The 115,343-nt window shown below is 36.6% G+C and carries 116 protein-coding genes and 1 pseudogene (2 of these 117 cut by a window edge); 77 read left to right on the top strand and 40 right to left on the bottom strand.

Going from position 1 to position 115,343, the window contains the following annotated elements:
• Positions 1–274, bottom strand: the beginning of a protein-coding gene (locus H9635_RS06625) for a DMT family transporter (RefSeq protein WP_191699355.1). 626 nt of this gene lie to the left of the window's left edge; 274 of the gene's 900 nt are visible here — the first part of the coding sequence; its start codon is at positions 272–274; its stop codon lies off the left edge, out of view.
• 144 nt (positions 275–418) lie between these two features.
• Between H9635_RS06625 and H9635_RS06620 the strand changes: the two genes are divergently transcribed.
• The 3 genes from H9635_RS06620 to H9635_RS06610 all read left to right on the top strand — a co-directional run bounded on the left by H9635_RS06620 (position 419) and on the right by H9635_RS06610 (position 2,859).
• Positions 419–1,309, top strand: coding sequence for a LysR family transcriptional regulator (locus H9635_RS06620; protein ID WP_191699354.1), 891 nt, complete (start codon positions 419–421; stop codon positions 1,307–1,309).
• A complete protein-coding gene (locus H9635_RS06615) occupies positions 1,303–1,965 on the top strand; it encodes a phosphopantothenoylcysteine decarboxylase domain-containing protein (RefSeq protein ID WP_191699353.1) in 663 nt (220 codons plus the stop codon). Before H9635_RS06620 ends, H9635_RS06615 begins: the two co-directional genes overlap by 7 nt.
• Positions 1,966–2,046: 81 nt before the next feature.
• Positions 2,047–2,859: a VOC family protein gene (locus tag H9635_RS06610; RefSeq protein WP_191699352.1), complete on the top strand. Its 813-nt coding sequence runs from the start codon at positions 2,047–2,049 to the stop codon at positions 2,857–2,859.
• A 45-nt stretch (positions 2,860–2,904) separates the two neighbouring features.
• Here H9635_RS06610 and H9635_RS06605 read toward each other — a convergent pair whose 3' ends face one another.
• Complete coding sequence (locus H9635_RS06605) at positions 2,905–3,105, bottom strand: cold-shock protein (RefSeq protein ID WP_191699351.1); 201 nt, start codon at positions 3,103–3,105, stop codon at positions 2,905–2,907.
• Between the two features lie 191 nt (positions 3,106–3,296).
• Here H9635_RS06605 and H9635_RS06600 point away from each other — a divergent pair, with 191 nt between their 5' ends.
• Positions 3,297–4,976, top strand: coding sequence for a formate--tetrahydrofolate ligase (locus H9635_RS06600; RefSeq protein WP_191699350.1), 1,680 nt, complete (start codon positions 3,297–3,299; stop codon positions 4,974–4,976).
• 93 nt (positions 4,977–5,069) lie between these two features.
• Here H9635_RS06600 and H9635_RS06595 read toward each other — a convergent pair whose 3' ends face one another.
• Complete coding sequence (locus H9635_RS06595) at positions 5,070–5,222, bottom strand: hypothetical protein (protein ID WP_191699349.1); 153 nt, start codon at positions 5,220–5,222, stop codon at positions 5,070–5,072.
• A gap of 238 nt (positions 5,223–5,460) precedes the next feature.
• Between H9635_RS06595 and H9635_RS06590 the strand changes: the two genes are divergently transcribed.
• The 4 genes from H9635_RS06590 to H9635_RS06575 all read left to right on the top strand — a co-directional run bounded on the left by H9635_RS06590 (position 5,461) and on the right by H9635_RS06575 (position 10,505).
• The gene (locus H9635_RS06590; RefSeq protein WP_191699348.1) at positions 5,461–6,093 is read left to right on the top strand and encodes an HD domain-containing protein; all 633 of its coding nucleotides are present in this window, start codon (positions 5,461–5,463) and stop codon (positions 6,091–6,093) included.
• Complete coding sequence (locus H9635_RS06585) at positions 6,090–7,976, top strand: ABC-F family ATP-binding cassette domain-containing protein (protein WP_191699347.1); 1,887 nt, start codon at positions 6,090–6,092, stop codon at positions 7,974–7,976. Before H9635_RS06590 ends, H9635_RS06585 begins: the two co-directional genes overlap by 4 nt.
• A 10-nt stretch (positions 7,977–7,986) precedes the next feature.
• Entirely contained in the window at positions 7,987–9,108 is a 1,122-nt protein-coding gene (locus tag H9635_RS06580) for a virulence factor (protein WP_191699346.1), read from the top strand.
• 200 nt (positions 9,109–9,308) lie between these two features.
• Positions 9,309–10,505, top strand: coding sequence for an aldehyde dehydrogenase (locus H9635_RS06575; RefSeq protein WP_191699345.1), 1,197 nt, complete (start codon positions 9,309–9,311; stop codon positions 10,503–10,505).
• Positions 10,506–10,561: 56 nt separating this feature from the next.
• Here the strand turns inward: H9635_RS06575 and H9635_RS06570 are convergent, their stop codons facing one another.
• Genes H9635_RS06570 through proB form a run of 3 tightly spaced genes read right to left on the bottom strand, consistent with a single transcriptional unit; the run spans position 10,562 to position 13,843 of the window.
• On the bottom strand, positions 10,562–11,452 hold the full coding sequence (locus H9635_RS06570; protein ID WP_191699344.1) for a DMT family transporter: 891 nt from the start codon (positions 11,450–11,452) through the stop codon (positions 10,562–10,564).
• 30 nt (positions 11,453–11,482) lie between these two features.
• Complete coding sequence (locus H9635_RS06565) at positions 11,483–12,736, bottom strand: glutamate-5-semialdehyde dehydrogenase (protein ID WP_191699441.1); 1,254 nt, start codon at positions 12,734–12,736, stop codon at positions 11,483–11,485.
• Between the two features lie 24 nt (positions 12,737–12,760).
• A complete protein-coding gene (proB, locus tag H9635_RS06560) occupies positions 12,761–13,843 on the bottom strand; it encodes a glutamate 5-kinase (protein ID WP_191699343.1) in 1,083 nt (360 codons plus the stop codon).
• Positions 13,844–14,350: 507 nt separating this feature from the next.
• Between proB and H9635_RS06555 the strand changes: the two genes are divergently transcribed.
• Positions 14,351–14,833, top strand: coding sequence for a sigma-70 family RNA polymerase sigma factor (locus tag H9635_RS06555; protein ID WP_191699342.1), 483 nt, complete (start codon positions 14,351–14,353; stop codon positions 14,831–14,833).
• A gap of 45 nt (positions 14,834–14,878) precedes the next feature.
• Here H9635_RS06555 and H9635_RS06550 read toward each other — a convergent pair whose 3' ends face one another.
• Positions 14,879–15,271, bottom strand: coding sequence for a glucosamine 6-phosphate synthetase (locus H9635_RS06550; RefSeq protein ID WP_191699341.1), 393 nt, complete (start codon positions 15,269–15,271; stop codon positions 14,879–14,881).
• 539 nt (positions 15,272–15,810) lie between these two features.
• Positions 15,811–16,653 carry a DegV family protein gene (locus H9635_RS06545; RefSeq protein WP_191699340.1) on the bottom strand — a complete coding sequence of 281 codons (843 nt, stop codon included), beginning with the start codon at positions 16,651–16,653 and terminating at the stop codon, positions 15,811–15,813.
• 777 nt (positions 16,654–17,430) lie between these two features.
• Between H9635_RS06545 and H9635_RS06540 the strand changes: the two genes are divergently transcribed.
• Entirely contained in the window at positions 17,431–17,793 is a 363-nt protein-coding gene (locus H9635_RS06540) for a fluoride efflux transporter FluC (RefSeq protein ID WP_191699339.1), read from the top strand.
• Positions 17,794–17,802: 9 nt separating this feature from the next.
• The gene (gene crcB, locus H9635_RS06535; RefSeq protein ID WP_191699440.1) at positions 17,803–18,165 is read left to right on the top strand and encodes a fluoride efflux transporter CrcB; all 363 of its coding nucleotides are present in this window, start codon (positions 17,803–17,805) and stop codon (positions 18,163–18,165) included.
• Positions 18,166–18,217: 52 nt separating this feature from the next.
• Here crcB and H9635_RS06530 read toward each other — a convergent pair whose 3' ends face one another.
• On the bottom strand, positions 18,218–20,398 hold the full coding sequence (locus H9635_RS06530; protein ID WP_191699338.1) for a DNA topoisomerase III: 2,181 nt from the start codon (positions 20,396–20,398) through the stop codon (positions 18,218–18,220).
• Between the two features lie 436 nt (positions 20,399–20,834).
• Between H9635_RS06530 and H9635_RS06525 the strand changes: the two genes are divergently transcribed.
• The 7 genes from H9635_RS06525 (at position 20,835) to H9635_RS06495 (ending at position 27,642) form a co-directional block, all read left to right on the top strand.
• Positions 20,835–22,196, top strand: a complete 1,362-nt coding sequence (locus H9635_RS06525; RefSeq protein ID WP_191699337.1) for an aspartate kinase — start codon at positions 20,835–20,837, stop codon at positions 22,194–22,196.
• Between the two features lie 95 nt (positions 22,197–22,291).
• Positions 22,292–22,930 (top strand): DsbA family oxidoreductase, encoded by a 639-nt coding sequence (locus H9635_RS06520; RefSeq protein WP_191699336.1) that lies wholly within the window; start codon positions 22,292–22,294, stop codon positions 22,928–22,930.
• Between the two features lie 102 nt (positions 22,931–23,032).
• A complete protein-coding gene (locus H9635_RS06515) occupies positions 23,033–24,811 on the top strand; it encodes a glycerophosphodiester phosphodiesterase (protein WP_191699335.1) in 1,779 nt (592 codons plus the stop codon).
• 10 nt (positions 24,812–24,821) lie between these two features.
• Complete coding sequence (locus H9635_RS06510; RefSeq protein ID WP_191699334.1) at positions 24,822–25,352, top strand: tubby C-terminal domain-like protein; 531 nt, start codon at positions 24,822–24,824, stop codon at positions 25,350–25,352.
• A gap of 12 nt (positions 25,353–25,364) precedes the next feature.
• Positions 25,365–25,622: a thymidylate synthase gene (locus H9635_RS06505; protein WP_191699333.1), complete on the top strand. Its 258-nt coding sequence runs from the start codon at positions 25,365–25,367 to the stop codon at positions 25,620–25,622.
• A 70-nt stretch (positions 25,623–25,692) separates the two neighbouring features.
• Positions 25,693–25,947: a hypothetical protein gene (locus H9635_RS06500; protein WP_318245182.1), complete on the top strand. Its 255-nt coding sequence runs from the start codon at positions 25,693–25,695 to the stop codon at positions 25,945–25,947.
• 123 nt (positions 25,948–26,070) lie between these two features.
• Positions 26,071–27,642 carry a Na/Pi cotransporter family protein gene (locus H9635_RS06495; protein ID WP_191699331.1) on the top strand — a complete coding sequence of 524 codons (1,572 nt, stop codon included), beginning with the start codon at positions 26,071–26,073 and terminating at the stop codon, positions 27,640–27,642.
• A gap of 39 nt (positions 27,643–27,681) precedes the next feature.
• Here the strand turns inward: H9635_RS06495 and H9635_RS06490 are convergent, their stop codons facing one another.
• Positions 27,682–27,873, bottom strand: coding sequence for a hypothetical protein (locus H9635_RS06490; RefSeq protein ID WP_191699330.1), 192 nt, complete (start codon positions 27,871–27,873; stop codon positions 27,682–27,684).
• A 161-nt stretch (positions 27,874–28,034) separates the two neighbouring features.
• Here H9635_RS06490 and H9635_RS06485 point away from each other — a divergent pair, with 161 nt between their 5' ends.
• Together H9635_RS06485 and H9635_RS06480 are read left to right on the top strand one after the other, a co-directional pair.
• Positions 28,035–30,257 (top strand): YcdB/YcdC domain-containing protein, encoded by a 2,223-nt coding sequence (locus H9635_RS06485; protein ID WP_191699329.1) that lies wholly within the window; start codon positions 28,035–28,037, stop codon positions 30,255–30,257.
• A 215-nt stretch (positions 30,258–30,472) separates the two neighbouring features.
• The gene (locus H9635_RS06480) at positions 30,473–30,925 is read left to right on the top strand and encodes a homoserine dehydrogenase (protein WP_225231143.1); all 453 of its coding nucleotides are present in this window, start codon (positions 30,473–30,475) and stop codon (positions 30,923–30,925) included.
• Positions 30,926–31,036: 111 nt separating this feature from the next.
• On the opposite strand, the gene H9635_RS06475 is transcribed toward H9635_RS06480, so the two are convergent.
• On the bottom strand, positions 31,037–32,428 hold the full coding sequence (locus H9635_RS06475; RefSeq protein WP_191699328.1) for an MATE family efflux transporter: 1,392 nt from the start codon (positions 32,426–32,428) through the stop codon (positions 31,037–31,039).
• A gap of 427 nt (positions 32,429–32,855) precedes the next feature.
• Here H9635_RS06475 and H9635_RS19450 point away from each other — a divergent pair, with 427 nt between their 5' ends.
• The 3 genes from H9635_RS19450 (at position 32,856) to H9635_RS06460 (ending at position 34,341) form a co-directional block, all read left to right on the top strand.
• Positions 32,856–33,428 (top strand): 3D domain-containing protein, encoded by a 573-nt coding sequence (locus H9635_RS19450; RefSeq protein WP_191699327.1) that lies wholly within the window; start codon positions 32,856–32,858, stop codon positions 33,426–33,428.
• A 318-nt stretch (positions 33,429–33,746) separates the two neighbouring features.
• Positions 33,747–34,079 carry a redox protein gene (locus tag H9635_RS06465; protein ID WP_191699326.1) on the top strand — a complete coding sequence of 111 codons (333 nt, stop codon included), beginning with the start codon at positions 33,747–33,749 and terminating at the stop codon, positions 34,077–34,079.
• Between the two features lie 52 nt (positions 34,080–34,131).
• The gene (locus H9635_RS06460; RefSeq protein ID WP_191699325.1) at positions 34,132–34,341 is read left to right on the top strand and encodes a hypothetical protein; all 210 of its coding nucleotides are present in this window, start codon (positions 34,132–34,134) and stop codon (positions 34,339–34,341) included.
• 411 nt (positions 34,342–34,752) lie between these two features.
• Here H9635_RS06460 and H9635_RS06455 read toward each other — a convergent pair whose 3' ends face one another.
• The 3 genes from H9635_RS06455 to H9635_RS06445 form a co-directional block, all read right to left on the bottom strand.
• Entirely contained in the window at positions 34,753–35,892 is a 1,140-nt protein-coding gene (locus tag H9635_RS06455; RefSeq protein WP_191699324.1) for a hypothetical protein, read from the bottom strand.
• Positions 35,893–35,917: 25 nt separating this feature from the next.
• Positions 35,918–36,493, bottom strand: coding sequence for a hypothetical protein (locus H9635_RS06450; RefSeq protein ID WP_191699323.1), 576 nt, complete (start codon positions 36,491–36,493; stop codon positions 35,918–35,920).
• A gap of 199 nt (positions 36,494–36,692) precedes the next feature.
• Positions 36,693–37,988 (bottom strand): MFS transporter, encoded by a 1,296-nt coding sequence (locus tag H9635_RS06445; protein ID WP_191699322.1) that lies wholly within the window; start codon positions 37,986–37,988, stop codon positions 36,693–36,695.
• 193 nt (positions 37,989–38,181) lie between these two features.
• Here H9635_RS06445 and H9635_RS06440 point away from each other — a divergent pair, with 193 nt between their 5' ends.
• The 3 genes from H9635_RS06440 to H9635_RS06430 all read left to right on the top strand — a co-directional run bounded on the left by H9635_RS06440 (position 38,182) and on the right by H9635_RS06430 (position 42,308).
• A complete protein-coding gene (locus H9635_RS06440; protein ID WP_191699321.1) occupies positions 38,182–39,432 on the top strand; it encodes a helix-turn-helix domain-containing protein in 1,251 nt (416 codons plus the stop codon).
• A 346-nt stretch (positions 39,433–39,778) separates the two neighbouring features.
• Positions 39,779–41,812, top strand: coding sequence for a HelD family protein (locus H9635_RS06435; protein ID WP_191699320.1), 2,034 nt, complete (start codon positions 39,779–39,781; stop codon positions 41,810–41,812).
• An 82-nt stretch (positions 41,813–41,894) separates the two neighbouring features.
• A complete protein-coding gene (locus H9635_RS06430; protein ID WP_191699319.1) occupies positions 41,895–42,308 on the top strand; it encodes a protein-disulfide isomerase in 414 nt (137 codons plus the stop codon).
• Between the two features lie 81 nt (positions 42,309–42,389).
• Here the strand turns inward: H9635_RS06430 and H9635_RS06425 are convergent, their stop codons facing one another.
• Positions 42,390–43,115 (bottom strand): MerR family transcriptional regulator, encoded by a 726-nt coding sequence (locus H9635_RS06425; protein ID WP_191699318.1) that lies wholly within the window; start codon positions 43,113–43,115, stop codon positions 42,390–42,392.
• 135 nt (positions 43,116–43,250) lie between these two features.
• On the opposite strand from H9635_RS06425, the gene H9635_RS06420 reads away from it, so the two are divergent.
• From H9635_RS06420 to H9635_RS06390, 7 genes are all read left to right on the top strand, one after another.
• Positions 43,251–44,213: an arsenic resistance protein gene (locus H9635_RS06420; protein ID WP_191699317.1), complete on the top strand. Its 963-nt coding sequence runs from the start codon at positions 43,251–43,253 to the stop codon at positions 44,211–44,213.
• A 104-nt stretch (positions 44,214–44,317) separates the two neighbouring features.
• On the top strand, positions 44,318–45,247 hold the full coding sequence (gene epsC, locus H9635_RS06415) for a serine O-acetyltransferase EpsC (RefSeq protein WP_191699316.1): 930 nt from the start codon (positions 44,318–44,320) through the stop codon (positions 45,245–45,247).
• 306 nt (positions 45,248–45,553) lie between these two features.
• Positions 45,554–45,988 (top strand): hypothetical protein, encoded by a 435-nt coding sequence (locus H9635_RS06410; RefSeq protein WP_191699315.1) that lies wholly within the window; start codon positions 45,554–45,556, stop codon positions 45,986–45,988.
• Between the two features lie 165 nt (positions 45,989–46,153).
• Complete coding sequence (locus tag H9635_RS06405; RefSeq protein ID WP_191699314.1) at positions 46,154–46,300, top strand: hypothetical protein; 147 nt, start codon at positions 46,154–46,156, stop codon at positions 46,298–46,300.
• Positions 46,301–46,537: 237 nt separating this feature from the next.
• The gene (locus tag H9635_RS06400; protein ID WP_191699313.1) at positions 46,538–47,092 is read left to right on the top strand and encodes an aspartyl-tRNA synthetase; all 555 of its coding nucleotides are present in this window, start codon (positions 46,538–46,540) and stop codon (positions 47,090–47,092) included.
• Positions 47,093–47,690: 598 nt separating this feature from the next.
• Complete coding sequence (locus tag H9635_RS19195; protein WP_263616905.1) at positions 47,691–48,050, top strand: S66 peptidase family protein; 360 nt, start codon at positions 47,691–47,693, stop codon at positions 48,048–48,050.
• 73 nt (positions 48,051–48,123) lie between these two features.
• Positions 48,124–49,481, top strand: a protein-coding gene (locus H9635_RS06390) for an IS3 family transposase (RefSeq protein ID WP_191699312.1) whose coding sequence is annotated in 2 segments (ribosomal slippage) — positions 48,124–48,577 and positions 48,577–49,481 — 1,359 coding nt in all. Because the reading frame shifts where the segments join, the coding sequence is not laid out codon by codon here.
• Between the two features lie 401 nt (positions 49,482–49,882).
• Here the strand turns inward: H9635_RS06390 and H9635_RS06385 are convergent.
• Together H9635_RS06385 and H9635_RS06380 are read right to left on the bottom strand one after the other, a co-directional pair.
• Positions 49,883–50,557, bottom strand: a complete 675-nt coding sequence (locus tag H9635_RS06385) for a VOC family protein (RefSeq protein WP_191699311.1) — start codon at positions 50,555–50,557, stop codon at positions 49,883–49,885.
• Positions 50,558–50,803: 246 nt separating this feature from the next.
• Positions 50,804–51,172, bottom strand: a complete 369-nt coding sequence (locus tag H9635_RS06380) for a VOC family protein (RefSeq protein ID WP_225231142.1) — start codon at positions 51,170–51,172, stop codon at positions 50,804–50,806.
• Positions 51,173–51,329: 157 nt separating this feature from the next.
• On the opposite strand from H9635_RS06380, the pseudogene H9635_RS06375 reads away from it, so the two are divergent.
• Positions 51,330–51,772: pseudogene (locus tag H9635_RS06375) on the top strand (AAA family ATPase).
• A 117-nt stretch (positions 51,773–51,889) separates the two neighbouring features.
• On the opposite strand, the gene H9635_RS06370 reads toward H9635_RS06375, so the two are convergent.
• Positions 51,890–52,603 (bottom strand): ZinT family metal-binding protein, encoded by a 714-nt coding sequence (locus H9635_RS06370; protein WP_191699310.1) that lies wholly within the window; start codon positions 52,601–52,603, stop codon positions 51,890–51,892.
• Between the two features lie 177 nt (positions 52,604–52,780).
• Here H9635_RS06370 and H9635_RS06365 point away from each other — a divergent pair, with 177 nt between their 5' ends.
• From H9635_RS06365 to H9635_RS06355, 3 genes are all read left to right on the top strand, one after another.
• On the top strand, positions 52,781–53,113 hold the full coding sequence (locus tag H9635_RS06365; RefSeq protein WP_191699309.1) for a DUF2500 domain-containing protein: 333 nt from the start codon (positions 52,781–52,783) through the stop codon (positions 53,111–53,113).
• Positions 53,114–53,323: 210 nt separating this feature from the next.
• Positions 53,324–53,851, top strand: a complete 528-nt coding sequence (locus H9635_RS06360; RefSeq protein ID WP_191699308.1) for a YceI family protein — start codon at positions 53,324–53,326, stop codon at positions 53,849–53,851.
• 111 nt (positions 53,852–53,962) lie between these two features.
• Positions 53,963–54,505 carry an NADPH-dependent FMN reductase gene (locus H9635_RS06355; RefSeq protein WP_191699307.1) on the top strand — a complete coding sequence of 181 codons (543 nt, stop codon included), beginning with the start codon at positions 53,963–53,965 and terminating at the stop codon, positions 54,503–54,505.
• A gap of 69 nt (positions 54,506–54,574) precedes the next feature.
• Here the strand turns inward: H9635_RS06355 and H9635_RS06350 are convergent, their stop codons facing one another.
• Positions 54,575–55,069 (bottom strand): GNAT family N-acetyltransferase, encoded by a 495-nt coding sequence (locus H9635_RS06350; RefSeq protein ID WP_191699438.1) that lies wholly within the window; start codon positions 55,067–55,069, stop codon positions 54,575–54,577.
• A gap of 423 nt (positions 55,070–55,492) precedes the next feature.
• Here H9635_RS06350 and H9635_RS06345 point away from each other — a divergent pair, with 423 nt between their 5' ends.
• A complete protein-coding gene (locus H9635_RS06345) occupies positions 55,493–56,818 on the top strand; it encodes an amidohydrolase family protein (RefSeq protein WP_191699437.1) in 1,326 nt (441 codons plus the stop codon).
• Positions 56,819–56,907: 89 nt separating this feature from the next.
• On the opposite strand, the gene H9635_RS06340 is transcribed toward H9635_RS06345, so the two are convergent.
• Both H9635_RS06340 and H9635_RS06335 read right to left on the bottom strand, forming a co-directional pair.
• Positions 56,908–57,783 (bottom strand): DUF3298 domain-containing protein, encoded by an 876-nt coding sequence (locus tag H9635_RS06340; RefSeq protein WP_191699306.1) that lies wholly within the window; start codon positions 57,781–57,783, stop codon positions 56,908–56,910.
• Positions 57,784–57,787: 4 nt separating this feature from the next.
• Positions 57,788–58,273 (bottom strand): RNA polymerase sigma factor, encoded by a 486-nt coding sequence (locus H9635_RS06335; protein ID WP_191699305.1) that lies wholly within the window; start codon positions 58,271–58,273, stop codon positions 57,788–57,790.
• A gap of 241 nt (positions 58,274–58,514) precedes the next feature.
• Here H9635_RS06335 and H9635_RS06330 point away from each other — a divergent pair, with 241 nt between their 5' ends.
• Together H9635_RS06330 and H9635_RS06325 are read left to right on the top strand one after the other, a co-directional pair.
• Complete coding sequence (locus tag H9635_RS06330) at positions 58,515–58,994, top strand: DUF2243 domain-containing protein (RefSeq protein ID WP_191699304.1); 480 nt, start codon at positions 58,515–58,517, stop codon at positions 58,992–58,994.
• On the top strand, positions 58,987–59,811 hold the full coding sequence (locus tag H9635_RS06325; protein ID WP_191699303.1) for a cytochrome c oxidase assembly protein: 825 nt from the start codon (positions 58,987–58,989) through the stop codon (positions 59,809–59,811). The genes H9635_RS06330 and H9635_RS06325 overlap by 8 nt, the downstream gene beginning before the upstream one ends.
• Before the next feature lie 71 nt (positions 59,812–59,882).
• Here H9635_RS06325 and H9635_RS06320 read toward each other — a convergent pair whose 3' ends face one another.
• Positions 59,883–61,412, bottom strand: a complete 1,530-nt coding sequence (locus H9635_RS06320) for a glycine betaine uptake BCCT transporter (RefSeq protein WP_191699302.1) — start codon at positions 61,410–61,412, stop codon at positions 59,883–59,885.
• Positions 61,413–61,607: 195 nt separating this feature from the next.
• Here H9635_RS06320 and H9635_RS06315 point away from each other — a divergent pair, with 195 nt between their 5' ends.
• Genes H9635_RS06315 through H9635_RS06300 form a run of 4 tightly spaced genes read left to right on the top strand, consistent with a single transcriptional unit; the run spans position 61,608 to position 66,078 of the window.
• Entirely contained in the window at positions 61,608–63,104 is a 1,497-nt protein-coding gene (locus tag H9635_RS06315) for a spore germination protein (RefSeq protein WP_191699301.1), read from the top strand.
• The gene (locus H9635_RS06310; RefSeq protein WP_191699300.1) at positions 63,101–64,147 is read left to right on the top strand and encodes a GerAB/ArcD/ProY family transporter; all 1,047 of its coding nucleotides are present in this window, start codon (positions 63,101–63,103) and stop codon (positions 64,145–64,147) included. Before H9635_RS06315 ends, H9635_RS06310 begins: the two co-directional genes overlap by 4 nt.
• Positions 64,123–65,184, top strand: a complete 1,062-nt coding sequence (locus H9635_RS06305; protein WP_318245186.1) for a Ger(x)C family spore germination protein — start codon at positions 64,123–64,125, stop codon at positions 65,182–65,184. Before H9635_RS06310 ends, H9635_RS06305 begins: the two co-directional genes overlap by 25 nt.
• 48 nt (positions 65,185–65,232) lie before the next feature.
• The gene (locus H9635_RS06300) at positions 65,233–66,078 is read left to right on the top strand and encodes an MBL fold metallo-hydrolase (protein ID WP_191699299.1); all 846 of its coding nucleotides are present in this window, start codon (positions 65,233–65,235) and stop codon (positions 66,076–66,078) included.
• Positions 66,079–66,140: 62 nt separating this feature from the next.
• Here H9635_RS06300 and H9635_RS06295 read toward each other — a convergent pair whose 3' ends face one another.
• From H9635_RS06295 to H9635_RS06275, 5 genes are read right to left on the bottom strand one after another with little or no spacing between them, the layout of a single operon-like run.
• Positions 66,141–66,389 (bottom strand): hypothetical protein, encoded by a 249-nt coding sequence (locus H9635_RS06295; protein ID WP_191699298.1) that lies wholly within the window; start codon positions 66,387–66,389, stop codon positions 66,141–66,143.
• A complete protein-coding gene (locus H9635_RS06290; protein ID WP_191699297.1) occupies positions 66,373–66,912 on the bottom strand; it encodes an RNA polymerase sigma factor in 540 nt (179 codons plus the stop codon). Before H9635_RS06290 ends, H9635_RS06295 begins: the two co-directional genes overlap by 17 nt.
• The gene (locus H9635_RS06285; protein ID WP_191699296.1) at positions 66,896–67,279 is read right to left on the bottom strand and encodes a group-specific protein; all 384 of its coding nucleotides are present in this window, start codon (positions 67,277–67,279) and stop codon (positions 66,896–66,898) included. Before H9635_RS06285 ends, H9635_RS06290 begins: the two co-directional genes overlap by 17 nt.
• Before the next feature lie 5 nt (positions 67,280–67,284).
• The gene (locus H9635_RS06280; protein WP_191699295.1) at positions 67,285–68,043 is read right to left on the bottom strand and encodes an ABC transporter permease; all 759 of its coding nucleotides are present in this window, start codon (positions 68,041–68,043) and stop codon (positions 67,285–67,287) included.
• Positions 68,040–68,756, bottom strand: a complete 717-nt coding sequence (locus H9635_RS06275) for an ATP-binding cassette domain-containing protein (RefSeq protein ID WP_191699294.1) — start codon at positions 68,754–68,756, stop codon at positions 68,040–68,042. Before H9635_RS06275 ends, H9635_RS06280 begins: the two co-directional genes overlap by 4 nt.
• Positions 68,757–69,447: 691 nt before the next feature.
• On the opposite strand from H9635_RS06275, the gene H9635_RS06270 reads away from it, so the two are divergent.
• Entirely contained in the window at positions 69,448–71,445 is a 1,998-nt protein-coding gene (locus tag H9635_RS06270) for a catalase (protein ID WP_191699293.1), read from the top strand.
• A 515-nt stretch (positions 71,446–71,960) separates the two neighbouring features.
• Positions 71,961–73,022 (top strand): YkvI family membrane protein, encoded by a 1,062-nt coding sequence (locus H9635_RS06265; protein ID WP_191699292.1) that lies wholly within the window; start codon positions 71,961–71,963, stop codon positions 73,020–73,022.
• 94 nt (positions 73,023–73,116) lie between these two features.
• On the opposite strand, the gene H9635_RS06260 is transcribed toward H9635_RS06265, so the two are convergent.
• The 3 genes from H9635_RS06260 to H9635_RS06250 are packed head-to-tail and all read right to left on the bottom strand — an operon-like array spanning position 73,117 to position 76,154.
• The gene (locus H9635_RS06260) at positions 73,117–74,667 is read right to left on the bottom strand and encodes a YndJ family protein (protein WP_191699291.1); all 1,551 of its coding nucleotides are present in this window, start codon (positions 74,665–74,667) and stop codon (positions 73,117–73,119) included.
• Complete coding sequence (locus H9635_RS06255) at positions 74,636–75,244, bottom strand: DUF4166 domain-containing protein (RefSeq protein ID WP_191699290.1); 609 nt, start codon at positions 75,242–75,244, stop codon at positions 74,636–74,638. The genes H9635_RS06260 and H9635_RS06255 overlap by 32 nt, the downstream gene beginning before the upstream one ends.
• Position 75,245: 1 nt before the next feature.
• Complete coding sequence (locus H9635_RS06250; protein WP_191699289.1) at positions 75,246–76,154, bottom strand: DoxX-like family protein; 909 nt, start codon at positions 76,152–76,154, stop codon at positions 75,246–75,248.
• A 312-nt stretch (positions 76,155–76,466) separates the two neighbouring features.
• On the opposite strand from H9635_RS06250, the gene H9635_RS06245 reads away from it, so the two are divergent.
• From H9635_RS06245 to H9635_RS06230, 4 genes are read left to right on the top strand one after another with little or no spacing between them, the layout of a single operon-like run.
• Complete coding sequence (locus H9635_RS06245) at positions 76,467–76,844, top strand: GntR family transcriptional regulator (RefSeq protein WP_191699288.1); 378 nt, start codon at positions 76,467–76,469, stop codon at positions 76,842–76,844.
• Positions 76,844–77,722, top strand: a complete 879-nt coding sequence (locus H9635_RS06240) for an ABC transporter ATP-binding protein (protein WP_191699287.1) — start codon at positions 76,844–76,846, stop codon at positions 77,720–77,722. The genes H9635_RS06245 and H9635_RS06240 overlap by 1 nt, the downstream gene beginning before the upstream one ends.
• A complete protein-coding gene (locus H9635_RS06235; RefSeq protein WP_191699286.1) occupies positions 77,706–78,314 on the top strand; it encodes an ABC-2 transporter permease in 609 nt (202 codons plus the stop codon). The genes H9635_RS06240 and H9635_RS06235 overlap by 17 nt, the downstream gene beginning before the upstream one ends.
• Before the next feature lie 23 nt (positions 78,315–78,337).
• Entirely contained in the window at positions 78,338–78,610 is a 273-nt protein-coding gene (locus H9635_RS06230; protein ID WP_191699285.1) for a YfzA family protein, read from the top strand.
• Between the two features lie 173 nt (positions 78,611–78,783).
• Here the strand turns inward: H9635_RS06230 and H9635_RS06225 are convergent, their stop codons facing one another.
• Both H9635_RS06225 and H9635_RS06220 read right to left on the bottom strand, forming a co-directional pair.
• Positions 78,784–79,296, bottom strand: a complete 513-nt coding sequence (locus H9635_RS06225) for a hypothetical protein (protein ID WP_191699284.1) — start codon at positions 79,294–79,296, stop codon at positions 78,784–78,786.
• 172 nt (positions 79,297–79,468) lie between these two features.
• The gene (locus H9635_RS06220) at positions 79,469–79,807 is read right to left on the bottom strand and encodes a hypothetical protein (RefSeq protein WP_191699283.1); all 339 of its coding nucleotides are present in this window, start codon (positions 79,805–79,807) and stop codon (positions 79,469–79,471) included.
• A 358-nt stretch (positions 79,808–80,165) separates the two neighbouring features.
• Here H9635_RS06220 and H9635_RS06215 point away from each other — a divergent pair, with 358 nt between their 5' ends.
• Genes H9635_RS06215 through H9635_RS06205 form a run of 3 tightly spaced genes read left to right on the top strand, consistent with a single transcriptional unit; the run spans position 80,166 to position 83,636 of the window.
• The gene (locus tag H9635_RS06215; protein WP_191699282.1) at positions 80,166–81,146 is read left to right on the top strand and encodes a TAXI family TRAP transporter solute-binding subunit; all 981 of its coding nucleotides are present in this window, start codon (positions 80,166–80,168) and stop codon (positions 81,144–81,146) included.
• Positions 81,147–81,201: 55 nt separating this feature from the next.
• Positions 81,202–81,618, top strand: a complete 417-nt coding sequence (locus H9635_RS06210) for a DUF1850 domain-containing protein (protein ID WP_225231141.1) — start codon at positions 81,202–81,204, stop codon at positions 81,616–81,618.
• Positions 81,615–83,636: a TRAP transporter permease gene (locus H9635_RS06205; protein ID WP_191699281.1), complete on the top strand. Its 2,022-nt coding sequence runs from the start codon at positions 81,615–81,617 to the stop codon at positions 83,634–83,636. The genes H9635_RS06210 and H9635_RS06205 overlap by 4 nt, the downstream gene beginning before the upstream one ends.
• 90 nt (positions 83,637–83,726) lie before the next feature.
• Here H9635_RS06205 and H9635_RS06200 read toward each other — a convergent pair whose 3' ends face one another.
• Positions 83,727–84,188, bottom strand: a complete 462-nt coding sequence (locus H9635_RS06200; RefSeq protein WP_191699280.1) for a DUF2691 family protein — start codon at positions 84,186–84,188, stop codon at positions 83,727–83,729.
• 69 nt (positions 84,189–84,257) lie between these two features.
• Positions 84,258–84,698 (bottom strand): DUF4275 family protein, encoded by a 441-nt coding sequence (locus H9635_RS06195; protein WP_191699279.1) that lies wholly within the window; start codon positions 84,696–84,698, stop codon positions 84,258–84,260.
• A 471-nt stretch (positions 84,699–85,169) separates the two neighbouring features.
• Here H9635_RS06195 and H9635_RS06190 point away from each other — a divergent pair, with 471 nt between their 5' ends.
• Complete coding sequence (locus H9635_RS06190; RefSeq protein ID WP_191699278.1) at positions 85,170–85,802, top strand: hypothetical protein; 633 nt, start codon at positions 85,170–85,172, stop codon at positions 85,800–85,802.
• A gap of 186 nt (positions 85,803–85,988) precedes the next feature.
• On the opposite strand, the gene H9635_RS06185 is transcribed toward H9635_RS06190, so the two are convergent.
• Both H9635_RS06185 and H9635_RS06180 read right to left on the bottom strand, forming a co-directional pair.
• Positions 85,989–86,867 carry a helix-turn-helix transcriptional regulator gene (locus tag H9635_RS06185; protein ID WP_191699277.1) on the bottom strand — a complete coding sequence of 293 codons (879 nt, stop codon included), beginning with the start codon at positions 86,865–86,867 and terminating at the stop codon, positions 85,989–85,991.
• Positions 86,868–86,957: 90 nt separating this feature from the next.
• Positions 86,958–87,971 carry a DUF2332 domain-containing protein gene (locus H9635_RS06180; protein ID WP_191699276.1) on the bottom strand — a complete coding sequence of 338 codons (1,014 nt, stop codon included), beginning with the start codon at positions 87,969–87,971 and terminating at the stop codon, positions 86,958–86,960.
• A 113-nt stretch (positions 87,972–88,084) separates the two neighbouring features.
• Here H9635_RS06180 and H9635_RS06175 point away from each other — a divergent pair, with 113 nt between their 5' ends.
• Positions 88,085–88,972 carry a LysR family transcriptional regulator gene (locus H9635_RS06175; RefSeq protein WP_191699275.1) on the top strand — a complete coding sequence of 296 codons (888 nt, stop codon included), beginning with the start codon at positions 88,085–88,087 and terminating at the stop codon, positions 88,970–88,972.
• Positions 88,973–89,196: 224 nt separating this feature from the next.
• Here the strand turns inward: H9635_RS06175 and H9635_RS06170 are convergent, their stop codons facing one another.
• Positions 89,197–90,021 carry a MerR family transcriptional regulator gene (locus H9635_RS06170; protein ID WP_225231140.1) on the bottom strand — a complete coding sequence of 275 codons (825 nt, stop codon included), beginning with the start codon at positions 90,019–90,021 and terminating at the stop codon, positions 89,197–89,199.
• Between the two features lie 119 nt (positions 90,022–90,140).
• Here H9635_RS06170 and pssA point away from each other — a divergent pair, with 119 nt between their 5' ends.
• The 9 genes from pssA (at position 90,141) to H9635_RS06130 (ending at position 97,172) form a co-directional block, all read left to right on the top strand.
• The gene (pssA, locus tag H9635_RS06165) at positions 90,141–90,680 is read left to right on the top strand and encodes a CDP-diacylglycerol--serine O-phosphatidyltransferase (RefSeq protein WP_191699273.1); all 540 of its coding nucleotides are present in this window, start codon (positions 90,141–90,143) and stop codon (positions 90,678–90,680) included.
• Entirely contained in the window at positions 90,667–91,065 is a 399-nt protein-coding gene (locus H9635_RS06160) for a DedA family protein (RefSeq protein ID WP_191699272.1), read from the top strand. Before pssA ends, H9635_RS06160 begins: the two co-directional genes overlap by 14 nt.
• A 92-nt stretch (positions 91,066–91,157) precedes the next feature.
• Positions 91,158–91,709, top strand: coding sequence for a GNAT family N-acetyltransferase (locus tag H9635_RS06155; protein WP_191699271.1), 552 nt, complete (start codon positions 91,158–91,160; stop codon positions 91,707–91,709).
• Positions 91,709–93,424, top strand: coding sequence for an ABC transporter ATP-binding protein (locus H9635_RS06150; protein WP_191699270.1), 1,716 nt, complete (start codon positions 91,709–91,711; stop codon positions 93,422–93,424). Before H9635_RS06155 ends, H9635_RS06150 begins: the two co-directional genes overlap by 1 nt.
• Before the next feature lie 263 nt (positions 93,425–93,687).
• Positions 93,688–93,816, top strand: coding sequence for a hypothetical protein (locus tag H9635_RS19360; protein ID WP_263616888.1), 129 nt, complete (start codon positions 93,688–93,690; stop codon positions 93,814–93,816).
• Between the two features lie 680 nt (positions 93,817–94,496).
• Positions 94,497–94,913, top strand: a complete 417-nt coding sequence (locus H9635_RS06145) for a DUF6188 family protein (RefSeq protein ID WP_191699269.1) — start codon at positions 94,497–94,499, stop codon at positions 94,911–94,913.
• Positions 94,914–94,924: 11 nt separating this feature from the next.
• Complete coding sequence (locus H9635_RS06140; protein ID WP_191699268.1) at positions 94,925–95,380, top strand: DUF3916 domain-containing protein; 456 nt, start codon at positions 94,925–94,927, stop codon at positions 95,378–95,380.
• Positions 95,377–96,714 carry a tetratricopeptide repeat protein gene (locus tag H9635_RS06135; protein ID WP_191699267.1) on the top strand — a complete coding sequence of 446 codons (1,338 nt, stop codon included), beginning with the start codon at positions 95,377–95,379 and terminating at the stop codon, positions 96,712–96,714. The genes H9635_RS06140 and H9635_RS06135 overlap by 4 nt, the downstream gene beginning before the upstream one ends.
• Complete coding sequence (locus H9635_RS06130; RefSeq protein ID WP_191699266.1) at positions 96,711–97,172, top strand: hypothetical protein; 462 nt, start codon at positions 96,711–96,713, stop codon at positions 97,170–97,172. The genes H9635_RS06135 and H9635_RS06130 overlap by 4 nt, the downstream gene beginning before the upstream one ends.
• 702 nt (positions 97,173–97,874) lie before the next feature.
• Here H9635_RS06130 and H9635_RS06125 read toward each other — a convergent pair.
• The 3 genes from H9635_RS06125 to H9635_RS06115 all read right to left on the bottom strand — a co-directional run bounded on the left by H9635_RS06125 (position 97,875) and on the right by H9635_RS06115 (position 101,243).
• Positions 97,875–98,630 carry a class I SAM-dependent methyltransferase gene (locus H9635_RS06125; RefSeq protein WP_191699265.1) on the bottom strand — a complete coding sequence of 252 codons (756 nt, stop codon included), beginning with the start codon at positions 98,628–98,630 and terminating at the stop codon, positions 97,875–97,877.
• 77 nt (positions 98,631–98,707) lie between these two features.
• A complete protein-coding gene (locus H9635_RS06120; RefSeq protein WP_191699264.1) occupies positions 98,708–99,991 on the bottom strand; it encodes an alkaline phosphatase family protein in 1,284 nt (427 codons plus the stop codon).
• Positions 99,992–99,995: 4 nt separating this feature from the next.
• Positions 99,996–101,243: an MFS transporter gene (locus tag H9635_RS06115; protein WP_191699263.1), complete on the bottom strand. Its 1,248-nt coding sequence runs from the start codon at positions 101,241–101,243 to the stop codon at positions 99,996–99,998.
• Between the two features lie 155 nt (positions 101,244–101,398).
• Here H9635_RS06115 and H9635_RS06110 point away from each other — a divergent pair, with 155 nt between their 5' ends.
• The 13 genes from H9635_RS06110 to H9635_RS06050 form a co-directional block, all read left to right on the top strand.
• Positions 101,399–102,571, top strand: coding sequence for an MDR family MFS transporter (locus tag H9635_RS06110; protein WP_191699262.1), 1,173 nt, complete (start codon positions 101,399–101,401; stop codon positions 102,569–102,571).
• 263 nt (positions 102,572–102,834) lie between these two features.
• Entirely contained in the window at positions 102,835–103,542 is a 708-nt protein-coding gene (locus H9635_RS06105; protein ID WP_191699261.1) for a CoA transferase subunit A, read from the top strand.
• A complete protein-coding gene (locus H9635_RS06100; RefSeq protein WP_191699260.1) occupies positions 103,539–104,189 on the top strand; it encodes a CoA transferase subunit B in 651 nt (216 codons plus the stop codon). Before H9635_RS06105 ends, H9635_RS06100 begins: the two co-directional genes overlap by 4 nt.
• Positions 104,190–104,353: 164 nt before the next feature.
• Positions 104,354–104,971, top strand: a complete 618-nt coding sequence (locus H9635_RS06095) for a TetR/AcrR family transcriptional regulator (protein ID WP_191699259.1) — start codon at positions 104,354–104,356, stop codon at positions 104,969–104,971.
• 97 nt (positions 104,972–105,068) lie between these two features.
• Complete coding sequence (locus H9635_RS06090; protein WP_191699258.1) at positions 105,069–106,211, top strand: acyl-CoA dehydrogenase family protein; 1,143 nt, start codon at positions 105,069–105,071, stop codon at positions 106,209–106,211.
• A gap of 26 nt (positions 106,212–106,237) precedes the next feature.
• A complete protein-coding gene (locus H9635_RS06085; RefSeq protein WP_191699257.1) occupies positions 106,238–107,881 on the top strand; it encodes an AMP-binding protein in 1,644 nt (547 codons plus the stop codon).
• Positions 107,882–107,893: 12 nt separating this feature from the next.
• Positions 107,894–109,255: an acetyl-CoA carboxylase biotin carboxylase subunit gene (locus H9635_RS06080; RefSeq protein WP_191699256.1), complete on the top strand. Its 1,362-nt coding sequence runs from the start codon at positions 107,894–107,896 to the stop codon at positions 109,253–109,255.
• A gap of 92 nt (positions 109,256–109,347) precedes the next feature.
• Positions 109,348–109,560: an acetyl-CoA carboxylase biotin carboxyl carrier protein subunit gene (locus tag H9635_RS06075; protein ID WP_191699255.1), complete on the top strand. Its 213-nt coding sequence runs from the start codon at positions 109,348–109,350 to the stop codon at positions 109,558–109,560.
• Between the two features lie 13 nt (positions 109,561–109,573).
• The gene (locus tag H9635_RS06070) at positions 109,574–110,494 is read left to right on the top strand and encodes a hydroxymethylglutaryl-CoA lyase (RefSeq protein WP_191699254.1); all 921 of its coding nucleotides are present in this window, start codon (positions 109,574–109,576) and stop codon (positions 110,492–110,494) included.
• A complete protein-coding gene (locus tag H9635_RS06065; protein WP_191699253.1) occupies positions 110,479–111,258 on the top strand; it encodes an enoyl-CoA hydratase in 780 nt (259 codons plus the stop codon). The genes H9635_RS06070 and H9635_RS06065 overlap by 16 nt, the downstream gene beginning before the upstream one ends.
• A gap of 16 nt (positions 111,259–111,274) precedes the next feature.
• Entirely contained in the window at positions 111,275–112,813 is a 1,539-nt protein-coding gene (locus tag H9635_RS06060) for an acyl-CoA carboxylase subunit beta (protein WP_191699252.1), read from the top strand.
• 327 nt (positions 112,814–113,140) lie between these two features.
• The gene (locus H9635_RS06055; RefSeq protein ID WP_191699251.1) at positions 113,141–114,832 is read left to right on the top strand and encodes an FAD-dependent oxidoreductase; all 1,692 of its coding nucleotides are present in this window, start codon (positions 113,141–113,143) and stop codon (positions 114,830–114,832) included.
• A 36-nt stretch (positions 114,833–114,868) separates the two neighbouring features.
• Positions 114,869–115,343, top strand: partial view of a TlpA family protein disulfide reductase gene (locus H9635_RS06050; protein WP_191699250.1) — the 5' portion only. It continues 572 nt past the right edge of the window; 475 of the gene's 1,047 nt are visible here — the first part of the coding sequence; its start codon is at positions 114,869–114,871; its stop codon lies beyond the right edge, outside the window.

The raw sequence follows: 115,343 nt of genomic DNA, 5'->3' as shown, positions 1-115,343 counted from the left end.
CAGCAGATGTTGTTTTTAATCCGTATAATGATAAAGCGAAAACTGAAAATAATAAAAATCCTTGGATGGATGCGTACAGAATCGTTTTTATATTCACACGTAACATTTTCGGTAAAAATATTAACCCTGCGATTATAAATGCAATTAAACAACGTAATGCTACAACATTATAAGCTTCCAAAACTTCCAATCCCATTACCATAAAGGTATAGGAGATGCCCCAAAACATTGTAACTATTACCATCAAAATATTTGCTTTCCCTTGTAAACTCACTGATGTCACCACATTTCCAAAGTATAAATATATCACTGTTATAAAACAGTATAAAACAGGATATTGTTATTAGTAAAACGAATGTTTATAATGGTAATTATGAAAAAAATTCATGATGAAATCGTGTTTGTGGAGTGAAATATAATGAGTCTAGTTAAATATGAAATTTTAAATAAAGTAGCAGAAGTGCACAGTTTTACTAAAGCGGCTACAAGTTTAGGGTTAACGCAATCTGCTGTAAGCCATGCGATATCTAGTTTGGAAAAAGAATTTGGATTTAATTTAATACATCGGAATCGGACCGGGGTAACATTAACGGAGGATGGCATGCAAATGCTGTATGAAATGCGGAAAGTTCTATCGGCACAGGAACATTTACAGCAAGCAGCCTCCAATATTTTAGGGGTAAGTAAAGGTACGGTGCGTATTGGACTGATTTCTACAATTTCTACCCACTGGATGCCCAATATTATTCATATTATGGATTCCGAGTATCCAGGTATTCGCATCGAACTACGTGAAGGGGATTACTATGAAATTGAACAGTGGTTGTTAAAAGGAGAAGTAGACTGTGGATTTTTGAATCGTACAAGCTCCAAACAATTTGACTTTATGCCTTTAAAACGGGATCCGTTATTATGTATTGTGTCGTCACATAGTCCACTATATGATAGAACAGAGATAGATTTATTGGAGATAGGGGATACACCAATAATTATGCCTTATTATAAAGGAACAAATGATGTAATGACCACATTCGAGAAATACGGTGTGCAACCGAATATTCGCTTTGAACTGTATGATGAGAAGGCGATTGTATCAATGGTGGAGCATAATGTGGGCATAAGCATTTTACCGGAAATGGCGATTTCCATGTTACCGGATAATGTTAAAGCATTGCCGCTCGCTCAGGAAAGTTTCCGGACAATCGGTTTATCAACTAAGCAAAAGCTTTCACCTGCCTCAAAAAAATTCGTGGAAATTCTAAAAAATTGGCTAGTAAATGTAGAATCAAAAGGGGAACAACTATGTTAAAAGGAAAAAAGGTTTTAATAACAAGTGGTGGCACATTTGAAAAGTGGGATAATGTGCGTGGTCATACGAACTTATCTAAAGGGACAATGGGCAGCTATTTAGCAGAAGCCGCATATGAAAAAGGTGCGGACATTACGTACATGCATGGTGTCTTTACACAGCTGCCAGAGCATAAAGATGAAATGCAGCTTATTAAATTTGAAGGCATTGAAGATTTAGGGGAAAAGCTGAAACATTTATTGCAATCAGAGCAAATTGATTATGTCATTATGGCGGTAGCCGGATCTGATTGGCTAATAGATAAAGTGTTTGACCAAAGTGGAAACGAGCTGACTGAAAAAGGGAAGATGCCGTCTGATGAACCGCCGATTATCCATTTCAAAAAGGCACCAAAAATACTGGCGCAAATAAAAAACTGGTCACCGGATACAACGCTAGTAGGGTTTAAACTGGAAGCAACCGATGACGAACAGTTTTTAATGGATCGAGCAACATTACGAATGGAAACGGCAAAAGCGGATTATATGGTCGCGAATAGCTCGAAATCACTATACGGTGCGATGGAGCCGCATTATATTATTCACCGTTCAGGTAAGGTCGTAAAGGTAGATGGTAAACAAGCAGCCGCTACAGCTCTAATCGATTTATTCTCATAGATGATTTTACCTATTTCAATTTCAAGGACAATGTTATAATTAGAATATTCTAGCTATTTGAAATTGAAAAGAGGTTTAAATATGTATCAATTCGATCACCTAGTTCATTTTGTGGAACAACCAGAAAAAACGTTGCAAAAACTTCAGCAGGAAGGATTCCATGTTGTTTCTGGTGGAAGCCATGAAGCATGGGGTACATATAATACGTTGAGTTATTTTGATTTATCCTACATTGAATTAATCGGTATAGAAAATGAAGAGAAGTACAAAGAAGCGGCAAAACAGAAATATACTTTACATGCCAGCTATGAACAAAATCGACGTAAAGATGGATTAACACGATTCGCGATTCGTACACAAACGATTGAAGAAGATGCGAAAAAGTTTAAACAAGCAGGCTTGGAAGTTTCTGGTCCTGAACATTTTACAAGAAAGCGCGATGACGGTTCAATAGTAGGCTGGCAATTATTGTATATTGGCCACCCAAACGCCAAAATTGAGCTGCCATTTTTCATTCAATGGGATGAGGAGGATTCGATTCGCCGTAAGCAACTAACAGAGCGTGGTATATTAGCACAGCATCCGTTAGGGGATTTATTGCTCGATGCCATCCATTTCGTCGTTCTGAACTTTGATGATGTAGAACAAATTGCTAAACTGTGCGAAGCGGAAATTGTTAAGAAGGAAGATTTAGAACAAAATGCTGAATACAGGATTGTTGTGTTAGGAGACGTAAAGCTCGTTTTTGTAAAGCCGATTGGTGAAGGTATAGCTTGGAATTATATGATAGAAAATGGCTATGGCATAAAAAAGGCTGTACTTTCCGGTGCGTTGGAGGATAAAACGATTACAATTGACGGTGCACGATACGAAATTTTGAAAGCTGCAAAATAAAAAGAAGCTGTAAACGATGTTTTCGCAATTCGTTTACAGCTTTTTCTATTTTTTAATAACATTCGATGCCTGAAGACCACGAATGCCATCAATTACATCAAATTCAACGACTTGTCCTTCATCAAGTGAACGAAATCCTTCTTCTCTTATGCCAGTAAAGTGTACAAAAACATCTTCACCATTATTACTTTCTATAAATCCGTAACCTTTTTCATTATCAAACCATTTTACAGTGCCTTGGTGCATCCGCTTTCTCCTCCGATACTGTCAAATTCAATTGATGAAACATTAAGAGTACAGAATATTACGAATAAACTATATACTAAACCAACAAGGAATGTCAATAATTTGTCGATTTATGCGTTTAAATTTATTTATCGATTCTGATAAAACAGACTATAATAAGAAAGACTATATAAATGAAAGCAGGGCGAGATATGTCAACAACTACGAAAAAACCGAAATCAGACATCGAAATAGCAAATGAGGCAACGATGAAACCAATCGTAGAAATAGCTGAAAATGCAAAAATACCTTTAGATGCAGTGGAACAATATGGTCGCTTCAAAGCAAAGATTGATACGAGTAAAATTAGTGGAACGGCCAATGCAAAAGTGGTGCTTGTTACAGCGATTAGTCCTACACCAGCCGGAGAAGGAAAATCTACAGTAACAGTAGGCTTGGCAGATGCTCTTCAACAATTGAATCAGCGTGTAATGGTTGCTTTACGCGAACCGTCATTAGGACCGGTAATGGGTGTCAAAGGTGGCGCGACAGGTGGCGGCTATGCACAAGTTTTACCGATGGAACAAATTAACCTTCATTTTAACGGTGATTTCCATGCGATAACTACTGCGAACAATGCGTTATCGGCATTAATTGACAATCATATCCACCAAGGGAATGAACTTCATATTGATTCTCGCCGCATTATTTGGAAACGTGTTGTTGATTTAAATGATCGCGCATTACGTCATGTTACAGTCGGTTTAGGCGGACCACTACAAGGGGTACCTCGTGAAGATGGTTTTGATATTACGGTAGCATCGGAAATTATGGCGATTTTCTGTTTAGCGACAAGTATAAAAGATTTAAAACAGCGCCTGGCACGTATCGTCATTGGTTATACATATGACCGTGAGCCTGTGACAGTAGGAGATTTAAAAGTAGAAGGTGCCTTAACTTTAATTTTAAAAGAAGCAATGAATCCAAACTTAGTTCAAACAATTGAAGGTACTCCTGCTTTAATACACGGAGGTCCCTTCGCAAATATCGCCCATGGATGTAACTCGATTATTGCGACACAAACAGCACGTAAACTTGCGGATATCGTTGTAACGGAAGCTGGATTTGGTTCAGATCTTGGGGCAGAGAAGTTTTTAAATATTAAAGCACGCGAAGCAGGCTTTGAGCCGAGTGCTGTTGTAATTGTTGCAACAATTCGTGCCCTAAAAATGCATGGTGGTGTGGCAAAGGCGAATTTAGTAGAAGAGAATGTAGCGGCTTTACAGGATGGTATTGCCAATTTAGCGCAGCATGTTGCGAATATCCGTAATTTCGGGCTTGAGCCAGTCATTGCATTAAACCGCTTCATTACAGATACCGAAAAAGAACTGCAAGCTGTTTTACAATGGGCAGAAGCTAATGAAGTTCGAATCGCTCGTACGAATGTATGGGAAGAAGGCGGAAAAGGTGGAATTGAACTTGCTCAACACGTGCTGGAAGTAATCAATCAGCCAAGCACTTATAAGCCTTTATATGAGCTTCAGGAAACAGTGGAACAAAAGTTAGTGAAAATTGTACAGCAAGTATATGGTGGAGCAGGAGTACAATTAACAGAAGTGGCGAAAAGACAATTGGCTGCTATTGAGAAAAACGGCTGGGATAACTTGCCGATCTGTATGGCAAAAACACAGTATTCATTATCTGATCAGCCAGGCTTACTAGGGCGCCCAACAGATTTTGTTGTGACAATTCGTGAAATAATACCAAAGCTTGGTGCAGGCTTCTTAGTATGTCTAACAGGAGATATTATGACAATGCCGGGCTTACCTAAACAGCCGGCAGCATTAAGAATGGATGTTGCGGAAGATGGCAGTGCTGTAGGTCTTTTCTAATTAAAAATCCTAAAAAAGAAACGTATTCGTATATATTATGCGAATGCGTTTCTTTTGTTTTGAAAATTATTAGTATTCAATGGTTTTAGTCCTTTAAAACATAATTTGGAATAGGTTAGTCACAATCATAAAAGTTGCGCTTGCACCATAGGCTACTGACCCGATTAGTATTGGAGAAATGACGATTAGACCTTTTCGTTGATTATCATTCATATTTGGTGTAACCGCTTGCATTATTCTTTCCATAAATAACACATCCTTTTCTTCTGTTTTATGTTTCTGTAATGCTATTATATGTTTAATTTTTGTATAATTCAATAGAAATGTTCACACTTTTGACAAAAAGTTTCATGAAGTCCTATATTTGCGAAAACGAGTTTTAACGTGGAACTATAGAATGGCATGCTAATAACTTCTGTACCGATTGTGTAACATGTTAAAATGAAAAGGTAAAAGAATCTAATTGAAAATGGTGAATGATATTATGAGAGAACAGATACAGCGTTGTGAAAAGCTCGTTAAAGGGATATATGAATCAATGGATGCAAGTCATGATTTCCAGCATATTGAGCGCGTCTATAATAACGCTTTGGCAATTTTAAAAACCGAACCTTCAGCAAATGAAAAAATAGTTTGCTTATCTGTACTGCTGCATGATGTAAGTGATTCAAAATATACGACAGACAAATCAAATGAAGAACGGATATTAAATGAACTGGATTTAACTGCAGATGAGAGAAAACATATTCAAACAGTTATTGCGGAAGTGTCTTTTAACGGGGGCAATGAGTTACCAGCGACAACGATAGAGTCTAAAATTGTACGGGATGCAGATCGCTTGGATGCTATAGGTGCCGTGGGAATTGCACGTACTTTTGCTTATGGTGGTGCAAAAGGGCGCAAGTTGTATGATGATTCAGAAGAAGTGCGCTTTCAAATGACTGAAGAACAGTATCGTAGTCAATCAACGGCTAGTGTGACACATTTTTATGAAAAACTATTATTATTAAAAGATTTAATGGTAACAGCAAAAGGGTGCGAAATGGCTGAAGAGCGTCACAACTATATGGTACAATTTTTAGATCAGCTAAAAAAAGAAAGAGACGGGATTTTATGAGTCATTTAATCGTATCAAATTTAACAAAAACAGTAGGCGATAAAACGCTATTTCAAAATATTGAATTCACTATTTATGAAGGAGAACGTGCAGGCTTAATTGGTATTAATGGAACAGGGAAATCTACATTATTATCCATCTTGGCAAAAAAGCAGGATGCGGATACAGTGGACTTTGACCATCCGAATAAATACCGCATAGCTTATTTGGAGCAAGATCCTCAGTTTTCAAATGATATAACAGTATTACAGGCGGTTTTTGATGGAGATTCTCCCATTTTGCAATTAAACCGTGCGTATGAAGATGCGGTTACTGCATTATCACAAAATCCGCAATCCGAAAAATTGCAAAATGAACTATTTCGTCTTCAGCAACAAATGGACACTGAAAATGCATGGGATGTGAACGCATTAGCAAAGCAGGCGTTAACAAAGCTTGGCATCGATATGTTTGATAAAAATGTAACGGAACTTTCCGGTGGTCAGCAAAAGCGTGTTGCACTAGCTAAAGTATTAATTGAACCAGCAGATCTTTATTTATTGGATGAGCCAACAAACCATCTAGATGTTGCTTCTACAGAATGGTTGCAGGATATGGTGTCTCGATTAAAAGGGGCGGTTATATTTATTACCCATGATCGTTATTTCCTAGATGAAACGGCTACTCATATATACGAACTAGCAGATAAAACATTATATCGCCATACTGGTTCATATGGGGATTTCCTCGAAGCACGAGCAATTCGTGAAGAGATGAATGCTGCATCACAGGCAAAAATGCAAAATCGTTATCGTGCCGAACTTAAATGGATTCGACGTGGTGCAAAAGCGCGTACGACAAAACAGAAAGCCCGTATTCAGCGATTTGAAGCGTTGGACGAATCGATTGACCGTTCAAATGACCAAACCGATTTAGAGTTAGGACTGGCGACAACCCGTTTAGGAAAGAAAGTATTGGAATCTGACGGAATTTCCAAAGCTTACGGAGATCGTGTCATTATTAAAGACTTCCAGTTTTTATTGCAGCATGGTGATCGAATAGGAATAATTGGAGCAAATGGCTATGGGAAATCTACACTGTTGAATATGCTTGCAGGCGAAGTTACACCTGATACAGGTGAAGTTATTGTAGGCTCTACAGTAAAGCTTCTTCACTTTAAGCAAGCATTGCCTCCGATGAATGAAAATGCGCGAATGATTGATTATATCCGTGAAGCTTCCAATGACATCACGGATTCTGAAGGTGTGCGCTATTCTGCCTCTCAAATGCTGGAGCGGTTCTTGTTTCCCCTTAATTCTCACGGGACACCGATAAGCAAATTATCAGGAGGGGAGCGAAAACGTCTGCATTTATTGCGCCTATTGATGGAGCAGCCGAACGTATTGCTATTAGATGAGCCAACAAATGATTTGGATATCGAAACATTAGGCGTACTGGAAGATTTTATCGAAAACTTCCCGGGAGTCGTTATTACAATTAGTCACGACCGATTCTTTTTAGACCGGATTGCCAAAAAACTTTGGATTTTAGATGGCAAGGGCGGTGTATCGGAAAGTCTGGATGTGTATACTGATTATCTAGCGAAAAGAGAGTCCGAGCTACAGCAGGAAGCTAAGGAATTGAAGCAGGAAAAACCGAAAGTAGAAAAGCAAAAAAATGATAAGAAAAAGTTATCGTTTAAAGAACAAAAAGAGTGGGAAACAATAGCTGAATCCATTGCACAAATGGAAGAGAAGATAATGCAGTTAGAAGAAGAGATTTCGACTGCTGGCTCTGATTTTACAAAACTTCAGCAATTGACGTCAGATTTGGAAAAGTATAATTTAGAATACGAACAATTAATTGAGCGATGGAGCTATTTAGACGAAATCGTAAATGGATAGGAGCCTAACTATGAAAATTTTATCAATTGAACCGACGCCAAGTCCAAATACAATGAAAGTAGTAATTGATCAGGATTTACCATTCGGCAAAAGCTTTAATTATACGAAAGATAATATTTCGGACGCTTCACCTGAATTACAGGCTATTTTTGCCGTAGAAGGTGTAAAGGGGATTTATCATGTATCAAACTTTTTGGCGGTAGAACGTAACGCTAAATATGCGTGGGAAAATATATTGGCTGATATTCGACGCGCAATTGGTGGACAGGCTACGGAAAGCACAGAGTATGAGATCAATGAGCATTATGGAGAAGTGAACGTGCATGTACAAATGTATAAAGCGATTCCATTACAAATTAAAGCATTTGACGGAGAAGGAGAAGTTCGAATAAGTGCAGGCGATCGTTTTACAACGGCATTCAAACGTTTGCAGTTTAGCGTAACTGATGAAAACTATATTTTTGAACGGAAATGGGTTGATTTCGGAGTTCGCTACGGAGACAAAGAACAAGTGGCACAAGAAGTGCTAAAAGAAGTTGATGCACTTTATCCGCAAGATCGTGTTGAGTCAATCGTCCAGTCAGCTAATGAACAGGTCGTGACAGCCGCACAAGAGCGTAAAGAAGTGACATTGGCGCAATATGAGCAAGTGGAAGATTGGCAACAACGCTTCCAGCTGCTTGATCAACTCCCGGATCCAGAAGTGAAGGATATTCCGTTATTGGAAAAGGCATTGGAAGATGAACAGATGTCTGTTCGCCGTCTTGCTACTGTTTATTTAGGAATGATTGAAGATATAGCGGTTGTACCGGCATTAACGAAAGCACTGAATGATAAAAGTGCAGCGGTTCGCCGTACAGCAGGTGACTGTATGAGTGATTTAGGATTGCCTGAATTTGAACAGGCAATGATCGCAGCGCTTGGTGACAAAAATAAACTTGTACGCTGGCGTGCTGCAATGTATTTATATGAAGTCGGCACAGAGCAGGCAATTGCAGCGTTAAAAATAGCGAGTGAGGATAAGGAATTTGAAGTAAAGTTACAGGCAAAAATGGCTTTAGCCCGTATTGAAGGCGGGGAAGAGGCAAAAGGTTCTGTCTGGAAACAAATGACGGAGAGTCGAAAAGCATAGTATCCAATAATTGAGCGTCGCACTGTTGCGGCGCTTTTTTGTTTTTAACACACTGTAATTTAGCCCGCTGAAGTGTCTTTCATAGTATATTTGTAGGTATTAGTTAAATTGATGCGATGTTTTTTTATAGATAAAATGGAAATTTTTGAGTATTTGTTATATATTTAATATTATAAAAAATGGAAGGTGATATATGCTATATGGAATTATTACTGGAAAATCCAAGCGGTTTAGAGAATGAGCGAAAGGAAGCACTACTAAAATTACTGTATTCCACTAACTTTGAAGATCGTATTTTTTTAAAAAGCAAAGATTTTTATTTATATTTCCATGATTTATGGTCGCTTTTCGAAATTGGCCAAACGTATAAGCAGAATATTGTTAAAGAAAATGTGAGATTAAAGGATTGGAGAATATTTATACTGGAGTATTTTGCATCGCGAAATTTGGAAAAAATGCAATTTGAATATTTAACCAATTCTTCGGTCAAGAAATTTCTTATTTCTCTCTATATAGTAAAAAAAATTGCAAAAGATTATTTTACAGTACTCGGTAAAACTCTGAAGCTGAGAACGATAAAAAAGGAATACTCATCGAACGTTGATATTGCTATAACCGGGGAGCATGCATTTCAGCAGGAAGTACTGCTGAAAGTCCAAAGTAATTGGTACATAAATCTATACAAATTTAACAAAGTGTATGATCGAATTATTGAAGAAATATTAGAAGAAACGAAAGCGGTTGAACAATTGTTTGGCGAAGAAGTATGGGATACAATAAGTAATGATAATCTCGAGAATATGATGAACTTTCTGGAAGCGAAACATTTTACAGAAGTGTTATTTTGGAAATCGAAATTTCAGTCGGAGCAATTTTTGAAAATTGGTCTGGATCCCAATAGTACATATGTGTTTTGCGTCCAAAAAGATATCTCAATGAAAAGAAGCTTTAACTTACAAACAGCATTGGCACTTGCCGTGGCAGAATTCTCGAAAAAAAATGAACATAATTTTGTTTATGTGCCTTTTGCAGAGAATATCGACAAAGAAATGATAGCCTTAAATGGGAAGATAGACTTTAATGATTATGTTGGATTTAATAATAGTTTCGATAGTAAAATGAATCCAGTTGATTTTAAAAGTGTAATCAATTATGCCTTTACGTTACTAAAACTTGGGCTAACACATAGCAGTGGCGGAAAAGTTTATTTGTTATGCAATGAACTGTTATTTGAAAATTTCCCGCAGGAAGAAGAATGGCGGGTAGCTGTTACACAGTATAAACAACAGAAAATGATTGAAATTGTTGTTATTTATATTGGGGATAAATCGAAGCTGCATAATATTTGGTTTGCAGATAAAATATTAGTCCCAAAACAATTGGCTCAATTCAGTTAACAATAAAACTCTAATTAGTATGGGGAATGTGCACCTTACTAATTAGAGTTTTATTTTTAGGAACTATTTGATTTCACTGTTTCAGCTTGTTGTGGTGGATAAAAAACAGTATATAAAATACTGCCGAAAATCAGTATAATACCAGCTACTTGCAAAAAGCTTGGTCGGAATGACAGGAAGATGGCATCGAGTAAAATAGCTACAACAGGATCTACAAAAACGAGTACAGATACAATTACAGTAGGTAAATCTCGTATACTGTCAAAAAACAAATAGTAGACAAAGCCAGTATGGATAAATCCTGTACCGAGTATATAGAGCCAATTCGTATTCGTTAAATTAGTAAATGCATTAAAGTCGCTTAATGGAAACAGTAAGACGATCCCTACCATTGTTTGGACGAAGGTTAATGCATAGGAAGACATACCTTGAATCGTTTTACTCGTAAACATCGTTAATGCATAGCATATCGCTGATAGCAGCGCCCATACAAACCCGGAATTCAAAAATTGGGCGATACTCGTAAAGCTATCAATGCCAACAATAAGAATGCTTCCTAAAAAACAAATAACTGTTGCACAAATCGACCGTATTCCCATCTTTTCCGCCAAAAAGACGGAACCTAACATTAACACAAATATAGGTGCCAGATTATAGATGGAAATCGCAATCGATATAGACATGACTTCAAATGCCTTAAATAAAAACACCCAATTCAGGACGATAAATACACCGCATAATACAGTCTTTAATACTTCTTTTCTTTCCCATACTTCTGTTTTATGTCCACCAGTTAGAAGCCAAAGTCCTCCTAAAAAGATTGTTGCGCAAATGCAACGGACAAACACGAGCTCCACAGCAGGTAAGCCTGTCTGAGTAGTGAAAAATCCAATGGAACCGAAAATAGCCATAGAAATAGTGAGCTTAATCATTGAGCCGACATTCATAGTGGGGAACCTACTTTCTGTAAACAGCCATTATTGTCGAATTTGACCGTTACCATGAATGAAATATTTAGTAGAAGTTAATGCAGGTAGTCCCATAGGTCCTCGTGCATGCAATTTCTGGGTTGAAATACCGATTTCCGCCCCATATCCAAATTCAAAACCGTCCGTAAAGCGGGTAGAAGCATTATGGTAAACGGCAGCAGCATCAACAGAATTTAAAAATATGTTAGCATTTTGTATATTATCGGTAATGATGGCTTCTGAATGATTTGTTCCGTAATGATTTATATGATGGATGGCCTCGAAAACATCTTCGACGACTTTTATACTTAATGTCAGGTCAAGAAACTCCTCGGCATAGTGCTCATCCTCAGCAGGAATCGCGCTATCCAATATTTCACACACATGCTTGTCGCCATAGACTTTAATGCCAAGCTCATGATGCAGGAAATGTAAAAAATCTTTCCCGTAAATATTGAAAAAATCTTGATGAATAAGCAGGCTTTCCGCGGTATTACATACAGAAAGTCGCTGTGTTTTTGCATTTTTTACTATGGACTTTGCCATCTCAATATTAGCTGCAACATCCAAATAAATATGGCAGTTACCTGCACCTGTTTCCAAAACCGGGACAGTTGATTCGCGAACGACTAAGTCAATCAATTTTTTACCGCCTCGTGGAATGAGTACGTCTAAATAATCGTTTAATGTAAATAGTGCTTTTGCAGTTTCGCGACTCGTATCTTCAATGAGTAAAACAGCGTCTGTCGGGTAGCTCACTGCTTCTAAAGCGCGGTGAATGGATGCGACTAGTGCAATATTCGAATATTTCGCTGATGAGCTTCCGCGTAAAAGAACCGAATTACCTGTCTTTAGTGAAAGGGTAGCAGCATCGACTGTAACATTCGGTCTTGCTTCATAAATCATGCCGATAACACCGAGTGGTACACGTTTTTTAATAATGCGAAGTCCATTTTCTTTCATAATTTCCTCTAGTACTTCACCGACTGGATCTTCCAGTTGAATGAGCTGGATGATGGCATCGCTCATCGCTTTAATACGCATTTCGTTTAATAGAATACGATCTAATGTGGCATCATCTAAGCCGTTTTCTTTCCCGGAAATGATATCTTTATTATTTTCAGATAGAATGATGTCCATATCTGTTAATAGCTGATGTGCTATACTTTCCAACGCTTTATTTTTTTCGGAAGTACTTTTTACATTTGTCTCATAGCTCGCCTTTTTTGCGCGCTTTCCTTTTGCTACTACTTCGTTTTCCATTATTTGTGTCATATTCCTACCTCCCTATATTTTTACCCATTGGTTCCGGTGAATGACCTCGATTGGTACATGCATAAGTTCAGCGGTACGTTTACCCATCGCGAGCTCCAATTCAGATGATGAATACATTACTTCGCCGCGTCCAATGCATGTATGGCGGTCAAAAACTTCTACAACATCACCTTTTTCAAACTGGCCCTCAAATGCATATACACCAGCTGGCAATAAACTTTTTCCTCCATGTTGTAACGCCTGTACAGCACCTTCATCGATAAAAAGCTTACCCGAAGATTTTGTTAGCGTTACCCATTGTTTATTCGTAGGGATGGCTTTTTCATTACATTTAAAATAAGTGCCATCACCTTTATTTTCTAAAATTTCAATTAATTTTTCAGATCCGCATCCCGTACCGATAAACACATCTACACCGGCATTAGTAGCAAATTTTGCTGCCGCCAGCTTTGATTGCATACCACCTGTTCCAACCTTTGAGCCAGAACCGGAAGCAAATCCTAACATTTCATCCGTAATTTCCTCAATCAGATCTATTCGTATAGCATTCGGGTTTGTTAGGGGATTGGCTGTATACAAACCGTTGACATCCGTCAGAATTACTAATTGATCTGCATGAATTAACCCACTTACTAAAGCAGATAGCATATCATTATCACCAAAAGTCAACTCAGCAACAGAAACGGTATCATTTTCATTAATGATCGGAATAATGGAACGTTCCAATAGCTCTGTTAAAGTTTCATACGCATTTTTATAGCGCTGTTTATCGCTAAAGTCAGAGTGCGTTAATAATATTTGTGCTGGTGTTACCTTATACGTGTCGAATTCATCTGAGTAAGCTTGAATTAACACACTTTGGCCAACTGCCGCAGCTGCCTGCTTACCTTTTAATGTGACAGGTCTAGAGGAATAGCCAAGCTTTCTGAATCCGGCAGCGACTGCCCCGGAAGATACTAATATCACTTCATGACCGGCATGTTTTAATGCTGCGAGTGCCGCTACATGATCCTGAAATTTTTCATAATCGAGCTCACCTTTATTGTTCGTTAATGAGCTGCTTCCAATTTTTACAACAATACGTTTTCTTTCCATAAAAGCGCCTCCAATAACATACAAATAAAAAACACTTTTCATCCTAGAAATTAGGACGAAAAGTGCAGTTTCCGTGGTACCACCTAAATTGAATGTATAGTCATACATCCCACTTAATCTCATAACGCTGAGTCGGCGCCTATTTTTTAGGAGCTTGTTGAAGTAGGTTCGGTAGGTTTTGCTATGCCATTCTTTCAGCCTTTGGAATGTGCTCTCTTTTTTAGCCAAGTGCCACTTACTCGTCTTCAATATGCTTTTACTTTTTCTAATAGCATCATGCATGATAGGTAGTTTTTTGTCAATACCATCGCAGATTATCAAATTTAAAAATGTGCCGAAATTATAATTTTAGAAGGTTTTATTAGAAGAAAACTGCATTTTTGGCCAATTTAATATTTATTTTGTGTGTTTTCCTTTAAAAACTGCATTTTGCCCATTTGCTCGAAATTTTTTAAGTTTGTACTACCTAGGAATATTGGTTGTGCACAGCTTAAAGGATTGGAAATTGTGCAGGAAATCGAGCAAATTATTCTTGATCATGAAGAGCTAATAAAAAAGGCGATTTTTAAGCTGAAAATTTATCGTGATTTTGATGAGTATATGCAAGTAGGTCGAATCGCTTTATGGAAGGCGGTTAAAAACTTCGATAAAACGAAAGGGGATTTTGCTATGTTTGCCTATATGACAGTCAAGTTTGCAATTGCCCGTGAACTATCTAAATCAAATGATGTGAGTCAAAATGAGATTGCTGTGGAGGATGAGGTGTTTTCCAATATAGAGGAACAGTCAATTGTCCAGCCTTGTCTTGAATGGCCGGAATGGTTCAATAATTTAAAAGAAGAGGAACAGTTTTTACTAAAAGCCCTGTTTCTTGAAAACTTAAATTTGAAGGAAATTGCGGAAAAATATGATCTTCCTTATGAGGCACTGAAAAAGAGGCGACAGCGTCTATTTACAAAAATTAGGACGATGGTGAATCAGAGAAAATAGGAGGCATAATAAAAAGTGGAGGCTATTTCGCATCCACTTGACCTATTATTGCAATAAATTTAAAAAAGTCGTTCGTTGTTCTTCAGTTTGCTGCTCTCCATTGACTAACATAGCACCTAAGCGGTAATCTGTTTGTCCTTTTTCAACAACGTATTGTAAATTGATTGGCTGAACCGTATTTTCATATTCACATTCACCTTTAAATTCAACGACATGTTCCATCATTTTCGTCTGGAAATATTCCCAGCGGCTTTTTTCACAATAATTTGTAAAGGCATCTCCAGTATTAATAGTGCTATTCTCTGTGACTGGAGTTGCTTTTATGTATGTAATATAGTCATTATCAGTAACTGCTTTTTGCGGACCAAAAAAGTAAAAGAAGACACCAATAACTCCAATTGGTATAATCCAAAAAATTGTTCGCTTTCTTTTTTCCATATAACAAAACCCCCTTTTTCTATTAGTAGTATAACATTTGAAAGTTATGATTTTCTACATTGGGATAATATATAACTCGTTAATATTAGATTTTTCTTTAAAGGTGGGTGCTATAAGGCAACCGTGTGATTCTTTCATCATTTTCACGTTTTATCGTAAAGTTGATTTATTTATTCACTTTAGTCTTATGGGTACTTAAGTTTATAAAAAGGGTATCTCTTTTTATTACCTGGAATTATGCAAAGATTTACTTGATATAGATGGGAAATTAGTTGTTCGGAGTGAAGGCGGCGACTCCCAGGGGACAAGCACGTGGGAGAGAAGTAAGGAACAAAAGCTAAAAACGCCACGTCCTGTGGCAACGCTTTTGTGATCAACATCCTGTTGACCTCGTGCCCCCGGAAAGCGTCCCCGTAACGGAAATTAATTCTGGCAGAAGCAGAAAAACATCCATTTTTTCTTGAAAAAATGGATGTTTTTCGTTTTGTCCAGGCTCGTTTAATTTTAAAGATGAGCTTTGTTTCAGCTTTATCTATTTTTTATTTTTTCATCCATGAAATGGCAAGGGTTCCTTCGCCCATATGTGTTACGAGTGATGGGCCGAAGTAGGCGAGTTTGAAATGGACAGTCGGAAACGTGGTTTGCAGCTTTTCCATCCATGTGCGGCCTTGCTGCTCACAATTGGCGTGCATAATGACAGCCTGCAATTCCCCATAGGTTTCAACTGCCTGTTGTAGTAAGTCTCTTACTCGCAAAACTGCTTTTCTTTTCGTCCGAACTTTTTCAAACACAGCTATTTTTTTATCCTTTATGTGCAAAATAGGCTTGATTTGCAGTAAGCTGCCGATGACGGATGATGCGACAGATAACCGTCCGCTCCTTTGTAAATGGATTAAATCATCCACAATAAAATAAGCCTCCAACGTTTTTTGTAAATCCTTCAGCCGTTCTATAATTTGTGGGGCAGATGCACCATTTTCAACTAATTTAGAGGCTTCAATAACATATGACGCCAATGGACCGGCAGCAACCTCCGAATCGAATACATAGACTTTCACATTGTCGACCAATTGGGCAGCCTGCAGCGAACATTCATATGTGCCACTCACACCGCTTGAAATATGGATTGCCAAGATTTCATCATATTCTTTTCCAAGTCTTTCATAAAGTTCAACAAATTTTCCGATAGAGGGTTGTGAAGTTTTAGGAAATTGCTTAGTAGTATGTACAATTCCGTAAAATTGTTCTACGCTGAGTGTGAGTTCCTCTTCAAAAGTAGCATGATTAAAATGAACATTAATAGGAACAACATGTATATTGTGCTGTTTAAGTTCTTCAGTCGGTAAATAGACTGTGCTGTCTGTCACAATGGCAGTTTTCATGTATTACACTCCTTCAAGTAATAATAGAACAAAAATAATCTTTATTTAATATTTACGTAAGGATTGTACAATTAGAACTAATTACGGATCATATCGAATATTTTATTGGTTATCCTAATAAACGTTCAGCCATCACTATATGCAAAAAGAGACCTGGAATATAAATTCCAGGTCTTGTGATTACTACTTTTCATCCTCCATGACACGCTGCCTCGCTTTCACATTAATTTTCAAAAGAAAATTTGTGCTTAAGCTGTAATCAGTTTTTTTGAAGAACCTTTAGAGACGATCATTCGCACTCATCGGGTTAACCCTCCTAGTCAGTTGGATTGGAAGTGAAATCTTTAATAGTATAGGTCGATTATTATTTTTTATACACTTTAGTAAAAAAAAATTGGCTTTCAAAATAATTACGGCAAGACAGCGCTAAAACCACGTGATACGTGAAGTTTTTCAGTGTCCATCTAAAATAAGGGAAGATTTTTCCGTTATTTGAATGAGGTAGTTCATTTATAGGTTAAATAAGGGAACGTTTTACCGTTACTTTAAATAAAACCGTGAAATTTCATGTATTTCAGGTCAATAGCGGATATTCCTTCCCTTATTTTCACTATTTTTTATGTTATTTTAAAAATAACGGAAATTCATGCCTCTATTTATCTCATTACAAAAGTTTTGGAGCCACACCGCTCGAACGGACTTCATAGAAAATTTTGTCACGCCCAACTTTTGGTGATGAATCAAAGAATTTTACATAGGAGGAGGTTTTAACTTCGCATGATCTACTTTTTAGTTGGCACTGCGGGAGCAATTGGCGCGGTTTTAAGATATGCAGTAGGTATTTTATTTTTTACGAATAGCTCATTTCCAATAACAACATTAATTGTAAATTTAATTGGCTGTTTTTTGCTAGCTTGGTTCACAACAAGTTTATTTAAACGTTTTTCATTTTCGCCAATGATAAGGACTGCTGTTAGTACAGGTTTTGTAGGTTCCTTTACTACATTTTCGGCTGTTAGTGTAGAGACAGTCACCATGTTTCAATCGGGTAATGTGTTGTTGGCTGTCCTTTATGTATTTATAAGTTTTAGTGGGGGACTCTTAATGAGTAGCCTAGGATTTCAAAGGAGCAGGGAGTGAACTGAAATGATGGCAATTACGAACTTATTACTCGTTGGAATTGGGGGTTTCTTTGGAGCAATAGCCAGATTTTCAATAAGTAAATATTTAAACAATAAAACAAAATATCCAATTCCAATCGGTACACTTACTGTTAATTTGCTTGGTTCATTTCTTTTAGGAATTTTGATTGGAGCAAAAGCCGATGTCATGTTTGTGCTTCTATTTGGAACAGGATTTATGGGAGCGTTTACAACTTTCTCTACGTTAAAGTTTGAAATGACCGAAATGTACGTACATAAAAATAAAAGGAAATTGTTGCTTTACACTGCATTGACCTATGGACTGGGGATAATATTTGCTTATTTCGGTTATTTGATTGGCAGTTATTAAAAAAACAGTGTGATTTCAAAAAATGAAATCCACTGTTTGTTTAATTACTTTGCTATTTATCGAATTTAAAGGTTACTTTTTGTGCGTTATTGTCCCATATAAGATGTGCATCAAAAGTCTTCGCGCCTTTTTTAAAGCCTTTAATTAACGCGGTTTCGCCAGTAGCAAGTAGTTTTTTTATGTTAGGCTGCGTAATCGATTTTCTTAAAATTTTCTTAGAAACGGAAAATTTGCAGTTAGAGGCTTTATAATTGGAGCAGCCGTAAAAAGTTCCATGATCAATAATGGATCCATCGCAAAGCATGCATTTTCCGACAACTGTTTTTTCTCGTTTATATTTTTTATTGTAAGGATTATTGGCTGTGATTTTCTCTACTGCACTTTGATTGAAAGCCCATTCCTTTTCTCGTTCATTCGCATCTGTTATCAGTTTGTAGGAAAGCTTTTTAACTTGTTCCATAAAGGCGTTTGGGGAAGCGGTCCCTTCACCGATTTCAGACAGTCTTTGCTCCCATTTGGCTGTCATGGAAGGGGACGTTAAAATGCTTTCCCCTAGTGCCTCAATTAACAGCATTCCCTTCGTTGTAGCAAATACTTGGTTTTTCCTGATCTCAATATATTGACGATCTTTTAGCGTACCAATAATTCCGGCGCGTGTTGCCTCAGTACCTAATCCTTCAGTTTTGGATAGTACCTTTTCCAATTCCGTATCTTCCAGGTGCTTTCCTGCAGTTTTCATTAAAGTAATTAAGTTACCTTCAGAATATCTATTTGGAGGCTGTGTCTCGCTCTTTCTTTCCTTTGCTTTCGTTACAATACCTTGCTCATTTTCACGAAGCAATGGAAGCAATTCATCTTTGTCTGCTGGTGAATTGGTATTAGAGTGGAAAATTACTTTACGCCAACCTTCTTCAATTTGCACTTTTCCCTTTGAAATGAATTCAGCCCGTTTTTCTACAAGAGAATGAATCGTTGTATATGAATAAATAGCATTATTGTAGTGAGCCGCAATAACTTGTCTCACAACGAGGTCGTATATTTTAAATTCCTCCGAGCTGAGCTTTGATAAATTCGGCAACTGTTCTGTAATAATGATGGCATGGTGATCCGTAACTTTTTGGGGATTCACAAACCTTTTACTCGTCAAAATAGATTTTACAGGTGGTGGAAGGAGATTTTTGTATTGATCAATTTTACTTAAATTCTCCAGAATGTTCGGCAATGTTTTTGCTTCCTCGTTCGTCAAAAATTGTGAATCAGATCGGGGATAGGAAACTAAACCTTTCAAATAAAGTTTTTGCAAAATATCAAGTGTATGCTGAGGTGAAAGTTTAAAAGCTTTATTGGCTGTTGCCTGCAATGTAGAAAGGTTAAATAACAATGGGGGAGCGAATTCCTTTGTTTCTTCTTTAATACTCGTAATTTCAACCTGTTTATTCATGCAGAAATTTGCAATGGCAATAGCTTGCCGTTCCTCCAGCACTCTCGAGTTATTCTCCTTATGCCATTTAGCTTTTAATTTTTTTCCTTCAAAATTAAACTCCGCTTCTACTTCCCAAAAAGGCTCAGGCTTAAAATTGGCGATTTCGTGCTCTCGTTTAACGATTAATGCTAGTGTAGGTGTCTGTACTCTACCAATTGAAAAAACATCCTTTACGCCTTTTTGCTTTAGAAGGACGGTATATAAACGAGATGTATTGATGCCTATTAGCCAGTCTGCACAAGATCGACTTAATGCTTCGTAATAAATATTTCTCGTTTTTTCTTCTGGTAATAAGTTTGCAAAACCATTTTTCACAGCGTTTTCAGTTAAAGATGATATCCATAATCGTTTCATTGGTTTATTGGCTCTGCATAACTTTAATATAGTCCGGATAATTAATTCACCTTCACGTCCAGCATCCCCGCCAATAATAATTTCCTGAATATCCGCTCTATTTACTAAAGCTTTAATTATATTAAATTGTTTATACTTTAATTTTGTCACTTTATATTCAAATCGGTCCGGAATGATTGGTAATGCTTCCAACGTCCATTTTTTCCATGATGGATTATATTCTTCAGGGGCTTTTAATTCACATAGATGTCCTATCGCCCATGTGATGAGTGCACCATCCGGAAAGTATGTGTTGGGTTTTACTTCGAAATAACCGGCTTTCTTCGTAGATGAAAAGGGAGCAGCCAATTTTGCTGCCTGATCTGGTTTTTCAGCTATTATTAAAAATTGCCCCATACTAAAACCTCCTAAGTGACAATGGGATAAATCTTAGACAATAGCACTCTTTGTTACTGTTGCCTTATGTAAATAATCACCTGTAATAATATCACAATCTGTCTATTTTTAGTCCTATGAAATGCCTGACCTACATCCATACATTTCGACCCTTTGAACCTTCATACTAGAGTGCAAAAGTAATTGTAGTAATAATAATGCTATTTTTATGTTTTTAGGAGTAAAATTGACACGAAATAAACGAATATCATCAATTATTTATAAAAATCTCATATTATATATTGACAAAACCTCGAAATATCCGTATTTTGACTAAATAGATTAATGAATTTACTGAATAGTCTTGACTGGAATGGAATAAATTTGTACACTGTGTAAAGTCAAATGTTTTTTCGGTGAGTACAAACATCAATTTTTAAAGTAAGGATCTGATGAGATGATAGTATGTAAATTTGGCGGCACATCTGTCGCAAGTGCAGAACAAATCAAAAAAGTAGCAAACATTGTGAAATCTAATCCTGAAAGAAAGATTGTCGCGGTTTCTGCGCCTGGTAAGCGTTCAAGCGATGATATTAAGGTGACAGATTTATTAATAGACTTAGCCAACACCGTAATGATGAAAGGTAATGTGGAAGAGAAAATTAGAGCTGTAGTTAATCGTTATCGTGATATTGCAGATGAACTTGGTTTAGACAATCTAATTTCCGATATTATTGAACAAGATATACGTGGCCGTGTCGCGGAAGAATACACAAATAAAGATATATTTCTTGATAATATAAAGGCAAGTGGCGAAGATAACAACGCTAAACTAATTGCCAGCTATTTTAATGCAATTGGAATGCCTGCTCAATATGTTAGTCCAAAAGATAAGTTAATTTTAAATGATATTCCGGAACGCACATACGCATTGCCGGAAGCATATGAAAACTTAAGTGTTTTAAAAGATACGGAAGAAATTGTGGTTTTCCCAGGTTTCTTTGGCTATACAAAAGAAGGTATTTTACGTACTTTTGATCGTGGTGGGTCTGATATTACAGGCTCTATTTTAGCGTCAGCTGTTGGGGCGGATCTTTACGAAAACTTTACTGATGTAGATTGTGTATTTGCTGCTAACCCAAAGGTTGTCAATGATCCAGTGGACATTAAGGAAATTTCATATCGCGAAATGCGTGAGCTATCATATGCAGGTTTTTCGGTATTTCATGATGAAGCATTAATGCCAGTGTATAAACAAGGTATCCCAGTCAATATTAAAAATACAAATAATCCAACTGCACCAGGAACACGCATTTTACCAACAAGAACACAATCGAATCGTCCTGTTACAGGTATTTCAGCAGACAGTGGCTTTTCAATATTATACGTATCAAAATATTTAATGAATCGAGAAGTTGGATTTGGTCGCAAGCTTCTTCAAATAATAGAAGAAGAGAATATCTCCTATGAGCATACACCATCAGGGTTAGATGATATTTCTGTTATTATGCGATCAAGTCAACTTTCTCCGGAAATTGAAAAACGCATTATTCAACGTGTGAAAAATGAATTGTGTGCAGACGATGTACACTTTAGTCATAACTTTTCGATGATTGTCATTGTCGGAGAAGGTATGCGCCATAACACGGGCTTGGCAGCGCGTGCAGCAGCAGCCATCTCAGGTACAGGGGCAAATATCGAAATGATTAATCAAGGTTCATCGGAAGTAAGCTTAGTATTTGGCGTTCGTTCAGAATTTGAAGATCAAATTTTAAAAGGGCTTTACGAGGAATTCTTCGCAGCCATTCCTACAGCTTGAAAGTATATTAAATAGTCGAATCCTTAACGGGTTCGGCTTTTTTTATTGGTTTTGGGGTATTGTTGTATTAAGTGTAATTGATTGGAGGAGTTTTTATGCAAATTGAAGTTTTTTCGGATTTTTCCTGTCCATTTTGTTATATTGCCAAAAAGAAATTATTCCAGGCAATCGAACAGCTAAACTTAACAGAAGAAGTGGTCATTGAATATAAAGCCTATGAATTAAATCCTCAAGCATCAAAAACGACAGCATTCCCTTATGTTGAAACATTAATTGAAAAGAAAAATAATAATCGGCAAAAGGTAGATGAAATAATGGAGTCGATTACAATGCATGGAAATGAGGTAGGCGTTACTTTTAACTTCCAAAAAGTAAAACTTGCGAATACAAAAAGTGCTCATCGCTTAAGTAAATTAGCGAAAACGTACAGCAAGGAAAATGAATTTGTAGAAATAGTGATGGATCGTTATTTTACAGAAGGTCTTAATTTAAATGATGAAGAAGAGCTTTTGGCAATTTGTGAAGAAATAGGGTTAGATCGTAATGAAGCGCATAATGTGATGGAGTATGAGCAATATTCGGAACAATTGGCAATGGATCGTTATGAAGCACAGCAACTTCAAATAACAAGTATACCCTTTTTCGTATTTGAAAACAGATACGGGATACAAGGGGTTGAACCTCTAGAAGTGTTCACGAAAACACTACTTCAAGCAAAAGCATTGAAAGAATAATGTTTAAATGGAATCTAGAAAAGGGAATGAAAAAATTAAGAAGGACATTTGTTATCTTAATATAACGATAGAACAAACAATTTTACAGTCGGGGGAAGTCTTTTGGATAGAGTAAAAAGAGTTATTCAATTAATATTTCGAAATTTATATTATTATAGGGTGGACTATATACGGAACTTTGCGATTTTGCGTATAGTTCAGGCGTTTATCGTATTACCGTTCATTTCACTAATGATCGCTATTATTATGGATATTACCGGGGTGCAGGTGGTAACTGAAGATAGTATTCCTTATTTATTAACGCACCCATTTGCTATATTTGGCATAGCATTTATTTTATTTATCGGTATAATTTTCATATATTTTGAAATTGGTTTTTTAATGCTGCTTGCTTATCATCAGCAGCGATCCATACCCTATACGTGGAAAGGGCTTTTAAAAAGACTCAGCAAAAAAGTAGTATATTTTATTAGCTTACAAACATTATTAATAGTTGTTTATACCGCTTTATTAATACCTCTTGTATCGGCGATTTTACCGATTTCACTATTACAAAATTTACATATTCCAAATTTTATAGTAGATGAATTACTAAATTCTACAAAAGGAACGCTATTATATATTGTTTTGTTGCTAGTTTTAGGTTTTATCGGACTACGGTTTATTTTTACTTGGCCATTCTTTACGGTTCACCAGGAACTTTCGATTTATGGAGCATTAAAAAAGAGCTGGCAATTTTCAAAACGAAAACTGATTGAAACGATCGGTATGTTAGGGCTAATGGTAATCATACATATAACCCTTTTAATTCTCACTTTAATCGTTATCTTCATTCCTTTGTTTATTATTGAAATGGTTAAGCCAAGCTGGGGGTTAGTAGCAGCAGGGTTTACGTTGACACTTGCACAGGGTGCGATCCTGATTTTCTTTTCTATTTTACAAATTGTATTTTCGCAGCTTCTCGTCATGGTAGCTTTCCAGCATACACGCCAAAAGCCACTGATTGTTCAGGAAGAATCGTTTAAACAAACAATTAAACAGTGGACTTTTATAATCGCGGTTTATACATTTTTCCTAGTAAGTGCCATTAATATTGTTAATTTGGAAAAAAATATTTATACACCGGACACAACTGTAATTGCGCATCGAGGGTTTATGGATGAAGGTGTTGAAAATACAGTTACTGCAATTGAAGCTGCTAAAAAAGCCGGGGCAGATATGGTGGAAATCGATATTCAACAAACAAAGGATGGGGAGTTTGTTGTATTTCATGACAAAACCCTTTCACGTTTATCGAATGAAGTTACAAAAACATATGACCTTACATTGGATGAATTAACGGAAACGACTATACTCGCAAATGGTTATTCTGATACAATTGCTTCTTTCGAGGAAGTACTTGAAATAAGTCGTACATTAAATATAAAATTACTTATTGAGATGAAGACACATGGATTTGAGACAGATGACTTTTTGGAAAGATTTGTAGCATTGCTTGATAAGTATGATGCGCTCGATTTACATTATGTACAGTCTCCGGATATACCAGTAATGGATCTTTTGGAAGAGATGGAGCCACGTATTCATACGGGTTATATATACTCTATTGCATACGGTAAGTTACCTGTAAACGAGTCTGATTTTATTTCTGTAGAACAGTCCTTTGGAACAGGTAATATTCAGAAACAAGTACAAGAGCAACATAAGGAACTGTTTGTTTGGACGATAAATGATAAGAGTGATATGCAGCAGTTCTATGAGCAAAATGTAGACGGAATCATTACCGATCAACCTGATGAAGCACTCTCAATACGTCAGGAATTCAACGAAGAAAAGCATTTTATACGACGTATTCTAAATAAAATTACGATTATTTACTAAGGGGAAAGATATGCAAATTATTACGTATGAAGTAGATGGCGATATTAAATCTACTGTACAAAAGCCCATTTACAATGAGTCAGGCGAACAAATATACTTTGTTCAACGGATTTATGATAATGGCTTAAAAAAACTGTTGGATGGTTATTTTGATCATCGTTATTTTTTAAAGTATGCTATACACAATAATAGCGGTCAGACAGTATTTGAAGTGAAAAAAATTTTTCGTCGCGGGAAAGTATGGTTTGAAGGGAAAGACTTACTTTCAGATGAAAAGTATATAATCAATTATGAAAACTGGCGAATTGGTGTACCGGAATTATTCATTTCAAGTAAAGACTTCAAAATGAAAATCGATAAAGAAATGGAAGATTGGTCAAACTTTATCGTCAATGAAACAGTCGTGGCTAGATGGGTCGCGGTTTATAATGAAGAAAAAGATCAATTCAACATGACGTTTGAGCTTTCAGATGAGGCACCTATCCAAAATGTCGCTTTTTATATCGCGATAGCTCAAGCGACATTGTTTATTGGTGTATAGGAGAGTAGAAAGATGAATGTAGTGTTTGTATTAACAGAGACGGCTGAAGAAGTGCTGCAAATGGTAAGTAATGATATTGCTGGTCTACTTGCGGCAGTAAAAGGAGACAGTGTATCATTTCCATTTGGCATATATCAATATGACAGCCATACACTCGACCATTATTTGCTGGAAGATGGGACTTACCAGCAGGAGCTTGTAATTTATTTAAAACCAGAGCAAAAAAAGAACGAAACGGTCCTGCCGAAACCACTTGATATAAATATTTAAAAATAATAAAGGAAATGGAAATCATCTGTCGAATGTATTTTTTAGTACATTGTGGCAGGTGATTTTTTTGGTGCAGTTAAATTTATTTGAAGTTGAGCAGGAACAATATGAGCTAAAGTTTCAGCTTATGGATCATGTAAAGGTAAAACTGATAGAAGAACACATTGATAGTGAGACACACCATTATCGAAAGTACTATGAACCGCATATAATAAATAAAGGTGGCGAAATAACAAATATTCAAATTAGCGAAAATGGCGCAATAACATATGAGGTAACGATTTACGGGGAAAAATATTATTTACTTGAGCAGGAACTATATTAAAGTTCATTAAATTTACACTTTCATAAAACTGTTTCCATCTAAATTGTAAAATTATTCTTAATATTTCGGGTATTAAGTGTTACGATTACTTTTTAATGAGGACTTCAATTTGGTGGTGATAGAATGCTTACGATTTTTGGCGGTGTCGGTTTATTTTTACTCGGAATGACAATGCTAACCAACGGACTGAAGGAAATTGCTGGGGATGCTTTAAAAAGATGGCTTAATACATTTACAAAGGGCCGTATTAGTGCAGTAGTGTCCGGTGCAGTCATGACTATGCTCATTCAATCCTCGACGGCTACAACATTATTGACGATTGGATTTGTAAGTGCCGGGTTGCTGACGTTCATTCAATCAATTGGTGTCATAATAGGGGCTAATATAGGAAGTACGAGTACCGGTTGGCTAATTTCGCTTATCGGTTTTAAAATTAGTTTGCAAACGATGGCCTTACCAATTATCGGCATCGGTGTATTTATGTCATTAATCGCACCTCAGGATGTGAAGCGGTTCGGGAATGTTGTTGCTGGTTTTGGTTTACTGTTTTTAGGAATTGATACACTTCAGCAAGGGATGGGTTCTGCCCAGGATTTAATTGCCTTTGACTCGATTCCGGCAGATTCGTTCATATCCATTTTTCTGCTCATCATAATTGGTATTGTCATGACCGTTATTATGCAAGCATCAAGCGCGGCGATGGCGGCTACTTTAACGGCCTTATTTGCAGGTGCGATTGACTTTGAACAGGCTGCATATTTAGTTATTGGGCAAAACATTGGAACAACAGCTACGGCTTTATTCGCAGCAATAGGAGCTTCTGTTTCTGCCAAGCGTACAGCCATTACACATTTATTGTTTAACGTGATTACTGCATTCTTTGTAACTATTATATTTACTTATTTTGTTCAATTTACGAAATGGCTGACTGTTCTTATTTCAGGAGAATTTGACCAAACATTAGGTATTGCGATTTTCCATACGCTATTCAGTTTATTGGGCGCATTGATCTTTATTCCGCTAATTCAGCCCTTTGCCAATTTATTAATAAAGTTGGTACCCGAGCGTGAAAACGTATTGACGCAGGATTTGGATGATAGTTTAAAAGAAATGCCGTCTGTAGCAATAGAAGTATCGTTTAAAACGATGCGTGATATCATGGTAGAACTAACAACTGCACAGCAATTATTAATGGATTCCAAAAAAGTGACGATGGAATATGAAAAAAAAATACTAAAAGTTGAAGAAGCTCTCGAAATTACCCGGAAGTTTCTTGACAGCATTCTTGTCACCTCAAAACGTGAACATTTAAAGCTAATCTCAATTTTACATACACTCGATCATTTACACCGTTTAATAAAAGTTTTGCGTGAAAAGCAAAATGTAGAAGCATTTTATTTACAAGAAAAATTGATGCTAGATTGGCAGGAAATGCTGTCCATTATCAATAACAGGCTAAGCGAAGACGAAAAGCTGATGGATATTTCAATCATTTTAGAGGAGACATCTCAAAAAGTAGCGCAAGAACGTCGTGAAAAACGCATTCTATATTTTGAACGCTCGGTAGCAAATGAAACTCAATTGGATTTAGCAGTGTCAAAGGTTGATGCTTTACTATGGATTGACCGTCTGATATATCATTACTGGCGTGCAACCGCTCGTATGGCCGAATACCAATTGGTGAATGACGAATAAAAAAATCCCGAGTACATGATTATTGGTACTCGGAATTTTTCACTTTATTTTTTTCTCTAGCTTCATTCCAACAATCCGTACTACAATCCCTAATAAAATAAATACCCAGCCGATTCCTATAAATACATAATTCAAAGTTTGTGTGGAATTGGGAATTACATCAAATAGACCTAAACATACGACAATAATGCCAGAAAAAGATATTAACAATCCAGCTGTAACAATACTCACGTAATTCACCTCTGAAAAATTCTAACATGACTTATTAAGGAATACAATGGCATAGATTATACGATAGGATAAAAGATGGAATTTATAATTTATTCAATATATTGAAACTATTCCCATATTTTAAGCGTATAATATAGAGAAAAACAAAGGAGGAATTTTAAATGAAAAAATGGACAACCGCGTTAAGTATGTCAATTGTATCACTAGGATTACTTGCTAGTCCGGGCATTACAGAAGCTTCTGTCGGAACACAAGAGGAACGTGTGCCAATTTATGTGGCCGTGACTGATGAACAGGTAACGAAAGAGCAGCTTATTCAAATTTTGAAAACGAAATTGCCGGAGATGTTTAGTACATACTCTAACAATGATTTTCAAATGTCATCGATGAGTCACCATTATGCAGACGATTTAACAATCCGCTATGAGCTAATGTTCAATAAAAAAGTAAATAAACAAACAGAGGGTGGAAGTGTAACTTTCAAAGGGGACAACCTTGAAATAGAACATTTTTATTTCAATCCTGCCAATTTGAAAGATGCGTTATTTCCTGGGAAAATAACGGAAGATCAAGCGCGTAAAATAGCTGAAGATTTCGTTAAAAAGGTTTCTGCTTCGGGCAATTACAGTTTATCGAATAATGTGCCTAGCTATTATTACGGCAGCAGATTAATTACAGAGCCAATTACGTACTCATTTTCTTTTACTCCAAACGAAAATAATATACCAATTCCGGACCAATCTATGATGGTAAGTGTTTTAGGTGACGGCAAAATTCAATCTTTCTACCAAAATTCAATGCCAAAGAGAATGTCATTTGAAGAATCAAAAAATATTATTTCTAAAGAAGCGGCTATTAACAAAATGAAGGAGCAATTAAATTTAAGCCTTCAGTATACAATTGAATATTTACCGTATTCATCAAAGCCTTCTGTGAAATTGGTTTATTTACCGGCACCGAATGTGATTGGGCTACATGCAACTTCGAATCAGTGGGCAACGTATTCAGGTAAGGTTGATTCACTACAGAGTAATGCTACATTGCAGCCACTTGCACCAAACCAATTAAAGACTCCTTCACCGATTACGCTTGAAGAGGCGAAAGCAATTGCAAAACAATTAGTTGATCAACAGGAAAACACTACTAAATTTACGATCGATCACGCATATGAATATGAATCAAATGATCAGGCAGTGATCAGTGTTTCATACTCGTATCGATATAGAAACGGTTCACATGGTTCATCGATAGAGTTTAATAAAAATACAGGTGAACTAGTTTCGTACTCTGATTTCTTTGGTCCAATTCCGTTTGATGAAGAAGAGGCACCAAAAAATACGACACCGAAATTGAGTAAAGAGAAAGTAATGGAATTAGCAGAAAAATATGTGAAGGAACTTGCTCCAACTACTGTACATGAGTATGCGAAGGCAAATACCGATCCTTCATACGATAAAGAATCACAAGTGCATCATGTAAGTTTCCCACGCATTAAAAATGGTTTGATTGTAAATGGAGATAACGTATCAGTAGCTATTGATGACGAAGGAAAATTAAAATCCTTCTACCGTTACCCATTAAATATTGAAGAATGGCCAAGTGCTGAAGCAAAAATTTCGAATGATGAAGCGAAAAAGATATTCACGGAAGCATTGGACGTTAAGTTAGTGTATAACCGCCTGCAAAATGAAGATGGGAAATATGAGCTTGTCTATTTCCCGACAGTAAAAGGGCAAGAATACTATCAGCTCGATGCAAACAGCGGACAAATTATTAATCAGTATGAACAATTGGAAAAAGAGAAAGTTAGTCATCCGACAGCCGAAAGAGAATTAAATTATTTAATTCAAGCAGGTGCTATTGAGGTGAAGGATGCGAAAACATTTAATGCTGATGTTGCAATTACACAAGGACAAGCATTAAATATGATTACTAAATCGATAACTTATTTCTATGAAGACTATTATATGTATCGCCAGGAGCAGCCTCCTGTATCATTTGAACAAATTGATGCGGATCATCCATACTATAAAGTAGTGGAAAATGCGACTCGTATCGGTATTTTAAATCCTAATGAAGATGAACTGAACATTGATCAAAAGGTAACAAATGAGCAACTAGCTGTATGGTTTATTCGTACACTAGGACTTGAACAGGCAGCTAAGCATCGCGATATTTATCAATTACCGATAAAAGATGCTGCTGATGTTGATCCAGATAAAATTGGATATGTTGCACTTTCCAATGCACTTGGCCTACAAAAGTCAGATCAATCGATGTTCTTGCCGAAAAAAGAAGTCACATATGCCGAATTATCGAAATCCATTATCCAGCTAGCCTATGAAATAGCTGAAAAAAGAAATAGCGGCATGTATTATTATTAAATAATCCTTTATCCCGTGAAGTTTAAACACTTCACGGGGTTTTTAGATTAATATAGGAATATACGTTCTGTTTTATGTAATCAATAGTGTTTAAGCATAGGATTTTGTGATAATATAATAAAAAGCGCTTATTCTGAAAAAAATCGCGATAATTTTTTAGAAACGTTGTAATATAGTTAAAGTAAAGAATTAAAAGATGGAAGTTGGGAAAATACATGCAAAAAAACAAATATCGAGTTCATAGCAATACATTACTTGAAATTGCTCAAAGCCGTGCATTTACAGAGAAGGATAATATCGACGAACGATTTGATGAAGAAGGAAAAATCAAACTAGTAAGCGACCGCGTTGGAGCGGATTTAACGTTGTCCATTATTAAAACAGAAGACGGTATAGCTTATTCTGTAAAATGGGATGACTCGGAAGAAGTATTCAAAGGCTGGAACATGGCTTGGGAAGAATTTGTATGGTGCCTAGGAGTTGTCAATAAACCGATCGAAGAAGCTGCAAAAAAAGCAGCTGAAGAATCGAAACGTCGTGCTGCGGAAGAAGCAGCTGAAAAAGAAGCGGCAGAACTACTAGAAGGTCAAGAAGAGCAAGAAGATAAAACAGCAGTAGAAACAACAGAAGAAACAACAGAAGAAACAACAGAAGAAACAGCAAAATAGATAAAAGCTGGAGCATGAGTAGTTCCAGTTCACGTAAAAAGAGAAATTGCACTTCAACGGTGCAATTTCTCTTTTTTGTTTTATTAAAAAATGTGGTGAGGTGGTATCCTCTTATGAAGTTTGAACTGCTTCAGGCTTTGTAATGGGTTGAGGCACATCGTATTGTTGTTCCACTATGGCGTAGCGTTCCCATTTTCGACTGCGCCAACGGAAAATCATTAAAATGGCACGAATCCATTCATCACAGGCAATCGCAAGCCATACACCGACAAGTCCTAAATCCAGTACGAATACAAAGAAATAGCCAAGCGATAAACCGATCACGATCATTGAAATAAATCCTACTCGAACTGGGTAAGAAGCATCACCTGAAGCACGTAAAGAGTTAATAATAGTAATATTTATTGAACGCCCTGTTTCCAATAAGACACTTAATAGTAAGACGCTCGCTCCTATACGTACAATCTCTTCGTTATCTGTAAAGATACGCATGAGAGGTTCTCTAAAAACTGTGATAATCGCTACCATTGCTAAAGTGAAAATTAGCGCAGATTTGACACTAAACCAAACATTTTTATAAGCAAGATCTTTTTCACCTGCACCTACAGAACGTCCAACGATAATGGCCGTCCCCATACCAATCGCTAATGCGAAAAGATAGGTGAACATGGAAATATTGACGGCATATTGACGCGCTGACAATGCCTCTGCACCTAAAAAAGTCACGAAAAAGAGGAGGACTATTTGGTTTGTTTGATAAAGAACCTGCTCAAGGGCAGATGGAATACCGATTTTTAATATTTTCGAAATATAGTTCTTGGACAGACGATAGTAGTCAGCTAGTTCAATGCGGACTTCTAATGCCTGATATAAAAGCCAGAAAAATACGATTGCTGCTAATACACGACTGATAACCGAAGAAATAGCGGCACCTTCTACACCAAGCTCTGGTATACCGAATTTACCGAAAATCAAAATATAGTTTAAAATTACGTGCACTACATTCATTCCAAGAGAGACATACATCGTTTGTTTCGTCCAGCCTTGAACGCGAATGATGGACGACATGGAAGTAATTAATGCTTGAACAAATATAAAGCCCCCAACAATTACTAAATAGTTTTGTGCTGCTTCCAATACGGCACCTTGTAAATTCATCATTTTCATAATTGCATCTGAAAACAATATAAACAATCCACTTATTATAAGCCCAACAATTAAATTAAGTGATACAGATAAAGCAGCAATTTTTGATGCTTCAGCCAGTAAGCGAGAGCCTAAATATTGAGAAACGACAATGGAAGCCCCCGTACCGATCACACCTAATAAAAGGATGGCAATTTGAATATATTGATTAGCTGTTCCTACCCCGGCTACCGCATCATCAGATACAGCACTTAACATGAACGTATCAGCCAAACCCATGAGCATAAATAGAAACAACTCTAAAAATAATGGCCAAGTTAACTTGAATAAACTTAAATCTTTTGTATTATGTGACAAAAACTTCACTCTTTCATATAGATTATCAAAACAAAAAATATCTTAGCACAAAAGAATTAGGTAAGGTAGTTTGAATAACTAGATTAATTTAGTGATATTGGTAACTTTTTATCATCTCTTTAATTGATAAAGGCAAATTATAGAAAAATTATGGCGTTTCGAGATTGAAAATATTAAATCGAGCAAATATTGCCTCGTTTAAATTGTGTCTATTTTTTTACAGATAAATAAAATTACTGGTGGATATTAAAAAATTGATTTATTCAGTTATTCGTAATAATTAGTCGACAAAAATCGACTCCCTGTAATCAAATTGTAATGTCTGTGGTGCCGAGATGTCATCTCAGTGAAATATTTCGCGGTTATGCTAGTAAAGTTGATTCAAAAAGATTATTCACGACAACTATCTGGAGGGAAATATTCAAGTATGATCAAGAAAGTTTTATCATTATTTGCGGTTATGATCGCAAGTACATTTATTTTTGTTGGAACGTCACAGGCTGCTACACATACAATTAAAAAAGGCGAGAACTTAACAGTGCTTGCCAAGAAATATGATACTACGGTAAAAGAGCTGATGAAGCTAAACGATTTAGAGACAACTAAAATTCAAATAAAGCAAGTCATTAAGCTACCTAGCCATATTCAAAATAAAACTGCTGTAAAAAAGGATACTAAAAAATCAGCAACAGACCCAGGTAATGTTAAAAAGACAATTAGAATGACAGCTACTGCTTACACAGCATACTGTAAAGGCTGTTCAGGTATAACTAAAACAGGTTTGAATTTACGTAAAAATCCAGGCTTAAAAGTTATTGCCGTAGATCCAAAAATCATTCCACTCGGTTCTAAAGTATGGGTTGAAGGTTATGGAATTGCTGTTGCGGGTGACATTGGCGGAGCAATTAAAGGAAACAAAATCGATCTCTTTATGAATAAGAAATCGAATGCTAACCAATGGGGCCGTAAAAAAGTCACTGTAAAAGTCTTGAAATCATAAATTGAAACCTATTGCGAAAATACCGCAATAGGTTTTTTGTTTTGAACTATAATAAAAAGTGTGATTTTATTGAAAGGAATGAGTTCGATATGTTTTATTATGAAACAACTTGCCGTTATTGCGGTAAATTATATAAATTAGTGGAAGGTACTAAAAAATACCAACAATATAAAGAAAATCGCCGAAGGAAGTTTTCCTGCGATGATTGCGAACGTCGCATAGAAGCAGATTCAAGAAAGTATTTATTTAATCGGGATTAACTTTTCTAGCTCAGCAGACAAGGTAGAATGGAAAAAGGTAACGTAAGGAGTTGTTAAAATGGAGGCTAAAAAGGTTAATGTTAATTGTAGCAATTGTCATGAACCGTTTATCATTGATTTTGCAACGGATCAATTTTCGTCCGAAATTCAAATATTTAATGGTAAGAAGCAACGAAAACGGACATATATAAAAAAATGTCCTCACTGTGACACAATCAATTATGTGATGAGTGATAAGAAAGAGGAATGGGGAAATCGTAAAGGGCCAAATATTAAGTTGTTTTTATTCTCTGGGATATTTAGCTGCTTAGGCTTTGTTGTATTGGGCATACTTTTTTTATATTTTGCCTTTAAAGGTATTGGATTTGTCTTCGATTGGCTATTTAATTAAAGGCAAACGGATACTTTCATGCTATAATAAAGAGCTTGTGGAGGTGTAAATAATGTCAAAGAAATGGACAATCCATTCAATTCGTGAATACGTAGAAAAGAATACAGATACAAAATTATTATCAACAGAATTCCAAGGGTTTTCACAAAAGCTAGATTTCGAGTGCGCTTGCGGGAACACGTTCCAAAAGCCATGGAAAAAGTTTAAAGAAAACAAACAGCAAAAATGCGAAGTATGCCAACCACCAAAGGAATCTCGCTAATAGAATAAATTGCCTGTAAAAAACCGCCTATTAATACGATAGGCGGTTTCAAACTGTAGATAAACTCGAAGAAATTCGGGATTGCCTACAGTCTTTTTTATTAAAATAAAGTTAACTAATGAACACCGTTGATCTCCATTCCGGGACCGAAGCTTTCCCCGGGCACGGCTCCAGCTAACTAAATTGTGCCTACAACGGCAGGCACAATTTAGTGGATCTTCCGCACGCGCTTTTCCCGGTGGAGTCACGGTCCCTCTATTACAATCAACTTATTCATCGCTTTAAATAAAGTGAGATAGGATATTTACGATGACTAGTCATCAATTCAAATCAATGAACATGAACAACTTTTTCCTGCTAATCCCTACTAAAAACCGCCTATCAATGCGATTAGGCGGTTTTTAGTAGGGATTACGTTTGGCTTATTATTTTTAAGTTAAGTTCATTATACATTTCATAAAAATTATTTTTTGGAGTATTCGCAACAGAAGCAATAAGTGAAACATTATTTTTTGAAAGCATATTCGTTTCAAGTTGCTTTTTAAAGGATTCCGTTGTGATCAGTAGAAATTTTTCATCGCAATATGGATAGATAATCAGTTGATTTCCTCTTGTTTCAAAATTTATGATATTTAACAATCTATTTAAATTCATTCCACTTTTTAGTTTATACTTTGACATGACAATAGTGGCCGTTTGATCCACATGCAAATCAACAATTTCAATCGCGCGTCCGTAAAACTGCTTGGAATTATATATAACAACATGCTGGGTGATATTTAAATCCATAGGCAAAAATTGATTTTGGCGATTAATTATTTTCTCACAAAGAATGATCAAATCTTTAAAAAGTATTTTCGAATCGGGATGTTTGCTAATAATACGGTAAAAATGCCGTGCTAAAAATGATGTGTACATAACTTCATTGGATTCATTAAATTTTTTTAATAAGGACATCATTGAGAAAACAGCCATTTCAAAATTTTGTTGTAAAAAATTTTTGCTTGCTTGTATTGAGTGGACAAAAACAATATCGGCATCATTTTTACAATTTTCTATATACCAGTTAAATTGTTCAATATATTTTTCGGCATGGGTAATGTCATCATTTTCCAATAAAGAGGTAACAAGTTGCAACTGTGCATTACATTCATAAAATAGACGGTCACCAGGGATTTCCAATGCATGGAAATATGCACTTTTAGCATATTGAATAGCTTCAGTAACATTTTTGACTTCAAGAGACCGGATACTTAATAAATAGTAGCACATCGATAGATTTTGAGGATTGTTATCTGGATTTATAGAAGCAATAATAGATTGAATAAATATGTCGCTTTGCGGAATGGTCGATATAATAGAGGCAAATTTAACGCAGCAAATTAATGCTTCTGTAATAAGCACTGGATTATCGCATCTTTCAATGATGGATAATATAAACTGAAGTTGTTCAAAGGCTTCATCAAATTGCTTTTTAGCATAATACGTTTTGAATTGTTTTATACTCGTCTTTAAAGAATACTCGATAGACAAATATTCGTTATTTTCCAATATTGAATTGGTAGAGTTATACATGTTAAAACTCCTTTAACAGTAGATTGTAATAACGTTTTGAATAATCTATAGAATCTTTAATAATTTTATTGAAATAAGTACTGACTAAAACATGTTCCTTTAATCGATTTAAAAATTGTCTATGAATCTGATTGACCGTATGTTCTTCTGGTGTGTCATTAAGAGTGTTTACATAAAAGTTAATGATTTCAAGGGGCAACTCAGACTGTAGACCCATATCATTTGAAATTTTATGTAGATCAGATTTTAAATTATTTTTAATGTTAATAGCGATTAATAAACAGATTAAATGATTATTACTTTTTATCTGTTTGACCTTAAGAAGTTCAGTTTGCTTGATCATTAATTCATGTATATAAGATTGAAAGGGATAGTCTAAACGAATAGTATCATCCATTAATAACTTTTCACTATCCGTCGTTAAAAAAGTATATAAATTAAAAACCAACTGATAATAAAAAGCATACCCGTGTTTATAATCTTCCAATTGCACAGCTAAAAATTTGTTGTTTAACAGTAATTCCTGAAATTCATTTTTTTTAGTAATGCTAGCAACATAATAACTAGTAATTTTCATGTTTAAACTCAGCTCCTTAAAAAAATGAATCAATTCATGGTAATATTATACAGATTAAACATAAAAATATCAAATTTTTATATTTTTTAGCAAAAATATAAAAAGAACTACTTAAAAAAGTAGCTCTAATTTTATAAAATTATTATTTGATTATAGTAAGCAATAATAAAATAATCTTATTTTATCATTAATTTAGTTCTTACTCTGGTACTGCTTCCACTTCTACTCTTTCTGCTTTTAACTCAGGATGGGCCATTTCAATAATTGAGCGTCGTAATAGAATTAAAACAATTGCTATTAAAACAGTTCCGCTGAATAGTAAAATATATTGTGCTGGAATGATGTCATATAATATTCCAAATCCAAGTGTACCGATTGGCATAGCGGCAGTAGCCATCATCTCGATAATGCCAAATACACGTCCTCGATATTCCTCATCAATTGAAGTTTGCATAATAACACCAATTGGAGTGTTTGTAATTACCCCAAGTGAACCAAAAAAGAGCATAATGATGAAATAATAAATGAAATTCATCATAGTTGAAAACTGAATAATAAGCGGTAATGCTGCTGCAATTACGACAACCGACATTGCAAAAGTTGAGCGTTTAACGATTAATAAAGGGAATTTAACATTTGAGCGAGAAGCAAAATAGATCGATGTAACGAATACACCTACTGCTGCGCCTGCTTCTGTCAGACCGATTAACTTTGGATCTAAATGAAGGATTGTTAATAAAATGAAATCTCCACCAACGTTAATTGCTGTGAAAAATAAATTTAGCCAAAGTGCTGTCCATAAAATTGCTTTAATAATCGGTTTTTTGTTTACATATCGGAAGCCTGATTTCAAACTTTCCAACATCGATTCTTTTGGTGATTCTTCTGTCGTCGTACGCTCTTTCTTATAAAGAGTAAAATTCATTGTCGATTCCAAAGTTAGTGTAATAATAGCTGCACCAATAAAGATCATTAAAAACATTTCCATTGAAACAAACCCGAATAATACGCCACCTAAAATTGGACCAGCAATGCCGGAAATTGAGTAGGATAATTGGTTAAAGCTCATCGCCCTTTGAAGTCTAGCCTCATCAACCATATTCGCAATGGATGCAGAAAATGAAACACTTGAAAATGTCAGGAAAATCCCGTTAAAGAAAGTCGTAATATAAATGGCCGGTAATGATAATCCAAATTCATGTGTGTAAAGCAACAAAGTACTTATTGTCAAAATGACACCAGCTTGCCCCCCAAGTACGAGCCATTTTCGTGGTAGGCGATCTCCAAGAACGCCCGCAACCGGTGATAAAATGATGCGTGGCAAAAAACTCAAAACAATTACTGTCGCAAAGCTTAATGAAGATCCAGTTAACGATAAGATATACATACTTAATCCAAAGCTGTAAACACTTCCTCCAAGTGAACCAATCATTTTACTAATAAAAAAAGTGTATAAATTATAGGTTGCTTTTTTTAATTTTAATTGCTCCGTCATTTTCAAAACCCCTTTGTTTAATTTTATTAAACTTATTATATGAGATGGATTTTCTTTTTGCAATATAAAAGTTTAATTTAATTTAAAAAAATAAAAATAATTTTTTGATTATATGTTGAGTTTGTTTAATTTTATTTAAATTATTTTCATTTTGTTATATGGTTTGTTAAAATGTATTGTATGAGGTGAGGTTGTGTTAAATATTGGAGCTAAAATAAAAGAACTTCGAAAAGAGCGGAAAATGACACTTGCACAAGTAGCAGGGGACCGAATTACAAAAGGGATGCTAAGCTTAATTGAAAATGGGAAAGCCCAACCGTCCATGGAAAGTCTGCAACATATTGCAAAGCAGCTAAATATTGACGTGTCAGAGCTTATGCAAACAGAGAATCATCACCAAATTAAAGAACTTTATCAGGATGTTGAAAAAAAGCGCTTAGCTCTTTTTAAAGAATATAATGAAAAGAAATTTAACGAAAAAGTAATCGAATTGTATGATACGATTTTGCCATTTGTTGATAATGGCAGTTTAAAGGGGACGACCTTTGAGGACGTTCGTATTTATGATGCTTATTTATCAATGCGATACCATGCAAAGATAGATTTATCTGAAAAGCCTTTTGTAAAATTGGTACAAATGTATGAACAAGTACATGCTTATTCAAAAATTTTAACGATATTTGATCGAATGGCAGGTATTAAGTTTTTGGAACGGAATTATATGGAAGCTCTTCACTATTTATTTGAAGGGGAGAAGTATATTGATAAATACGGGGATTTAATTGATGACATAGAAAAATTAGATTTATACTATAATATAACGGTGATGTCTGCAGCGATAAATGATGATGCGCAGGTTGAGCACTATATTGAAAAGGCCTTTATTCTTTCTAAAGAGAAAAAAATCTTTTACCGGTTAAATGAATTTTACCGATTTTTATTTTTTATTCACTGTTCAAAAGAAGAAGGAGAAAAGGCATTTTATTATTTGAAAAAGATGCGCGCCTTTGTCGAGATCATGGAAGAGCCAGCTGAGACCGTGATGGAGCAGATTCTTACGCTGACCTATACAAATCAAATTGAAAAGGATTATGAAAAAACAATCGCAACCCGATTCGAACGAGTTGATATACTAGAAGACATTTATTATGATGCAGATTTCTTCTTTAATGGGGAATACGCGTATGCTAATTACATGCTCGGTCGTTATAAAGAAGCATTAACTTATTTAAAGGATATCAAAATTCTTGGTAGGAATCAGCATCCTATCGATTTGGCTATTATGTATCGTTCGTTTGCAGTGCGTGCGCTGTGCCAATTTATGCTTGGTGACAAGGAAAATGCAAAACGTGATATTTTATACGCAACGGATGGTGTAAAGGATTTTAAAATAACGAAAGAAATTCAATTTATACTTGATGCGCATAAAACAATAATGGAATAGAACAAGGAGGCTACCTGAAATTCGATTTCGGACAGCCTTCTTTTTTCGTTTTCAAGTCTCTATAAGTGAAGGGTGCTCACCATCCGAGGTTTTATTAGAATATTTAACTCTGATATTAGAAACTTTGGTCTGGATATTAGCACATTTCTGAGTGATATTTGAACATTTCAGCAGTTTATTAGCACTTCGCACAAGTTTATTAGAAAACAGAAAATATATTAGCACTTTTCAGCAGCTGATAATCAAGTGCAGAAATCTTTTATAATTATAAACCCTCCACTTAAACACCAGCCAAAAATATGTTGATATACTAGATGGCACTGTGTGAAAAATGGGGGTATTGCTAATGAAAGAAAAAGAACTGCCGTATTTTAGTGAAACATTATCCAGCTTAAAAAAAGCTTATAAAAAATTAAATAATGAAGTAAAGGTACAGGATAAAAGCTTTAAAGATTTACAAAAATATATGATTGATTATAAAAGTGAACTTGATAAATTTGAAGTGTACGACTACCAACAAACATTGAGCATGATTGATAAGCAAGGTTATGCCCAAGTAATGGAGCTTGAGCAAGTAAAGAAGCTAATTTATTCACCTTATTTTGGCCGCTTTGACTTTGTATATGAAGGCGAGTCCTTGGAAGATGCCGAACCGTTTTATATTGGACGCTATGGTTTTAGGGATGAAGAAGGAACGAATTTAATTTATGATTGGCGCGCACCGGTTTGCAATATGTACTATGAGTTTGAACTAGGACAAGCATACTATGAAGCAATGGAGCGACGTTTTGTTGGGAATATAATAAATAAACGTCAAATCAAAATTGAAAACTCACAAATTCAGTATGTAATCGACAGTTCTTTAACAATTCAAGATGAAGTATTACAGCAAACGTTAAATGAGCAGGCAAACGACAAGATGAAAACAATTGTTACTTCCATCCAGCGTGAACAGAACAAAATTGTCCGTAACGAATCGGCCTATAACATGATTATTCAAGGGGTTGCTGGTTCGGGAAAAACGGCTGTTGCTCTTCACCGTATCGCCTATTATTTATATAAGTACCGCGATACATTACGAGCAGAACGAATATTTATCTTGTCACCGAATAAAGTATTTGGTGACTATATTTCTTCTGTCTTACCAGAGCTTGGCGAACAGCCGATTCGCTCATTTACGATTGATGAGTTAACGGTAAATTTATTACCTGCAGCGGTAACTTTTACACCTTTTGAAACTGAGATGAAGGAAATACTATCTAACCCGACTGGACCATTAGCACAGCGGGCAAAGCAAAAAGCCAATTATGCATTTGTTAAGCGACTTCAGAGTTTTTTATCGGATTTAAATAACAGGCTCTTAAAAAATGAATCAATTTCCATTGCTGATGTTAAGTTTGAAGCCGACTATTTACAGCAGCGTTTCAATCAGTATCGCAATGAGCCCGTTGTTATGAGGATTGAGTTAATGGTCGATGATATTATTCAAGTGTTAAAGTCAAAAAGAGGTGGGGAAGGAAAGTTACCAAGTAAAAGTGAAATTAAAAATCGGTTAACAAAACGACTTTTGTATAAAAATCCATTTGAAATTTATAAAGTGTTTATTAAAACATTAGACGAAAATGCATTTAAGTTTTCCAAGAAAAACTTCGAATTTAATGATGTGTATCCTTATCTTTATGTTCAGCTTTATTTTAAAGGGATCAAAACATACGAATTAGTACAGCATTTCGTATTGGATGAAATGCAGGATTATACTCCGATTCAATATGCGGTGTTGGCTAAGGTCTTTGAATGTAAGCGAACAATTATTGGCGACTTTAGCCAGGCATTACTCCCATATGAAACGATTTCAAAAGAAGCATTTCAGGAGATACTACCAAAATTAGAGTATGTAGAACTAACAACAACGTATCGTTCTTCCTATGAGATTGGCATGTATGCGAAAAAATTTATGCGTACCGGGGAACTTGATCCGATTGCAAGACATGGAAAAGAGCCAGAGGAAATCTTCTATCGTTCAATCGATGACATGATAGGAATTTTGCAGGGAAAGCTAATAAATCATTGGAGAACAACAGCGATTATTTGCAAAACAGAGGTGGATTTACAATTTATAAAAGAACGGATGACCGTGCCATTTTATATTTTGGATGGGCATACAGAGAAGTTTGAAACAGGTGTCCTTTTAACGACGATTCAGTATGCGAAAGGTCTGGAATTTGATTATGTTATTGTGCCATTGGTCGATGCCGGGCGATATGAAACGGACTTTGACCAAGGACTTTTATATATTGCGACTACAAGAGCCATGCATGAATTAACGATGCTAATAGATCATTCTAATCCTTCAAAATTGCTGAGAAGCGATAGAGCTTAGGGAAATTTAGTATATAGCCTTAAATTGGAACTTTTTATATGGAAAATACGTATAAAAAAGTAAAAATTAGGTGGTGTGATTAATGAAGAAGAGTGTTTCATTTTTTAGTTTAATAATTATGTGTGTATTACTAGCTGTTGGATGTTCAGAAGAAAATAACTATGCATCAGATTTAGATGCTCATGAAAGGGATCTAGACGGCTATTTTTTTGATAGTGGAAGATACCAACTATATTTCAAAGACGATAAAGTGATGATTATTGGTAGAGAAATTGGAAAAGATAAGAAAAGTGTACTTGATGAAATTTATTTAAATAAAGGTGTAGAACTTGGTGGTACGGTAATGGAAGAGTATGAGAATGTAGAAGTTACAACAAATGACAATAAATATACTATAAAAGTGGATGATTTTACACTAGAATTCACTAAATTTAAGGACCATATTATAGTCGATTCTGAAAACATGGAATATATTAGAAATAAATTAGAAATTTAGCAATGCTAACTGAAAACTCACTAAAACAGCACCTGATCAATTTTGATTCAAGATGCTGTTTTTTTGCTTTTAAAATGCGCGTCAAGTTTGTAACTGATCCAGTATGTCAATAATGCTGCACACATCCTTCATCGCTTGTTTTAAATTGAGCTCTAACTCATCGGTAACATGATAAAACTCATTTTTAAATTTAGGCGTGTTTAAAAGTGTATGAATATCAGCCCCGTGTTCCAGTGCTTCAATTTCCTGAAATAAGTGGAGAATACTCGTTAATGAAAAGTGAGCACTTCGAAGTGTTCGAATAATGAGCAGCTTTTGTACATCTTCTTCCTTGTATTGTCGGCGGTTTTGTGTATCGCGATTCACTTTGAATAAGCCGTTGCGCTCCCAATTCCGAATCGTTTCTTCGGTTAACTGCAGATGATTTGCCACCATTTTATGTGTAAAAATTAAGGGAGAGCTAGTATTACTTTGCATAATATTAGTTGAAATTTGAATAGCTTTTTTAGCGTAATCATACTCTGACTGTAAAAACTGGAGATAGGTAAGTGCTGCTTTCCGACTTTCCTTAAAATTGCCTTGTCCACTGAGCTGTACAATGTTTGTCGCCATTTTGCGTAAATTATTTTGAATAAATTCCTGATTGAATGCCAGCCGGGCGATATACATTTGCTTCAAATGTATTTCAGTATAGATTCTATAGCCATTTTGTTTTCTAGAAACAGGAGATATATAGCCCCACTTTTCATACAGTCGCACGGTATTAGGGTGAACATTCGCTTTTTTTGCAATTTCATTTGTTAACATGCTATAACTTCCTTTTGTGTAATCGAAATTCTCTTCCTTTATTTTATCAAATAATAATGATAATGATATGATTAGTGTAAGCGGTAAATAGAACTTATACCGGTAAAAAGGGTTGAAATTAGAGGGGCTTAAAATATGATTTCAAGAGAAAAATTGGAAGCAAATCAAGTGTTCCTATATTTATTTATTTTAGTTGTTGCCATAACATTTGGACTAACCGCTCCAAATATAGCAACTCAGTTAGATAGTACGATTTCTATTATTATTGGCATATTAATGTATAGTATGTTTTCGCAAATTCCGTTTCATTCTTTGAAGGGGTCATTATTAAACCGGCGATTTATGCTTGCGCTTTGTATTGTAAATTACATAGCCGTGCCAATCGTTGTGTGGTTGTTATCTCAATTACTACCAGATTATCCACCGCTTTTATTAGGTCTGTACCTAGTTTTGTTAACGCCGTGCATTGATTATGTGATTGTTTTTACAGCGATTGGCCGTGGAAATGAAAAAGCAATTTTAACTGCGACACCGTTTCTTTTCATTTCACAAATGCTTCTTTTACCTTTATACTTATGGTTATTTATAGGAAGGGAAGCAACTAGTCTAGTAGAAGTTACACCATTTGCTGAAGCATTTTTCGGGTTAATTGTGCTGCCGTTAATAGTAGCGGTTGCCATTCAGAAATGGGGGAATAGCGCGAAAGTTGGTAGCAGGATAATTCATTTGTCGGGATGGTTACCGGTGCCTTTTATGGCCATAACGCTTTTCGTTGTTGTTGCTTCACAAATTAGTAAGCTATCTGGCTCATTTTACTGGATTGCAAAAGTGATCCCAATTTATATCGCGTTTATGATTATTATGCCGTTTATTTCGAAAATAGTTGGAAAATGGATGGACTTGGATGTGCCGACTACCCGCGCATTAATTTTTAGCGGATCTACACGTAATTCACTAGTTGTATTACCATTAGCTTTTGCATTGCCAAACGAAGTAAGTATACTAGTCGCTGCAATCATAATTACTCAAACCATTGTTGAAATAGTTGGCGAACTAATTTATATAAAAGTTATCCCGAATGTGGTAATGCCGGATTAAAAACAGTCTTTTACTTAAAAGTATAGAAAGTTCGACCACTTTTAAATGTGTGTAGTATAATCGCATATAAGATGTATGATAAAAAGGATAAGGGGTTCAAAAAGATGAAAATTGAAGAATGGTTAAATAATGAAACATCATTAATTGCTACTAAGCTTATTGAATATAACAAAAAACATATAGAAATAGAAAAATCTATTGGCTTTACTGGACGAGATAAAATCCATGAAATTTTAGATAATTTTTATGAGATTTTTTTCCCGGCTATTAATAACCAAGGTGTTGTAGATGAAGCACGTACTTTGATGAGTGTAAATAATAGTTTACGAAAATCAGCTTTAGATTTACGGGACATTATTGAGACAGTGCTAATTTACCAAAACTTTGATAATTGTGATGGTCAATGCCGGGAGAAAGCTGATCGAGTAGTTATGAATTTAATCGATTCTTTCCCAGTTATTCGCGAGACGATTCAAACAGATATTCAAGCTGCCTATAACGGAGATCCGGCCGCTACATCCACAGAAGAAATTATGCTGAGCTATCCATCTGTACGGGCCGTTTTTATTCACCGTATCGCACATGAAATTTACAAAATGAATGTTACCATTGTTCCGCGAATAATGTCAGAATATGCGCATCAGTTAACGGGAATTGATATTCATCCAGGCGCAACTATCGGGCATTCGTTTTTCATTGATCATGGAACAGGGGTCGTTATTGGAGAAACGTGCACAATCGGTAATAACGTGAAGATTTATCAAGGGGTTACATTGGGTGCATTAAGTTTTCCTATGGATGAGAACGGTAACCCGATTAAAGGAATTAAACGTCATCCAAACATTGAGGATAATGTCGTAATTTATGCCGGTGCAACGATTTTAGGTGGAAAAACGACTATTGGCCATGACACGGTTTTAGGAAGTAATATTTGGATGACTCATTCTGTACCTCCATATTCACGTGTATACAATTCTCAGCCATCGCCAAACATTAGTAACAGTAAAAAAGTAGCGATAGAGTACGAAATTTAATAGTAAAAAACAACGAGCTGAATAACGGGTTCGTATATAGTAATTAGAGACACAATTCGCATATGAATTTGTGTCTTTCTTTTTGTTGTTAGATTAACTTTTATAATTAAATCAAACTAGATTTAACATAACTTTTAATACCCCTTTTTAGCACGCATAAATACAGGTTCTAATTGGATTAAGCCTTTAAATTTAACGGAACCATGAAAACACCTGCACTGCCTTTGGAAATCACAGGTTGGTTTGAGAATGTTCTATAATTAGTACAATAAAGTGGATTTTTAAAAGAAGGAAGGTGCGTTCAAGATGGAACAATTTATTTTAAATGGGGAAATTGTGAATGTAGATATTCAGAAAACAAAAGCATTATATAAGGAACTTCCTCTAGTTTCTGAAAAAGAACATTGTGGCTGTTCAGATTGTACTTACTACGCAAAAACAATTGTTCATACAACTCCAGCAATTCAACAGTTTTTTAAACAGTTTGGCATTGACCCGAGGAAAGAAGCCGAAGTATGGCGAGCTTGTGAAAATAATGACGGTACCTATTATTATGTAGCAGATTATCATTTTATTGGCGAAATCCCCAATGTTAGAGAATTAGATTGGATTGACATAGAGGGTGCGTCATTCGGTTTAACAAATCATACTGGGAGTTTGCCTTCATCAATGATTCCAGAAACGTTCACCCGACCTATTATTGAGATGATTGTAAAAATTAATTTACGTTCTGATATTTAGTTATTCAAAGAGTGTCATACTTATATAGATATACGAAACATTTCGAAACAATGCTTTCGGTGCGTTTTTCAATGAAACCATAAATAGTTCTACTTCTATTAAAAACTTTTATAAATTGGTAAAGTAAGTTAAAACTATTTGGTGTAGAGGTAGGTGTTTAAAACATTGGAAATTATTATTACTATCGGGGTTGTCATTATAGCCATTTCTTGTTTATCTATTGATGCAAAATTAAAAGAAAATGGTAAACGTGATAAAGAAATTATTGCTTTACTCAAAGAAATAAATCAAAAAAATAAAGACATTCATTAAATAGTATCCTTAATCAATGTGATTTATGAGATATACAAAAAGAATCTAATTAATGTTCCCAAATGAAGTTTGGTAGCACTTAAAAGAGTGTTTGTCGCTGTTTTTTAAAGTAAATAGCACTCTGAGACGTTGTGAGAAATTAGGACTGTTCGATTCACTTCCTGAATGGCTGTAACGTATAAATAGACTCTTAAAGAAATAGATTTTCATGGTAAAATAAGTAAACGAGGTGTTCAAATGAAACAAGGCTCTTTTAAAAAAGCAGTAAACGCTTTTACCGTGATAGCAATTTTCATTACTGTTATTTGGATAATTTCCGGAAAATCTAACTCCTATTCAGAACCTCAAGAAGCTATATTTGCTGTTGAAAATGATTTAGTGTTAATTCCAGCTTATAAAATAAATAGAAATGCACTTTTCTTTTTCATAAAAGATAAGAATAATCTAGGAGCTACATATGTACGAAAAGGACTTTTCGGATGGAAAGCAGAGTTTCTTTCATGGAGACCTATGGATTATGAAAGAAATTATGAAAATTTAAACGGTTACCAAGGGCATGGTGAAAATCTAATTTTCGGATTAGTTAAAGATAGTGATGACTTATTGATTCAACTTGGTGATAAAAGTGCTAAAATCTTAAATTTAGAAATGTTACCTACTGAAGTTGTTGAAGAATATCAATTAGCAGGATTATACATTTGGTACTTTGAAATCGATACTGCTTTAGAAGAAGGTAAAATCAGACTAATTAATAACACGACCGAGGAAGTGATAGAGGAAATTGATTTATAGCATATAAAAACAAACCTAAAAAACATTCCCAAATGCAAGTTTGGCAAAAAGCGAAAAGGGCAGAAATGTTGTTACTAAAAGTCAATATTGACAATGGTTTGAGCTTTGGGTAATGTTGCGTCATTATTTTTCTTGCATAAAATCATGTATATCCTTATCGTTGTAAATCCGCATTTTTCAAAGTAATTCCAATTAGAGTTAAATATTTCATTAAAAAACGCTCAGAAATAGTCTGAGCGTTTTAAATCGCTATTTATATAGAGAGTTTACTGTCTAAATATATGCTAATTAGCGTGTCCTTTACATTGTTTTTAATATTTTTATCCCCATCAACCAAACCCGTTACGAGATTAAGGACATTACTTTTGTTCGGTGTATTTTTGTTTAAACATTTAAATCAAGAAAATACGTATACATACTTTGAACACTATTTTTGTTCGCCGCAAGCTCCCTACAAAATTGAACGTCCTTCATTTTGGTCCGATGAAATGGTGAACTGGTTAAATTTCGAGAGAAAAAAAAGCTGTATCCGAACGATTGGATACGTCTGAATCCTGACATTATAGAAGGACGATTAATTGATGGGAATAATAATGCAATGTATGGCTTTATTGGTACACCCTACTTTCCTAAAATTAAACACGGTGATATCCTGCTGATTGAGGATACGATCAAACATCCTTCCGTTATCGAAAAAAATATCGCGATGCTGAAATTACATGGCATTTTAGACCTTGTAGGTGGCATCATACTCGGAAAACATGAGCAATACGATGATGCTGGTACCGGCAAGCAACCTTTAGACTTTTTATTGGAACAAGTGGATCGGCGAAAAATTCCGATTTTAGCGGATGTGGACTGTTCACATACGCATCCAATGTTTCCATTAGCGATTGGTAAGAAAGTTCAACTTAATACAATTGAAAAATCCATTACATGTATTGAAGATTGGTTTTAAACAGGATAAGGTTCCCAAACGTGAACTGCACCCCATTTGTTAGACACATCTAACAAGGAGGTGCCTTTTTTCTATGGCTAAAATGAGTGCAGAAGAAAAATTAGCAGCTGTTCAAAGATATGTAAATGGAAAAGAAAGTTCAAGGAAAGTAGCGGCTGATATAGGGGTATCCCATCGTTACCTATTAACCTGGGTGAAACAATATGAACATAACGGTGTAGAAGCCTTTGTAAAACGATATACAAATTATACGAAGCAGTTTAAACTAGACGTACTTAACTACATGACTGAACACGGTACGTCCTTATACGAAACCGCTGCCATTTTTAAAATTGCGGCTGCTTCAACGATACGGAATTGGAAAAAACAATTCGAAGCACAAGGAAAGGATGCCCTTCAGCCAAAGAAAAAGGGGCGTCTATCCATGAAAAAAGAAACGGCAAAACAATCTAAGAAAACACCAGTAGAAGGCTCTACTCAAGCACTCCAAGCTCGTATTAAACAGCTTGAAATGGAAAACGAGTACTTAAAAAAGTTGAATGCCTTAGTTCAAGCCAAAGAAAAATCACCACGAAAGACAAAGTAAAAGTCATTTGTGAATTAAGGCATAAATATTCGGTGAAAGCACTTGTGGCATTCGCAGAAATTAAACGCAGTACGTACTACGATATAATGAAGAAGATGAACCGACCCGATCCGAACGCTGATTTAAAGGTCGAAATCCAATCTATTTACAATGAACATGAAGGCCGTTACGGGTATCGTCGTATTCGTGATGAGCTGGCGAATCGTGGGCAAAAAGTGAATCATAAGAAGGTTCAACGCATCATGAAAGAGCTAGGTTTAAAGTGCTTAGTACGTATGAAAAAATATAAATCGTATAAGGGCACAGTCGGTAAAATTGCGCCAAATATTTTAGATCGTAATTTTACGGCAGAGGCTCCAAATGAAAAATGGGTAACCGATATTACAGAGTTTAAATTATTCGGAGAAAAGCTTTATTTATCGCCTGTTTTAGATCTATTTAATGGTGAAATTATTACCTATACAATTGGTTCAAGACCGACCTTTTCCCTTGTTTCAGCCATGTTAAAAAAGGCGTTAGAACGCTTACCAGAAGACCACCAGCTATTGATGCATTCGAATCAAGGCTGGCATTATCAAATGAAACAATATCGACACAGTCTTGAAACAAGAGGCATTGTGCAAAGTATGTCTCGTAAAGGTAACTGTTACGATAACTCCGTGATGGAGAATTTCTTTGGCATCATGAAATCTGAATTTCTCTATTTAAAGGAATTTGAAAATATCGAGCAATTCAAAAGAGAACTAGAAAAATATATCAACTACTACAATACCAAACGGATTAAGGCAAAATTAAAAGGTATGAGCCCGATACAATATCGAACTCATGCCCAAATGGTTGCCTGAAATTACCGTGTCTAACTTTTAGGGGTCACTTCAAGTTTGGGAAGAAGCAAAAAGGGCAGAGATATTGTTAAATCAATGTTTCTGCCATTTCTATTGGTACATTATTTATACGTTGTTTTATACAATTTTACTAAAAGTCAATACTGACAATGGTTTGAGCGTATTTTTGGGAATGCTGCGTCATTGTTTTTCTTGTATAAAATCATGCATATCCTTATCGTTGTAAATCCGCATTTTTCTAAGTAATTCCAATTAGAGTTAAATATTTCATCAAAAAACGCCCAGAAATAATCTGAGCATTTTTAATCGCTATTTATAATAGCGGATTTACTGTCCCCATCAACCGAACTAGTTACGAGAGGAAGGACATTACTTTTGCTCGTCGTATTTTTGTTAAACATTCAAATCAAGAAAAATTGAGCGTTATCGTCAATACCCAGCTTTACGTCATTTTCCAAAGTAATTGTCATTGGAAAAATAACAGCATCCTTTTGGGAGAAATACCATCTTCTATTTGGTGAGACAAGCAGTAAAAAGACTGCTCCATTTTTATCGCTCATAAAATTCAAACCAGTGTGTTTAATTTTCTCCCCATTACGTTCAATAATGCCTGCTTTTTTCAACTCTTCGGCAACCATTACTTTATCTTCAACCACTAAACTCATTTCTGACATTTGTATAATATTGTTGATAGAAAAAGAGGTTTCACTTGTTGGATTGTCTTTGGTTCTGGAGATGAATTCCAAAATATTGCCTGCAGGGTCCTCGAAATAAAGAGAATGAGCCTTAATATTTTCAAAATAAACGTCATCTTTACCATCTTCTATGGATAAAGCTACTCGCTTTAAAACCCATTCTTTTGCTTCTAGAAATTGATTGGACGGAATATCGAACGCAAAATGATAAAATGGATTTCCTTTAACATTGCGATTATTAAACTCAATCGTTGTATAGCCAAATGTCACTTCAAAGCTGTCTGCAAGTTCATTTTCCAATGTACAGCCCAAATTATTTTTATAAAAATTTTTCATTACTTCTAAATCATTTGTTTGAAGTAATACCTTTTTAAATTTCAAAGTAATGCACCTTCTTCCCTTATTTGAAGATTATCTTACATGTAGTATATCCAAAAAGAAATACGGCTTTTGATTGAAGGGACTATGTGGTTTGAAAATTTTATTTTGATATAAGCTCAATCTGAATAATGGAGGTAGAATTACATTACTTAATGAAACAAGGTAAACAATCATCTGCTCCTTTAGCGAGGGAAACTTTCAAATAGGATAAGTTTCCCTTTATTAATCTAATAGAAGTTGAAAGTGTTACACATTTTCAAATTGTAGGTATTCCAATATATTTCCGAAGGGGTCACTGAAGCTAATAAATTTCCCTGGAGGGCAATCTGTTGGTTCCTCTATTATAAAATTTACGTCTTTATCTTTTAAAAATTTCACCGTTTCATAAATATTATCCGTTCGCAAACCTAATACAACTCTTGAAGCTTTTTGATCTTGGATTGAGATTGTATTAGTGTTTTCTTCTAAAATAATCGGTAAATCACCGTTTACAAGTGAAGCAATATTAGCACCATATTGCTTGTTTAATTCAAACCCAAGAGTACTCGTATAGAAGTCAATTGCTTCTTTTAAATCGGGTACGTAAATACTTATAACACAAACGTTGTTCACCATAGTATCCCACCTTTTCACTTTTATTCTGAATATTCGACAAGTATTAATGAGGTTCCTTTAAAAAATTCTTAAATTCATATTGTAAAAATTTACAAATTACAATATGCTTTATTAGATTTATATTAAAAAAATTCAAGGGAGGTAAGGAAGAGGAGCAATGTTTTTTATACAAATGTCCGGGTTCCCAGGCTCGGGGAAATCTACATTAGCACTGGAAATTGCAAATAGAATAGATTGTGTCATAGTCGATCATGACATTGTTAAATCTGCATTGCTGAATTCGGTAAAGGGAAAAATGTCATTCTTGATAGCCCGTGCCTATACGATGAGATGATAGAAAAGGGAATGGCAATATCCCGTACCTATAATGCGAAATATAAGTATATTGAATGTTATTTAGCCAATTTTGATGAAATTAATAATCGATTAAAAAGTAGAATGAAAAAAATCAGCCAAATTGCACAGGTGGAAAATAAAGATATTTTTTATACTACGATAAAAAATAATAAAAAACCTGCTAATCTAACATGTCTTACTGTGAAAACAGATAATCCATTACATACATATATAGATGATGTGCTTAATTACATTAATAGTTAAAAAAGGGAAGGGGCTTGATGTGTGCATTATCAAACCCCAATGTATTTATAAATCATAATTGAAAAAATAAAAGGAAACCAACTTTCGAAGGTTTCCTTTTATTGCTGCTCTATAAAATTAATGTGCAATCATATCATGTGCTATTGTATGTCCGTCCAAATCGCTAGGGAAATATGTAGGCCAATTTGTTACTTCCTCCAATAATGCTTTTCGATCGTCTCCCCAATATATATGGTAATGATCCGCTTTTGTAGGAGAAATACTATGATCACTGAATTGAATATACTGTGGTAATTTGTCTGCCAGTTCTGTTAGTTTAAATATAAACCGTACGCCACGATTTCCAGCTTCATAATTTAGAATTTCATAACCATCTGCTTCATATTCTCCAGTGAAAGCTTTTCCATTTTCGTAAAATGTGACATTGTTTCCTTCGATTACGATACGTTCTGTATTGGTTTTGTAGCCGATGTCATAATACGCTTTATATTCCTCGGCTGTCTTATCACCATTCTGCTGTGCTTTATGTTCAAATACTTCATCTAGTGTGCCATCTAGTAAATATGGGTACACAGATTGCCAATCACCCTCCCAATCGGAAAGTGCGCGATCTTGTACTTGACTATCTTCAAAATACCCAGAGTAAATTCTTTCTGCGTCTTCATCATGCGTATGGGAATGATTTTGCTCGCTTTTAGATGATTCATTAGTGACTGCCTTCGTTTCTGCTTCTGGTGTATTTTCCACTTCCTTTGTTTCAGTAGACTGACATCCTGCTAAAAACGAACTTAGGAGTAAAACACTTAACCCTTTTAATGCTGCACTTTTCATTTTCCTGCCTCTTTTATAAATAGTAATGATTACGATTATTGATTATAGATGCAATATTAACTGTTGTCAACACAAATAGTAATCGTTACTATTTGTGGGGGTGGTTTCTGAAATTTCTGGAATTATTGAAACTCTTTTAGGCTATGAACGTATAAAAAATAGAAAGGAAGTGTTCATATGTTTTTTGGAGATATTATGTTTTCGATTTTCCCGATATTTTTTGGAATTATATTTATTGCTATTATTTTCATCCTATTTTCGAATATTAAAGAGGGAATTAAAAATAATAATTCTCCGCTTCTTACGGTGCCAGCCGAAGTTGCCTCAAAGCGGATTCATGTTCAAGGCGACCATTCGCGCACTACATATTATGTAACTTTTGAAGTACAAAGCGGAGACCGAATGGAACTAAATGTAAAGGGTAATGAGTATGGGATGCTAGTGGAGCAAGATCTTGGTTTATTATCATTTCAAGGTACACGCTATATTTCTTTTGAACGCCAAGGATAATGTAGGTTTTTAGTGTAATAGAAAAGAATAAAATTGCTCAGGCTGATCTCGATAAAAGAGGGTCTGAGCATTTTTTGATTATTTTAAAAATAAGTACTTGACGATTTAAAAAGCATTTGTTATATTTATCTCAAGTTCGAGATATTAGATTTCGGAATTTTATTTTAAGTATATATCTTGAAATCGAGATAAAATGGAGGAGAATATAAAATGACAAAATGGTCAGTCGATCAATCACATTCAACAATTGGATTTGAAGTAAAACATATGATGGTATCTAAAGTGAAGGGGCACTTTAATAGCTATACTGCAGATGTAGAGGCAGCAGATTTAACGGATTTAACAACAGCATCGATTCAATTTGGAATTAATGTAGCGAGTATTAGCACGAATAATGAAGACCGTGATAATCATTTAAAATCACCAGACTTCTTTAGTACAGACGAATATCCAGAAATTCTTTTTAATTCTACAAATATCTCTAAAGCCGGAGACGATTATAAGGTAACAGGAGATTTAACAATTAAGGGGATTACAAACACAGTAACATTCGACGTTGAATTTGGGGGTAAAGGTGTAAATCCATGGGGTGTTGAAGTTTATGGCTTTGAAGCCGAAACAAAAATTAACCGAGAAGATTTCGGTCTAACGTGGAATGCAGCTTTAGAAACAGGTGGCGTATTAGTAGGAAAAGACATCAAAATTAAGGTCGAGCTTGAATTAAACCCTGCAGCTTAAACGTTATATATAAGAATATTTATTAGTTAATAAGGGAATATTTATAATCGTTGCGGGTATTGAATAACAAAATTTGTTGGTAGCTAGACAACAGAGTGGAGGAGAAATAAATTGGAAAAATTAAATATTGGCATTATTTTAGGATCAACTCGTGAAGGTCGTGTAAGTCCACAAGTAGGTGCATGGGTAAAAGAGCTTGGAGATAAACGTGGGGACGCAAATTATACAATTATTGATATTGCGGACTTTAATTTACCATTACTAGGTGAACCGGGCAAAGACGCATCAGGTACAGCAGCATGGTCTGAAGCGGTTGCAAAACAAGATGGATTTGTATTTATTGTTCAAGAATATAACCATTCGATCACGGGGGCACTTAAAAATGCATTAGACTATTTACGCGTGGAATGGAACAATAAATCAGCAGGTATTGTATCTTACGGTTCTGTTGGTGGTGCTCGTGCTGCCGAACATTTACGTGGTATTTTAGGCGAATTATCAGTTGCAGATGTACGCGTACACCCGGCATTATCATTATTCACGGATTTTGAAAATGGCACTACTTTCAAACCGAAAGATGTTCAAGTAGATTCCGTAAATCAAATGTTAGACCAAGTAATTCCTTGGGCAACAGCTTTAAAAACAATTCGATAATTACCAATTACTAGCATGTGCTTATTGCGCATGCTAGTTCAATTTATATTCAGCATTCAAAAGACGTCGTTAAAGCAATTTGGCCATATATATTTCATTTATATATTGTCCATCAATTAGTAAGGAGTCTTTCTTAATTCCCTCTATCTCAAACCCCATTTTCTGATAAAGCTTAATTGCGTGTTCATTCGTTTCGATGACGGTTAATTCTAACCGGTGGAGCTGCATCTGTTTTCCCCAGTTTATAATATGTTCGAACAGTTTTGAGCCAACACCTTTTCCGCGGCTATTACTATGTATACCAATCGCAATCATGGCGCGGTGAGAAGTTCTTGATAAGTTTTCTGCTTTGAGAAGAAGATAACCTAAAATCTCTTCGTTATCTTCTGCGACAAAGAAGCCCGATTTGGGTGCATTATTCAGTGTGTTTATAAATTTAATTAAAGGCTCTACCTTCATTTCCCTTTCACCGGGTCCATATAACATAAAACCAGATTCTTCAGCATCCTTCATAACTGGAATAAGTTTCGGTGCATCACTTTCAACTGCCTGTCTTATTAGCATCATATCGCTCCTTTAAAAATAGTGTCTGCTTTTATTGCTCTTCCTGTTATTAGTTTAACAGTTTCTAGGAGGGTGACAAAATTGAGTCCTCCAAACAATGCCCTAGCGCAAAAGAGGTGGAGGGAGATGGGAATGCGCAATGAAATAAATAGAGGAATGAATTTCCGTTATTGCCTTAAAAAACATGAAATATCACGATTTTATTTCAAATAACGGTAAAACGTTCCCTTATTTATTCTAAAAATGAGCTACCCCCCTAAAATAACGGTAAAAGCTTCCCTTATTTTAGAGGGGCACTGAAAAAATCTTTATTTGATAATTCTCCCCATGTTACAGTGATAACCCATTTACTATAGGAATTTCTATTATTTACAAAATATTGGAAGTAAACTAAAATTTAAAAAAACAGGGAAGCTGATGACAGTGTTACTATTAAAAAATGGTTATTTATTAAATATGGAAACCGGCAATTATGAAATACAGGATATTTACATTGAACAAAATATCATTAAAAAAATTGATTCAAATCTACATATAGAAGGTGCAGAAATCGTTGATTGTACTGGGAAATGGTTAATCCCAGGACTGATTGATATGCATGTACATATAAAAAAGCACTTTGCTAATTATTTTACAGCGGCAGGCATTACAACTGTTCGAAATACAGCAGGGAGCATAATCGAATTGAAGCCGTTTATTGATGCGGATGGAAAAGACTATGAGCCTCGTGTTATATCGGCAGATCGCATGATTGATGGACCGCCTGGCTTATGGGGTGATGATACAGCTTACAATATTAATGTGGATAACGTTTTACTTGCTAAACAAGAGGTTGATCGACAAGTTCAGCTTGGTGCACATTTTATTAAAGTATACGGATGGCTTGATCCTGAGTTCATGGAGGTTGTCGTTCAAGAGGCGAAGAAACATGGATTGGAAGTAAGTAGTGATATTTTGCATTCCAAAAAGGTAAACGCAATAGATGCTGCAAATATGGGGATCGACTGGCTTGAGCATAGTTCTGGAATAATTCAGGCAATGTATCCGGGATGGACTTGGAATTCCCCTACAGAGGTATGGAATTCAATAGCGTGGGAAAACCCAGATGAAGAAAAAATAACGAACGTGTGTAAACAGTTGCTGGAGAAGGATGTTAAACTTTGTCCAACAATGGTCTTGTATGATCAAATGAGATTGGCAGAAGACTATTGGACGACAAATCATGAAATTGTACAGCACATAGAAGAAATGGACTATTTGTTTAAGCATTGGTTGCCTGGCGCACAAACAAAATCGGGTCAGTCATCATTTGGAATTCAAACAAAAATGATCCAAAAAATTGCCTATATTTACTTTAAAATGGGCGGCACTGTAGTGACTGGAACAGATACACCGGCTGGGATATTTACATACCCCGGTTTAGCAATGCACCGTGAACTGCAACTATTTGTTGACGCAGGATTTACACCGCTGGAGGCCCTTCAACAAGCAACAATGAATGCAGCGAAGGCTTTAAAAATAAACAATTTAGGTGAAATAAAGGAAGATTATATTGCTGATATTTTAATATTGGCTGAGGATCCTTTACGTCAAATTGAAAATACAATGAAAATGGAATGTCTAGTAAAAGGAGGGGCTGTTTATTCAACAAGACAGCTGCTAGAGGCAATTCCATCAGAAGAAGAAATGACGATTTATGTTAATGATCTTATAAAGGAATTTGAGAAATTAGGGTTAAAAGCAGAATAAAAATTCTTTGAGGTTGTAGTAAAAAGAAAAGCAGGTGTAACCATTTAAAAAGGATACACCTGCTTGTTTAAAATTGGTGAATTATTTTCTTATTTAATATATTTATTACTCACCAGCACATCCTGAAGTAGTTCTGTCGGAATTTCAACAGTTACAAGGCCCATAAAGCCTGGTGCTATCTCATATACATCAAACGACATTACAAGCTTTCCTTCTTCGGTAATATAGAAGTTTTGGTCAGGGGAAATACCTTCAAAGACACCGAATGCTTCGTCATGATACTCTGTACCACCGATCCAGTACATATCAGACCCTTCTGTTTCAATCATTCTATTACGTAGTTCATCCTCTATATAGCGACTAATAATGTCTAAGTAGCGATCATCTTTAAATAGGCTCGTTAATGTTATGACCGTTTCAGCCTTTTTATCAATCGTTGTGTACTGCATAACAGTAGAAGAAGATACGACAGTGACTTCTACATAACGACCAAATGACAATAATTCATCGGTATCCGTCTCGATAACATAGCCGCTATTTACTGCCATATTACCCGCTTCCATTTCCTCTATATCCGTCTTAAACTGCTCATAAAGTGTTTTGCCTTCCTCAGCGTATTTTTCGTTCAATGCTTCGATATCAGCAGATGAGCCCGAAATTTGAGGTACTTGAATTTCTGCTGTATATGCATCTTTTTCCATTTCATATTTAGTAAATGTAAGTACTTGTACGACTTGACCGATAACTGGTACATCCGCCAAAGTTTTTGCCATTGCTGGATTTGTATTCAGGCCGACTGTGAATAGTACTGCCGCCGCAGCAACTGATGTTAAAAAAATAGGCAGTTTGCGTTTTCTTTTCTTAAGTGGACGCTGTAGATTTTTATCAATGATTGTCTCTAACTCTTCGGGAATAGGTACATCCTTATATTGTGCGTGTAGCTTTTTTAACTTGTCATCATTCATTGACCTAATTCTCCTCCATTTCTAGCTCAATTTTTAATAGCTTTAATGCTTTATAAAGCCTTGATTTCGCCGTGCTTAGAGGAATCGCCAATATGTGTGCGACTTCTTCTATTTTCAAATCCTCAAAATAGCGCAGCACAATGACCTCACGTAGTTGTAGAGGTAAATGATGTAATGCCTGCTGTAAATCAAGATTTTGATATGTATCTAGTTCGGATAGTTGCAGTAGGGATTCGTCTCCAATAAGTTCGATACGCCTTTGCTTGCGAAGTAAATCAATCGCCGTACGCACTAAAATCGTATAAAACCAGCTTTTCATTTGCTCACGATTTGTTAGTTTCTTAAGCGCCAGCCAGCCTTTTTGAATACTGTCCTGCACGACATCGAGCGCATCCTGCTCGCTTTTTGTATAGCTATACGCGAGTCTATATAGCGAGTTTTGGTGTGCGCGTATAAATGTAATAAATGCATCTTCTAATTCTTCCATCATTCCTTGAAGCTCCTTTTTTCTCTGTCGACAATTATAAGACGGGTGAAGGGGTAAGGAAAGTTTAAAGAAATAAAATATTTTTAAATAAATATACATTCGAAGAGCAGGGGGTGGTTGTAGGAAAATTTACGAGGAGGTTTAGTCAATCGAGCAAGAGGGGAATTTCTACTATCGAATATGTTGTTATGAATTTGGAGAGATTACATGTAACGAATTACAAGGAAAGGGGCTCTATAGTGATATGCAAAATAACAACAGAAAAGGAATTTCCCGCCGGAATATGTGGTCAGGAATTTTATTTGGCGTCGGTCTCATTGCCTTTGTTGATGAAACAGTATTTCACCAGTTATTAAGATGGCATCATTTCTATGATAAATCAACTACCGATATTGGCTTGATTTCCGATGGCATTTTCCATGCTTTCAGCTGGTTTGCAACGATTGCCGGGTTATTTCTATTTGCAGATTTACGTCGTAGAAATGGCTTGATCTTTCAACGGTGGCTAGGTGGTATGTTATTAGGTATTGGTGTATTCCAGTTATATGACGGAATTATTCAGCACAAATGGATGCGAATTCACCAAATCCGTTACGTCGACAATGTCATCGTCTATGATATTGTTTGGAACGTCAGTGCGTTAATCATTTTACTAATCGGTGTTTTTCTATTATTCCGTACATCAAAAAACAGTACTTTAAAAGAGAAGACTGCAAATGAATAGTCTATATTTGCTTCAAAGTCATGGGCATGTTGCACATAGTCAATCATTACCGGGAATGAACCTTCAATATTTGCTGGGCTTATTTTTTGTATTATTGGGCACGGCATATATTATCGCAGCCATAATGACGAATAATCGCTATAAAAACTGGCCGATTTATCGTACCGCTTTATGGACGTTGGCGATGGTAATCGCACTCGTTTCAGTTGTCGGACCATTGGCAAACAGTGCACATACTAATTTTACGGCACATATGGTGAGTCATTTACTATTAGGTATGGTTGCACCGATTTTTATGGCGATTGCTAAACCGATGACTTTATTGCTAAGAACGGTCAATACGTCATTAGCGCGTAACATAACGAGAATTTTAAAAAGCCGGTTCATCCAATTTGTCTCACATCCTATAACTGCCGCAATATTAAATGTAGGTGGTCTATGGCTTTTATATACAACAGATTTATATATGCTTATGCATGAAAATGCATTTTTTGCCTTATTTGTTCATTTGCATTTCTTTATAGCTGGCTATGTATTTACAATTTCAATTATTTATTTTGATCCTGTCTATCATCAGTATTCCTACCTATTTCGGGCAATCGTATTAATTGCTGCAATAGCCGGGCATGATATTTTGTCAAAATATATGTATGCAAACCCGCCAGCAGGAGTTTCTCGGCAAGAGGCAGAAATGGGTAGCATGGTGATGTATTATGCAGGGGATTGGATTGAAGTAGTGCTTATTATAATATTCTGCTGGCAATGGTACAAATCAGCAAAACCACGCAGAAATTCATCTGTTGAGATTAAGGTATAGAAATAATATAAAAATAAAGCGATGAAAATTTTAGAAAGTTAAAATTTTCATCGCTTTTTATTTTGTACACCTTATTTCTTTAGATTTGAGGGCGGTTGTTTTTTAGGTCGAATGTAAAGACCTAATTTTTGCCGTTCTTCCATTAACGATTTATATAAAGAAAGCATCATTAGTAAGATGATAAATGAGAATGGAAATGCTACAATAATGGCGGCATTTTGAAGTGCGGCTAATCCTCCAGAAAACAGTAAACTAGCAGCGATAGAAGCTTGTAAAATACCCCAGATTAATTTGATTCGGAATGTAGGATTCATTGAACCGAATGTTGTTTGCATACCGAGTACAAATGTGGCGGAATCTGCTGATGTAATAAAGAAAAAGGTAATTAATAGTAAAGCGATAATCGATAAGATAAAACCGAATGGCATATGGTCGAAAACTCCAAATAACATCTGCTCAGTCGGTAAGTCGATAATGCTTTGATCTTTAGAGATATAAGTTTCAATAGCGGTTGTCCCAAAAGTGGCAAACCAGAAAAGACTGACAAGCGTTGGTGCTAAAATAACACCCATCAAAAACTCGCGAATTGTACGTCCTTTTGAAATACGCGCAATAAATATACCGACGAATGGGGACCAGGACATCCACCATGCCCAATAGAAAATTGTCCATCCATCAATCCAAGCCCGGCTATCTGCATTCCCAGGTTCAGTACGTAAGCTCATATGCACAAAATTCTGTAAATAGCTGCCTAGTCCTGACGTGAAATCATTCATTATTTTTACTGTTGGACCAATAAATAATGTTAATAATAACAAGGCTGCTGCTAAATAAATGTTCCAGTTACTTAACAGTTGAATCCCTTTATCAAGTCCTGTTGACGCTGAAACGATAAATAAAATCGTTACTATAACAATAATAATTAATTGGACTGTAAAGCTAATTGGAATATCAAATAAAAAGGAAAGTCCGCCATTAATTTGCTGAGCACCTAAACCGAGTGTTGTCGCAACACCAATTACCGTAGCAAATACAGCAATAATATCAATTATATGACCTACTGGACCCTTTGTTTTTTCACCGAAAATAGGGAATAAAGTAGAGCTAATAAGACCAGGCGCCCCTTTTCGGAAGTTTGAATAGGCCAATGCTAAAGCAACTACCCCATAAATTGCCCATGCTGAAATACCCCAATGGAAGAAAGTGAAACGGAAGGAATCTTTCAATGCTTGTTGAGAGCCTTCGGGAGCTATTGGTGAATTAATCGCAAAATGTGATAACGGCTCAGCAGCGCCCCAGAATACTAAACCAATTCCCATACCTGCGCTAAAGAGCATAGCAAACCAGGAGACATTACTATAATCGGGTCTATCCGTCGATTTACCAAGACGAATTGCCCCAACAGGACTTAAAATTAAAAATACACAAAAAGCAATAATAATAGCTACAACTAATAAATAATACCAGCCAAAAGTGTTCGTAAGTAAATTCTGGATGTTGCTCGTTATATTCTCCAATAAATTTGGGGCTAAAACGCCTACTAATACGGCTATTAATGTAAGCGTTATTGAACTCCAAAAAACAATGCCTCTATTTTTCATATATTGACCCCCTAACCTAAACTAATAAATGTATTACCTTGTTACAGAAAAATAAACATATTTATTCAAAACTTTGTAATTACAAACGATTATTTCTTAAAATTCCTTCAATAAATCACATCTTCCTGACTTTAACAAAAGTGAATAACTCTTTTGTAAATATCCTATACTTGTCAAAAAAGGGGGGGAGTTGTATTGACACAAACAACGGAAATTAAGCAAGAAATTAAACGACTCAATAAGGAATTCCTCCATTCAGCAGATTTCGTTGTGAAAGAGGTTACGCTCGGTCAAGATGAGAAAGTAATTTTGTGCTATTATTCATCACTTGTAAATAAAAAGGATGTAGAACAGAACCTTTGGAATCTGAAACGAATGAATCAATCGTTTCTACAGGATACGAATGCTAATAAAGAAAATTCAAATGAAACAGAAGCAAGTGAAAAAAGTGAAATGCAAACTCAAATTGTGAACGAAGATTCCATTACTATTACTACAGAAAAATATAATCAGCAAAAACTGATTGATTATGTTTGTAATGGTGAGACACTAATCATCTTATTGGAGTCCAAACAGATGATTCGTTTGAACAATGTAGAATTTGCCCATAATTCACCAGAAGAGCCGGGGAATGAACAAATATTAAGGGGTTCGCATGAAGGGTTTGTAGAAAACTTTGAAACAAATATGCAGCTTATTAGAAAACGTATAAAAAATAAAAAGCTTGTTGTAAAAAAAATTACACTCGGAAAAGAGACGAAAGCAACCGTTTATTATTTGTATGTAGAAAATGTAGTGGATCGTGGTGCACTTAAAATAGTAGAAGACCGGTTAAATGCGATTGATATAGATATGTTTTATAGCATTGGGCAACTTAGTGACTATTTAGACGATCAAGTGTGGTCTCCGTTTCCTCAACTTTTAAATACAGAACGGCCAGACCGTGTTGTGGCGAATATTTTGGAAGGGAAAATCGCCATAATGTCTGATTTATCACCGAATGCACTCGTTGGACCAGTTACATTTTTTTCGTTTTATCAAACACCGGATGATTTTAATGCGCGCGTATTTGTTGGATCATTTTATCGATTGATGCGGTTATTCAGTATCCTTTCCGCCATTTTTCTGCCAGCATTTTATATTGCCATTGTAAGCTTTCATTTTGAAATTCTGCCGCTTGAACTTGCCAATAAAGTGAAGACAGATATAAACCAGATTCCATATCGACCACTTATTGAAGCACTGATCATGGAAGTGACGATTGAACTGATTCGTGAGGCTAGTGTTCGACTACCGAAATCAATTGGACAAACAATAGGTATTGTTGGAGGACTCGTAATTGGGGATGCTATTGTAAGCGCGGGGCTTGTATCAAATTTAATGGTAATTGTTGTAGCATTTACAGCTATTTCAAGCTTTGTTGTACCATCAATCGAACTCAATACAACGATTCGTATGCTCCGATTCCCATTTATGATTTTAGCATCACTTTTTGGTTTTTTTGGAATTGTAATTGGGACATTTTTATTAGTTGTACATTTATTAAATTTAAGCTCATTTAAACGTCCATATTTTTCACCAATAATTCCTTTTGATCCAAAAGGAATTAAAAAAATCTTTTTCCGTGGCCCTTATTATGAACCACATAGACAGCCAACAAGTTTTTCTCCCAAAAAGGATGATAAAGCATGACTGTTCAGTTGACGAAAGTACAATTATTTCTTCTGATGTTCGTTATGCAAACAGGTTTTGTTTATACATCGGTACAAAATCTGATCATTGAGCATGCCCACCGAGATGCAACCGTTCAATTTCTAGTTGTTGCGTTCATATTCTTCCTGCAACTATTGTTTTTTGAACGAGTGCATCAATATTTCTTCTTAAATAGTTTTACAAAAGCACTTTACCTGATTTATTGGACTTTGTATATTACAATTTTTGTAAGTTATATTACGTATGTATTAACGTCTTGGGTATTCCCGAATACACCAACGATTGTGCTAATAGGCATTTTCTTATCCGTTTGCCTATATGCAAGTGTTAGTAGACCTGAAACTGCCGTTAATATAGGCGTTGTATTGATTCCGATGCTTTTTCTATTTTTAATATTCATGTTTTTAACAGTACCGAGTTTAAATCCGACCAATCTACTTCCTCTTTTTTACGATCGGTCAAATACTTGGTTTATGGGTTTTGTTTATAGTACTTATGCATTTGGGGGGGCAGAAACGTATATCATACTGCGGAAGTACTTATTTAAAAATGAAAAAGTATCTAAAAAAGTAATTACTATTTATTCCATAATATTAACAAGCTTTTATTTACTGGCGATTTCGTTTACTTTGATGTATTTTGCATTAGATGAAATAAAAATCGTTCCAGAACCAATTTTGTATATTTTACACTCTGTTGAAGTGACATTCGTTAAACGGTTGGATTTGTTTTTTGTATATATTTGGCTTTCATGGTCATTAGTGACGATTGTAAATTATGTACTTGTCATGCGCCTTGTATATTTTGAAAAGAAAATAAAATCACCAATAATGAAGCAACTTGTTTTTTTTACTTTAGTCGGCGTGACGGCTAATTTATGGATTCGTTTTTCATTACTCGAATTTTTTACGAACTATTTAGTTTATGGCACTATTTTTTTCACCTTTTTATTACCGATTATTATTATTATTTTGAATAAAGTGAGGGGGCGAACTTTATCCGAATCGGAAAAATCATCTTAATCGTTACACCACTTTTTCTAGCGGGGTGTTGGGATGAGAGACTTTATAAAAATTCATCCGTAGTATCGCTCACTGGCATAGAAGGTACAATAGGAGATTTGACTGGTTATTATGCCTATCCGGAGGCTACCTCACCAGAAATGAAAACAGTAGTTATTACAGGTAATGGTATTTCACCACGTGATGTGCGTCAGGAGGCAGAGGTAAAAGTTGAGCAGACAATGGATTTATCTGTTTTATCAACAATTCTCATGTCTGAGGAAACCGCAGAGCATAATATTTATGAGTATTTGGATATTTATTTTCGGGATGCCAACAGTCCAATTACTTCAAAATTAGCCATTGTTCAAGGAGAGCTGAAACGATTTTTTGAAATAACTGAAAGCAGGCAAAGTACGACAGGAGAATATTATGACCGCTTTATCACAAGTCTCGAAGAAAACTCTTTAGTTATTCCGTACACATTACAAACCGCTACTTCTTTAATTTTTGAAGATGCCCAAGATTTGGCCTTGCCCTACTTGAAAATGGGGGAGGATGACCGTCCTAATGCGGATGGTATTGCTTTATTTTCGGGTAGGCACTATACCGGCAAAACCTTAAATACAACTGAAGCGATACTATTGAATATTATGAATGATTCGCTGGGGTTTTCGACACGGATTACTTATTTATTTAAAGATAGTCCTATAACTGTCCGGGTGGATAACTTAAAAAGGAAGCTTAATATTTCAGAAAATAAAATTGAAATTGATCTTAACATTGATTTTATGGTCTCTGAATTTCCACAGGATAACTTAGATAAGGTAAGCAATAGAAAAGAGCTGGACAAATTTCTTACTGAAAAGATTGAGCATGATATGAATGAAGTATTAAAAAAATTACAAGAAGCAAAGTGTGATGCGTTAGGGCTTGGTCGTAGTGTTCGAGCATTTCACCCGCAATGGTTCAAAAAGGATTGGAACGAGCATTTTTCTAATTTGGATATTTCCGCTAAGGTAAATATAGAAATTACGAAAACGGGTATATTGGAATAACTGTAATCAACACAGTTAAATATTTTGAAAAGGAGTGTCTTCAATTCAATGGAAAAAGAAATGAATTACGGCGATGATTATAAATTTATCCCTGCTACATCCGTACAAAGTGGGGTGAGCCAGGAATTATTGCCAGACTTGTATGCACACACAATTCAAATTGCAAATATTGTTTTTTACAGTTGTCCAGGTAGTAATGACTTTGTTTTAATAGACGCAGGCATGCCGAAAAGCGCGGAAGAAATTATTTCTGTAGCGGACAAGAGATTTGGTGAAAATGCAAAAGCAAAGGCGATCATTTTGACACATGGACATTTTGATCATGTAGGCGCAATCATTGAACTTGTTAAGCACTGGCAAGTTCCGGTTTTTGCTCACGCTTTGGAATTACCGTATTTAACTGGCACAAAAGATTATCCAAAGCCGGATCCAAGTGTAGATAGTGGACTAGTCGCAAAAATGTCACCAATGTTCCCTAATGAAGCGATCGATTTAGGAGAGGCCATTAACGAACTTCCTTCAGATGGAACCGTTCCTTTTATGGAAGGATTCCGGTGGATTCATACACCAGGCCATACACCGGGGCATGTTTCGCTTTATCGTGAAAGAGACGGGGCACTAATTGCTGGGGATGCTTTTGTAACGGTTAAGCAAGAATCGTTGTATAAAGTATTCACACAGGAAAAAGAAATGAATGGACCGCCAAAATATTTAACAGAGGATTTTGATGTAGCTTTTGAATCTGTAAAAAAACTAGCAGCTTTAAATCCTTCAGTGGCAATTACAGGGCATGGTGTGCCAATAGGTGGGGCAGAACTGAACGAGGGACTGAAAAATCTTATTGATAATTTCGAGAAGATTGCGCTACCGAAAAATGGCAAACATTTGGAATGAGTAATAAGTTAGAGTCATGCGATTAAGGCGAGTCTGAAATAATTGGACACGCCTTTTGATGTTTAAAAAAGGAATAAGATTTGAATCATGGCCAAAAATATTCCGCTGGCTAATGGGAAGAGCTTTAAAAATAAATACCCATTGTTACTGTCTGACAACTTTTCTAAAGGATCCTTAGCAGGAGAACCTAAATAACGGATAAAACGATTGAAAGGTGATTGTTTAACAGAAAGCTTTTTTGTTGGTACATCTATTTTGTAAGTGTCCAACAAGTTTGTAAGTTCTTCTTCGTTTTTAAAATCCTCTTTCATGTTGGAACGCCTCCTTTAACTCAATTTTCAAGACTTGAATGGCTTTGTGTAAACGGGATTTAACTGTACCTGTTGGAATACTTAATATAAGTGCTATTTCTTCTAATGGTAAATCTTCATAATAGGCAAGTAAAATCACCGCCCGTTGTTTGTCCGGGAGTTTTGCAATTGCCTGCTGAATCATAAGTTTATCATCCGTTTGCAGCGCTTTTTTAGGAATAGGAACTAAAAAAGGTAACAGCGTTTGCCACCGTTTTCTTCTATTTAGCTTATTAATTAAATGACGATAGGCGATTTGAAATAAAAACGACTTCACTGTGCCGAGGGATGCATTGTACTGATGATGCTTCTTTTGCAAAATCTCAAATGCATCCTGAACCGTATCGATACTAATTTGTTCTTCTTTCGTATAGCGGAATAAAAAGCAGTATAGAGGTTCATGAAGTCGTTCGTATAATACACCTAATGCTTCTATATTACCCGTCTGAACCTGCTGCATCAATTCTTCATTCGTCAATGTCATGGACTTCACCAATTTGTGCTTTAATACATTTTAAAGTAGAAGAAATTCTTGTCACTAAATAGGAAATCGTTACAATGACCCAGGCTTGGGCCTGATTTGTAAAAAATTGAACGTATGGGTTTTCAATAGTTTCACCACCGAAAGTAAGCAGCATATTTAATGCTTGAACACAAAAGATAGTGTATATAGCCAGTATAAGGGTAAGCGTATCAAATACATTCCAGCGTAAATAAATTTTCGTTTTTTTGTAGTTGATTTTGCCGTTTTCTTTAATGACATATTTTTTATGGTAAGGAATCATGATACCAAGAATAATAATGATCCCTATAGCAGCCACGATAAGAGAAATAATAAATCCAATACCCATTTTGCTCAGTCCTGCCTTATATAAATTTGTTTTGCAAATATACTTAATATCATACAAAGAATTGTTAGTATAATACTATATTGATAAAGGGGTAACCATGTATGGTCATTTAAATTTAACTGGAATTGTAATGTATCACTTAAATATAGCATCGGATTCCAAATTAAGTAAATATAATAATCCTGCGGTTGTTGCTCGTTAATCGTTAAAAATAGCGATGTCATCGTAATGGAAAACATAAATACAAGCATAATTGGGATAAGCAAACTTTGTGCAACTTTCCCGTTTTTTACAATACCAGCTACGATAAAGCATAGTGGATAAATCGCGAGTAAAACAAAATTACAAATTAAAATGATGGAAATAAGAGCAGTTATGGATAGTGAAATAATGAAGGAATAGCCTGCCAATAAAAGTAATAACACGAAATTCATCATTAGAAAAACTCCTAAACCAATCCCCAGAAAATACTTTGCCGGTGAAATATTTGTTCGTTTGAGTAGATGAATTGTATTATTTGCCTTTAAATCTGCCAAATAAATCGTTGCACTTGAAAATGCAAAGGCAAACACTAAAAGCATGATGGAGATTGGGAAAAACTGACCTTTAATCATAAAGTCCAACGTTTCCGGACTACTTTTTATACTGATCGTACATATCCATGAACAAATGATAAATATAAAGGCAGGAAGTAAATTACCCAGAAATACCCCAGTGTTACGAATCGATTCCAATATAAAGCTTTTAGCTACTTGTATAATCATTTAATCCGACCTCCTAATAATTGTCCTGTCACTTCAAAATACACAGCTTCTAAACCTGAAAACGTAGGGTTTTTATATTTCTCCACGAGCTCCTCTGTCGTACCGTGTTCGATAAATTGTCCATCCTGCATTAAATATACAAAATCAAATAACGTTTCTAGCCCTTTAATTTCGTGGCTAATAATAATCAAACATTTATTTTGAAGGTTTACTTGGTTTTGCAGAAAACCGAATAATTGCTTTTTCTTTTTTAAATCCAAATCTGCAAATGGTTCATCTAAAAGGACGATTGGTTTGTTCATTAAAAAGGCTAAGTACAGGGATAAGGCTTTTCGTTGGCCACCTGAAGTATTTTTAATTAATGTTTTTTCGTACTGGGTAATATCCAATAGTTCGTAAAGATCTTTAATGTTGGAAGGATTAGCAATCAATTTTGTGAAAAGCTGAATTACTTCCTTCACTTTTAAAAAAGAATAACTTTCAAAAAACTGATATTGTAGTGCGACTAAATTTGAGACATCTTCATGCTCGTTTCCACGGATAGACCCATGATCGATTTTTTCATCTCCAGCAATGCATTTTAACAATGTTGATTTCCCAGCACCATTATCACCGAGTAGCAGGTAACAATGGCCATACTGAAATGTTGATGATATTCCATTTAAAACAGAGTGGTTCTGATAGGATTTTTGAACTTTATCTAAAATTAACAAGGTGATGCCCCCTTTAATTTCCTTTTCAATAACTATACAAATGGGGAAAGAGGTAAGTTCATTTTTTATTTGAAAAATTTACAAGTTTTTTATAAATAATATATATGCTGTGAATTAGATGCCGTTTGTGAGGCTCACCAATCCGAGAATGCCTCCTAAAATAAGGGGAGATTTTACCGTTATTTGAGGGGGGAGTTCAATTCCGGGGTAAATAAGGGAACGTTTTACCGTTATTTCAAATAAAATCCTAAAATTTCATGTTTTTTAGTGCAATAACGGAAATTCCTTCCCTTATTTTGACTGTTTTTTATAATATTTTAGAAATAACGGAAATTTATTCCGCTATTTATCTCATTCCGCAAATCAATCTGCCGCCTCCACCCCCAACCACCATAATTGAATTTGAAATTATCGGCTTTAATCAGATATTTGTTAACTTAGTCATTGCTGGGTTACATTCTTATGCTTGAAAATATTATGAAGAAAAAACAGTGACCTCATAGGGAGATGCTGTTTTATGTATATAGTTATAAGGATTTTCGAATTTGCCACACACTTTTCACTTATATTTCAAATGTTACGTTTATATTTCAAAGGACTATTTTTATTGATATAGGGTAGAAAAGTAATAGAGATGGTTGTGAACTATCTATCTTATGAAACTTGCTATTTTGTATGAGGAGGATTTGACGTGGAAAACAATAACAATAAAAAAGTCGATCAATTGAAACAGTTTACTACAAAAGATGAAGGTCAGCCGCTAACTACTAATCATGGACTGAAATTAACGAATGATGAGCATTCCTTAACAATTGGTGAGCGCGGTCCAACGATAATGGAGGACTTTCATTTTCGTGAAAAAATGACGCATTTTGACCATGAGCGTATTCCGGAGCGTGTCGTACATGCGAGGGGCTCAGGTGCACATGGTGTATTTGAAAGCTATGGCGATGCCTCAGATATTACAATGGCTCATTTCTTAGGAGAGAAGGGTCGACAAACACCTGTATTTGTACGTTTCTCGACAGTAGCAGGATCAAGGGGCTCAGCAGAAACAGTTCGTGATGTACGTGGATTTGCAACGAAATTTTATACAGAAGAAGGGAATTATGATTTAGTTGGTAACAATATTCCAATCTTCTTTATTCAGGATGCGATCAAATTCCCTGATTTAATACATGCAGTAAAACCGGAACCTCATAATGAAATTCCTCAAGCGCAAAGTGCCCATGATACGTTTTGGGATTTTGTCGTAAACAATGAAGAAACGGCGCACATGACAATGTGGCATATGTCTGACCGTGCAATTCCGAAGAGCTATCGCCAAATGGAAGGGTTTGGTGTAAATACATTCCGTTTTGTTAATGCCAATGGAGAAGCTCATTTCGTAAAATTCCATTGGAAGCCTGTACAAGGTATGGAATCTTTAGTGTGGGATGAAGCTCAAAAAATTGCAGGTAAAGATCCTGATTTCCATCGTCGTGACCTGTTTGACCAAATCGAGGCAGGGAACTACCCGGAATATGAGCTAGCAGTACAGTTAATTCCACAGGAAGAAGAGTTCAAGTTTGATTTTGATATTTTGGATCCAACAAAGATTTGGCCAGAAGAGCTTATTCCTCTTCGAAAGCTTGGAAAAATGACGTTAAACCGTAATGTTGATAACTTCTTTGCTGAAACTGAACAAATTGCATTCCATGTAGGCCATGTTGTTCCAGGTATTGATTTTTCAAATGATCCATTGTTACAAGGGCGTTTATTCTCATATACAGATACACAGCTTATTCGTTTAGGTGGACCAAACTTCCATGAACTGCCGATAAACCGTCCAGTATGTCCTTTCCATAACAATCAGCGTGATGGTTACGGTCGTATGACGATTAATAAAGGACGTGTTGCTTATGGAAGAAATGGATTACAAAACGATACACCGCATGTAGTGGATCAAAAAGACGGCGGCTATGCTCATTATCAAGAAAAAATCGAAGGCCGTAAAGTACGTGCACGTAGCGTGTCATTTGAAGATTTTTATTCGCAGGCTCGTCAATTCTGGTTAAGCCAAACGCCTGTAGAACAGGAGCATATTATTGATGCCTTCTGCTTTGAATTAGGAAAAGTCGAAACAATTGAAATCCGTAAAGCAGCGGTAGATATGTTTGCACGAGTTGACCGTGCGATGGCTGAACAAATTGCACAGCGAATTGGTGTATCCGCACCAGATGCGTCAATCGAGCAGGTAGCGGATTTGCCACCATCAGATGCTGTGAGTATATTAAAAAACCAAGTACCGATTTTAAAGGCAAAAAAGGTTGGTATTATTGTCGACACAAACAGCAATGTGGATGATCTAATTCAAAGTTTGGAAAATGAAGGGGTTATTGTTGAGTTGATTAGTGATAAACAAGGCATGATCAATAACCGTGAAATTAACCATACATTAGATACGGCAGACCCTGTTCTTTACGATGGGCTATTTGTGGCAGCAAGCTTTACAGATGTAGTTCAAAATCGTAAAATGCAAAGATTTGCAGATGAAATATTCAATCATTATAAAGCACTAGGCTATATTGCATTTGAAGGTATGGATAAATTGTATGCAAATGCACCGGGTGTTGTAACAGCGCCTGATGAATTTATTAATGCTTTAAAAATGGGCCGCCATTTTGACCGTACAGATGCAACGGGATAATCTTTATATAATCAAATAAGTTGCATAAAAAAGTTCAAAAAGGCATTTTTCTCATTGAGAAAAATGTCTTTTTGTTGCACATGAAATATTATTTTCAACGTTTATTTTCTTTAGCCCATAATATTTGCCTTTGTAATTTGAATAAAAAAACGCTACACTACTTTTTGCTGTGAAATTGCTAGTTTACTAGAGTATGATATTATGAATGGGTATAAAAGCCAATATGAAAGTTCCATGACAAAGAGAGTTATCGAATTATTTGTACATTAACAAGAGCTTGTATGAGAATAAGGAAAGGGGGAATTATTTAGTAACTTAAATGGAAACTATAGTCTTTTAGAGCTGTGGTCTTTATTACCAGGGCAAAATGGTTATTTATATATTATCGCAGGATAGTATTTTAATGGATGAATCAAGTTAATATGAATTCTGAAAAATCTTATGTGAGGAATAACCTAAGTTATCTTTCTTATACATATTGAATCGTAGTTATACAAAAAAGGGGAGTGAGGCGTTTGAAAAATATATTAAAAATTGGAAGCGCATTTATTGGCGTGATTGTAGGTGCAGGATTCGCTTCAGGACAGGAAATACTACAATACTTTACTAGCTTTGGCACACTAGGGATTTTTGGAGCAATTTTATCGACTGTGCTATTTTCATGTATTGGTATGCTTTTAGTATGGCTTGGGAGTTATACAAAAACGAAATCACATAAAGATGTTATTTATCGAATTAGCGGGCGTTATCTTGGAATTGTAATCGATTTAATTCTTATTTTTACGTTGTTTGGCGTAGGGGTCGTTATGCTTGCCGGGGCTGGTTCGAACCTAAATCAGCAGTTTGGGTTACCTATTTTTGTAGGTACGACTCTTATGACAATACTTGTACTGTTAACAGGATTTTTAAAAGTAAATCGGGTTGTTTCAATCATCGGAAGCATTACGCCGGTTCTGATTATTTTCGTTATATTTATTGCGATTTACAGTTTTATTACTATGGAGGGGACATTTGCTTCCTTAAACGAAGTAGCTCAAGCAACACCGACAACATTACCAAACTGGTTTATTTCCAGTATTAATTACGTTTCATTTAATATCGCAGTTGGAGCTTCGATGTCAATTGTTATGGGCGGGGCTGAAAAAAGTCCAAAAACTGCAGCAATCGGTGGATTAGTAGGGGGACTTGTTTTAGGGATAATGATTCTCATAATCCATTTGGCTATTTTCTCCAAAATTGAAGAAGTTGGCACATTGGACATGCCAATGCTGGGAATAGTGAGTAACTTATCGCCAACACTAGGTATTGTCATGTCACTAGTTATCTTTACTATGATTTATAATACAGCAGTTGGAATGTTCTTTTCTTTCTCAGCTCGCTTTGCAGAATCAGGAACACAGAAATTTAAAATATTCTTTGTCATTACGATGATTGTTGGCTATTTAGCAAGCTATGTAGGATTTACTGGACTAGTTAGTTATTTTTATCCTCTAATTGGTTATTTGGGGATTATCCTTATTATTGTACTACTAGCTGCTCCTTTTATAATTAAGAGACAAGTTGCAAAAAATCAGTAAATTTTATTTTACTTGAATTGGTTTATGTGAACGCAAAAATAGTTGAATAAATTTTACCCGGCCCCTTTATTGCATTTAGGGAAGCCGGGTATTTTTATTTTTTGTGTATGTGATAATCAATATGTAGAAACTTCATTCCAAACAGTTTCATATCATGGGTTGCGATAAGCAATCCTTTGTGTTCCTTTATCACAAAATACTCATGTAGTGGTAGTTTGAATACATAGGAACCAATCGCCAAATACGTACCGGCATCGCCTTGTCCATCAGTCGTTAAGTACAGTACGCCGTCTTTTGCGGAAAGCTGTAAGATACCGTGCATCGAAGAAAAGGGCAGGGGTAGGGCAATATTCATATAAGTATTGGACGCATCAATATGCTGCGAATAAATCGCATTAAATACGGGTTCGCCATTAATCGACCGTTGCCAAACTCGCGGTTTTTCTCGCCCGTCATTTTGCGAATCGACTTCCAAAATTTTACCGTCCATCACAATCGTTTTTGAAGAGAACGGTAAATTCAGCTGTCCCATTTTCCGGCTAATAAACTGATACACAAAGGCAAAGGGTTTAAACCATGTTTCCCATTGAACAGACGCTTTTAATTCAAACTGCATTGTTCGTTCATAAAACTCAACGATTAAAACAGGGATTTCCTCTTTATTAAGATAAGATGCCATATCATCGATCAATCCACGCACTGGTTTGTTTGTTGGAGAGAATCGCCCCCGGATTTTGCTTACAGGGAATGAGTAATCGTTATGCTTTGTTGGCGGAATATAAAGACTCCAGGCGATTACAACGGCAATACCAAACCCCAAACAATTTAAAAGCCCATGAAAGTCCAGCATATCGGGAATATCCACAATAATTTTTCCAGTTAAATTACTGTAAGCGTATAAAAATGACCAAATGATTGTAAAACACAATGTTATAAAGCCCAGCCGGGTAAAAAGGCTTTGGACATGCGGCAACCGCCATTTCATGACATAGAAGCTAATACTGAAAATAGCAAGTACATATAAGCTGACCGAAATGATTTCAATAATTCTTGAAAAGGTAATTCCGACAGCTACTAGCATTGGTCCTGCGGCAATAACGGCACAGCAAAATTTATAGTATCGAGTCATATGAAGACGCCCAATCAATCCGACTGTAATACATAGTAAAAAGGCGGAATAATGAAAGTGAATAGCAGTTAGCCATGTAATAATCGGACTAAATCCTGTATTCAACTGCAAATGGAATGCCAAAAACCATAGTCCACCCATCACAATATAAATCAGTCCGATATCAATCATTATTTCAGCCGTGTTCGTAAACCCCCGTCTCAAAAATCGGTTGACCCCATGGGAAGCAATGACAAGTGTACCTAGCAAATAAGCAAGCACACAAAGTAGGATGAGGAAATCCTGTTGCGTGAAATACAGCATTGTTACAGCGAATTGACCGATTATAATAATCAGCTTTTGCCAATTTTTCAGTAAAACTAACTGTTCCAGTATGACTGGTACAAAGATCAGTTGTGCTAATGTTAAATAATAGTACATTGATGTTGGCTCATTAAATAACAGTAGGGCACCCATACAAGTAAGACCGATGCTTGTTAAAGGTCTACTGAGCACACGGCGTAAACTGACCAGCATACATCATCATCCTTCCAAACAAATCATTGTAAATGGAGACATGGATCGTATACACATCCAGCACATCATCATATCCTTCTGTCACAACTACGCGACCTGTCAGCTTCCTGGGCAAGACAACCTCTGTCTTGCCAATTACAGCACGTTGGTCTACGGAACGGATCATTAAGGAACCGTCTTTCGTAACATTCATTTTTAAATCCGAGTAGAACAGTGCCGGATCCCCTAAATAATCTTTTACGATTTGCCGCTCCAAATCGACTGTCATTGTAGCATTGAACTTGCGTGTTGTCTGATCAAAGAAAAAAGTACGTTCCCAATAGACTTCGGCTTCTTTTTCATTGTTCATTCTCGCTGTATTCGTAATTGTAAAGGGAATTTCCTTGCCGTACTCGGGAAATAGAAAATCGGTTTTCGTAAACAAATGATACATCGGACGTAAAAAACGTGGTCCGGAATGAATGACTTGCATTGTCCCTTGTGCATAAAAAGGCTGGCATAATGGAAGGCGGTATCTTTCCTGCAGTTTTGGATGAAGCTTGTTAAAGTCATTTGCCAACAATGTTACGTAAATCATATTAAGCACCTCTTTTTCGTTTGCAAAATCTTGCAGTCGGTAATTCTTTTGTCAGTAGTAAAGCAATGATGGAAGCAAACCATAATCCAATATTCAGTGTGACGACATTAAATGGAGCCGTTGCAACTGTGGGTGCCGCAATGATTGCGCTTAATGTCAGCAAAGGGAACAACACAATTTGCGCCTTTAGCAGCAGTTGTTGCAATTTAGGTACCAAAAAAAGTAACCCAATCATCATTTCCAAAACGCCAATCCAAATAATTGCCGTGGACGCTTGGCCCAATGATAGCGGTGACAGTTTCATCAGCATATCAATCTCAAGCGGATGCTTCATCAGCACTTTCGGTACGAGACCTTGGTACATCCATGTAAAACTAAATAGAAAGCAGAGCAAATAATAGCTGAAAAATCGTCGGTATTGAGTGGCCGGTTTTTCTCCGGATTCAATCCACCTTGCGAGTACATTAAAACTAAGTGCGGTAGCCCAACCGATTACAGGGCGAAACAGCTGATCGAATAATTGTCCGAGTTGACCGAATCGGACGTCGTAGTCATACTGGGTGAGAAAAGTTACATGGTCACCATTCGGTATATATTGCCAATAGCCGCGACCTTCCTTAATAGGGGAGATCAGTTGCGGTGTCCCGAAATGGAGCGAAGAGGTTTTAACACCACTTGCTTTTTCGTGTGTTCCTTTACTTTCCCCCCAACCGGCTACCGACAGACCCGGCATCACTTTGGTTGTATATGTAAATGTTTGAGGAGCATCCTCATGTTGTTTTTCAATATAGGTAATCGATGTAAATCGCAAATCCCACTGTTCATGTAGGTCGGGCTGCTGTGTATAGTGCCATACTTCTTCAATCGAGCTGTCTATTACGGTTTCCACATAAATCGGCTTTTTCTTCAAGATGTTCAGCTCCTTTATTAAAAAAATGTATTCTTTTCATTCATCATACATTAATTTAACCATCCTGATTAGACAATGTGTCTTAATTATTCACACTACAGAAAAAGTCTCAGCAATTACGAAACCAATTAATGTCTGATATTAACTTCCAGTAAGATAATTCCAACCGAGAAAATCCGTTCATAAAATTGAGCGGGTTTTTTTATGTTTATCTTTTATGAAATATAAATTAATAATTTTATTGACAATAAATGGGGTTATTATATATATTGTATATAAAGTATATATACAATATGGATTGAGGATACAAGCATGCAAATTTTAATCGCTCACAATTCGAAAGAACCGATTTACGAGCAAATCTTTAATCAAATAAAGAAAAGTATTTTGGCTAACGAACTTCCTTCGGGATATGCTTTACCCTCTATGCGTAATATGGCAAAAGATTTAGAGGTCAGTGTCATTACGACAAAGCGCGCATATGAGGAATTGGAAAAGGCCGGATTAATTTACTCTGTTGTCGGGAAGGGCTCCTTCGTTTCGGAGCAAAATATCGAAATGATTATCGAAAGAAAACAAAAAGTAATTGAAGAACAGTTGAGTCAGGCGATAAAAAACAGCAAGGAAATCGGATTAAGTTTGGAAGAACTAAAAGAAATTATGACATTGTTATATGAGGAGATGGATTAATGGAATCAGTAATACAATTTACAAATGTGAATAAAGCTTTTAATGATTTTGCGATTAAGAATCTTACCTTTGAAATTAAAAAAGGCTTTGTTACTGGATTTGTCGGGGCGAATGGAACGGGGAAATCAACGGCGATTAAGCTGCTTATGAATTTACTGCAGCCTGACAGTGGGGAAGTTAAAGTTTTCGGTTTAAATTATAAAACACATGAAAAAGAAATCAAACAGAGGATCGGTTTTGTCTATGATGAACATGTGTTTTATGAGCATCTTACATTGCAGGAAATGAAGAATTTAATTCAGCCAGTATATACACAATGGGATGACGAGCTTTTTTATAAATATGTAGAGCAATTTCAATTGCCTTTAAAGAAGAAAATCAAAACCTTCTCTAAAGGGATGATGATGAAAGCTTCACTGGCAATCGCTTTATCCCATCATGCAGAACTGATTGTTATGGATGAGCCGACAGCAGGACTGGACCCAGTGTTCAGACGTGAGTTTTTAAATTTATTGCATGAGATTGTACAGGATGGCGAAAAAACCATATTCTTTTCAACACATATAACATCCGATTTAGATCGGATTGCAGATTATATTATCTTCCTTCACAATGGAGAGCTAATATTTATGCATGAATTTTATACAATCGCAGAAAAATACGTCCTCGTTAAAGGCGGGTTGAATTTACTTGATCAAGACACCGAGAAAGAGTTTATTGCAGTTAGAAAAACAGAGCTAGGATTCGAAGGTTTGTCGTGTAATAAGGAACAGGTAATGCAATTATTTGGAGACTTAGCTATATACGAAACAGCAACGCTCGAAGATATTATGTTCTATACAAAGAAAGGTGGAGAGAAGGGTGTATCAATTAGTTAAAAAGGATTTAATCATTCATAAAAAAATGCTAATGGGTATGTTTCTTGTTTTGCTTATTTATATGTACATCGATATTCCGATTATTTTTCTAGGTCTATTATTTTCCATGACATTGACATTAAACCTATTTTCAACGGATGAAAAGCGACATGCACAAATGTTATTAAGCTCATTACCTTTTACACGTAAAGAAATTGTCAGCTCAAAATACATTTCAGCAATATTTTTTATTTTATTAATCGTATTGGCGATAACTGGTGGTAGTTTATTATTTCAACAAGTGTTACCAAACGGGTTTCATTTATTAATGATTGCAATCGGATCGTTATTTGTCGTTTCTTTTATGTATCCAGTTGCCTATAAATTTACTAGTAAATATGTGAACATCACATTCTTCACATGCTTTGGACTTTATTTGGCAATAATTATGTTTTTCATCCCTAATTTAAATGATCAGATTCGGGAAATTTTCACCAAAATAATGAATTTAGGGGAATCGCAGCTTACTTTATATGCAGGCCTTATCTTGGTGATTACGTATATTCTATCCTGGTTATTATCAATTCGAATTTATGAAAAGAAAGTGTTTTAAACATCCCTTTAGGAGAAGTTTTTATGAAACTAATAAAAAAACAGTGGTTACTTCCTATTTTTGCTTTTTTATTACTACAAGTGGTTTTTGTATTAATGGAGTTTACAGGCTGGATTCCTCGTTTAAGAGAAATAGACGGGAATTTATTTGGTACCCTTACAGATACCCTGCTGTTTAAAGAGTGGTTTAACTTTTACGATACGCCGTTCTTTAACCTGTTCACCGTCTTTTTGGGAGTGCTCGTTATTATAAATATCATAGTCAGTTTATTATTCAAAAAAATAAAGGTTTTTTAATACAGTTAATCAAGCTTCCAAACCATTTATAAAGGAAAATGCCTGAGATAGCGCATTTTCCTTTTTCTAATTTAAAAGATTTCAATAGTAGTTCGGCTGCTGTGATATGCTACCCATTAGCTAGACAAATTGAAAGTAGCATTTTGGGACGTTATTTTGAACTATTATGAATACTACAAGTTTAAAATATCATTTATAATCTGTTTCAACCCATCATTCAAACCTAATAAATTATGATATTTCTCCGTTACAAAAACATAACTATGATTTGTACTTTCAGGTGAAAAGATATAGTCAAATTCATTAATTTCCGTTGTATATTCCTTTTCAACGAATACCTCTGTACTATCTTCTACTTTGTATATATTCACTTTATATTGAATTGTATTATCATTTAAATACTCGATAACATATGTGGACTCCTTATTTAATAATTTTTTTTCAGATTTTTTTAATTCAAAAAAGGGCTGGTCATATATATTAACCATATCGTTAAAAAAATCATTGTTCTGAGTATATTCGTATATTTGTTTCTCTGTTTCGCTATCTTTTACGATGATTAAATCGACTGAGGAAATGTTATTTAATATTCCCCCTATGTAATTCACTTTGTTTTGCTCACTCCAAATAGAAAAAATGACTCCAGCAAAAACAAAAAAGGCTATTAAGAATATCCATTTCTTCATATGACACCCCCAATAATAGTTATTTAATCTATATTCGATTTGTTATTTAAAATACCTTTAGAACATTCCCAAAGCAAATTTTGGGCGAATTTCAAAATGCTTATTGCACCTAAAGCTCGTTAGTTTAATAAGAAAAACGATGCTTATTAAAAAATCGAGCTCGATTGCTAATTTACATCTTTGATATACCATAGATAAAAATACAAAGTAATAAACTGATAATGGTTAAGCCAGCAACTGGAATAGCAAAAACTTTATTGTTTTTAAATTCATAGATTGCTGTAATTATACCTGCGACGCATAATACTAACCATACTGGTATAAACACAGCATCCGCAATATTTGTTGGTAAAAGAGCGTAACCACTAATTAAGTAAAATACCCAATGAAAAACCAACAGTCCTACTATTACATAAGAAAATTTTCGAGGTGGGTTTCCTTTTTGAACTTTTCTAACAGCTATAAATACAGGAATGGAAAACGTTAAAAATGCAATAATGCCAACAACCATTAAAAATATTAATGAAATTCCAATGATGAACACTCCCTATCACATTACCTGATTTTGTAATCTGACTTATTTTACAATAAAAGGTTGCATCACCCGATTATTGAATACAAGTAAAACAAGTACTAAACCGACGTTTGATAACATTTGTAGTGCTCGACTTTTTAAATCCCATAATTACTGTTTTCTCCTCAATATCCAGATATCACGATGAAGAAATTAGAATTTTTAATAAACAGTAGATATGCGTGAACTTTAGCATTTATTCGTAATTTTAAGAATAAATTGTAATGTAAGGGTTTCCTTTTTTGTTCTGAATAGCTAAACTAGCAGTATAGTATAAAAAATAAGGAGGAATTTCATGAAGAAAAAATTATTTTTAGTTTCTGCTTTATCGTTATCATTGGCACTTGCTGCTTGTAATGGAAGTGATGACAAAGAAAATGGGGGAACTGACGCAACTGAAGGTTTGGAAACAAACATCGTAACAATTGCAACAGGTGGTGCGAGTGGGCCTTATAACATTATCGGTACAACGCTTGCGGATCAATACGTGAAAGAGTTTGATGTGAACTCTCGTACGCAAACAACGGGTGCATCTGTAGAAAACATTAATTTATTGGAACAAGGGAAAGCAGAAATGGCATTTGTCATGAGTGATGCTTTGTCTCAGGCAATCAATGGAGAAGTGAGTTTTAATGAACCGATAAAAAATGTTTCTCAAATTGCAACATTGTATCCGAACGTTGTACAAATCATTACAAAAGAAGGATCGGGAATTAATACAATTGAAGATTTAAAAGGAAAACGCATAGCTGTTGGAGATCAAAACTCAGGTGTAGAAATTAATGCCCGCGTATTACTGAATGGGCACGGGATTACATATGAGGATGTTAAAGTGGATTACTTAGGGTATGCGGAAGCAGCGGATGGCTTAAAAGCTGGAACAATTGATGCAGCCTTTTTAACGAGTGGCTTACCAAATGCTTCTGTCATGGAGTTAGCTGAAACAACAGGTATCCAATTAGTATCCGTAAACGCTGAAAAAGTAGCAGAAATTGCAAAAGAACATCCGTACTTTATTTCGTATGATATCGCAGTAGATACGTATAAAAATGAAGAAGCGATTACAACAGCGGCCGTGCCAAACGCACTGGTTGTTCGTACAGATATGAGTGAAGATGATGTATATGATTTAACGAAGCAATTCTTTGAAAGTTTACCTACTCTTCAAAATTCACATCAAGCTGCAAATGATATTACATTAGACGCTGCACAAGAAAGCGTTGTAGCACCAATTCATCCAGGTGCACAACGTTATTATGATGAGCAAGCGAAGTAAGAGCTTTACAATCGGAGGAGCGGTAGTAATCGCCCTCCTTTTCGCTTCTTTTTTCTTGAATTTTTCAGTTGTAACTGTCGAAGCCGATGAACAAATGTATTGGACTTGGCAAGATGCATTTGAACTGGCATGGATTCATTCAGTGGAAAAAGAGGAGTGGGTGGAGTTTTATGAAATAAAAAATGATCAACTACTTTTAACACACACATCATTTAAAACGTTCGGGGCAGGGGTCCCCAGCACACCGAATGACGGGAAGAATACTGTGCTTGAAAACGGCTATGTAACAATGGACATCGACAGAATGTTTCGATCTCTGCAACTAGTTGTATCTGAGAACGTAGAAAGCACACTGCTGTTAGAAGAAAAGGAAGTACCATTATATAAGCTGACAAAAAATTATGAAGTCGTTACCATTTCCGTAACGAAACTCTCTTTATGGGATATGGTATTTAAGGGGGTAAAGTTATGACAGAAGGAAAAAAAGAAACGGTGTTGGCTGAAGAAATTTCAAGTGATCAAGTAAAAGCAGTTCTTGAAAAATACGATACTGATTCAAAAGTACGGAAATACAGTAACAAAAGTATGGTCATCCTGCTAAGTGTTTTAGGCATTCTGTATTCACTATTTCATTTGTATATTACGTTTAATCCGATTCCGACCCTGTTAATGCGTTCGATTCACTTACTTTTTGCTATGGGTCTTGTGTTTTTAATCTATCCAACCTTCAATAAACAACGTAGAGACAAAATTCCTTTTTATGATTGGATATTATTTGCTTTAAGTATTGGAGCTTGTGGCTACTTATTTGTAGAATATCAGGATATTGTTTCAACACGAGGTGGTATTCCGAACACGGTAGATATTATCGTTGCAATCATGGCTGTACTCTTGGTACTGGAAACGGCAAGGCGTGTAACAGGATGGATTTTACCGATTTTGGCCTTGGTATTCCTAAGTTATCCATTCTTTAGTCACCAAGGATGGTTGCCACGTATGATGATGACACGAGAGTTTGATTTAGGTGATATTTTCGGTCAATTGTTCTTAAAAACGGAAGGATTATTTTCAACAGCCATTGGAGCTTCCGTGCAATTCATCTTCCTATTTATTTTGTTTGGTGCTTTTTTATCTAAATCCGGAATGGGTCAATTCTTTAACGATTTAGCACTTGCTTTAGCAGGACATAAACAAGGAGGACCTGCCAAAGTATCGGTTATCTCTAGTGCATTTATGGGGAGTATTAATGGATCCGCCGTTGCGAATGTTGTCGGAACAGGAGCATTTACAATTCCTTTAATGAAAAAAATTGGCTATAAAAAAGATTTTGCTGGAGCCGTTGAGGCAAGTGCCTCCATTGGTGGACAAATCCTGCCGCCTGTTATGGGAGCGAGTGCCTTCATTATGGCGGAAACTACAGGTATCAGTTATGGTACGATTGCACTTGCTGCCATCATCCCAGCACTTTTATACTTTTTAGGTGTAATCATGCAAGTACACTTTCGAGCAGGTCGTGATGGATTAAAAGGGATTCCAAAGCCAGACCTCCCGCGTGTAAAGGAAGTATTACTAGACAAAGGTCATTTAATAATTCCGCTTGTGGCGCTTGTGGCACTACTCGGTTCAGGAATGCCAGTTGCACATGCTGCCTTTTGGACGATTGTTTTAACTGTTGTTGTGGCAGCTGTGCGGAAGCATACACGTATGTCGTTTAAAGATATTTTGTTCGCGTTAGAAGACGGAGCACGTCAATCCCTTTCAACCGTTATTGCCTGTGGTGTCGTTGGTATTATTATCGGTGTAGTGAATTTGACAAGCTTTGGCTCAACTTTAACGTCTGCCATTACTACACTTGGTTCAGGCAGCTTATTTTTAACATTATTCCTAACAATGATTGCTTCGATTATTCTCGGAATGGGGCTTCCAAGTATTCCAGCATATATTATTACAGCTACGATGGTCGCACCTGCACTTGCGGATTTTGGAGTTCCGCTTTTAGTGGCGCATATGTTTGTGTTCTATTTCGGTATTTTTGCCAATATCACACCACCTGTCGCACTTGCTTCATTTGCGGCAGCAGGGCTTTCGGGAGGAAGTCCTATGAAAACTGGTGCCGTATCCGTTCGCTTAGCACTCGCAGGATTTATTGTCCCGTATTTATTCGTATACGCTCCTGCTATGCTCTTAATTGATCCGACAGGACTACCAATGAACGCAACTGAATTCCCGTGGGCATCAATTCCTGATATTTTATCAGTAACGATTTCATCAATTTTGGGTGTAGTGGGGATTGGTGCGGCACTCGAGGGGTATTTCAAAACCTATATGAACGTCATCACCCGTATCGTTTTAGCAGCAGGTGCATTATTACTCATAGTTCCTGAGTTCTATACGGATGTAATTGGTGGGTTAATTGTAGTGGGTATTTTTGTATTTAATACGTTACAAAACAATAGAGAAGAAAACCTAGCAAAAGAAGTCGTTGAATAATATAAAGAAAACATAAGATTCTCCAATGCAGTTTAAATCAATATTGAAGGAAAATGCCTAACTCTAGCATTTTCCTTTTTTATTTCGAATTTAAAAGATTTCAAAAGTAGTTCGGCTGTCATTTTCATCTGTAATATAGGAGACATTTTCATATTTCGAAGCTATCGCCTGATCGTGTAATGCTTTTAGGACTTGCTGATCCTTTGCATAAATGGTTACATAGGAACAATCCACAAGTAAAAGTACAAATTCACATTGGCTGTTCAAAAACTGCTCATATGAAGTGAAATCTCTCACATGAAGAGGGTCAGGAAAAGCTTTTAAGTCCGCAAATATTAAATAATAATCCGTTTCAGAAATTCTTTTATAAAAAGCGTCTCCTGTATATAAATATGGTTTCGGGAATAGGGGGCTACCTAATTTATCATTTTCAATATAATAAGCCTCCTCACCACCAGTCTTCCAAAAATAATTTTTGAAATCGAAAGCATTTAAAATGTCTAGCAAGAATTGTCCATATCTGTTTGGAATCTCAAAAGATAGTCCTCTCATCTAATATTCGATCCTCCTTCCCAATCGTCTAACATCACGGCAATGGTATGATATATAATTTTTATCTACTCAGTTCAAGTAGTCTGCCTCACTATAGTAAGGACCAAAGTCACTTTCATGTGTTACTACGTATGTCCATGTAAAATGCTCGTCTACAATATAGACATCTTCTTCCTGTTCAAAATGAATAGCTTTTAGTGTGTCTGCTCGTTCAATTAACAAAACTTCTGGTAATCGCTGATGAAACACGTAGCACTTTGTTTTCTTTTTCATATCAAAGGCTTTGTTTGCGGCAGCTTTTACAAAATGGGATTTTCGTTCATTGCTAAAAACATGCCATAAATAACCACAGCAATAACGATCTCCGTAAAGATATATTTTTTCCTTTTCACTTTCATTTAAATGGTGAACAAAAGCATCTTCCCAGCGTTTACGGAAATAGGGGGCAAAGTAGAGATATTCTTTAAATTTAATTTTATTTTTTTCAAGCTGCTTGATTAATTGGTTCATATATACCTCCAATGATTTGATATGTGTTACTTCCATTAAATCTGAAAATCTACTGGCTAGCCAGGATGAAAATTTGGTTGCTCCGGTAACAGGAAATGGAGAAAACCGTTATTTGAGTGAAGCACAGCATGAACAATAAAAAGAAACACTTAATTTATCACTACGGGCAATAAGTGCAATGATAAACAAGGATTATGAATATTTAGAAGGAATTCTTGCCCCTACAGTAAAACTTAATAAAGAGAATAATACGATTTCTTATGGGGATTCAAATAAAATACCTATAAGAGACACTTTGATTATAACAATTTTGAGTTTAGAGGTTATATGGTTCAAGGAGAGATAGTGTGCATAATTTTAGGGGTTTATCATTTGTTAAGGATAAAGAGAAGACTGGGAATTATCTACTGGACTCAAGTTATACTAATTAGGGTAATTTCAAATAACCAGAAAAAGGTAACAGGAGGGAAAATGAAAAATATTAAAGGGCTTTTAATTTTAGTCATAAGTTTGCTAGTGCTTTCTGGATGTAATGAGGATGAAAAGCAACCGGTTTCTACTATTAACACTGAAGAAATTAATCCAGACAAAGAAACTGAAAAAGAATTATTAGCATTGTCAGAAAAAATATTTTCGCTGTTAAAGGAGTCTAACTACGAAAAAGTAGCTGAAAAGGTTGAACCAGAACATGGAGTTACTTTTGCATTCTATGCGGATTTTGGGAATCCCGAAGGCTATGGAGGAGAATATGTAAACTTAACAAAGCAGGAGATAAGTAAAAGTAATGATACAAAGTATTTATGGGGAGCAGATGAATCAGATAAAGAATTTAAAATGTCCCTAGATGAATATGTTCAACAGTTCCTCTTACGAAGCTGGGGGAGAAGAGAAGTAGATTATAGTATTATTACATTCAATGAACCAGCAGAGAATTTTGCAGGTGTTTTTAATACCATCCATGATTATTACCCGGATGCTAAATACGTAGAATACTATTCGCCTGGTGAAACGGAGCATTTGTTTCAATCACTGCGGTTCATCTATCAAGAAAGAGATGGGGAATGGTATCTTATCGGAATAGCTCGTGATGTATCTACTTTATGACAAATTGAATGTAATGTTGCTTTAGTAAATTCGTTGGCAAGCATTTGGTGCTGACTCCATGTGAAGAATAACTGTATTTGAGTAATCAATAGAGGGAGTTATTAATAATAAACTGAATTCCAGATTACAAGGAGTAGGCCTTTAATCTGGAATTTAGTTTCAAGCAATTATATTGAATTGGCTTATTTAGAAATCATCAAATCCTAAATTTACCGGCTCTAACGGGAGATCTCCAACGGAACCAATCATATTTGTTGTGGCTACGGATTTCTCCACTTCTTCAAATTTAATCCCATCAATCCACGCTTCTCCTGCTCCAGAGAGTAAAAGTCCAAAATGAATAGAAGCACTATCTTCGGGTACATCCAGTACAATCGAGTAGTAATTCCAATCTGTAGTACCATGGATAGCGCGGTTGTCCATATTATCAAATTGGAGTAAATCACCGTTTTTAGAATCAATACGGCACCACGCACCACATTTCACCGCTTCCTTTGTTTTAATAAAGCAAGACATTTTGAAACGTTTGCCGACCCAATTTTTTGCCGAAAAAGATTGCATCATTGTGCCAAATTGCCCCTCATCCATAGCTCCAGTGCAACCTAGATAACCGGATTTTGTTCCGGTATGAAATACTTCAGTATCTGCTTTCATTGTGTACGCTGCTGGATTTGTCCCGCTCAAAAACCAGCCTTTTACTTCGTTTGTTGTCGTCATTTCCTGTTCCTCCGTTCGCATAATTGATTTCATTAGATTGCGGTATTTTCCAGGGGGCATATTGTATAGCTCTTTGAATGCTCTAGTAAATGCTTCTTGAGACTGGAAATGGCATTCAAGCGAAATTTCCATAATACTTAAATCGGAATGAAGCAGGAATAGAGAAGCCATTGCAAGACGCCTTTTCCGAATATACTCTCCAATCGTTAAACCCGTTTCCTTTTTAAAACTTCTTGTTAAATGAAACTTAGAATAGCCGATTTTCTTTGCATAATCTTCTAGTTGCCAATGTTCTAAAAGATGATCCTCTAGTGTAGTAATGATATCCTGCACGATTAAACTATACATTGCTGTCCACCTCTAGAATTAAGTATAACGAAGAAATGATTGATTTTTTTGATAATTATTGCGGTACGATTTTACTACCGATCCGATTAATTAACTCCAATAAAAATAAAGCCCATGCCCATCCGTATTTTTTAATACTTTTAAGTTAGTTGTCTCATTCGAATTAATATAATCCACATGTAAATGTTGATCGTACATATTATTATAAACATGGTAAATCGGTGTTTTGCTGCTTAAATTGTTGATCATTGATAATAAATCTTCCTTTAATTCTAAAGGGAACTGATTGGCAACATGCGTATGAAAAATGACAATTTGTGATTCTTCATTTAGTTCGCCAATATACTTTGGAATCAACTTTCTGAAATCACCTTCTAATAAAGTTTTCTCACAGTTTAAATGGATTTCACGCGCCTTTTTTAAATTTTCTTTTCGCTTCTGTTGTTCTGGCCAAATTAAGCACTGGAGCCAATAATAGTCGTCTTCCTCTTTTAAGTCGATAATGTTTAAGTCAATTCCTAAGCGGTTTTTAATTTCAAACGTATCTATCCCGATTAAAGTATCTCCTAAATTCTTCGCGTTTATCTGAAGGGAACTTCCTTTAGCTCCATAATGAATAGGATCAGATTGTTGAATTTCGTATTGATAATAATCAAGGTTTAATAATAATCCTGCACTTGTTCCAATCTCGATAAGTGTTAATGGTTTGTTACTTCGTTTAAAAATTTCATGGAAAATGGGGTACAGGTAGGCTGCTCGTTGAACCTCATTTGTTTGCACTTTTTTCGTCTGGAATAATTGTATTAACTCGTGTTTATTTTCCTTACAGAAATCCTTTAATAAATGAAAGCTCGTTTCGAATTCGGTTTCTTCCGGGTGAAGAAAACAGTGAGCTAATGGTCGTTTTGATCTTAATGCTAAATATTGCACCGAAGCAAAAAAGAGATTTGGTTTAGGCTGTGTCTTAGGAATATGCTTGATTAAATCTAGCAGAAAATCCTCCTTAACGATGCGATGGCACCAAAATTCATATAGAGGGCTGTTATCTTTTGCTTCCATTTCTGCAAAGCGATTAAAAGTTGAGATAATTTGATTTTTTCCCATGTTCATACCTTCTTTCTTTTGAGTGACTTTATCGTATAATAAATATTAAATTAACAGAATTAATAAAAATTAATGAAATTGATTAATATTATTAATTAGAAGAAGGTGAAATCATGGAGCTAAAATGGCTGAAAACTTTTGTGACAGTTTATGAATGCAGCAATTTTAGGGTAGCTGCTGAAAGACTGTTTATTTCGCAACCAAGCATTTCCGTACATATAAAATTATTGGAAGAAGATTTAAAGGTACCTCTGTTTGTAAGAAATCATACACAAATTCAACTTACAAGAGAAGGGGAGTATTTTTATCCTTTAGCGAAAGAGATTTTAGAGAAGGCTAATGAAAATAAACAGTTATTGTTATCGTATTCAAATTCTGAAAAGATTCAATTATCCATTGCGCTATCTCCAATATTGGTAACAACAAAACTTCCCGAAATTTTGTATGAATTTATGTCCCATTTTACAAACTACGAGCTTGATATCGTAATAGAAGAATCACATGATATAGATGCTTTAATTCGCTTACAAACGGTCCACCTTGCGATAGGTACAAGCAACAGTAAGTTTAAAGATATTCATGCAGAAAAATTACAAACAAGTCCACTTGTTTTAGCATACCCGCCTTCATTCAAAGATGAAGATAAAAAAATATCAATTATCTTGTCAGAACTATTAAAGGAATATCCAATGTTTGTAGGGTATTTGGAGGGAATAGAGCCGCTATTAACACTAATTGAACAAGAACACAAAATTCCCCGGAAAAATACAATTAAAGAAAGTAATATCGTGAAACAACTAGTATTAGGTGGTTTAGGAATTGGTTTTCTACCTAAGTTTCTCATAGAAGATGAGCTGGCAGAGGCTAGATTGAAAATTTTAGAATTAAAGCCGCATATGCATTTGTTTCCTGTAGAAATTTATATGAAGCACGTTCGAGAGAGTGAGCAATTATTGCCTTTATTAAACTTTATTAGAGAAAAATATAATTCGAATTTATAACAGCACTAATTAACAAGGCTTTAAAGTTTGTGTGTCAGTATTTAGTGGAAAAATGTTAGGTCATTGGACAGGCATGCGCCAATATCGGATTGAATACATGCCTGTTAAAATTATCTTGATATGTTTAGTCGATTAAAGCGTTCAGTTTTATATGGGTAGCATCTATCTGTAAAATAGACACTTTTTCAATATGATTAGGGGCAAGTAGAATTATTAAAACCTTCTTATTGCTTTACCTTTACACTAATTTTCGTAATATAATTCTCCTCTTCTTTTGTGACAATCGAGTGGAGTAAGTATTCTTCGTGAATATCCCCATCTAACTCGAATCCTTTCTTCTTTAAATGGCTAAAGAGGATGTTATACGTACGTTGAATCTCTTCAAAAGGCCCCTTATGGTAAATAATTGCATAGTCTCCAGCAGGCTTCATGACAACTGAAGGGGCATCTGTATGACAAAACAGATAGCTTTCTGCTTCAGACTCGGGTTCCATAAAATTATTAGACTTCCAGTATTCTTCTTTCGGATAGACAACGCCATATGCTGCCGTGCTTTTGACGCCCAACGTTTTGTGAAAAGGAGTAAACAGTTCGTACAGTTCTTCCATGGGTTTTGTCCAATCAATCCTCTCTGAACTATAAACAACGGGCTCAGCAGGTAATGCTTGAATTGTTACTTCACTTAATACGACCTGCTCTAGTTCCTTCGTTAAGGCAACTGTACGCTCAAGAAACTGTTGAATATGTTGTAACTTTTGAATTTCTTTTGCGACTTTTTCATTCTGTTGCATTGCTAAGCGCTGTAAATCTTCCACGTTAGGCGAGCTAAAATAATGTTTCAGCTCTTTAATCGGTAAATCGACTGCACGGAGCGATTGAATGGCTGAAAACTGGTCAACCTGACTATAGGTGTAATAGCGGTAACCGTTTTCAAAGGTACCAGCAGGTTTAAATAAATCAATTTTATCGTAATACAAAAGCGTATCTTTATTGACCTCTACTAACTTCGCGAATTCCCCTGTTGAAAATGTTTTTTCGTATAATTTCATCATAATTTTGCATTTCACCCTTTACTCTGGACTTACTCCACACTTTACACTGTGTAGTAGTTAAAAGACAAGCGAACTTCATATTCGACTTGCTTTACGGTTAGATAGGAGACGATTTCATGCCACACAAGCTTGTGCCAACGATGCTAACACTTTGTAATTTTGCGAGTGGTTTTTTAGCGATTTATGCCGTATTCGCCCAACGGTTTAGTATAGCAATATTATTCATATGTTTTGGATTATTATTTGATTTGTTTGATGGGTGGACAGCTCGAAAATTAAATGCCGTTTCGACGTTCGGGAAAGAATTGGATTCACTCGCTGATATTGTGACATTTGGTGTTGCACCAGCTATTTTAGCCTATCATCTCGTGTTAAGCGAACTAGGAACAATCGGGTTAGGTGTTGCATTACTTTTCAGTATCGGGGCGATTCTTCGCCTTGCACGTTTTAATGCGATACAAAGTGACTTACCGACATTTATTGGACTTCCTGTACCTGGGGCGGCGATTGGTTTACTACTGAGTGTAGCCTTCATGTCACCGTGGTTTGTCGTTTTGAGTACATGTTTACTGAGCTGGCTAATGGTGAGTCATGCGAAATTTCCTCACTTTAAAAAAATCAAAGTAGATGAGGAAGAGGTACATGGCTTACATTGATCAACTTATTGGCAACTATGGTTATGCAGCGGTATTTATTATCCTTGCGCTCGGTTTATTTAGCCTGCCGATTCCAGATGAAGTAATGGTATTACTAGTGGGGTATTTCACAAAAATTGGTTTATTGCATTATAGCTTTTCGCTAATCGCTATTTTTAGTGGCTCATTCATTGGCATGCTACTTAGTTATGTTTTAGGGAAAAGGCTAGGTCGTCCGTTAATGGATTGGCTCGGAAAGTGGTGGGAAAATTCTACAAAATTGTGCCATAAAGCTGAGCATTGGATTGAAAAGTATGGGGCGCCTGCAATTATTGTGAGTTTTTTTTATTCCAGGCATGCGACATATCGCAGGCTATTTTTGCGGAGTTTCACATATGGCACTTAAAACTTATGCGCTTTATGCAGGAGCGATTGCATTGCTTTGGAGTTTACTATTTTTAACGATAGGACAGATTTTTAAGATTGAGAGGATTAATAATGACAGCAGAGATTACTTTAGCACCTGCTCTACAGGAAGAACTAATGATTATAAAGAAAGAAATACAAGATGCGTTTATGAAAGGTTTACACGATTGTTTTCCAGATGCAGAGGACCCGTTAAAAATGGGGATTGTACCATCAGAAGAAGACTATAAACAGTCATTATTTGGAAAACAATCTGTTGTACGTCAGCTTATGCAAGATGGCAAAAGAATAGGTGGGGTTGTCTTACAAATAGATGAAAAATCAGGTCGTAATGAAGTGGATTTCTTCTATACACTATCTTCTGCACACGGCAAAGGCATTGGCACAAAGGCGTGGTTTGCGATTGAAGCAGCTTTCCCTGAAACAAAAGTGTGGGAGTTATACACACCGTATTTTGAAAAGCGCAATATTCATTTTTATGTGAATAAATGTGGTTTTAAAATCGTTGAATTTAACCATAAAGGCTATGCAGGATCAAATGAGGAAGCGGAAGACCCTATTTTTGATGAGTTTGAATTTTTCCGTTTTGAAAAGGTTATGACGAAAGTGAGTCGTGACGTGTAATGCAAAGGAAGGTGAAGCAACTTTATACATTGATGAATCGTAGCCAAATGGCGAAAAGTCAATTCGTATTTTTGTTTTTCATTAGTATTTTAGAGGTAGCTGCGGGATTAGCAGTACCACTACTGACGATGAAGCTAATTAATCAAATTTCAGACAGTGGCTTTGCGTTTACGTCACTTTTACCAGTCATGGGTGTATTGGTTGTACAGGCCGTTTTGAGTGCTGTTACGTTTTATATGATGCGCCGAGTTGGTGAGGGCGCTGTAGCAAACTTACGTACGGAAGTATGGGATCATATGCTACACTTACGCCTACCGTATTATGATGTGCATGAATCGGGCGAAACGATGAGCCGTATCACACAAGATACAAATGTTGTGAAAGAGTTCGTAACGGAACAGCTTGTGTCGTTTGTGTCGGGTCTATTCACCATCCTTGGAGCAGTCATTGTTTTACTATGGATTGACTGGAAAATGACGTTGCTATTACTCCTTGCTGTACCTCTCACGATTTTTGTAATGTATCCGTTAGGGGATAAAATGTATGAGTTATCAAAAGCAAATCAAGATGAACTTGCAAGTTTTGGTGGACGATTAGGGCGTATTTTATCAAACATTCGTCTTGTGAAAGCGTCACAAACTGAACGACAGGAACTAGAGGGTGGAAAAGCCCAAATTCAACAATTGTATAGGTTTGGAATGAAAGAAGCGAAAATTGTAGCGGTTCTTACGCCACTTATGACACTCATTATGATGATCGTGTTAATCGCCATCTTTGGTTATGGCGGTTCACAAGTCGCAAGCGGAGCTATCTCGTCAGGCGAGTTAGTGGCCATCATGATTTATTTAGTGCAAATCATTATGCCATTTACACAAATGGCGACGTTCTTTACGGATTTACAAAAAACACTAGGTGCAACGGAGCGTATTGTGGAGGCATTAGATGAAACACGTGAAGTGCGAGAAGGGAAGCCTGTACCCTCAGCCTCACTGCCAATTCGATTTGACAATGTATCGTTCAGGTACAATGAGAAGCCTGTGTTAATCGGCATGACATTTACCATCGAGCCGAATGCGACAACTGCTTTCGTCAGTCGAAGTGGTGGTGGGAAAACGACGATGTTCTCGCTCATTGAACGTTTCTATGAAGTGACAGAGGGGCAAATTTTATATGGTAACGAACGAATCGAGACGTTTGATTTAAATGAATGGCGTGCTTTATTTGGCTATGTCAGTCAAAATGCGCCGCTGTTAAACGGAACGATTCGTGAAAATGTTATGTACGGCACACCGAATGCAACAGAGGAAGAAGTGCTTGCGGCGTTAAAAGCTGCGTATGCGTGCGACTTTGTCATGCAGCTCGAAAAACGACTCGATACAGAAGTGGGAGAAGGAGGCATTAAGCTTTCAGGTGGCCAAAAACAGCGTTTGGCGATTGCTCGTGCGATTTTACGAAATCCGAGAATCCTACTACTTGATGAGGCGACATCGAGCTTAGATAACGAATCGGAGCGTGAAGTACAGCTCGCATTAAATACTTTAACGAAGGACCGGATGACGATTGTTATTGCGCACCGTTTATCTACGATTACAGGTGCTGATCATATTCTTGTATTCGAAGAAGGGAAACTTTCTGGACAAGGCACGCATGAGAAACTTTTGCAAACACATCCATATTATGAACAGCTTTGGATGAATGGACGGTTAGAAGAATAAACATTATTTTTAAAATAAATGGCGTGGAAGAGTTGAATTAACATGATGGTATGGTCATTTAAATGAGCAACAATATGGATAGTTGTTGCCCATCTTATTCACACATGGAGATCTTCCGTTAGCAAACAAGATTTATTAAAAGCAAAGAAAATTATTTAATAGCAGCAGGCATTCAGATCGCACCAAATATCATTATCATACAATTAATTATAGCTTTAAGGAAAAATAAGTATCCATTAACCATTGCAGGATGGGTGATGACGATGGTAGAAATTATTTTATTTTTCCTTATGTATCAAACTGTGTTGGATTTAGAGCTATTTATGTATAGCGGTTTTGTCATTGTTGCAATTGCTACTGCCCTACTTGTCAAAACGATCCGTTCAAAATAATGAAAGATAAATAGGACTACTATGCAAGTGAAAGGCTTGTAGGTGTGTCCTATTTTGATATGTATAGATATTTCTGAATTCCTTGTGGTTCTTCGATAGGTAAGCGTTGTTATATGTGGGCAAGTGCTTCGCCGCTCTTGACTGTTCACGTTTAATTTCCTCTTATAATGTTATACTTGCGTGGTGAAGGTATATGATGATGAGAAATTTTGCCTATGTGGGACCATTTAAGTAAGCAAAATCCAATTTATTTATGGAATAAGTTGGAGATACAAAATTGAAATAATAAATTTCACTACGGGAAAACGCGTTGAAGCAAGTGTCTTTAAAGCTCGCGTCCGTTGTACAACATTCCGGGCGATGTGGCTACAAAGCTTTTGGAGATTGAATTGTTAATGAGATAAATAGCGGAAGGAATTTCTGTTATTTTGAAAATGACATAAAGAATGGTCAAATTAAGGGAAGAAAATTCCGTTATTGACCTACAAAACACGAAATTTCAGGATTTTATTTAAAATAACGGTAAAACGGTCCCTTATTTCCCCCTAAATGAGCCCCATCCTTCAAATAACGGTAAAATCTTCCCTTATTTTAGGCGGCCACTGCATGTTATGGGGATGCATCCATTTATAAGCATTTTTGTTTTAAGTAATTCGAGATTGTTAAAAAGGAGACTAAAGATGACGGAACATATACATATACAGCATTTAATGGAAAAATGCTTTCTACATAAAACAATCGATAGTCTTCATTTTTGGGGACCTGTCATACAGTTTTCAACAAGCAATAGTTGCTATGATGAAGTGACACTCCGAATTGAAGGAACGTTTAAGTTGACGCAAAATGGTGAGACAAACGTTGTGAAACGGGAGGCAAACGATAAATTATTGTATTTGACTGCACTCGCTCATCAGAAAGTTTCGTCAGTTCAATTATTACTACCGAACAATCTTTGCCTTCAATTTGTATCAGGAATGCAGCTAGAAGTGATTGGAGATAATGATCAATTTGAGGGCTGGCAATTACAAGCGCAAGTGGACGATGATATCATGTTAATCGTAGCAGGACCTGGGGAGCAATTGACGTTATTTGAATAAAGGAGCTACTTATGAAAAAAGTTAGGGGTAAGAAAAGAAAGCTGTGTATGATTGAGCAAAGATTAATCGAGGCAACACGTGTATTTCCACAGACGTATTACAATGAATTGCACGTAATGAAGTTACCGGCTAGTCAGGCTTTCATAGAAGCGTTACGTCCGAAAGAAAGCGCAAGTATAGCACGATTTTTATTAAACAGTGCAACAGCGTTATTACAACAAAAGCCGCATGACACATATAAAATCGTAGTGCTACTGTTTCCACAACAAATGTGGTATTCACAAATCATTGTGTTTGAGTATGGGCAGGCCTATGATGAATTTTTCACAAGGCAAATCGCAACAGGGAGCTGGCGTGAGGAGAAAGCCACATTTCCAGTTTCTTATAGCCACTGGGTCGGGCGGCAGTTTATCGAAGAAGATGAGCAAGTAATTATTTGCTATACGGAAAGGGACGAAAAGCGATGAAGTTTCTATTCCAGCATGAAGGCGAGCATCTAAATAATAATCAATGGGCATTTGATAACGGCTATATCGAGGGTGATGTAGAAATTTACGTAAATGGTGAGCTCTATTTTTCTGAAAAGAATGTCAACATCGTAGAGTTAGCGATTCAGCTTGGGAAATGGTTACGTTTGGCAGTCAATGGGCAATTAAGTGATTTTACATATGATTCGATTGATTGTGACGAAGCGTTGCTACGTTTTTTTGTGCAGGAACAAGGCGTGCTCGTCCATTCACCGATTAGACGTCAAAAGCTAGGTGAATTATCAGAGGGAACAGTTAAAAAAGCGGTTCTTGGATTTTTAATCGAGTTAAGCATAGCTTTGCACCGAATCGGATACGCTGAGCGACTGGACGACATAATAAAAGGCCTCGTTACAGAAAATACGCGAGCGCTCATTCTGTTAGAGCAAAACGAATATGACGAGGCATTTGCGCTCATTAAAAACTTAGCGAATGAAAGCCCTTCTGTTCAGAGCTTAAACAATTTAGCATGGTATATACTGCGTGAGGAAGAAGACAGAGAGGCAGCAAGGCAGTTGTTAGAGCAAGTGCTTTCGTTACAACCGCAGTCTTCGTTCCCGTACATGATGCTTGGAGAGATCGCTTTGCATAACAAGCAATACGTGGAAGCGAAGCTCTATTTACAGCAGGCACTTCATTTTCAGCAAACAGCGGAAGCGACGTACAATTTAGCCATCACATATTTTCATCTTGGTGAATTCGAGCAAGCTGCCAAAACATTTTCAAATTGCGAAGGTGATTCGGGTTTAACCCAACTACATGAGGTCGTATGCTGGATTCATGCAGGTCAAACGGAGAAGGCCAAGGCACTTTTAGACAATTGGAATGAGGAATCGAGTGATTATACGGGTGCAATTGAAATGGCTGATGTGTATATCGAGTTAGGCTGCTTTGCTGAGGCACGTGTGCAATTTGAAAAAGAGTGGAACCAATATTATGTGACGCCCTATATTGTGAGTCGCTATGCATATACGCTCTGGCAACTGGAAGATTTCAAAACTTGCCAAAAGGTCATTCTTCAAGCAATTCAGCAGAAAAAAGAAGAAATCGTAGAGGAGCGACAAAGAGAGCTAGATGAGCACTGGTCGGCGCAGGACCGTGATGAGTGCCTAATTGAGTGTAATAAGCAGCTCAAAGTGCTTGAAATGCTGCTTTTACGACTTGAACAAGGTGTTGTGCCGCCATTTGAATATGATATGTACCCAGACGGTGGATGTCAGCTATTTGGATGCCCGCAGCATGGGCATCTAGAATACGAGGAGATGACAACATGAATCGAGAGGAAATAAAGCATTACGTTAATGAATTGCATTGGCATTTACCAGAAGAGACACAGCAGGACGCAATAAACTGGCTCGTCGCAAATATGCCACTCAACCAACTGGCCAGCGTTTTTCCAACGTACGGAAAAAGCTACTGGCAAAATAGCGTAAAAGTCGTGATGGAAATCGGTTACCCTTACAATATCGCGGCTTTTCCAAACATGGTCGAACTGTTTCAAGATTTGAACTGGCCAGGGGCAGAAGACGCCGTACAATATTTTCAAACACTTGAAAAGCAAATCGTCACACCATTTTTAGAAGCGGGTGGAAAGCAAGCAATGATAGAGCAGGATGAACAATGGCTTTGGTTTTTATATGCCGTATGCGAGCGATTACAGATGGATCGAGCAGATTTTCGAGACGGAACCGTGTTTGATGCAATGGAAGAAACCTATGCGCGTGATGCGTAATGACTATCATTTTATTGGCGAAATCCCTAATGTTAGAGAATAAGATTGGATTGATATAGATGGTGCGTCATTTGGTTTAACAAATCATACTGGAAGTTTGCCTTCTCCAATGATTCCCGAAACGTTTACTCCACCTATTATTGAGTGGCTGTAAAAATTAATTTGCGCTCTGATATTTAGAAAATAGCAGACGTATAGAGATTCCTAAACACGTAGAGGATGCTATTAATTGTAGAATCATCGCTTAAATAATACCCGAGGAGATTAAAGTCAGATGCAATAGTCTTTGTGAGTCCTAATTATTAAACTTTATTTGAGGAATATATAATTCAAATTTTTTTTAACAGCACCAATTAAAAAACGGATACTTTAAAAATTGATTGGAATGGAGGGCGAGTATAGCTGACGGCTAACGCCTTTCGCTACAAGCAAAGCTTCCTGCGGGAACAGCAAAATTTATTTTGCGACGAGTAACCGCAGGAGCAATTATTTATGCGACGAGTAACCGCAGGAGCAATTATTTATGCGACGAGTAATCGCAGGAGCAATTATTTATGCGACGAGTAATCGCAGGAGCACCGACGCCTGAGACGTTCGTGTAAAGCCGTGCCCGCGGATAGCGTCCCGGAATGATAATAAATTTTTTATGCCAGCGAAAAAAATCCATTTCCCCCAAGGAGAATAATGGTTTAGGCACCCGTATTAAACTTCCTTTAACTTTGCATGAATCACCATCGAAATGCTATTTGCATTAAAGCTTGCTTTTGTCCAGGAACCATAAAGATGAATCAGTTCAAATCCATGCTGCTCTAAAAGCCGTTTCATTTCTATTGGATATGTATATCTTAAATTAATACTATCTACATATTCGTTTTGTGTAGATTTATAGGTGGAAGTACAATGTAAAACTTGTGTTAATGGATCATACTTTTCCTGATTTACGACGGTGAATGTTTCACCATTTTTCTCTATAGATTCCTCATAAATTTCGTCTTTCGCAAGTTCATGGAGAATCGGATTTCGCGTATCAAATAGAAATTCGCCACCTGGGTTTAAATGCTTTTTGACTGATATAAAAAGAGCATCCTGGCTTTCATTCGTTAAGAAATGTTGAAATGAATTACCGGTCATATAAATAAAATTGGATGTAATCGGTAAGTTCAATTGTGTGCAGTCTTGTACACTCAAATGAATATCAACATCTTCGCTAAGGGCCTTTTTCCGTGCGAAATCCAGCATACCTTGATCAATATCAACACCATAAACCATATGACCTTTTTTTGCTAATGGGATGGCCAAGCGTCCTGTACCACAAGCAAGTTCAATAATGGCGCTCTTGTTTTCTCCTAAATGAGCCTTGATAAAATCTAAATCTGCTGTGTAATTTTTATAAGTCTCGTCATATTCTTCCGGTAGTTTGTATTTAGAGAGATTATCACTGAATTCATTTATTAACATATAGTTAGTTACCTCGCAATTTTGGTTAAGTTGAAAAGCCGTCTATCAGTAAAATGACAAACGGCTTAAAGAAGTCATCACTTAAATATTTCGGTTAACGCCCGGCCATCTGTATTAGGTAAATCAAGATTTAATATATGTGCAATTGTAGGACCAATGTCGACAACACTTACTTCACCAATATCAGTGCCGGCAATGACCTGATTACCTGAAATAATTAAATTACTCGTATAATTCGCTTTAGATGGTAAATAACCATGTGTTGCGTATTTTTTACCTTGTGCATGTAAATCAATAATCGCTTCCTGTAAGTGGTCATCTCCAAAAGAGTAGCCTTCCTTTGCTTCAATCATAAAACGGAATTGATTATTTACATGGAGTTCGTTCAGCTCTTGTGTACTTAAAATGGCTTCTATGCCATAGGATTCATGTTGCTTTGCATCTTGTAAAATGGAAAGAGCAATTCTTTCCGCATCGGAATCTCCTGGTTGCACATGCAAATAGGCAGCGCCACCAGCACCTTGCACATAGGCACGCCAATGCCATGCTCCATGCTGCTCATAAATTAGACCCTCTTCATAAAATAACCGATTTAAATACACTTTATATTGAACATCAAGCTGGCTATGATCCCCAACAATTATAAAAGTCGTTTCATCATAAATGCCGGCATCTTTTGTCGCCTGAACTAAATCACCGATACGCCGATCCATACGATCGATGACTTGTTCAATATGTGCCCCTTGTGTACCGTGCAAGTGCTTTGAATCATCCAAATCGATTAAATGCATAAGCAGTAAATTGGGCTTTTTCTTTTTAATTGTATCGACTGCACAAACTGTTGTGAAGTCATCCAAATTAGGTTGGTTAATTCCTTGTCTGATTTTGCCGTATTTTAATTCCATCTGGAGCGTGAATAATTTACTTCCGCTTTTCAAAATCTTTAATGCCTGGTTTTCATTTTTGACTGCTTTAATTTCAGGAATATTGTAATTGATTTGTGCTTTTCCTGTTACTGGCCATAATAATCCTGCTGTTGTAAGACCCTTTTTATGAGCGGCCTCATACACAGTTGGCGCTTGAATATCCTTCCTGAACCAATGCCAGTTTTGTTCGCTTTCAGGCACGAAAGGCTGGAACGGATTATTATGAAATACACCGTGTTTATCTGGATACATACCCGTCACATACGAACTGTGAATAACATAGGTGAGGGTCGGATACACACTTTTTACTAAATTTGTGGAAGCACCATTTTCAATTAACTTTGCCAAATTCGATTTCGACTTTGCGCTTTCCCAGTTATCGATGGAAAAAGCGTCGTACGAAACGACGATGACATATTTACTTTTTTGTGTCATATAATCACCTTACTGTTCTTGTTTGTTGACCTACATCTTTTGGAAGCATGAGGAATACGATGAGACCGATAATAAATAATGGAATAATTGATAAAATACTATATCTTGCTTCACCTGTTAATGTAGTTGTCAATGCCATTAAAAAGGGACCGATAATCGCAGCGAACTTGCCGAAAATATTATAAAAGCCGAAAAATTCGTTCGATCGTTCTTTCGGTATAATTTTTCCATAGTACGATCGGCTAAGGGCCTGAATTCCGCCTTGCGCAGAGCCAATCATAATCCCAAGCACAAAGATATGCCACATTTCAGATATGAAAAATGCCGCAATACATACAACCATATATGTCGTAATACCGGCAATAATCATCGAGCGTGTGGAATATTTTTTAGCAAGAGAACCATAGAGAAGGGCAAATGGAAAAGCAACAATTTGAATGACGAGTAAAATTCCTAATAGCATAAATGTATTTAAACTATCTGGTCCTAAAACGCTCGTTGCATAAGGTACTACCATTTTAATAATCGTATCGACTCCATCGATATAGCAGAAATAGGCGATTAAAAATAAGAATACGATTTTATAATCTTTAATGTTTAAAAACGTCTGACCTAATCGTTTAAAGCTGTTACCAACCGGATTTGGTTCTGGTTCGATATAATGACGCTGCTTCACATCACGAATCATCGGGATTGTCAGTAATCCCCACCATAATGCTGTAATACAAAAACCGATTTGATAGCCAATCGCTTCATCCATTCCCATTACGAAAATAACGGCTAAACTAATTCCAAAAGGGATGACGCTTGAAATGTAGCCGAATGCAAAACCGGATGAGGATACTTTATCCATCTTTTCATCTGTCGTAACATCAACTAAGAAAGAATCATAGAAAATATTTGCTCCGGCAAAACCAATGCAGGATAAAATGTACATGACAATTAATAGCTGCCATTGTCCACTTTCAGGTGAAATAAATGTAAAGGAAAGAGTAGAAATAATACCGACTAATGCAAAAAAGGTGAAGAAACGTTTTTTCTTATCTTTGTAATCTGCAAATGCTCCTAAAATGGGGCTAAGTACAGCAACAAATATACTGGCAAGTGAATTAAAGTACCCCAAGTCCATATTATTTACCCCATTAAACATACCAAAGACAATTGGAAACAGGGCAGTTGTAATGGCTATTGAATAAGCTGAATTCCCACAATCATACAATATCCACGATTTCTCTTCTTTCGTAAGTTTCACTTGAATTTCCCTCCTAACCTATTATTTTCTGCAATTATACCATTTTACTGGAAATGAAGAGATAAAATATTGAAAATTCACATTAGTGAAATATTATTTACGGAAGTTATGTATAATGGAAATTACATCCAATGAAAAACTAGAGGAGACAATGTATGCAAAGAATTTTTCAATATTTCCATCCACTTGTATGGATCATATTAAGCGGAACAATTTTTGTTCGAACAGCCAGTTTTATGGCTATCCCGTTTTTAGCTTTATATTTACATAATGAACTTCAAGCCTCTCCTTTGTTAATCGGTGTGACAATTGGAATAGCCCCGTTATTTTCAACGTTTGGCGGCTTAATCGGCGGGTATTTAACCGATCGTTTTGGACGAAAAGCAGTTATTATTATTACCGTCTTTATATGGAGCCTCACATTCGTTGGTTTTGCATTGGCTCCTTCTGCTGTTTATTTCGTTTTGTTGAATGCAGTTAATGGATTATGTCGCTCATTTTTTGAACCAGGTACACAAGCATTAATGATTGATTTTACGGAGGATGCTAAAAAAAGGCGCCTCTTTTCCGTACGCTATACGGCAATTAATATTGCGGCTGTTATGGGTCCACTGCTTGGAGTATGGGTCGCTAGCTTGGCAAGTCCGGCAACACCGTTTATGATTACAGGCTTTATGTATGCGTTATATGGTTTATTTTTAATCATTGTTTTAAATCGCTATGAAATGAAGCAAAAAAGACTTAGTTCAAAGCATCAAATTAGAACGATTTTGAGCGCGGTTTTTCATGATCAAAAGCTATTGCTGTTTATCGCAGGAGGCATTTTAATTACAGTTGGCTATTCCCAGTTTAACTCGACACTACCGCAATTTATTAACATGAATGTGGAAGATGGGGTGAAGCTGTTTTCTTATGTGATCGTCGCGAACTCCATAACGGTATTAGCATTTCAGCTGCCTTTAACCGTAGTAAGTGAGAGAATTTCGATTTATTCTTCGCTAAAAATAGGCGTAGTCATCTTTGCAGTCGGGTTATTTTTGTTTGGTGTTTCCGATAGTTCGTGGATGTTCATCGCGAGTATGATTGTGTTTTCGGTCGGTGAAATTTTCTGTTTTCCTATGATGAATGCAGTGATAGAAGAAATTGCACCGGAAGATCAAAAGGGAACATATCTTGGTGCTTCCCAGTTTAAAAATATTGGCGGCTTTATCGGCCCAATACTGGGAGGCTGGTTATTAACAGCTTCAATCAATTATATGTTTGCAATTATTTCCTTAATCATGTTATGTAGTATTTTTATATATAACCGTGCACAGAGGCTGACTTAAATTTAACTTCTTTAATTTAAGCTTTAAGATGTTAATTTTACATGCTGCGTAATTAATAGTATCCAACCTCGTTAATCAATGTTGATTGACGGGGTTTTTTACTGACTTAGGAGAAAAAAGTAAAATGTTATGAGCGTGCTGTCAATAAAACAGGGCTAGCTTTTAAACTAGCATTCTTCGTATTAGAAAATTCAGAATTTTAATTTGCTATTCTAAAATAACCTGTTTATAATGATGTTAATTTTACTTAAAGGAGGAATATTGTGCATAAAGTAGAGAAAAACATACATGGAATTGTCGGAGAAGTGCAAGATGGTGCAACCATATTAGTCGGTGGATTCGGACTTTGTGGTATTCCTGAACTAGCAATCGAGGCTATTCGTCAAAAAGGCATCAAAGATTTGACGGTTGTCAGCAATAATTGCGGTGTTGACGATTGGGGGCTTGGATTATTACTAGCGAACAAGCAAATCAAAAAAATGATTGCATCTTATGTAGGGGAAAATAAGACTTTTGAGCAACAATTTTTAAGCGGAGAGCTAGAAGTTGAACTGACGCCTCAAGGGACATTGGCAGAGCGTATCCGAGCAGGCGGTGCTGGTATCCCGGCGTTTTACACAGCTACTGGAGTGGGGACACTCATTGCAGAGGGAAAACCGGTTAAGGAATTTGACGGCAAAGAGTATATTGAGGAACGTGCAATTGTAGGGGATTATGCCTTTGTAAAAGCATGGAAGGCTGACAAACTAGGGAATCTTGTCTATCGTAAAACGGCCCGAAATTTTAATCCAATTATGGCTACTGCAGGGAAAATTACAATTGCTGAAGTTGAGGAAATCGTCGAAGTTGGGGAACTGAACCCCGATGAAATCCATACGCCAGCCGTATTCGTTCAACATGTAATTCTAGGTGAAGGCTACGAAAAGAAAATTGAAAAACGCACAATAAAAGTAGAGGAGGCTATTGGATGAGTGTAAAAGAGCGGATTGTTAAACGAGCGGTAAAGGAAATCAGAAACGGCATGAACGTCAACCTCGGTATTGGTATGCCGACTTTAGTTGCAAATGAAATTCCGAGTGATTATCAGGTGCTATTGCAATCAGAAAACGGACTGTTAGGTATTGGGCCATATCCGGATGAAAGCGAAGTAGATCCTGATTTAATCAATGCAGGAAAAGAGACTGTAACAGCGGTACCCGGCGCATCCTTCTTCGATAGCGCTGAAAGTTTTGCCATGATTCGTGGTGGACATATCGACGTCGCTATCCTTGGAGGCATGGAAGTGTCTGAGAAAGGTGATTTAGCGAACTGGATGATTCCAGGAAAAATGGTCAAGGGTATGGGTGGCGCTATGGATCTTGTGCAAGGAGCGAAGCGAGTTATCGTTATCATGGAGCATGTATCGAAATACGGAGAATCAAAGATTAAGAAGGAATGTACGTTGCCACTGACTGGGAAAAAAGTTGTTCATCGTCTCATTACGGAATTGGCTGTCTTTGATTTTACCGAAAAAGGAATGGTTCTGATAGAATTAGCATCCGGCGTTTCTGTAGAGGAAATAAGAGAGAAAACGGAAGCTGACTTCTTGGTTTCTGAAAATCTAATAAAATATACTTGAAGTAGATAAAAATTGTATTTTCGATAAAATTTTGCAAATAAATAATAGACGATGAAATCGAAGAATGCTATAATCATACAAAAATAAGAAGATTAACAGAAAATATGAGTATTTTCGCAGAAAATCATCTTAATTTTAACGGATGATTGATGGGAGGCGAGAAGTTGGTTGTGAAATCGCTAAAAGAACGGATTATTGAAACAGCACTTGACCTTTTTAGGCACAAGGGCTACCACGGTGTATCAGTGGATGAAATTGTGGAAACAGCTGGAACATCTAAGGGCGGATTTTATCATAAATTTAAATCGAAGGATGCCTTGTTATATGAGATACATGATTTGTTCATCTCCCACGTATTAAAAGAAACAAAAAAAGCCTATGAAGAAAATGATACGCCAATCGATAAAGTGACTGCTCTGTTATTTGCATTTACCAATGTATTTGATGTTTATCAACGTCATATTACGGTGTTCTATAATGAAAGCGCTTATTTACCTCTAGAATATAAAAATATCATCAAAGAAAAGCGGAAGGAATACCAAAAGTTGATTGAGCAGGTGATAGAGGAGGGAAAAGAGGGTGGACAATTTCGACCCGAGATTTCTACTACAATTACGACAATGGCAATCATAGGATTGGTGAACTGGACATATAAATGGTACCGGCAGAACGGTAGCTTAACGATGGAGCAGATTACACATCATTTCAATGATTTGATTCTCCGAGGTGTTCTGACAGAGCAAGGTCTTGAGGAAGCTAAAGCGAAAAAGTACATTATGTAAATTTAGTAACAGTCAGGCAATTAAAAGTCTGGTTTTTTTTAAAATAATACAAACCGACTAGTCGGTCTTTAATCCAAAAACTAAGGGGGCTTTAAAAATGAATTTTGAATTATCTAAAGAACAAGAAATGATTCGTGATATGGTACGTGAGTTTGCGCAAGCTGAAATTGCTCCACATGCACGTGAGCTGGATGAGAAGCATCAGTTTAGAAAAGAAAGCTTCGATAAGATGGGAGAACTTGGATTATTTGGAATTCCATTTCCTGAAGAATACGGCGGGTCAGGCGGAGACACTATTTCCTTTGCATTAGCCGTGGAAGAAATCGGTCGTGCATGTGGAGGAACAGGCTTAAGCTATGCAGCCGCTGTCAGCTTAGGCGCAACCCCTTTTTATAACTTTGGTACAGAGGAGCAGAAGCTAGAATACCTTGTTCCAATGGCGCAAGGAAAGACGTTCGGTTCGTTTGGACTTACGGAGCCAAATGCGGGATCTGATGCAGGGGGTACTCGGACAAATGCTTATCTCGAAGGAAATGAGTGGGTCATTAACGGCGAGAAATGTTGGATTACGAATGCCAGTTATGCCCGTCAAATTGTAGTGACGGCTGTTACGGGAAAAGATGAGCGTGGGAAGAATATTATAACGGCAATCATCGTTCCAACTGACACACCAGGCGTAACGATCCGTTCTGAATATCAAAAAATGGGTGTGCGTGCATCGAATACATGTGAAATTGTTTTGGAAAACGTTCGAGTACCAAAAGAAAACGTGTTGGGAGACGAAAAAAAGGGATTTGGTCAATTTTTAAATACGCTGGATGGAGGTCGTATTTCCATCGCTGCACTATCGGTCGGCATTGCGCAGTCCGCATTTGAGAAAGCACTACAATATTCTAAGGAACGTGTACAGTTTGGAAAATCGATTTCTAAATTACAGGCAATTCAGTTTAAATTAGCGGATATGGCGATGGAAATTGAATTGGCACGCAATATGGTAATGAAGGCAGCGTGGCTGAAAGATGAAGGAAAGCCATTTAAAAAAGAAGCCGCATTCGCAAAACTATTTGCGTCAGAAATGGGCTTCCGTACATGTAATCAGGCGATTCAAATCCATGGTGGTTACGGTTATATGGCAGAGTACGATGTAGAACGTCATTTGCGTGACATCAAATTGATGGAAATCGGAGAAGGTACATCTGAAATCCAACGCGTAGTTATTTCACGAGTGTTAGGTTGTTAGTTTTTTGACAAAAGGGAGGAATGCGTATGGCAGAACTTGTTTATCAAACGATTGGCGAGCTACTGGAAGAAAAGGCTGCACAATACCCTAATCGGGAGGCATTAGTTTATTCAGACCGAGATTATCGCATGACATATGCCCAGTTTAACAAACACAGTGATTTAGTCGCAAAAGCGTTAATGGCAATTGAACTTGAAAAAGGACATCATTTCTCGGTTTGGACGACAAATGTTCCGCAGTGGCCGGGACTTCAATTTGGGTCAGGGAAGATGGGCGCACCGCTAGTCACTGTGAATACGAGTTACCGGACAAGCGAGTTGGAATATTTACTTAAGCAATCTGATTCAAGGGCGATTATTTTAATCGACAACTACCGGGATCATGCATTCATTGATACTTTATATGACTTATGTCCAGAGTTGAAAGAATGTGAGCCAGGTAAATTACAAAGTACCCGACTTCCACTTTTAAAAAGCGTTGTCGTAATTAGTGATAAAAAATATCCTGGGACGTTCACCTACGAGGAATTTTTGGCGAATGGCAGCCGAATATCAGATGAACAACTAGAGCAACGCAAACAATCCTTAAATTATGATGATGTCATTAATATTCAATATACATCGGGAACGACGGGCTTTCCAAAAGGTGTGATGCTACGGCATTCCAATCTAATTAACAACGCGATCAACATTGCAGAATGCATGAAGCTGACACATGAAGATCGACTATGTATCCCCGTCCCATTTTTCCATTGCTTCGGCTGTGTAATAGGTACACTAGCGATCGTTTCAGTGGGAGGAACGATGGTACCGGTGCAGGAGTTCCATCCTGAGGAAGTACTTCGTACAGTTGAAAAGGAGCAATGCACGGCGCTCCATGGCGTACCAACGATGTTTATCAGTGAGTTAAATTTACCGAATATTTCGAGTTTTGATGTCTCGTCATTGCGAACGGGTGTGATGGCAGGCTCCAATTGTCCTATCGAAGTAATGAGGGACGTGATCAATAAACTTGGTATGGAAGATGTGACGATTTGCTACGGTCAGACCGAGTCTTCACCAGTGTTAACACAAACACGAGTAGATGACCCACTGAATCTGAAAGTAGAGACAGTTGGCCGTGCTTTACCAAATGTGGAAGTGAAAATTATGAAGCCAGGTACAAATGAAGAGGTTCCTCGAGGGGAGCAAGGAGAAATTTGTGCTCGGGGCTATGTCGTCATGAAAGGTTATTACAATAATCCGGATGCGACAAAAGAAGCGATCGACACCGATAACTGGCTGCACACGGGCGATCTAGGAACGATGGATGAAAATGGCTATGTCCGTGTTACAGGACGATTGAAGGATATGATTATTAGAGGTGGAGAGAACGTGTATCCTCGTGAAATAGAAGAATTCCTTTATCAACATCCAAAAGTGCTAGATGTACAAGTGACCGGCGTTCCGGATGAGAAGTACGGCGAGGAAGTAGCGGCATGGATTATCCTGAAAGAAGGGCAGACAGCGGTGGAAGAAGAAATAAGGGATTTCTGCAAAGGGAAAATATCGAGGCATAAAATACCGCGCTATATCTTTTTTGTCGACAGTTACCCAATGACCGCGTCAGGAAAAATACAGAAGTTCAAAATTCGTGAACAGTTTGCAAGTTTAGTGAAAACAATGCATTAGGGAGGTTGAAATATGTTCAAAAAGGTACTCATTGCCAATCGAGGCGAAATCGCGCGCCGCATTATCAGAACGTGTAACCGATTAGGCATCGAAACGGTGGCAATTTATTCGGAGGCTGATGCGAACAGTCTGCATGTAAAAGAGGCAACAGAAAGCTTCTGTATTGGTAAACCACCAGTAACACAAAGCTATTTAAATATAGATTCCATTTTAGATGTGGCAAAGCAAACAGGTTCTGATGCCATTCATCCAGGCTATGGCTTATTATCTGAAAATGCAACATTTGCCAAACGTGTAGAGGAGGCAGGATTAACGTTTATCGGACCAAAATTTGAGGTCATTCAATCAATGGGCAGCAAAATAGAGGCACGAAAAACGATGGAGCAAGCTGGAGTGCCAATTGTGCAGGGGGTTAATGAACCAATCGCTGATACAGATGAAGCTGCAAAAATTGCAGAGGACATTGGGTATCCTGTCATGTTAAAAGCATCTGCAGGTGGCGGTGGAATCGGTATGCAGCTGGTCAACAATGAACAGGAGCTGCGTAAGGCATTCGAAGGAAATCAAAAACGTGCGCAAAGCTTCTTTGGTGACGGGACGATGTTTATCGAAAAATTCATTGCAGAACCCCATCATATTGAAGTGCAGGTGCTAGCTGATGCATTTGGCAGCGTTATTCCCGTCTATGAGCGTGAATGTTCTATACAGCGTCGCAATCAGAAAGTGGTAGAGGAAGCTCCTTCTCCGTTCATATCAGAAGAGACACGTAAGAAAATGTTAGATGCCGCAGTGAATGCAGCAAAACATATTGGCTACACAAATGCTGGCACGATTGAGTTTTTAGTGGACTGTGATCAAAACTTCTACTTCCTAGAGATGAATACCCGCTTACAGGTGGAACATCCGGTAACAGAAGAGATTACAGGACTGGATCTTGTTGAGCAGCAGTTGAAGATAGCAAATGGCGAAAAGCTTGCCTTTACAAGAGAGGATATTCAACAAAAAGGGCACGCGATTGAGGTGCGTATTTATGCGGAACATCCCGTAACCTTCTTCCCGTCACCAGGGAAAATTACGAAACTAGTATTACCTGAAGGAGAAGGGATTCGACATGAGGTAGCTGTGGAAACAGGAAGCGAGGTAACTCCTTTTTATGATCCAATGATTGGAAAGCTTGTTGTGTTTGGTTCAACACGAGAGGAAGCATGTGTAAGGTTAGCCGATGCATTGCGCAGTTATGTAGTGGAAGGTATTCAAACGAATATACCGATGCTGCTTGAAACTGTCACACATGAGCAATTTTTAGCAGGTAGCACTACAACTAAGTTTGTGGAGGAATACTATTTACCAAAAACAAAAGCAGTCGGTAAATAAGAGGAGAAGAGGCGCAAAAGATTGAACTTTGGCGAGATCGTATCTACTGCGTGCCACTTCTCTACACTTTATATTAAATGGAGGAATAATATATGACAATAGTAAAAGCGAGTATGGCAGGAACAGTATGGAAGATTTTAGTGAAAGAAGGCGAACAAGTAACAGCAGGTCAAGATGTTGCTATTTTGGAATCTATGAAAATGGAGATTCCTATTGTAACTGAAGAAGCAGGGACAGTGAAGCGAATCATTGTAGCTGAAGGCGATTTTATCGATGAAGCAAACGATTTAGTTGAAATCGGATAAGGGAGTGTAGTCTATGCAACTGCCGAAGCAAGTGCAAATAAAAGAAGTAGGGCCACGCGATGGGTTACAAAATGAAACGACTTTTATACCGACGGAAGAGAAAATCCAGCTCGTTAATCGTTTAAGCGAGTCCGGGCTCAATTACATCGAAGTCACGAGTTTCGTACATCCGAAATGGATTCCACAGTTGGCAGACGCTGTAGAGGTTCTAAAAGAAATTAAGCGAAATAGCGCTATTACGTATGCTGCACTTGTGCCGAACAGTAAAGGGCTAGCACGAGCACTCGACGTCGGTGTCGATGAAGTAAGTATTTTTATGTCAGCAAGTGAGGGCCACAACAAATCGAATATAAACAAATCCATTGATGAGACGTTTCCGATATTAAAGGAAGTTGTGGATGGTGCACTAGCAGCAGGCAAGACCGTACGAGGTTATATCTCTACGGTCATTGCATGCCCCTATGACGGCTATACAAAGCCGGAGCAGGTCGTAAATGTGGCAGAAAAATTGTTTGATATGGGCATTTCAGAACTATCGCTTGGAGATACGACAGGTGTGGGTGTACCGACACAGGTAGATGCGCTACTTCATGAAATGCTGCGTCACTTCAAAGGTGAAAAGCTAGCGATGCATTTTCATGATACACGTGGCACGGCCATCGCTAATGTCATGACAAGTCTTGCACATGGAATTACGAAATTTGATAGTGCAATTGGTGGGCTTGGCGGATGTCCGTATGCTAAGGGGGCATCAGGCAATGTAGCAACTGAAGATTTATTGTATTTCTTGCATGAGATGGGCATCGAAACAGGTGTCAGCTTGGAAAAAATCCAGCAAACAGCCCTTTATGTCGAGGGAATAATCGGCAAAACACTATCTTCAAAGCTAGTTGCTATTGCAAGAGAGGAGGGGGAATCATGCCAAATTTCGTAAAAGTAGAGGTGCAAGACGGGGTAGCAGTGGTCACGTTTATGAGAGCGGAGGCCGCTAATGCGCTATCTGTTCAAATGTTACATGAAATCAATGAGGCACTAGAAGCAATTCACGATGATCGTTCTATCCGTGTTGTTATTGTTACCGGGGACGGAGAAAAGGCCTTCTGTGCTGGAGCCGACCTAAAGGAACGTAAAGGGATGAATGAGGGAGAAACTCGAAAAACCATTGCACTAATTGGAAAGACGATGAATCATTTTGAAGCGCTTGCCCAGCCAGTTATCGCTGCTATTAATGGTGTTGCGTTTGGAGGAGGTCTGGAGCTAGCACTTGCATGTGATATTCGTATAGCTAGCAATACGGCAAAAATGGGCTTGACTGAAACAGCACTTGGCATTATTCCAGGAGCAGGCGGGACACAGCGTCTTCCTCGTCTAATTGGTATAGGAAAGGCAAAAGAGCTAATTTACACTGCCCGTCGTCTGACAGCGGAGGAAGCGTATCAGTACGGGATGATTGAGCACATTACCCAGCCAGAAAAATTGCTTGAACAGGCCAAGGAGCTTGCGTACGAAATCGCCAAAAATGCACCACTTTCACTCATACAGGCAAAAACGGCGATCAATCAGGGGATGCAGACAGATATTTCTACCGGACTCCAAATCGAATCATTGGCATATAGCCGATTACTACAAACGGAAGACCGGATAGAAGGATTGAAGGCTTTCCAAGAAAAACGACCACCAGCTTACAGAGGCAAATAAAAGGAGGATGGAAGAAATGACAAAATTGACAGTTGAAAACAAACACCAAGAAATGAAGAATAATGTGTTAAAGGGCGGTCATGAAAAGTATCATGAAAAAAATCAGGAACAAGGAAAATTATTTGTTCGAGAGCGTTTGGAGCTCCTCTTTGATGAAGGGTTACAGGCAGAGGATGGAACGTTTGCTAATGTACTTGCAGGTGACCTACCTGCAGACGGCGTTGTCACAGGGATCGGGAAAATTCATGGGCGAACTGTATGTGTAATGGCAAATGACTCAACAGTAAAAGCGGGCTCTTGGGGAAAGCTAACGGTTGAGAAAATTATCCGTATTCAGGAGACGGCTGAAAAACTTAATGTCCCGCTACTTTATTTAGTAGACTCATCAGGTGCCCGTATTACGGATCAACTGGAGATGTTCCCCGGCCGCCGAGGAGCAGGCCGCATCTTTTACAATCAGGTCAAATTATCTGGCCGTATTCCGCAAATTTGTCTATTATTCGGACCTTCAGCAGCAGGTGGTGCGTATATTCCCGCATTCTGTGATGTAGTAGTTATGGTGGAAGGGAATGCTTCCATGTACTTAGGATCACCGCGTATGGCGGAGATGGTCATAGGGGAAAAGGTCGATCTTGAAACGATGGGTGGGGCAAAAATGCACTGTTCAGTTTCAGGTTGTGGTGATGTACTAGCGAAAACAGAGGAAGAGGCAATTGCTTACGCAAGACAATACATCAGCTATTTCCCAGATAACTTTAAAAACAAGCCGAATGTGGAAGAGCCAAAATTGCCGAAAACGTTTGAAAAGTCGATTGAGGAAATCATCCCTGCAAACCAAAATGCACCGTTCAATATGTATGATTTAATTGACCGTATTATTGACGAAGGCTCATTCTGTGAGGTGAAAAAGCTATTTGCTCCTGAAATCATTACAGGCTTTGGGCGTATTAATGGCCAATCTGTCGGTATTATCGCCAATCAACCGCGCGTTAAAGGTGGCGTGTTATTCCATGATTCAGCTGATAAAGCTGCAAAATTCATCAACTTATGTGATGCATTCCACATTCCGTTAATTTTCCTAGCAGACGTGCCTGGATTTATGATTGGTACAAATGTTGAGAAGATGGGAATTATTCGTCATGGCGCGAAAATGATTTATGCGATGAGTGAAGCGACAGTACCGAAAATCACGGTTATTGTCCGCAAGGCCTATGGTGCGGGACTTTATGCAATGGCGGGTCCAGCATTTGAACCAGATGTATGCATTGCTTTAACAGGTGCACAAATCGCTGTAATGGGACCGGAAGCAGCTATCAATGCGGTATATGCAAATAAAATTGCAGCTTTGCCAAAAGAAGAGCAGGCCGCATTTATCGATCAGAAGCGGGAAGAGTACCAGGAAGAAATCGATGTGTATCGTCTGGCATCGGAGTTAATCATTGATGATGTGATTGAACCGAACGAACTGCGCAAGACATTGGAGATTCGCCTCGAAGCGTACAAAACAAAAAATCTGACATTCACAGAACGCAAGCATGGTGTCAGTCCAGTATAATCCTATAACAGAACAAAAAAGGGCTAGCTTCGCTTGTTAATAGCAATGTTAGCCTTTTATATTTTTAAAAATTAAGAAAAAATAAATTACCTTATATTTACTAAAATATCGTCATTGTCTATACGGTTATTATTTACGGATTAGTTTGGACGATCGACAATCAACTTGTCGGTCGTCTTTTTATTTAGGTGTGTGATTGGAACATCTATTAAAAAGCTACAAGTAAGGTAATATTCGTCATAAAAAAATTGACATTATACCTACAGGGGTATAATATGTGGATAAGAAGAAAAAACATAGTTAGTGTAATTTATGGGAGGGTTCAAGATGAAAAAAGTAGTCATTATTGGTGGGGTTGCAGGCGGTGCTTCTGCAGCAGCAAGGATTCGTCGTTTAGACGAGCAGGCAGAAATTGTGATGTTTGAAAAAGGACCACATGTATCATTTTCGAATTGTTCATTACCGTTTTATTTAAGTGGAGTTGTTGCAGATAGCAAGAAGCTGTTAATGATGACACCGGATTCATTTGAAGCTAAGCATAACATTGATGCCCGCATTAATAGTGAGGTTATTGCTATTAATCGTGCAGACAAGATGGTGACAGTAAAAAATACCGTTACAGGCGAACGAACAACAGAAAGCTACGATCAATTAGTGTTATCTCCGGGTGCGAGTCCAATCGTACCGAAATTGCCGGGTAACGACCTGCCTCATGTATTTACCGTAAGAAATGTTGTGGATATTGAGCGTTTACATAATGCAATTGTAGAAAATGACGCCCAAAACATTGCGGTAATTGGTGGAGGATTTATCGGAGTGGAAGTAGCGGAAAATCTACGTTTAGCAGGTAGAAATGTATCGCTTGTCGAATTTGCACCACAAATTTTAACACCGTTTGATGACGACATGGCGCAAATTTTACACAAAGAAATGGTTGATCAAGGTGTCGAGTTAATCGTCGGTGATGGCTTAGCAGAAATCACGCCGAATTTGATTAAGTTAAATTCAGGTAAAGAAGTCGCTGCTGACATTGTCGTTTTAGCAATTGGTGTACGCCCGGAAACTACTTTAGCTACAGAAGCAGGCTTAGAAATTGGAGAAAAGGGTGCAATTAAAGTTAATCAAAATTACCAAACAAGCGACCCGAATATTTATGCAGTTGGCGATGCCATCGAGGTGTATCACCGTCTGATGAACAAACAAACGCGTTTAGCTCTTGCTGGTCCTGCTCAACGTCAGGCACGTGCGGTAGCAGATCATATGTATGGAATTCCGGTCTTAAATAAAGGTGTCATCGGATCATCAAGCATTCAAGTTTTTGACTATGCAGCAGCGTCTACGGGATTAAATGAGCGTACTGCAAAGGAAATGGGTTTATTAGTGGAGGCCGTATATATTATTGCACCGGATAAAGTCGGTTTAATGCCTTCAAGTAACCCCCTTCATTTCAAGTTAGTTTATGAGTTGCCTACGGGTCGTATTGTCGGTGCGCAAGCAATCGGAAAAGGTAATGCAGATAAGCGAATTGATGTTATTGCGACATTGATTACAATGAACGGGACAATTGAGGACTTAAAAGAGTTGGAGCTTTCGTATTCGCCTATGTTTAGTACAGCAAAAGATGTTGTGAATTTAGCGGCTTTAGTGGCAACAAATTTAATGGCGGGTCGCTTCAAGCAAGTGCGTGTGAACGATGTACGCCGTTTAGTAGAAGAAGATGCTTTTATTGTCGATGTGCGTGAAGCAAATGAGTTTGCGCAAGGGGCGTTAAAAGGGGCTGTAAATATTCCACTGAGCGAATTACGTGAGCGTATGGAAGAAATTCCGACAGATGTTCCTGTTTATGTACATTGCCGTTCATCACAGCGTAGCTATAATGCAGTAATGGCACTTAATAATAGTGGCTATACAAATGTAGCGAATATCTCGGGTTCATTTTTAGGTATTTCCTTATATGAATACTATCAAGATCAAGTGAACAATCGTGAACCAATTGTCACAGCTTATAACTTTAAGTAACGTTTTGGGAGCTCTGCGATTGGAAAGGAATGAAACATGACATATTTAACATTGGGACAAGTAAATATTCCGATTGCATGGCTCGCATTGATCATTGCCATCCTTTATAGCGATTTTCGTAGTCGCCATTCGGATGGAGCAACAACTAAACTAATTGAACATTTGCTTTATACTTATATTTTCATTTGGAAGTTCAGTTATATTCTTTTTTCAAGCTCAGATTTCTTTCAAGCACCATTATCACTAATTTATTTTGATGGTGGTTTAAAAGGCCATCTGTTAGCACTGGCAGTTGTTGCTTTCCTATTGTATAGAAAACGGGAATTGTTTGATTGGGAAGTTGGCTGGATGTATTGGGTAAGACTTGTCGCCATTTATCAGCTTATTTTTAACAGTTTTCAGGAACAGTGGTTTGTTGCAGGTTTGTGGATTTTTACCCTTATTTTAATTGAACGAATAAAAAGTCAGCATGTTTTGCTCGTTCAATTTTTCCTGCTCATGTGGTTAGACG

The sequence above is a fragment of the Solibacillus faecavium genome (assembly GCF_014836905.1).
Taxonomy (GTDB): Bacteria; Bacillota; Bacilli; order Bacillales_A; family Planococcaceae; genus Solibacillus; species Solibacillus faecavium.
Note: the sequence above shows the minus strand (reverse complement) of the source record. Positions and strands in the feature narration are given on the sequence as shown.

Bases quoted from the DNA above. Each gene is read 5' to 3' on its own strand.
- H9635_RS06620 (WP_191699354.1), top strand. From the start codon at position 419: ATGAGTCTAGTTAAATATGAAATTTTAAATAAAGTAGCAGAAGTGCAC.
- H9635_RS06615 (WP_191699353.1), top strand. From the start codon at position 1,303: ATGTTAAAAGGAAAAAAGGTTTTAATAACAAGTGGTGGCACATTTGAA.
- H9635_RS06610 (WP_191699352.1), top strand. From the start codon at position 2,047: ATGTATCAATTCGATCACCTAGTTCATTTTGTGGAACAACCAGAAAAA.
- H9635_RS06605 (WP_191699351.1), bottom strand. From the start codon at position 3,105: ATGCACCAAGGCACTGTAAAATGGTTTGATAATGAAAAAGGTTACGGA.
- H9635_RS06600 (WP_191699350.1), top strand. From the start codon at position 3,297: ATGTCAACAACTACGAAAAAACCGAAATCAGACATCGAAATAGCAAAT.
- H9635_RS06595 (WP_191699349.1), bottom strand. From the start codon at position 5,222: ATGGAAAGAATAATGCAAGCGGTTACACCAAATATGAATGATAATCAA.
- H9635_RS06590 (WP_191699348.1), top strand. From the start codon at position 5,461: ATGAGAGAACAGATACAGCGTTGTGAAAAGCTCGTTAAAGGGATATAT.
- H9635_RS06585 (WP_191699347.1), top strand. From the start codon at position 6,090: ATGAGTCATTTAATCGTATCAAATTTAACAAAAACAGTAGGCGATAAA.
- H9635_RS06580 (WP_191699346.1), top strand. From the start codon at position 7,987: ATGAAAATTTTATCAATTGAACCGACGCCAAGTCCAAATACAATGAAA.
- H9635_RS06575 (WP_191699345.1), top strand. From the start codon at position 9,309: ATGGAATTATTACTGGAAAATCCAAGCGGTTTAGAGAATGAGCGAAAG.
- H9635_RS06570 (WP_191699344.1), bottom strand. From the start codon at position 11,452: ATGAATGTCGGCTCAATGATTAAGCTCACTATTTCTATGGCTATTTTC.
- H9635_RS06565 (WP_191699441.1), bottom strand. From the start codon at position 12,736: ATGGAAAACGAAGTAGTAGCAAAAGGAAAGCGCGCAAAAAAGGCGAGC.
- proB (WP_191699343.1), bottom strand. From the start codon at position 13,843: ATGGAAAGAAAACGTATTGTTGTAAAAATTGGAAGCAGCTCATTAACG.
- H9635_RS06550 (WP_191699341.1), bottom strand. From the start codon at position 15,271: ATGGAAAAAAGAAAGCGAACAATTTTTTGGATTATACCAATTGGAGTT.
- H9635_RS06545 (WP_191699340.1), bottom strand. From the start codon at position 16,653: ATGAAAACTGCCATTGTGACAGACAGCACAGTCTATTTACCGACTGAA.
- H9635_RS06540 (WP_191699339.1), top strand. From the start codon at position 17,431: ATGATCTACTTTTTAGTTGGCACTGCGGGAGCAATTGGCGCGGTTTTA.
- crcB (WP_191699440.1), top strand. From the start codon at position 17,803: ATGGCAATTACGAACTTATTACTCGTTGGAATTGGGGGTTTCTTTGGA.
- H9635_RS06530 (WP_191699338.1), bottom strand. From the start codon at position 20,398: ATGGGGCAATTTTTAATAATAGCTGAAAAACCAGATCAGGCAGCAAAA.
- H9635_RS06525 (WP_191699337.1), top strand. From the start codon at position 20,835: ATGATAGTATGTAAATTTGGCGGCACATCTGTCGCAAGTGCAGAACAA.
- H9635_RS06520 (WP_191699336.1), top strand. From the start codon at position 22,292: ATGCAAATTGAAGTTTTTTCGGATTTTTCCTGTCCATTTTGTTATATT.
- H9635_RS06510 (WP_191699334.1), top strand. From the start codon at position 24,822: ATGCAAATTATTACGTATGAAGTAGATGGCGATATTAAATCTACTGTA.
- H9635_RS06505 (WP_191699333.1), top strand. From the start codon at position 25,365: ATGAATGTAGTGTTTGTATTAACAGAGACGGCTGAAGAAGTGCTGCAA.
- H9635_RS06495 (WP_191699331.1), top strand. From the start codon at position 26,071: ATGCTTACGATTTTTGGCGGTGTCGGTTTATTTTTACTCGGAATGACA.
- H9635_RS06485 (WP_191699329.1), top strand. From the start codon at position 28,035: ATGAAAAAATGGACAACCGCGTTAAGTATGTCAATTGTATCACTAGGA.
- H9635_RS06480 (WP_225231143.1), top strand. From the start codon at position 30,473: ATGCAAAAAAACAAATATCGAGTTCATAGCAATACATTACTTGAAATT.
- H9635_RS19450 (WP_191699327.1), top strand. From the start codon at position 32,856: ATGATCAAGAAAGTTTTATCATTATTTGCGGTTATGATCGCAAGTACA.
- H9635_RS06465 (WP_191699326.1), top strand. From the start codon at position 33,747: ATGGAGGCTAAAAAGGTTAATGTTAATTGTAGCAATTGTCATGAACCG.
- H9635_RS06460 (WP_191699325.1), top strand. From the start codon at position 34,132: ATGTCAAAGAAATGGACAATCCATTCAATTCGTGAATACGTAGAAAAG.
- H9635_RS06450 (WP_191699323.1), bottom strand. From the start codon at position 36,493: ATGAAAATTACTAGTTATTATGTTGCTAGCATTACTAAAAAAAATGAA.
- H9635_RS06445 (WP_191699322.1), bottom strand. From the start codon at position 37,988: ATGACGGAGCAATTAAAATTAAAAAAAGCAACCTATAATTTATACACT.
- H9635_RS06435 (WP_191699320.1), top strand. From the start codon at position 39,779: ATGAAAGAAAAAGAACTGCCGTATTTTAGTGAAACATTATCCAGCTTA.
- H9635_RS06430 (WP_191699319.1), top strand. From the start codon at position 41,895: ATGAAGAAGAGTGTTTCATTTTTTAGTTTAATAATTATGTGTGTATTA.
- H9635_RS06425 (WP_191699318.1), bottom strand. From the start codon at position 43,115: ATGTTAACAAATGAAATTGCAAAAAAAGCGAATGTTCACCCTAATACC.
- H9635_RS06420 (WP_191699317.1), top strand. From the start codon at position 43,251: ATGATTTCAAGAGAAAAATTGGAAGCAAATCAAGTGTTCCTATATTTA.
- epsC (WP_191699316.1), top strand. From the start codon at position 44,318: ATGAAAATTGAAGAATGGTTAAATAATGAAACATCATTAATTGCTACT.
- H9635_RS06410 (WP_191699315.1), top strand. From the start codon at position 45,554: ATGGAACAATTTATTTTAAATGGGGAAATTGTGAATGTAGATATTCAG.
- H9635_RS06400 (WP_191699313.1), top strand. From the start codon at position 46,538: ATGAAACAAGGCTCTTTTAAAAAAGCAGTAAACGCTTTTACCGTGATA.
- H9635_RS19195 (WP_263616905.1), top strand. From the start codon at position 47,691: ATGTATGGCTTTATTGGTACACCCTACTTTCCTAAAATTAAACACGGT.
- H9635_RS06380 (WP_225231142.1), bottom strand. From the start codon at position 51,172: ATGGTGAACAACGTTTGTGTTATAAGTATTTACGTACCCGATTTAAAA.
- H9635_RS06370 (WP_191699310.1), bottom strand. From the start codon at position 52,603: ATGAAAAGTGCAGCATTAAAAGGGTTAAGTGTTTTACTCCTAAGTTCG.
- H9635_RS06365 (WP_191699309.1), top strand. From the start codon at position 52,781: ATGTTTTTTGGAGATATTATGTTTTCGATTTTCCCGATATTTTTTGGA.
- H9635_RS06360 (WP_191699308.1), top strand. From the start codon at position 53,324: ATGACAAAATGGTCAGTCGATCAATCACATTCAACAATTGGATTTGAA.
- H9635_RS06350 (WP_191699438.1), bottom strand. From the start codon at position 55,069: ATGCTAATAAGACAGGCAGTTGAAAGTGATGCACCGAAACTTATTCCA.
- H9635_RS06340 (WP_191699306.1), bottom strand. From the start codon at position 57,783: ATGAATGATGACAAGTTAAAAAAGCTACACGCACAATATAAGGATGTA.
- H9635_RS06335 (WP_191699305.1), bottom strand. From the start codon at position 58,273: ATGATGGAAGAATTAGAAGATGCATTTATTACATTTATACGCGCACAC.
- H9635_RS06330 (WP_191699304.1), top strand. From the start codon at position 58,515: ATGCAAAATAACAACAGAAAAGGAATTTCCCGCCGGAATATGTGGTCA.
- H9635_RS06325 (WP_191699303.1), top strand. From the start codon at position 58,987: ATGAATAGTCTATATTTGCTTCAAAGTCATGGGCATGTTGCACATAGT.
- H9635_RS06320 (WP_191699302.1), bottom strand. From the start codon at position 61,412: ATGAAAAATAGAGGCATTGTTTTTTGGAGTTCAATAACGCTTACATTA.
- H9635_RS06310 (WP_191699300.1), top strand. From the start codon at position 63,101: ATGACTGTTCAGTTGACGAAAGTACAATTATTTCTTCTGATGTTCGTT.
- H9635_RS06300 (WP_191699299.1), top strand. From the start codon at position 65,233: ATGGAAAAAGAAATGAATTACGGCGATGATTATAAATTTATCCCTGCT.
- H9635_RS06295 (WP_191699298.1), bottom strand. From the start codon at position 66,389: ATGAAAGAGGATTTTAAAAACGAAGAAGAACTTACAAACTTGTTGGAC.
- H9635_RS06290 (WP_191699297.1), bottom strand. From the start codon at position 66,912: ATGACATTGACGAATGAAGAATTGATGCAGCAGGTTCAGACGGGTAAT.
- H9635_RS06285 (WP_191699296.1), bottom strand. From the start codon at position 67,279: ATGGGTATTGGATTTATTATTTCTCTTATCGTGGCTGCTATAGGGATC.
- H9635_RS06280 (WP_191699295.1), bottom strand. From the start codon at position 68,043: ATGATTATACAAGTAGCTAAAAGCTTTATATTGGAATCGATTCGTAAC.
- H9635_RS06260 (WP_191699291.1), bottom strand. From the start codon at position 74,667: ATGCTGGTCAGTTTACGCCGTGTGCTCAGTAGACCTTTAACAAGCATC.
- H9635_RS06255 (WP_191699290.1), bottom strand. From the start codon at position 75,244: ATGATTTACGTAACATTGTTGGCAAATGACTTTAACAAGCTTCATCCA.
- H9635_RS06245 (WP_191699288.1), top strand. From the start codon at position 76,467: ATGCAAATTTTAATCGCTCACAATTCGAAAGAACCGATTTACGAGCAA.
- H9635_RS06240 (WP_191699287.1), top strand. From the start codon at position 76,844: ATGGAATCAGTAATACAATTTACAAATGTGAATAAAGCTTTTAATGAT.
- H9635_RS06230 (WP_191699285.1), top strand. From the start codon at position 78,338: ATGAAACTAATAAAAAAACAGTGGTTACTTCCTATTTTTGCTTTTTTA.
- H9635_RS06225 (WP_191699284.1), bottom strand. From the start codon at position 79,296: ATGAAGAAATGGATATTCTTAATAGCCTTTTTTGTTTTTGCTGGAGTC.
- H9635_RS06220 (WP_191699283.1), bottom strand. From the start codon at position 79,807: ATGGTTGTTGGCATTATTGCATTTTTAACGTTTTCCATTCCTGTATTT.
- H9635_RS06215 (WP_191699282.1), top strand. From the start codon at position 80,166: ATGAAGAAAAAATTATTTTTAGTTTCTGCTTTATCGTTATCATTGGCA.
- H9635_RS06205 (WP_191699281.1), top strand. From the start codon at position 81,615: ATGACAGAAGGAAAAAAAGAAACGGTGTTGGCTGAAGAAATTTCAAGT.
- H9635_RS06200 (WP_191699280.1), bottom strand. From the start codon at position 84,188: ATGAGAGGACTATCTTTTGAGATTCCAAACAGATATGGACAATTCTTG.
- H9635_RS06195 (WP_191699279.1), bottom strand. From the start codon at position 84,698: ATGAACCAATTAATCAAGCAGCTTGAAAAAAATAAAATTAAATTTAAA.
- H9635_RS06190 (WP_191699278.1), top strand. From the start codon at position 85,170: ATGAAAAATATTAAAGGGCTTTTAATTTTAGTCATAAGTTTGCTAGTG.
- H9635_RS06185 (WP_191699277.1), bottom strand. From the start codon at position 86,867: ATGTATAGTTTAATCGTGCAGGATATCATTACTACACTAGAGGATCAT.
- H9635_RS06180 (WP_191699276.1), bottom strand. From the start codon at position 87,971: ATGGGAAAAAATCAAATTATCTCAACTTTTAATCGCTTTGCAGAAATG.
- H9635_RS06175 (WP_191699275.1), top strand. From the start codon at position 88,085: ATGGAGCTAAAATGGCTGAAAACTTTTGTGACAGTTTATGAATGCAGC.
- H9635_RS06170 (WP_225231140.1), bottom strand. From the start codon at position 90,021: ATGAAATTATACGAAAAAACATTTTCAACAGGGGAATTCGCGAAGTTA.
- pssA (WP_191699273.1), top strand. From the start codon at position 90,141: ATGCCACACAAGCTTGTGCCAACGATGCTAACACTTTGTAATTTTGCG.
- H9635_RS06160 (WP_191699272.1), top strand. From the start codon at position 90,667: ATGGCTTACATTGATCAACTTATTGGCAACTATGGTTATGCAGCGGTA.
- H9635_RS06155 (WP_191699271.1), top strand. From the start codon at position 91,158: ATGACAGCAGAGATTACTTTAGCACCTGCTCTACAGGAAGAACTAATG.
- H9635_RS06150 (WP_191699270.1), top strand. From the start codon at position 91,709: ATGCAAAGGAAGGTGAAGCAACTTTATACATTGATGAATCGTAGCCAA.
- H9635_RS19360 (WP_263616888.1), top strand. From the start codon at position 93,688: ATGGTAGAAATTATTTTATTTTTCCTTATGTATCAAACTGTGTTGGAT.
- H9635_RS06145 (WP_191699269.1), top strand. From the start codon at position 94,497: ATGACGGAACATATACATATACAGCATTTAATGGAAAAATGCTTTCTA.
- H9635_RS06140 (WP_191699268.1), top strand. From the start codon at position 94,925: ATGAAAAAAGTTAGGGGTAAGAAAAGAAAGCTGTGTATGATTGAGCAA.
- H9635_RS06135 (WP_191699267.1), top strand. From the start codon at position 95,377: ATGAAGTTTCTATTCCAGCATGAAGGCGAGCATCTAAATAATAATCAA.
- H9635_RS06130 (WP_191699266.1), top strand. From the start codon at position 96,711: ATGAATCGAGAGGAAATAAAGCATTACGTTAATGAATTGCATTGGCAT.
- H9635_RS06125 (WP_191699265.1), bottom strand. From the start codon at position 98,630: ATGTTAATAAATGAATTCAGTGATAATCTCTCTAAATACAAACTACCG.
- H9635_RS06120 (WP_191699264.1), bottom strand. From the start codon at position 99,991: ATGACACAAAAAAGTAAATATGTCATCGTCGTTTCGTACGACGCTTTT.
- H9635_RS06110 (WP_191699262.1), top strand. From the start codon at position 101,399: ATGCAAAGAATTTTTCAATATTTCCATCCACTTGTATGGATCATATTA.
- H9635_RS06100 (WP_191699260.1), top strand. From the start codon at position 103,539: ATGAGTGTAAAAGAGCGGATTGTTAAACGAGCGGTAAAGGAAATCAGA.
- H9635_RS06090 (WP_191699258.1), top strand. From the start codon at position 105,069: ATGAATTTTGAATTATCTAAAGAACAAGAAATGATTCGTGATATGGTA.
- H9635_RS06085 (WP_191699257.1), top strand. From the start codon at position 106,238: ATGGCAGAACTTGTTTATCAAACGATTGGCGAGCTACTGGAAGAAAAG.
- H9635_RS06080 (WP_191699256.1), top strand. From the start codon at position 107,894: ATGTTCAAAAAGGTACTCATTGCCAATCGAGGCGAAATCGCGCGCCGC.
- H9635_RS06075 (WP_191699255.1), top strand. From the start codon at position 109,348: ATGACAATAGTAAAAGCGAGTATGGCAGGAACAGTATGGAAGATTTTA.
- H9635_RS06070 (WP_191699254.1), top strand. From the start codon at position 109,574: ATGCAACTGCCGAAGCAAGTGCAAATAAAAGAAGTAGGGCCACGCGAT.
- H9635_RS06065 (WP_191699253.1), top strand. From the start codon at position 110,479: ATGCCAAATTTCGTAAAAGTAGAGGTGCAAGACGGGGTAGCAGTGGTC.
- H9635_RS06060 (WP_191699252.1), top strand. From the start codon at position 111,275: ATGACAAAATTGACAGTTGAAAACAAACACCAAGAAATGAAGAATAAT.
- H9635_RS06055 (WP_191699251.1), top strand. From the start codon at position 113,141: ATGAAAAAAGTAGTCATTATTGGTGGGGTTGCAGGCGGTGCTTCTGCA.